The 115343-nt window shown below is 57.6% G+C and carries 115 protein-coding genes and 3 pseudogenes (2 of these 118 cut by a window edge); 51 read left to right on the top strand and 67 right to left on the bottom strand.

The window, feature by feature from the left end; genetic code table 11:
* The 3 genes in view from O9H85_RS19405 to O9H85_RS19395 are tightly spaced (at most 57 nt apart) and all read right to left on the bottom strand, a layout consistent with a single transcriptional unit that may run on beyond the window.
* On the bottom strand, positions 1-39 hold the start of the coding sequence (locus O9H85_RS19405) for a UDP-glucose--hexose-1-phosphate uridylyltransferase (RefSeq protein WP_269883069.1). It extends 1548 nt beyond the left edge of the window; the window shows 39 of its 1587 coding nt (coding positions 1-39); the start codon lies at positions 37-39; its stop codon lies beyond the left edge, outside the window.
* Between the two features lie 5 nt (positions 40-44).
* A complete protein-coding gene (gene galE, locus O9H85_RS19400) occupies positions 45-1049 on the bottom strand; it encodes a UDP-glucose 4-epimerase GalE (protein WP_269883068.1) in 1005 nt (334 codons plus the stop codon).
* Positions 1050-1106: 57 nt separating this feature from the next.
* Positions 1107-2276, bottom strand: a complete 1170-nt coding sequence (locus tag O9H85_RS19395) for a galactokinase (protein WP_269883067.1) — start codon at positions 2274-2276, stop codon at positions 1107-1109.
* Between the two features lie 210 nt (positions 2277-2486).
* On the opposite strand from O9H85_RS19395, the gene O9H85_RS19390 reads away from it, so the two are divergent.
* Entirely contained in the window at positions 2487-3359 is an 873-nt protein-coding gene (locus tag O9H85_RS19390; protein WP_269883066.1) for an AraC family transcriptional regulator, read from the top strand.
* 96 nt (positions 3360-3455) lie between these two features.
* On the opposite strand, the gene O9H85_RS19385 is transcribed toward O9H85_RS19390, so the two are convergent.
* Positions 3456-5441: a sensor histidine kinase gene (locus tag O9H85_RS19385; RefSeq protein WP_269883065.1), complete on the bottom strand. Its 1986-nt coding sequence runs from the start codon at positions 5439-5441 to the stop codon at positions 3456-3458.
* A gap of 241 nt (positions 5442-5682) precedes the next feature.
* Here O9H85_RS19385 and O9H85_RS19380 point away from each other — a divergent pair, with 241 nt between their 5' ends.
* Entirely contained in the window at positions 5683-6375 is a 693-nt protein-coding gene (locus O9H85_RS19380) for a response regulator transcription factor (RefSeq protein ID WP_269883064.1), read from the top strand.
* A gap of 113 nt (positions 6376-6488) precedes the next feature.
* On the opposite strand, the gene rluF is transcribed toward O9H85_RS19380, so the two are convergent.
* Positions 6489-7190, bottom strand: coding sequence for a 23S rRNA pseudouridine(2604) synthase RluF (rluF, locus tag O9H85_RS19375; RefSeq protein WP_269883063.1), 702 nt, complete (start codon positions 7188-7190; stop codon positions 6489-6491).
* Between the two features lie 169 nt (positions 7191-7359).
* On the opposite strand from rluF, the gene O9H85_RS19370 reads away from it, so the two are divergent.
* From O9H85_RS19370 to O9H85_RS19360, 3 genes are all read left to right on the top strand, one after another.
* Entirely contained in the window at positions 7360-7749 is a 390-nt protein-coding gene (locus O9H85_RS19370; protein WP_269883062.1) for a hypothetical protein, read from the top strand.
* A gap of 310 nt (positions 7750-8059) precedes the next feature.
* Positions 8060-8509 carry a hypothetical protein gene (locus O9H85_RS19365; protein WP_269883061.1) on the top strand — a complete coding sequence of 150 codons (450 nt, stop codon included), beginning with the start codon at positions 8060-8062 and terminating at the stop codon, positions 8507-8509.
* Positions 8510-8699: 190 nt separating this feature from the next.
* A complete protein-coding gene (locus O9H85_RS19360) occupies positions 8700-11111 on the top strand; it encodes a transglycosylase domain-containing protein (RefSeq protein ID WP_269883130.1) in 2412 nt (803 codons plus the stop codon).
* Between the two features lie 179 nt (positions 11112-11290).
* Here O9H85_RS19360 and O9H85_RS19355 read toward each other — a convergent pair whose 3' ends face one another.
* Entirely contained in the window at positions 11291-12622 is a 1332-nt protein-coding gene (locus tag O9H85_RS19355) for an MFS transporter (protein ID WP_269883060.1), read from the bottom strand.
* A 168-nt stretch (positions 12623-12790) separates the two neighbouring features.
* Here O9H85_RS19355 and O9H85_RS19350 point away from each other — a divergent pair, with 168 nt between their 5' ends.
* From O9H85_RS19350 to O9H85_RS19340, 3 genes are all read left to right on the top strand, one after another.
* Positions 12791-13228: a GNAT family N-acetyltransferase gene (locus O9H85_RS19350; RefSeq protein ID WP_269883059.1), complete on the top strand. Its 438-nt coding sequence runs from the start codon at positions 12791-12793 to the stop codon at positions 13226-13228.
* 63 nt (positions 13229-13291) lie between these two features.
* Positions 13292-13444, top strand: coding sequence for a hypothetical protein (locus tag O9H85_RS19345; RefSeq protein ID WP_269883058.1), 153 nt, complete (start codon positions 13292-13294; stop codon positions 13442-13444).
* Between the two features lies 1 nt (position 13445).
* On the top strand, positions 13446-13622 hold the full coding sequence (locus tag O9H85_RS19340; RefSeq protein WP_269883057.1) for a hypothetical protein: 177 nt from the start codon (positions 13446-13448) through the stop codon (positions 13620-13622).
* An 82-nt stretch (positions 13623-13704) separates the two neighbouring features.
* Here O9H85_RS19340 and O9H85_RS19335 read toward each other — a convergent pair whose 3' ends face one another.
* Positions 13705-14763: a hypothetical protein gene (locus tag O9H85_RS19335; RefSeq protein ID WP_269883056.1), complete on the bottom strand. Its 1059-nt coding sequence runs from the start codon at positions 14761-14763 to the stop codon at positions 13705-13707.
* 127 nt (positions 14764-14890) lie between these two features.
* A complete protein-coding gene (locus O9H85_RS19330) occupies positions 14891-15421 on the bottom strand; it encodes a hypothetical protein (RefSeq protein WP_269883055.1) in 531 nt (176 codons plus the stop codon).
* 153 nt (positions 15422-15574) lie between these two features.
* Here O9H85_RS19330 and O9H85_RS19325 point away from each other — a divergent pair, with 153 nt between their 5' ends.
* The 6 genes from O9H85_RS19325 (at position 15575) to O9H85_RS19300 (ending at position 19438) form a co-directional block, all read left to right on the top strand.
* The gene (locus O9H85_RS19325) at positions 15575-15739 is read left to right on the top strand and encodes a hypothetical protein (protein ID WP_269883054.1); all 165 of its coding nucleotides are present in this window, start codon (positions 15575-15577) and stop codon (positions 15737-15739) included.
* Positions 15740-16043: 304 nt separating this feature from the next.
* On the top strand, positions 16044-16502 hold the full coding sequence (locus O9H85_RS19320; RefSeq protein ID WP_333474225.1) for a DUF6886 family protein: 459 nt from the start codon (positions 16044-16046) through the stop codon (positions 16500-16502).
* A 54-nt stretch (positions 16503-16556) separates the two neighbouring features.
* Entirely contained in the window at positions 16557-17306 is a 750-nt protein-coding gene (locus O9H85_RS19315) for a Cof-type HAD-IIB family hydrolase (RefSeq protein WP_269883052.1), read from the top strand.
* A complete protein-coding gene (locus O9H85_RS19310; RefSeq protein ID WP_269883051.1) occupies positions 17303-18196 on the top strand; it encodes a sugar phosphate isomerase/epimerase family protein in 894 nt (297 codons plus the stop codon). The genes O9H85_RS19315 and O9H85_RS19310 overlap by 4 nt, the downstream gene beginning before the upstream one ends.
* A complete protein-coding gene (locus O9H85_RS19305) occupies positions 18144-18740 on the top strand; it encodes a P-loop NTPase family protein (RefSeq protein ID WP_269883050.1) in 597 nt (198 codons plus the stop codon). Before O9H85_RS19310 ends, O9H85_RS19305 begins: the two co-directional genes overlap by 53 nt.
* A 167-nt stretch (positions 18741-18907) precedes the next feature.
* Positions 18908-19438 carry an NUDIX hydrolase gene (locus tag O9H85_RS19300; protein ID WP_269883049.1) on the top strand — a complete coding sequence of 177 codons (531 nt, stop codon included), beginning with the start codon at positions 18908-18910 and terminating at the stop codon, positions 19436-19438.
* A 107-nt stretch (positions 19439-19545) separates the two neighbouring features.
* Here O9H85_RS19300 and O9H85_RS19295 read toward each other — a convergent pair whose 3' ends face one another.
* The 10 genes from O9H85_RS19295 to ade all read right to left on the bottom strand — a co-directional run bounded on the left by O9H85_RS19295 (position 19546) and on the right by ade (position 30820).
* Positions 19546-20073 (bottom strand): DNA-deoxyinosine glycosylase, encoded by a 528-nt coding sequence (locus O9H85_RS19295; protein WP_269883048.1) that lies wholly within the window; start codon positions 20071-20073, stop codon positions 19546-19548.
* A gap of 11 nt (positions 20074-20084) precedes the next feature.
* Positions 20085-20984: a DMT family transporter gene (locus O9H85_RS19290; protein WP_269883047.1), complete on the bottom strand. Its 900-nt coding sequence runs from the start codon at positions 20982-20984 to the stop codon at positions 20085-20087.
* 114 nt (positions 20985-21098) lie between these two features.
* Complete coding sequence (locus O9H85_RS19285; RefSeq protein ID WP_269883046.1) at positions 21099-22289, bottom strand: class I SAM-dependent methyltransferase; 1191 nt, start codon at positions 22287-22289, stop codon at positions 21099-21101.
* A 231-nt stretch (positions 22290-22520) separates the two neighbouring features.
* Positions 22521-22796 (bottom strand): hypothetical protein, encoded by a 276-nt coding sequence (locus O9H85_RS19280; RefSeq protein WP_269883045.1) that lies wholly within the window; start codon positions 22794-22796, stop codon positions 22521-22523.
* 445 nt (positions 22797-23241) lie between these two features.
* The gene (locus O9H85_RS19275) at positions 23242-23682 is read right to left on the bottom strand and encodes a Dps family protein (protein ID WP_269883044.1); all 441 of its coding nucleotides are present in this window, start codon (positions 23680-23682) and stop codon (positions 23242-23244) included.
* A gap of 247 nt (positions 23683-23929) precedes the next feature.
* Positions 23930-26278 carry a PAS domain S-box protein gene (locus O9H85_RS19270; protein WP_269883043.1) on the bottom strand — a complete coding sequence of 783 codons (2349 nt, stop codon included), beginning with the start codon at positions 26276-26278 and terminating at the stop codon, positions 23930-23932.
* Between the two features lie 473 nt (positions 26279-26751).
* Complete coding sequence (locus tag O9H85_RS19265) at positions 26752-27423, bottom strand: serine/threonine protein kinase (RefSeq protein ID WP_409348168.1); 672 nt, start codon at positions 27421-27423, stop codon at positions 26752-26754.
* Positions 27424-27427: 4 nt separating this feature from the next.
* Positions 27428-28318 (bottom strand): SMP-30/gluconolactonase/LRE family protein, encoded by an 891-nt coding sequence (locus O9H85_RS19260; protein ID WP_269883042.1) that lies wholly within the window; start codon positions 28316-28318, stop codon positions 27428-27430.
* A 338-nt stretch (positions 28319-28656) separates the two neighbouring features.
* On the bottom strand, positions 28657-28926 hold the full coding sequence (locus O9H85_RS19255; RefSeq protein WP_269883041.1) for a hypothetical protein: 270 nt from the start codon (positions 28924-28926) through the stop codon (positions 28657-28659).
* A 76-nt stretch (positions 28927-29002) separates the two neighbouring features.
* Positions 29003-30820 (bottom strand): adenine deaminase, encoded by a 1818-nt coding sequence (gene ade, locus O9H85_RS19250; RefSeq protein WP_269883040.1) that lies wholly within the window; start codon positions 30818-30820, stop codon positions 29003-29005.
* Between the two features lie 575 nt (positions 30821-31395).
* On the opposite strand from ade, the gene O9H85_RS19245 reads away from it, so the two are divergent.
* Together O9H85_RS19245 and O9H85_RS19240 are read left to right on the top strand one after the other, a co-directional pair.
* Positions 31396-32439, top strand: coding sequence for a nucleotide-binding protein (locus tag O9H85_RS19245; protein ID WP_269883039.1), 1044 nt, complete (start codon positions 31396-31398; stop codon positions 32437-32439).
* A complete protein-coding gene (locus tag O9H85_RS19240; protein WP_269883038.1) occupies positions 32439-32612 on the top strand; it encodes a hypothetical protein in 174 nt (57 codons plus the stop codon). Before O9H85_RS19245 ends, O9H85_RS19240 begins: the two co-directional genes overlap by 1 nt.
* Positions 32613-32759: 147 nt before the next feature.
* Here O9H85_RS19240 and O9H85_RS19235 read toward each other — a convergent pair whose 3' ends face one another.
* The gene (locus O9H85_RS19235; RefSeq protein ID WP_269883037.1) at positions 32760-33608 is read right to left on the bottom strand and encodes a DUF72 domain-containing protein; all 849 of its coding nucleotides are present in this window, start codon (positions 33606-33608) and stop codon (positions 32760-32762) included.
* 340 nt (positions 33609-33948) lie between these two features.
* On the opposite strand from O9H85_RS19235, the gene O9H85_RS19230 reads away from it, so the two are divergent.
* The 3 genes from O9H85_RS19230 (at position 33949) to O9H85_RS19220 (ending at position 36934) form a co-directional block, all read left to right on the top strand.
* Positions 33949-35415: an FTR1 family iron permease gene (locus O9H85_RS19230; RefSeq protein ID WP_269883036.1), complete on the top strand. Its 1467-nt coding sequence runs from the start codon at positions 33949-33951 to the stop codon at positions 35413-35415.
* Positions 35416-35443: 28 nt separating this feature from the next.
* Positions 35444-36181: a hypothetical protein gene (locus tag O9H85_RS19225; protein ID WP_269883035.1), complete on the top strand. Its 738-nt coding sequence runs from the start codon at positions 35444-35446 to the stop codon at positions 36179-36181.
* A gap of 225 nt (positions 36182-36406) precedes the next feature.
* Positions 36407-36934 (top strand): hypothetical protein, encoded by a 528-nt coding sequence (locus O9H85_RS19220; protein WP_269883034.1) that lies wholly within the window; start codon positions 36407-36409, stop codon positions 36932-36934.
* Between the two features lie 87 nt (positions 36935-37021).
* Here O9H85_RS19220 and O9H85_RS19215 read toward each other — a convergent pair whose 3' ends face one another.
* The 3 genes from O9H85_RS19215 to O9H85_RS19205 all read right to left on the bottom strand — a co-directional run bounded on the left by O9H85_RS19215 (position 37022) and on the right by O9H85_RS19205 (position 38280).
* Positions 37022-37351, bottom strand: coding sequence for an ArsR/SmtB family transcription factor (locus tag O9H85_RS19215; protein ID WP_269883033.1), 330 nt, complete (start codon positions 37349-37351; stop codon positions 37022-37024).
* Between the two features lie 243 nt (positions 37352-37594).
* Positions 37595-37810 carry a hypothetical protein gene (locus O9H85_RS19210; RefSeq protein ID WP_269883032.1) on the bottom strand — a complete coding sequence of 72 codons (216 nt, stop codon included), beginning with the start codon at positions 37808-37810 and terminating at the stop codon, positions 37595-37597.
* A gap of 104 nt (positions 37811-37914) precedes the next feature.
* Positions 37915-38280 (bottom strand): hypothetical protein, encoded by a 366-nt coding sequence (locus O9H85_RS19205; RefSeq protein WP_269883031.1) that lies wholly within the window; start codon positions 38278-38280, stop codon positions 37915-37917.
* Between the two features lie 206 nt (positions 38281-38486).
* Here O9H85_RS19205 and O9H85_RS19200 point away from each other — a divergent pair, with 206 nt between their 5' ends.
* Entirely contained in the window at positions 38487-38822 is a 336-nt protein-coding gene (locus O9H85_RS19200; protein WP_269883030.1) for a hypothetical protein, read from the top strand.
* Between the two features lie 99 nt (positions 38823-38921).
* Here the strand turns inward: O9H85_RS19200 and O9H85_RS19195 are convergent, their stop codons facing one another.
* Together O9H85_RS19195 and O9H85_RS19190 are read right to left on the bottom strand one after the other, a co-directional pair.
* On the bottom strand, positions 38922-39905 hold the full coding sequence (locus O9H85_RS19195) for an HD domain-containing protein (RefSeq protein ID WP_269883029.1): 984 nt from the start codon (positions 39903-39905) through the stop codon (positions 38922-38924).
* Positions 39906-40334: 429 nt separating this feature from the next.
* The gene (locus O9H85_RS19190; RefSeq protein ID WP_269883028.1) at positions 40335-40901 is read right to left on the bottom strand and encodes a hypothetical protein; all 567 of its coding nucleotides are present in this window, start codon (positions 40899-40901) and stop codon (positions 40335-40337) included.
* A 217-nt stretch (positions 40902-41118) separates the two neighbouring features.
* On the opposite strand from O9H85_RS19190, the gene O9H85_RS19185 reads away from it, so the two are divergent.
* Positions 41119-42792: a glutamine--tRNA ligase/YqeY domain fusion protein gene (locus tag O9H85_RS19185; protein ID WP_269883027.1), complete on the top strand. Its 1674-nt coding sequence runs from the start codon at positions 41119-41121 to the stop codon at positions 42790-42792.
* A 411-nt stretch (positions 42793-43203) separates the two neighbouring features.
* On the opposite strand, the gene hrpB is transcribed toward O9H85_RS19185, so the two are convergent.
* On the bottom strand, positions 43204-45699 hold the full coding sequence (gene hrpB / locus O9H85_RS19180; RefSeq protein WP_269883128.1) for an ATP-dependent helicase HrpB: 2496 nt from the start codon (positions 45697-45699) through the stop codon (positions 43204-43206).
* Between the two features lie 398 nt (positions 45700-46097).
* On the opposite strand from hrpB, the gene O9H85_RS19175 reads away from it, so the two are divergent.
* From O9H85_RS19175 to O9H85_RS19160, 4 genes are all read left to right on the top strand, one after another.
* Positions 46098-46466 carry a VOC family protein gene (locus O9H85_RS19175; protein WP_269883026.1) on the top strand — a complete coding sequence of 123 codons (369 nt, stop codon included), beginning with the start codon at positions 46098-46100 and terminating at the stop codon, positions 46464-46466.
* A gap of 326 nt (positions 46467-46792) precedes the next feature.
* Entirely contained in the window at positions 46793-47503 is a 711-nt protein-coding gene (locus O9H85_RS19170; RefSeq protein WP_269883025.1) for a GntR family transcriptional regulator, read from the top strand.
* A 167-nt stretch (positions 47504-47670) separates the two neighbouring features.
* Entirely contained in the window at positions 47671-48090 is a 420-nt protein-coding gene (locus tag O9H85_RS19165) for a hypothetical protein (protein WP_269883024.1), read from the top strand.
* Positions 48090-48956, top strand: coding sequence for a hypothetical protein (locus O9H85_RS19160; protein WP_269883023.1), 867 nt, complete (start codon positions 48090-48092; stop codon positions 48954-48956). The genes O9H85_RS19165 and O9H85_RS19160 overlap by 1 nt, the downstream gene beginning before the upstream one ends.
* 13 nt (positions 48957-48969) lie before the next feature.
* On the opposite strand, the gene O9H85_RS19155 is transcribed toward O9H85_RS19160, so the two are convergent.
* Positions 48970-50073, bottom strand: a complete 1104-nt coding sequence (locus O9H85_RS19155) for a Gfo/Idh/MocA family protein (RefSeq protein ID WP_269883127.1) — start codon at positions 50071-50073, stop codon at positions 48970-48972.
* A 172-nt stretch (positions 50074-50245) separates the two neighbouring features.
* Here O9H85_RS19155 and O9H85_RS19150 point away from each other — a divergent pair, with 172 nt between their 5' ends.
* From O9H85_RS19150 to O9H85_RS19130, 5 genes are all read left to right on the top strand, one after another.
* Positions 50246-50626 carry a class I SAM-dependent methyltransferase gene (locus O9H85_RS19150; RefSeq protein ID WP_333474224.1) on the top strand — a complete coding sequence of 127 codons (381 nt, stop codon included), beginning with the start codon at positions 50246-50248 and terminating at the stop codon, positions 50624-50626.
* Between the two features lie 191 nt (positions 50627-50817).
* Positions 50818-51531: a response regulator transcription factor gene (locus tag O9H85_RS19145; RefSeq protein WP_269883022.1), complete on the top strand. Its 714-nt coding sequence runs from the start codon at positions 50818-50820 to the stop codon at positions 51529-51531.
* Positions 51524-52600 (top strand): sensor histidine kinase, encoded by a 1077-nt coding sequence (locus O9H85_RS19140; RefSeq protein ID WP_269883021.1) that lies wholly within the window; start codon positions 51524-51526, stop codon positions 52598-52600. Before O9H85_RS19145 ends, O9H85_RS19140 begins: the two co-directional genes overlap by 8 nt.
* A gap of 124 nt (positions 52601-52724) precedes the next feature.
* Positions 52725-53348: a TetR/AcrR family transcriptional regulator gene (locus tag O9H85_RS19135; RefSeq protein WP_269883020.1), complete on the top strand. Its 624-nt coding sequence runs from the start codon at positions 52725-52727 to the stop codon at positions 53346-53348.
* A gap of 127 nt (positions 53349-53475) precedes the next feature.
* The gene (locus tag O9H85_RS19130; RefSeq protein WP_269883019.1) at positions 53476-54054 is read left to right on the top strand and encodes a permease; all 579 of its coding nucleotides are present in this window, start codon (positions 53476-53478) and stop codon (positions 54052-54054) included.
* Positions 54055-54113: 59 nt separating this feature from the next.
* Here O9H85_RS19130 and O9H85_RS19125 read toward each other — a convergent pair whose 3' ends face one another.
* The 6 genes from O9H85_RS19125 to O9H85_RS19100 form a co-directional block, all read right to left on the bottom strand.
* Entirely contained in the window at positions 54114-54686 is a 573-nt protein-coding gene (locus tag O9H85_RS19125) for a DUF3105 domain-containing protein (RefSeq protein ID WP_269883018.1), read from the bottom strand.
* Between the two features lie 32 nt (positions 54687-54718).
* Positions 54719-55135, bottom strand: coding sequence for a DoxX family protein (locus O9H85_RS19120; RefSeq protein WP_269883017.1), 417 nt, complete (start codon positions 55133-55135; stop codon positions 54719-54721).
* 149 nt (positions 55136-55284) lie between these two features.
* A complete protein-coding gene (locus O9H85_RS19115) occupies positions 55285-56139 on the bottom strand; it encodes a M56 family metallopeptidase (protein WP_269883016.1) in 855 nt (284 codons plus the stop codon).
* Between the two features lie 3 nt (positions 56140-56142).
* A complete protein-coding gene (locus O9H85_RS19110; protein WP_269883015.1) occupies positions 56143-56556 on the bottom strand; it encodes a BlaI/MecI/CopY family transcriptional regulator in 414 nt (137 codons plus the stop codon).
* A gap of 66 nt (positions 56557-56622) precedes the next feature.
* Entirely contained in the window at positions 56623-57978 is a 1356-nt protein-coding gene (locus O9H85_RS19105) for an FAD-dependent oxidoreductase (protein WP_269883014.1), read from the bottom strand.
* A gap of 51 nt (positions 57979-58029) precedes the next feature.
* Positions 58030-58647, bottom strand: coding sequence for a PadR family transcriptional regulator (locus tag O9H85_RS19100; RefSeq protein ID WP_269883013.1), 618 nt, complete (start codon positions 58645-58647; stop codon positions 58030-58032).
* 178 nt (positions 58648-58825) lie between these two features.
* Between O9H85_RS19100 and O9H85_RS19095 the strand changes: the two genes are divergently transcribed.
* Positions 58826-59299 (top strand): hypothetical protein, encoded by a 474-nt coding sequence (locus tag O9H85_RS19095; RefSeq protein WP_269883012.1) that lies wholly within the window; start codon positions 58826-58828, stop codon positions 59297-59299.
* Positions 59300-59375: 76 nt separating this feature from the next.
* Here the strand turns inward: O9H85_RS19095 and O9H85_RS19090 are convergent, their stop codons facing one another.
* The 24 genes from O9H85_RS19090 to O9H85_RS18975 form a co-directional block, all read right to left on the bottom strand.
* The gene (locus O9H85_RS19090) at positions 59376-60344 is read right to left on the bottom strand and encodes a quinone oxidoreductase family protein (protein WP_269883011.1); all 969 of its coding nucleotides are present in this window, start codon (positions 60342-60344) and stop codon (positions 59376-59378) included.
* 301 nt (positions 60345-60645) lie between these two features.
* Entirely contained in the window at positions 60646-61281 is a 636-nt protein-coding gene (locus O9H85_RS19085; RefSeq protein ID WP_269883010.1) for an NAD(P)-dependent oxidoreductase, read from the bottom strand.
* Positions 61282-61467: 186 nt separating this feature from the next.
* Entirely contained in the window at positions 61468-62283 is an 816-nt protein-coding gene (gene thiM / locus O9H85_RS19080) for a hydroxyethylthiazole kinase (RefSeq protein ID WP_269883009.1), read from the bottom strand.
* Between the two features lie 127 nt (positions 62284-62410).
* Positions 62411-63817 (bottom strand): glucuronate isomerase, encoded by a 1407-nt coding sequence (uxaC, locus tag O9H85_RS19075; protein ID WP_269883008.1) that lies wholly within the window; start codon positions 63815-63817, stop codon positions 62411-62413.
* Positions 63818-64040: 223 nt separating this feature from the next.
* Positions 64041-64589, bottom strand: a complete 549-nt coding sequence (gene hxlB, locus O9H85_RS19070; RefSeq protein ID WP_269883007.1) for a 6-phospho-3-hexuloisomerase — start codon at positions 64587-64589, stop codon at positions 64041-64043.
* Positions 64586-65227, bottom strand: a complete 642-nt coding sequence (gene hxlA, locus O9H85_RS19065; RefSeq protein ID WP_269883006.1) for a 3-hexulose-6-phosphate synthase — start codon at positions 65225-65227, stop codon at positions 64586-64588. Before hxlA ends, hxlB begins: the two co-directional genes overlap by 4 nt.
* Complete coding sequence (locus tag O9H85_RS19060) at positions 65224-66516, bottom strand: MFS transporter (protein WP_269883005.1); 1293 nt, start codon at positions 66514-66516, stop codon at positions 65224-65226. Before O9H85_RS19060 ends, hxlA begins: the two co-directional genes overlap by 4 nt.
* Positions 66503-67480 (bottom strand): sugar kinase, encoded by a 978-nt coding sequence (locus O9H85_RS19055; RefSeq protein ID WP_269883004.1) that lies wholly within the window; start codon positions 67478-67480, stop codon positions 66503-66505. Before O9H85_RS19055 ends, O9H85_RS19060 begins: the two co-directional genes overlap by 14 nt.
* Before the next feature lie 21 nt (positions 67481-67501).
* Positions 67502-68260 carry a sugar phosphate isomerase/epimerase family protein gene (locus tag O9H85_RS19050; RefSeq protein WP_269883003.1) on the bottom strand — a complete coding sequence of 253 codons (759 nt, stop codon included), beginning with the start codon at positions 68258-68260 and terminating at the stop codon, positions 67502-67504.
* Positions 68261-68372: 112 nt separating this feature from the next.
* Positions 68373-69383, bottom strand: a complete 1011-nt coding sequence (locus O9H85_RS19045) for a LacI family DNA-binding transcriptional regulator (protein ID WP_269883002.1) — start codon at positions 69381-69383, stop codon at positions 68373-68375.
* Positions 69384-69520: 137 nt separating this feature from the next.
* A complete protein-coding gene (locus tag O9H85_RS19040) occupies positions 69521-71092 on the bottom strand; it encodes a glycoside hydrolase family 28 protein (RefSeq protein WP_269883001.1) in 1572 nt (523 codons plus the stop codon).
* 16 nt (positions 71093-71108) lie between these two features.
* Positions 71109-71768 carry a hypothetical protein gene (locus tag O9H85_RS19035; protein WP_269883000.1) on the bottom strand — a complete coding sequence of 220 codons (660 nt, stop codon included), beginning with the start codon at positions 71766-71768 and terminating at the stop codon, positions 71109-71111.
* Positions 71765-71956 carry a hypothetical protein gene (locus O9H85_RS19030; protein WP_269882999.1) on the bottom strand — a complete coding sequence of 64 codons (192 nt, stop codon included), beginning with the start codon at positions 71954-71956 and terminating at the stop codon, positions 71765-71767. Before O9H85_RS19030 ends, O9H85_RS19035 begins: the two co-directional genes overlap by 4 nt.
* 86 nt (positions 71957-72042) lie before the next feature.
* On the bottom strand, positions 72043-73173 hold the full coding sequence (locus O9H85_RS19025) for a glycoside hydrolase family 28 protein (protein ID WP_269882998.1): 1131 nt from the start codon (positions 73171-73173) through the stop codon (positions 72043-72045).
* Between the two features lie 214 nt (positions 73174-73387).
* Complete coding sequence (locus O9H85_RS19020) at positions 73388-75103, bottom strand: adenine deaminase C-terminal domain-containing protein (RefSeq protein WP_269882997.1); 1716 nt, start codon at positions 75101-75103, stop codon at positions 73388-73390.
* Positions 75104-75128: 25 nt separating this feature from the next.
* Positions 75129-76190: an ABC transporter ATP-binding protein gene (locus O9H85_RS19015; protein ID WP_269882996.1), complete on the bottom strand. Its 1062-nt coding sequence runs from the start codon at positions 76188-76190 to the stop codon at positions 75129-75131.
* 16 nt (positions 76191-76206) lie between these two features.
* A complete protein-coding gene (locus tag O9H85_RS19010) occupies positions 76207-76995 on the bottom strand; it encodes an ABC transporter permease (protein ID WP_269882995.1) in 789 nt (262 codons plus the stop codon).
* A 6-nt stretch (positions 76996-77001) separates the two neighbouring features.
* Positions 77002-77823: an ABC transporter permease gene (locus O9H85_RS19005; RefSeq protein WP_269882994.1), complete on the bottom strand. Its 822-nt coding sequence runs from the start codon at positions 77821-77823 to the stop codon at positions 77002-77004.
* Between the two features lie 27 nt (positions 77824-77850).
* A complete protein-coding gene (locus O9H85_RS19000; RefSeq protein ID WP_269882993.1) occupies positions 77851-78783 on the bottom strand; it encodes a nucleoside hydrolase in 933 nt (310 codons plus the stop codon).
* Between the two features lie 433 nt (positions 78784-79216).
* Positions 79217-80308 carry an ABC transporter substrate-binding protein gene (locus tag O9H85_RS18995; RefSeq protein ID WP_269882992.1) on the bottom strand — a complete coding sequence of 364 codons (1092 nt, stop codon included), beginning with the start codon at positions 80306-80308 and terminating at the stop codon, positions 79217-79219.
* Between the two features lie 255 nt (positions 80309-80563).
* Positions 80564-80911, bottom strand: a complete 348-nt coding sequence (locus tag O9H85_RS18990) for a DUF2294 domain-containing protein (RefSeq protein WP_269882991.1) — start codon at positions 80909-80911, stop codon at positions 80564-80566.
* A gap of 537 nt (positions 80912-81448) precedes the next feature.
* On the bottom strand, positions 81449-82495 hold the full coding sequence (locus tag O9H85_RS18985) for a sensor histidine kinase (RefSeq protein WP_269882990.1): 1047 nt from the start codon (positions 82493-82495) through the stop codon (positions 81449-81451).
* Positions 82492-83172, bottom strand: a complete 681-nt coding sequence (locus O9H85_RS18980) for a response regulator transcription factor (RefSeq protein WP_269882989.1) — start codon at positions 83170-83172, stop codon at positions 82492-82494. Before O9H85_RS18980 ends, O9H85_RS18985 begins: the two co-directional genes overlap by 4 nt.
* 37 nt (positions 83173-83209) lie before the next feature.
* Positions 83210-84982: an ABC transporter ATP-binding protein gene (locus O9H85_RS18975; RefSeq protein WP_409348167.1), complete on the bottom strand. Its 1773-nt coding sequence runs from the start codon at positions 84980-84982 to the stop codon at positions 83210-83212.
* A 205-nt stretch (positions 84983-85187) separates the two neighbouring features.
* Here O9H85_RS18975 and O9H85_RS18970 point away from each other — a divergent pair, with 205 nt between their 5' ends.
* On the top strand, positions 85188-86015 hold the full coding sequence (locus O9H85_RS18970) for a class I SAM-dependent methyltransferase (RefSeq protein WP_269882988.1): 828 nt from the start codon (positions 85188-85190) through the stop codon (positions 86013-86015).
* A 650-nt stretch (positions 86016-86665) separates the two neighbouring features.
* Here O9H85_RS18970 and O9H85_RS18965 read toward each other — a convergent pair.
* The 5 genes from O9H85_RS18965 to O9H85_RS18945 all read right to left on the bottom strand — a co-directional run bounded on the left by O9H85_RS18965 (position 86666) and on the right by O9H85_RS18945 (position 93209).
* Positions 86666-87499, bottom strand: coding sequence for a carbohydrate ABC transporter permease (locus O9H85_RS18965; RefSeq protein WP_333474223.1), 834 nt, complete (start codon positions 87497-87499; stop codon positions 86666-86668).
* Complete coding sequence (locus O9H85_RS18960) at positions 87496-88374, bottom strand: carbohydrate ABC transporter permease (RefSeq protein ID WP_269882987.1); 879 nt, start codon at positions 88372-88374, stop codon at positions 87496-87498. Before O9H85_RS18960 ends, O9H85_RS18965 begins: the two co-directional genes overlap by 4 nt.
* 103 nt (positions 88375-88477) lie before the next feature.
* The gene (locus O9H85_RS18955; RefSeq protein WP_269882986.1) at positions 88478-89758 is read right to left on the bottom strand and encodes an ABC transporter substrate-binding protein; all 1281 of its coding nucleotides are present in this window, start codon (positions 89756-89758) and stop codon (positions 88478-88480) included.
* Between the two features lie 107 nt (positions 89759-89865).
* Complete coding sequence (locus O9H85_RS18950) at positions 89866-91437, bottom strand: response regulator transcription factor (RefSeq protein ID WP_269882985.1); 1572 nt, start codon at positions 91435-91437, stop codon at positions 89866-89868.
* Positions 91434-93209 (bottom strand): sensor histidine kinase, encoded by a 1776-nt coding sequence (locus O9H85_RS18945; protein ID WP_269882984.1) that lies wholly within the window; start codon positions 93207-93209, stop codon positions 91434-91436. Before O9H85_RS18945 ends, O9H85_RS18950 begins: the two co-directional genes overlap by 4 nt.
* Before the next feature lie 246 nt (positions 93210-93455).
* Here O9H85_RS18945 and O9H85_RS18940 point away from each other — a divergent pair, with 246 nt between their 5' ends.
* The 5 genes from O9H85_RS18940 (at position 93456) to O9H85_RS18920 (ending at position 97160) form a co-directional block, all read left to right on the top strand.
* Positions 93456-94136, top strand: coding sequence for a TetR/AcrR family transcriptional regulator (locus tag O9H85_RS18940; RefSeq protein WP_269882983.1), 681 nt, complete (start codon positions 93456-93458; stop codon positions 94134-94136).
* A 66-nt stretch (positions 94137-94202) separates the two neighbouring features.
* Positions 94203-94673 (top strand): DUF2306 domain-containing protein, encoded by a 471-nt coding sequence (locus tag O9H85_RS18935; protein WP_269883124.1) that lies wholly within the window; start codon positions 94203-94205, stop codon positions 94671-94673.
* Between the two features lie 23 nt (positions 94674-94696).
* Positions 94697-95161, top strand: coding sequence for a DoxX family protein (locus O9H85_RS18930; protein ID WP_269882982.1), 465 nt, complete (start codon positions 94697-94699; stop codon positions 95159-95161).
* 205 nt (positions 95162-95366) lie between these two features.
* Entirely contained in the window at positions 95367-96086 is a 720-nt protein-coding gene (locus O9H85_RS18925; RefSeq protein ID WP_269882981.1) for a 3-ketoacyl-ACP reductase, read from the top strand.
* Positions 96087-96128: 42 nt separating this feature from the next.
* Positions 96129-97160, top strand: coding sequence for an LLM class flavin-dependent oxidoreductase (locus O9H85_RS18920; protein ID WP_269882980.1), 1032 nt, complete (start codon positions 96129-96131; stop codon positions 97158-97160).
* A 124-nt stretch (positions 97161-97284) separates the two neighbouring features.
* Here the strand turns inward: O9H85_RS18920 and O9H85_RS18915 are convergent, their stop codons facing one another.
* Together O9H85_RS18915 and O9H85_RS18910 are read right to left on the bottom strand one after the other, a co-directional pair.
* Entirely contained in the window at positions 97285-98184 is a 900-nt protein-coding gene (locus O9H85_RS18915; RefSeq protein WP_269883123.1) for an NAD(P)/FAD-dependent oxidoreductase, read from the bottom strand.
* A 60-nt stretch (positions 98185-98244) separates the two neighbouring features.
* The gene (locus O9H85_RS18910) at positions 98245-98697 is read right to left on the bottom strand and encodes an RrF2 family transcriptional regulator (RefSeq protein ID WP_269882979.1); all 453 of its coding nucleotides are present in this window, start codon (positions 98695-98697) and stop codon (positions 98245-98247) included.
* A 162-nt stretch (positions 98698-98859) separates the two neighbouring features.
* On the opposite strand from O9H85_RS18910, the gene O9H85_RS18905 reads away from it, so the two are divergent.
* From O9H85_RS18905 to O9H85_RS18875, 7 genes are all read left to right on the top strand, one after another.
* Entirely contained in the window at positions 98860-99429 is a 570-nt protein-coding gene (locus O9H85_RS18905) for a DL-endopeptidase inhibitor IseA family protein (protein ID WP_269882978.1), read from the top strand.
* 13 nt (positions 99430-99442) lie between these two features.
* Entirely contained in the window at positions 99443-99592 is a 150-nt protein-coding gene (locus tag O9H85_RS18900) for a hypothetical protein (protein ID WP_269882977.1), read from the top strand.
* Positions 99593-99959: 367 nt separating this feature from the next.
* Positions 99960-100589, top strand: a complete 630-nt coding sequence (locus tag O9H85_RS18895; RefSeq protein WP_269882976.1) for a TetR/AcrR family transcriptional regulator — start codon at positions 99960-99962, stop codon at positions 100587-100589.
* A gap of 53 nt (positions 100590-100642) precedes the next feature.
* On the top strand, positions 100643-103015 hold the full coding sequence (locus tag O9H85_RS18890; RefSeq protein WP_269882975.1) for a PEP/pyruvate-binding domain-containing protein: 2373 nt from the start codon (positions 100643-100645) through the stop codon (positions 103013-103015).
* 231 nt (positions 103016-103246) lie between these two features.
* Complete coding sequence (locus tag O9H85_RS18885; RefSeq protein WP_269882974.1) at positions 103247-103483, top strand: hypothetical protein; 237 nt, start codon at positions 103247-103249, stop codon at positions 103481-103483.
* A 130-nt stretch (positions 103484-103613) separates the two neighbouring features.
* Positions 103614-104183 (top strand): tyrosine-type recombinase/integrase, encoded by a 570-nt coding sequence (locus O9H85_RS18880; protein WP_269882973.1) that lies wholly within the window; start codon positions 103614-103616, stop codon positions 104181-104183.
* A gap of 359 nt (positions 104184-104542) precedes the next feature.
* The gene (locus O9H85_RS18875; protein ID WP_269882972.1) at positions 104543-105145 is read left to right on the top strand and encodes an HD-GYP domain-containing protein; all 603 of its coding nucleotides are present in this window, start codon (positions 104543-104545) and stop codon (positions 105143-105145) included.
* Between the two features lie 130 nt (positions 105146-105275).
* On the opposite strand, the gene O9H85_RS18870 is transcribed toward O9H85_RS18875, so the two are convergent.
* Positions 105276-106025 (bottom strand): GTP pyrophosphokinase, encoded by a 750-nt coding sequence (locus O9H85_RS18870; protein ID WP_269882971.1) that lies wholly within the window; start codon positions 106023-106025, stop codon positions 105276-105278.
* A gap of 222 nt (positions 106026-106247) precedes the next feature.
* Here O9H85_RS18870 and O9H85_RS18865 point away from each other — a divergent pair.
* From O9H85_RS18865 to O9H85_RS18840, 6 genes and pseudogenes are all read left to right on the top strand, one after another.
* Positions 106248-107831: pseudogene (locus tag O9H85_RS18865) on the top strand (DHA2 family efflux MFS transporter permease subunit).
* Positions 107832-107868: 37 nt separating this feature from the next.
* Positions 107869-108414: an NAD(P)H-dependent oxidoreductase gene (locus tag O9H85_RS18860; RefSeq protein WP_269882970.1), complete on the top strand. Its 546-nt coding sequence runs from the start codon at positions 107869-107871 to the stop codon at positions 108412-108414.
* A gap of 16 nt (positions 108415-108430) precedes the next feature.
* Positions 108431-108904 carry a hypothetical protein gene (locus O9H85_RS18855; protein ID WP_269882969.1) on the top strand — a complete coding sequence of 158 codons (474 nt, stop codon included), beginning with the start codon at positions 108431-108433 and terminating at the stop codon, positions 108902-108904.
* Between the two features lie 22 nt (positions 108905-108926).
* Positions 108927-109091 carry a hypothetical protein gene (locus O9H85_RS18850; protein WP_269882968.1) on the top strand — a complete coding sequence of 55 codons (165 nt, stop codon included), beginning with the start codon at positions 108927-108929 and terminating at the stop codon, positions 109089-109091.
* A gap of 338 nt (positions 109092-109429) precedes the next feature.
* Positions 109430-110790, top strand: a pseudogene (gene gdhA / locus O9H85_RS18845) (NADP-specific glutamate dehydrogenase).
* Positions 110791-110923: 133 nt separating this feature from the next.
* Positions 110924-112156 carry an aminopeptidase gene (locus O9H85_RS18840; protein ID WP_269882967.1) on the top strand — a complete coding sequence of 411 codons (1233 nt, stop codon included), beginning with the start codon at positions 110924-110926 and terminating at the stop codon, positions 112154-112156.
* 181 nt (positions 112157-112337) lie between these two features.
* Here the strand turns inward: O9H85_RS18840 and O9H85_RS18835 are convergent.
* Positions 112338-113702, bottom strand: a pseudogene (locus O9H85_RS18835) (aminotransferase-like domain-containing protein).
* Positions 113703-113846: 144 nt separating this feature from the next.
* Here O9H85_RS18835 and O9H85_RS18830 point away from each other — a divergent pair.
* Positions 113847-114764 (top strand): DMT family transporter, encoded by a 918-nt coding sequence (locus O9H85_RS18830; protein WP_269882966.1) that lies wholly within the window; start codon positions 113847-113849, stop codon positions 114762-114764.
* An 82-nt stretch (positions 114765-114846) separates the two neighbouring features.
* Here the strand turns inward: O9H85_RS18830 and O9H85_RS18825 are convergent, their stop codons facing one another.
* Together O9H85_RS18825 and O9H85_RS18820 are read right to left on the bottom strand one after the other, a co-directional pair.
* Positions 114847-115020, bottom strand: coding sequence for a hypothetical protein (locus tag O9H85_RS18825; RefSeq protein WP_269882965.1), 174 nt, complete (start codon positions 115018-115020; stop codon positions 114847-114849).
* Positions 115021-115206: 186 nt separating this feature from the next.
* Positions 115207-115343, bottom strand: the final stretch of a protein-coding gene (locus O9H85_RS18820) for a copper amine oxidase N-terminal domain-containing protein (protein WP_269882964.1). 322 nt of this gene lie beyond the right edge of the window; only the last 137 of its 459 coding nucleotides appear in the window; its start codon lies beyond the right edge, outside the window; it ends in the stop codon at positions 115207-115209.

Below are 115343 nucleotides of genomic sequence, written 5' to 3'. Positions count from 1 at the left end.
GGAAACCGCTTCCGTTTCCGGTCTTACCTGTTCGCTCATGTTCCTCACTCCTGCGCTTCTTTGCTACTGCCGTAACCGTCCGGGCGGCTCCGGTGCCATGCCCAAGCGGAAGCGATGATTTGCTCCAGGCTGCCGAATCGCGGCTTCCAGCCGAGCTCCGCCTTCGTACGGTCCGAGGAGGCGATCAGCACGGCCGGGTCTCCGGCGCGGCGCGCTTCGATCTTCGCAGGAATCGCATGCCCCGTTACCTTGCGTGCGATCTCGATCACTTCCTTCACCGAGAACCCGGTGCCGTTACCGAGATTGTATACGTCGCTCTCCCCGCCGTCTCTGAGCTTCTTCAGCGCCAAAATATGTGCGTCCGCAAGATCCGTGACATGGATATAGTCGCGGATGCAGGTGCCGTCGGCCGTCGCGTAGTCGTCGCCGAAGATCGAGATATGCTCGCGCTTGCCGAGCGCCACCTGCAGCACGAGCGGCACAAGATGCGTCTCCGGCGAGTGGTCCTCGCCGATGCGGCCGCTCTCATGTGCGCCGGCCGCGTTGAAATAGCGCAGCGAGACGTATTTGATGCCGTGGGCGGTATCGAACCATCGCATCATTTTTTCCATCGCCAGCTTCGTCTCGCCGTAGGCGTTCGTCGGCAGCGTCCGGTCCGATTCCGTGATCGGAATGCTCTCCGGCTCGCCGTAGGTAGCCGCTGTCGAGGAGAAGACGATGCGCTTCACGCCGTATTCGTTCATTTTTTCCAGCAGGCACAAGGTGCCGTACACGTTGTTATGATAGTACTTGCCGGGATTCTGCATGCTCTCCCCGACCAGCGAATTCGCCGCAAAATGAATTACCGCGTCGATCTCGTTCTCCTTGAACACCGTATCAAGAAACTCCGCATCCCGCAGGTCCCCCACATACAGTTTGCCGTCCAGCACCGCCTCGCGGTGGCCCTGCTGCAAATTATCGACGACGACGACCTCTTCGCCGCGCGACAGCAGCTCCGCTACCGTATGCGAGCCGATATAGCCCGCCCCGCCTGTCACCATAATGGCCATGGTAATCTCTCCTTCTTGATCACGAATAGGAATGCCGCTCTACCTGTACCTGAAGCGTTACAGCTCCTTCACGCCGTCGCCGATATCGCATACGTAGAAGTCCGGCGTAAGTCCCGTCTTCTCCGTGTATACCTGTCCGACTTCTTCGATAAAACGTGCTACGCTGTCCTGATGCACGAGCGATACTGTACAGCCGCCGAAGCCGGCGCCGGTCATCCGTGAGCCCAGTACGCCCGGAACCTTCAAGGCTGCCTCCACCATCGTATCGAGCTCCAGCCCCGTCACTTCGTACAGGTCGCGGAGCGAGTTGTGCGAGCCGATCATCAGCTGCCCGAAGGCCGCCAGGTCTCCGCGCTCCAGCACCTCGATCGATTTCAGGACGCGATCGATCTCCTCCACGACATGACGTGCCCGTTTGCGTACGACGGCGTCCGGGATCAGGCGCTCCGAGGCGTTATACTGCTCCAGCGTCAGCTGACCGAGCAGCGTGAGACCCGGATGCTCCGCCTTCAGGTCCTCCACGGCTTGCTCGCACTGCGCCCGGCGCTCGTTGTAAGCGGAGTCCACGAGACCGCGTTTCTTGTTCGTATTGCCGATTACAATCTTGTATTCGCCCGTACGGAAAGGCACATGGCGGTACTCCAGCGTATCGCACATCAGCAGAATGGCATGATCCTTCTTGCCGTTCGCCACCGCGAACTGGTCCATGATGCCGCATTTCACGCCGATGAATTCATTCTCGGTCTTCTGCGCCAGAAGGGCGATCTCCACCGTATCGGCAGGTCGGCCTTCCATCGTAAGCAAGCCGTAGGCCGTCACCACTTCGATCGAAGCCGAAGAGGACAGGCCCGAGCCGTTCGGAATCGCGCCGCTGTACAGAATATCGTAGCCTCCGACTTGAAGGCCGCGGTTTTGCAGCTCGCGAACGATGCCCTTCGGATAGTTCATCCAGTCGTCTTCCGGACGGTGCTCGATGCCGTGAATGGAAATTTGCTTGCGCAGCGGGAAATTCGTCGAGGCGAGTCCCAGCTGGTCGTCGTCGCGTTTGCGAATCAGCATCGCGGTTCCGAACGTCAGCGCCGCCGGAAATACATAGCCCCCGTTATAATCCGTATGCTCCCCGATCAGATTGACGCGGCCCGGGGCGTGGAATGCCCGGATCGGGTGGGCAATCTCCGCCCCGTACAGTTCTTCAAACGTCTTGGTTAATGCAGCTACATCTGCCATCGGCTTCACCTCTAAGGTTATTTGTCGTTGCTGTGGGACCTGCGCCCCGCGGTGCCTAGCGGATATTGACTTGCTACCAGTATATCGAATACGAGACGGCTTCACTATGGAGGGATGTCAGCAGCGCATGGAAAAATGTTAGCTTCCCCCGGAACAGACGGGTATACTGAAAGTAATAACCTATCTTGCCCAAAGGAAGAGACCGACACCATGACGACTCCAAAACCGCGCCCGGAAAGCTATTATGTCGTATCCAATCCGCAGCCCCCGTCCGATTCCGAAGGGCTCGCCGTATTATTTGCCGGCCACAGCCAGACGAAGCCCGGGCACAAGCCCGGGCCGAAGGTCGTGGATTATTATTTGCTGCACCACGTTCTGGCGGGCAAAGGGACCTACGCTTGCGGAGGGCGGAGCTATTCGCTCGGTCCCGGCGACAGCTTCCTTATCGAGCCCGGCAAGCTGATCCATTACGCGGCGGATCTGAACGAGCCTTGGCACTACCGCTGGATCGCGTTCGAAGGCGCCCGCGCCGAGTCCATGATGGCGGAGATCGGCCTTGGCGCCGCGCAGCCGGTCGTGCATACCGGGCGCAGCCGCAGCGTCACCGTGCTGTTCCATCAGGTACAGCTCGCCTTCCAGAACCGCGCGGCGCAGGCCAACCTGAAGGCGGCAGGCTACCTGCATCTGCTGCTCGCCGAATACGCCGAAGCACTGCGACCGCAAAATAAAAGCCTGCCGCACCAGGCGACCGGCAGCGATCTTACGGTGCAGCAGGCTATCCAATACTTGTCCGCGCAGTACGCGGAGCCCATCACGATCGAGCTTATGGCCGAGACGTTCGGCTACAACCGCGCCTACTTGTCCAACCTGTTCAAACGGCATACCGGCGTCACCCCGGTAACGTTCCTGCTCCGCCTGCGGCTCGACAAAGCGCGCCACCTGCTGCGCGAGCGGCCGGAGCTTACGGTAGAACAGATCGCTTCGTCCGTCGGATTCCAGGACCCGCTCTATTTCTCCAAGCAGTTCAAGCGGTTCTACCAGGCCTCTCCGACGGAATACCGTCGGTCGCTGCAGCTGCCCTAGGCCCGGAAAGGAAGAACAACATCACTGCTCCTTTCCGCGCCGTAGCCGATATTTCGTTACGGCATACTCCGTTAGAAGACTCGCCGGATCCGGATTCTACTTGCTTAACGGCAGCATGAAAGCGATGCACGCCCCCTGCCCTACCCGGCTCTGCGCCCAAATGCGTCCTCCGTGATAGTCGATGATTTCCTTCGCGATGGCCAGCCCCAAACCGCTGCCGCCCTGGGCCGTATTGCGGGACTTGTCCTTCTTGTAGAAGCGGTCGAAGATAAAGGGCAGGTCCTCCGGATCAATACCCGATCCGTTGTCCTGCACCTGAACGATCAGCGCATGCTCGTCGACGATCATGTACAGCTGAATGAGCCCGCCCTGCGGCGTATGCTTGACGGCGTTGAATATGATGTTGGTCAGCACCTGGCCGATCCGGTCGACGTCGATGTTGACCGAACCCAGCGAAGCCCCCTGGGGCTGCAGCGAGGTGGCGATTTTTTCAAAACGAAGGCCCGCATCGCTCACCTCCAGCTCGTATAAGTCTCCGAAGTAACGAATAAACTCCTCCACGGTCATCGGCTGAATATCGAAATTCATCTGCCGTGCCTCGAGCTTGGAAAGCTGGAACAAGTCCGTGATCAGCCGGTTGAGGCCGGTGGTGCGGTTGTAGATCAGTTCCAGGTATTTCCGCTGCTGCTCCGGCTGGGTTACAACGCCGTCCAGCAGCGCCTCCACATAGCCTTGAATGAGCGTCATCGGCGTGCCGAGATCGTGGCTGATGTTGCTGAGCAGATGGCGCCGCGACGTTTCCAGCCGCGCCAAATCCTCGTTCATCCGCTCGAGACTGGCGTTGGTCCGCTCCAGCTCGGCCGTGCGTTCGCGAATTTTGCTCTCCAGGTTGACATTCATCTCCCGCATTTGCCGCGACAGCGTCTCCACCGCAGTGAACGCCTTGGCTGACTTGGAGCTCAGGATGAAGGAGATCATGAATACGCAAACCAGCAGGCCGTAGTTCGATACGTCGCCGTATCCGATCAGCTCGTTGTAATAAAGAATATCCGTGATGATGGCGCTGACGTACGCACCTCCGCCCACCACGGCGAACAGCGCGCCTTCCCTTCCCCGGACAAGCGCCTGCCCAAGGCCGATCAGCACGTACAAGCTTGCCCCTATCGTGATCAGCTGGTAAACCGGCACCTCATAAGTGAAGTAAGGGGCCGGCAATGCGAACAGCAGCACCATGGACAGGAAAGCCGCTCCTTGGACGAACCGAACCGCGTTCCTGTGCGTTTCCTTCGGATAGAGAGAGTAGGTGAACATGATGACGGCAGGCACCGCCAGGAAAAAGCATGTATATTCGATTCGGATTCCCGTCAGCCATGACATGTCCGGGAGGAAGGAATAAACGACGGACTCGTTAACGAACAATGCCCGGATCCCGACCAACAGGCAGAACACGCCGAAGTAAATCGAGCTCTTCTCCTTCCGCCGCAGGAGGAATAAGCCGATATGATGCAGCCCCATGGACAGCAAGCTTCCGATGACAAGCAAATCAACCGCCAGTCCGTTGCGTTCCTGCCGGGTTACGACCTCCTGCGTACCGAGCAGCAGCGGTTTCCAGACTCCGCCCAGACGATGATGGTAATTGGAGATCTGCAGCGTAATGTCGGCCGAGCCGCTCCCGAGCCGGATCGGGACGGTCTCGGTCTTGTACTCGGGCACCGCGTCTTCCGGCGAAGCTCCGACAACGCCCGATTCCGCAACCAATGCATCGTTCACCCACATCCGGTAGGAAGTCCGGATGAGCGGTACCCGGACCGCCAAGTCCGGCGCTCCCGGATCAAGCAGAATCTTCAGATGATAAGTCGCATAGCCGCTGGCGGGGATTCCCTTGATACCGGAACCCGCTTCATTCCAGGAGTACGGCATTCTCACATGCTCGGGCGAATCGGTACCGGAATTAATCTGCCCAGGCGTCAGGAGCTGCTGCCAGTAAAAGTCCCAAGTCCCGTCCAGCCGAACGACATGGTACTTGTCGAAACGGTAGCCTCTCAGGTCTATTGTCCCATGCAAGGCTTGCGGTTTTGCCAAGCCTGCTTCCGGTTTCCGGTGTTCGCATCCCGTAAGAAGCACGGCCAACAAAACTATGGCTAAAAGCACCCCGGACGTTTTATAATAGAAGTAGATTCTGGAAATCAGTACCACTTTCTTTCTTGAAGACGAGTGATGGATCTGGTTCCATCGTATTATAAATCACATGTTTTGGAAATAAGCAGATTTGCTTGCTCAAGATCACCATGAAACACTGGAAACTTTGGAGGAGAAGAAACCGATGTCTGGAGAAACGATCTTAGTCGTAGACGATGAGGCGGAAATTGTCGAGCTTATCAGTTTGTACCTGAGGAAGGAAGGATACCGGGTCATATCCTCGAATTCCGGGGCCGAAGCGCTTGCAATGGTAAAAGAAAACAAGCCGGATATCGTCATACTGGATATCCTGCTGCCTGAGATCGACGGAATCGAGGTATGCCGCCAAATCCGAAAAACCCACAATGTGCCGATCTTATTCCTGAGCTGCAAAAGCGAGGATATGGATATTATTCTGGGCTTCAGCATCGGAGGAGACGATTATATCACCAAGCCCTTCAGCCCGGGACAGCTGGTCGCGAGGGTGAAAGCGCATTTGCGGCGCAGCTATCTGCTTGAGCAGCATAGAGAGGATTCCCAGCATTTGAACTTCCCGGGCCTCGAGATCGACCTGCTCAGCCGCACCGTACGGGTCGACGGGGCGCAAGCGCCGCTCTCCTCCAAGGAGTTCGACCTGCTCATTCATTTGGCCAAATCGCCGAACAAAGTCATCTCCCTGGAGCAGCTGTACAAAATGACATGGGGCGTCGACAGCAACGGCGACACGCGCACCCTGCTCGTCCATATCAGCAACCTTCGTAAAAAAATCGAGAGCAACCCGACCGACCCCCGTTTCATCCATACCGTCCGCGGTGTCGGCTATAAATTCAACGCTTAGCCCTGGTACCCCCGCCCCTGTCGAACGGAGCCGACGAAGGCCCGCTTATGCGCGCGGATCCAAGGCTCGCGTTGAAGCGTTGCATGGCGGTCGGTCGAACCTAGACAAGCCGGTTAGGCCGGGTCGTGACCGATCCGGCGCAGCAGCTCGGCAAGCTCATCCCGCTCCAGATCGCGCCATTGTCCGACCGGCAGTCCCGCCAATCGGATATTCATGATCCGAATGCGCTTCAGACGCCGCACTTCGTAGCCGAAGGCCGCGCACATGCGACGGATTTGCCGGTTGAGCCCTTGGGTTAGAATGATGCGGAAGACGCGTTCTCCCATCGGCTTGATCCGGCAGGGCTTGGTCACGGTCTCCAAAATGTGCACGCCGCCGGCCATGCCTTTCAGGAAGGCCGGCGTAACGGGCTTGTCTACCGTAACGATGTATTCCTTCTCGTGCTCGTTCTCCGAGCGCAGCACTTTGTTGACGATATCCCCGTCATTGGTCAGCAGAATCAATCCCTCGGAATCCTTATCCAGTCTCCCGATTGGAAAGATCCGTTCCTTATGTCCCACGAAGTCGACGATATTGCCGCGGACATGACGCTCCGTCGTGCTCGTAATGCCCACAGGCTTATGGAGCGCAATATACACATACCCCTTCTTGCTGCCGACCACACGGCCGTCCACCCTGACCTCGTCGCCCGCTTCAACCTGGCTCCCCAGCTCCGCAGGTTTCCCGTTAATCGTAATGCGTTTCGCCTCGATCATCTTATCCACTTCACGGCGGGAGCACAGTCCCGTTTCACTAATAAACTTATTGATACGCATGTATTGTCACTCCGCTTAATTAGGTAGCTGTGTCCGCATTTTTTCAGCTTTCATTATACCACGGCGCATTTTTGATGCAAAAAAACGGCTCCTTTCGTAGACATTGATCCAAGTATATAGTACGATGTTCCTGTGAAAATAGTCCCATTTTTCCCTTTTGGAGGGTTCCATGTCGTATCCAGCCAAATCCGTCTATTATTTCAGCTTTTATATGATGGCTCTCAGCCTTACGCTGCTGCTTGTCCCGAACCTGCTTGCGCCGCTGCTGGGCTACACCGAGGTGAATTACATCTGGATCCGGGTCATCGGCATGTTCCTTCTGTATCTGGCTTTCGACTACTGGGTTTCCGCCAAGGAAGAGAACCTGAAATTTTTTTATTTGACTGTCTACACGCGGGTAACCATCATTCTGTTTATGAGCTTCTTCGTGATGATGGGCTGGATCAAATGGATCTTCATCCCGCTGAGCCTGATCGATTTCAGCGGTGCCTTGTGGACAGCCTACGCACTATACAGACACAGACGGCAGCGGAGAACGGACAGCCGGCTGCAGGCATAACCAAATAAGCGAATCACGGAAGACCGCCGGCCAAACCCGGCGGCTTTTTTATGCGTGGAGCAAAACCATAGGATACCGTCCGGGCCCTATCGTTCCATTCCGGTTCCTTGGCAAAGGTGCGGGCCGATCATTTCGGGACTGCCGGCTTATTTTCGCGAAAAGCCTGTTTCAGGCTTGTCCGATGCGGTTAATAACGGGTACGGTGATAAGGGGCGCCCTCCGGCGCAGTCCGGGCTCATCCATTGCTTCGCAGTCAGGGGCGGCTATCCCGGCTTACCGTGCAAATTGAATGTTCGAAGGAGTGTTGAAGATGTCTCGTAAAAAAACGCTGCCGTCGATCTCAAAACCATTTGCTCATGTCCACAGCACCTTATCCGCGCTCGGGTTCTGCGAGCAATCGTCCCGTGAAGGCACGCAGTACGAGCTGACGTTTCGCGACCCCGCCACGCTGCAGGAATATCCCTTTCGTGTTTATACACATACGCAGGAGAATGGCACGACGCTGGTTAACCTGGCTGAGGCGGGATTTCTCACGGAATCGGTGCCGGATGCCGCGAAGGACGCTGCCAAGCAGGTCATGTCCGAGCTCCTGCAGTACCTGGAGAACGACAGGCCGAAGCTGACGCCGATCCACGAAGCGATGAACGGCAGGATGGCCAGCAATGAGGCCGAAGTGATAAAGCTCGGGAAGTCGATGAACAATTATCCGACGAACTCGCAGCTTCTGGAGATCGGGATGGTTCCCGACCCGATGCAGTAATACGCCTGTGTCCCCTTCCGTTTGCCGGGCCCGTCCCGGGAAGCGGCTTCCTAAGCCCGGCCACGCTTATGCTTGGTTCGGGCTTTTTTCGTTTGTCCACCTGCCGAAACCGGCCAGTTTATACGAATGAATTAACATAAAGAAGAATCGGAGACGCATCAGGCTGTAGAGAGAAAGGGGTTTGGAGCCGGTGAAGAGCAATTCGGATGATCGGAAAAAAAAAGGCTCCGCCGAGGGCGAAGCGGCAGGGCATCGTATCGGGCGGCCCGCAAGGCCCGCCTGGGGTATGCCGGCCGCAGGCAGCACCGCGCCAGGACCCGGAGCCGCTCGGGCGCGCAGCGGCGCGGCTCAGGCTGCCGCAGCGGCAGGCGGTCCGGCGGCGGCGCCGGGGAGCGAAGCCCGGTCCGGGGCGGATGCCCGGCGGGCGCAGACGGCGGCAAGGCCCGCGCATGCGGGCGCGGGCGCGGCGCAAGCGAGTGCAACGCGGGCGGGTGCGGCACGGGCGAGTGTGCCGCGAGCAGAGGCCGGAGCGGCCGGGGCGGGGCCTCGGACGGACGCACGCGAGGAGGCCGCCGTCCGCACGCCTAAGCCGCGCAAGCGCTCGTGGCGGCGGCCCGCGCTGCTGGCGCTCGCGCTAGCAGGCACGGCCGGGGCGGCGCTGGCGTCGGCCGGCGCCGTGTATGTGCGCGGGCTCGACATCAGCAAGCTGGAGCATCCGCTGCCCGCCCCGAGCTACGTGCTCGACGCGAAAGGCCAGCCGGTCTCACAGCTCTCTTCGTCGAGGATCGAGCCCGTCACGCTGGCGCAAATCCCGATGGATCTGCGCAACGCCGTCATCGCGGTGGAGGACCGGCGCTTCTACGACCATTCGGGCTTCGATCCCTGGTCGATCGGGCGGGCGGTGCTGCGGGACGTCAGGTCGGGGTCGCTCGCCGAGGGCGGCAGTACGATCACCCAGCAGCTCGCCAAAAACTTGTTCCTTGATTCGGATAAAGCGTGGTCGCGCAAGCTGAAGGAGCTCGGCTACGCCATCAAGATCAATGCCACCTACAGCAAGGACGAAATCCTCGAGCTGTACTTGAACAGCATATATTTCGGGGAAGGCCGCTGGGGCGTTCAGGGCGCGGCACAGCAATATTTTGGCAAGCCGGTCGAGAAGCTGACGCTGGCCGAATCGGCGCTGCTCGCCGGATTGCCTAAGGCACCTTCAGCTTACTCTCCGGTCAAGCATATGCCGCAGGCGCTGGAACGGCGCAACCTGGTGCTGTCGCTGATGAAGGAGCAGCATTTCATCAGCGACCAGCAGTATCAGGCCGCCGTGGCGACTCCGATCGTACTGAACCCAAGCAGCGGAGCCGATTCGCTCAAAGGCAAATATCCGTCGTACGTCGACTATGTGATGGACGAGGCGCAGAGCCTGTACGGATTTACCGAGCAGCAAATTTTGACCCTGGGGCTCAAGATTCAAACCGCCATGGACGTAAACATCCAGCAGGCGGCGGAAGAGACGTTCAAGAACGACGCCCTCTTCCCGCAGAGCCCCGGAGACCAGCTGGTGCAGAGCGGCGCGGTCGTGCTGGACCAGCACACCGGCGAGATCCGTGCGATCGTAGGGGGCCGCGGCGATCAGGTGTACCGGGGCTTCAACCGCGCGACCGAGCTGAAGCGCCAGCCGGGCTCCTCGTTCAAGCCGCTGGCCGTCTACGGCCCGGCGATCGAGAAGGGCTATGCGCCGGACTCGATGCTATACGACGGCGATCTCAACATCGCCGGCTATAAGCCCCGCGACTGGGACGGACAGACGCGCGGGCAGGTGACGATGCGGGAAGCGATTCTCAGCTCCTGGAACATCCCCGCCGTCTGGCTGTTGAACGAGATCGGTATCGACACAGGCATGGCCTTCGTGAAAAAAGCGGGCATCCCCCTGCCTCCGGCCGACCGTACGCTCAGCATCGCGCTCGGCGGGCTGTCCGAGGGCGTATCGCCGCTCCAGATGGCGCAGGCTTACAGCGGCATCGCGAACGGCGGCGTGCTGCAGAAGGCGCACGCCATCACCCAAATCTCCACCCAGGACGGGCACGTCCTCGTGGAGGCGAAGCCGCAGTCGTCGCAGCTGACGACGCCGGTTGCCGCCTACACCCTGACATCACTCCTTCAGGAGGCCGCGACGTCGGGGACGGGCAGGGGGGCCTCGCTCGACGGGCGTCCCACTGCAGGCAAGACGGGCACGACGCAGCTGCCCGCCACAGCCGAATTCGCCCCGATTGGCGGCAATGGAGCGAAGGATGCGTGGTTCGTCGGCTTCACGCCCGAGCTCACCGCGGCGGTCTGGCTCGGCTATGACCAAACCGACGCGAAGCATTACTTGACCACCTCCGGCGGCGCCGTTCCGGCCCAGCTGTTCCGTCAGATCATGACGCGGGCGCTACAAGGGGTGCCGGTGACCGACTTCAACGTGCCGGAGGAGGTGCGGGCTGCACAAGAGAAAGCCCGGCAGGAGCAGGAGCGTCTCCGCCAGCAGCAGCAACAGCAGGCGGAGCTGGATCGCCAGCAGCAGGATTTCATCCAGCAGTGGTTCGGCCGCCATAAGGGCAGGAATTAGCGGGAAGCCGGGAGATGCCGGCCGCCGCAGGTTGAAGCAGGAAGCCGCGTTCTCTCCGAGAGCGCGGCTTCTTCGCTATTTTTCTCCCCCCCAAGGTACGCAAAAAAAGACGGCTTCCGCAGCATAAACTGCACAAACCGTCCGATCATCGGAATCCTGCCTTCGTACTCACACGCCGGTCAAGCTCCCGCTTTGGCTCCGGCCTGCTCCTTGCGTACGAACAAGAACGCTGTGGATGCCAACGCTACGAGACCCGCGATAAACCCGTACAGAAATAAATGGTGGATCCCCGTCATGAAATCCGGCGCCCGGGTCAGCAGCGCTCCCATTACCGTAACCCCCACCGCGGTGCCGATGTTGCGCGCGAACACCTGCAGCGAGGTCGAAATGCCCTTCTGATCCGGCGCGACCAGCTGCTGGGCTCCGATGACCGATACGGTGACTAGAAGTCCGTATGCCAGTCCCTGCAGCACCATAATCACGTTCACGTACCAGAAGCCCCCGGTATCCGGCAGAAACAGCAGGAGCAGCCCCGATAGCGCGAGAAGAGCGTTGCCGATCAGCAGCAGGCGGCGGTAGCCATAGCGGAGAATCCATTTGCCCGCAGGTACGCCCATCAGAATCCAGCCGACGGACATCCCGATAAGCGACACGCCGCTTACGAACAGCGAATACCCATGCTTTTGCAGGTAATAAGGCGTGTAGCTGGACGTTCCGAACAGCGCCGCATTGGCGAGAAACGCGTTCATTATCATCCATGCGATCGAGCCGTTCCCAAGCAGTCCGACCGGCACGATCGGCGAAGGATGCCGGCGTTCGTTGCGGAAGAAGAGCAGCAAAAATACCACGCCCAGCGCCGCATACAGGATCGCCCCGCTCGTTACGACGGTCGTAGCCAGCAGCAGGCCGATCCCAAGGCCGAAGAGCAGCGAGCCGAGGTAATTGATTTGGCTCTTGCGCGCTTGATACACTTCCTTGTACGGTATCAATAGCAGCAGCGATGCGGCACAGATCGGAATGTTGATATAGAAAATCCACCGCCAATTCAAATATTCGATGAACAGGCTCCCGAGCAGCGGCGCGAGGACGGCGGACAAGCCCCACATGCCGGTGAAGAACGCCTGAATTTTTCCCCGGCTCTCGATCGGGAACAAATCGCCGGCAATGATGGCAGGGAAGGCCACCATCGCTCCCGCCCCGAGCCCCTGAACCGCCCGGTACAGCACCAGCTGCAGCATCGTGCCCGCCGTACCGCACAAGACGGAGCCGAGCAGGAAGAGCAGAATGCCGACGGAGAGCACCTTCTTCCGCCCGAACATATCGGAGAGCCTTCCGCTCAGCGGAGTGACGATCGTACACAAAATCATATAAGAAGCAAAGCTCCACGCATAAAGCTTCACGTCGCCCAGCTCCTGCGCAATCAGCGGCATCGTCGTATTCATGATGGTCGTATCCATCGACGATATGAGCACGGCCAGGACGATGCTCGCCATGACGGCCAAACGGTTCATGTCCTATCCCTCCGATTTTCTCTTCTGTTATCTATAATGCAACAGTACAAATATAACACACCCTGTCAACCTGATGACGAAAATATCAGCCTGTTGTTATCCAATATTTGGAGCATTCTATGGTACGATGGATGTACTATTAACCTGGTAAACCGAGGGAGGCCCCCCATGATCCGAGAAGCCGCAGCTGCCGACTGCTTGGCCGTCGAACGGCTGTACCGCCTGCTGGTTCCTGCGAATCCGCGCATTCGCGTACTTCCTGAACGCATCGAGGAGCTCCGCAAATCGGGCGATCATTTCCTGCTTGTCTATGAGCAGCCGGAGGCGATCGTCGGCACCCTCCAGCTGCATCTGTGTCCCGATACGATGTTCGTCATAAAGCCCTATGCGCTGATCGAGAATGTGATCGTCGACCCGCACGTTCGGGGGCAAGGCGTAGGCACCGCCCTGATGGCCTACGCCGATTCCCTCTGCCTCAGCCGCAGCTGCACCAAGATCATGCTTCTGAGCAACGCCGAGCGCAAGGGGGCCCACGCCTTCTTCCAGCAATGCGGCTACAATGGCCATGTCAGCAAAGGCTTCAAGAAATATTTACGCACCCGCTGAATGAAAGCGGATCCGCCCTGGGCACAATAATACTAGGATAAAAAACCCAGGAGGCACTAGCGCATGAAAATCGAAACGAAGAAGTACGAGGTCGCACCGCTGCCGGAGGAATCCCAGGTGCTTGAGGTGATCAAGAACGCCGAGGCGAGGCTCGCCGAGCTGACCGGCAGCGAAATCACCCTCATCGCTTACTCCAAAACCGGGGAGGAATCGTAGCATGACGAATCCGGCGGATTCGAAACGCACGAAAGCCGAAGCGCACGAGGAACCCACCATTGCCCCCGGCATGAACACCCACGATCCCTTGGAGGAGCGGGCATCCGAGGAAGAGGTCCGGCGAGGCGAGGCCACCGAGGTGACCCGCCTATACGTGGACCGCACTCCGGAGGATTAGCGGCCAGGTAAACCAAAAGAACCGTTCCCGGGGGAGTTCCCCCCTCGGAACGGTTCTTCTTATTTGCAGCGGGCGCCAAGCTTCAGTCGTCTTCTCCCTCGTTGTCTCCGCCGTTTTCTTTGTCCTTCGACTTGCTTTTTTCCTTCTCTCTGTCCTTCTCTTTATCCTTGCCCTTCTCCTTGTCGTGCCCTTTGCCCTTATCCTGATTCGGATCCTTGGAGCCCATCTGCCCGGCTGGCCCGGACTGTCCACTCGAATGGATCTGACCTGGCTGTGTACCGATTCCGGATGCGGCGCCGCCTTCCTTCCATTTCACATCCAGCTTCCATTCGGGACCGATGTCCTTCACCTTCAGCTCGGCCGCCAGCCGCTGCTTCAGTCCCTGCTCGAATTCCTTCGGATTCCCGGGCAAATTCTGAAGCAGCAGCGCAATCACCTGCTCGGCCTCCGCTCCGGTTAGACGAATGACGGAAGCATCTTTATTCTGCAGATAAAATTCCGATGCCCCGGGCTTGCCTCCGGGCTCCTGCTTTATCCGCAGCTGCAGGTCGCGGCCCTTCAGCTCGACCGACAGCTTCTCCCATAGCCAGCCCCCTCCGGCTGCCGAAGCAGGCTGAGCAGGCGTATTGACCGCGTCCGGGGAACCCGGCGCGGTTCCCGGCTGCGGCGATGGCGCAGGCTGCGTTGCCTTGGGCTGTGTCTGCGCCGACTGGCCCGTGGCGGGCGGATTCGCCGGTGCCGGTACTGGTGCCGCAGCCGCCGGCGCGGCCGGGGCTGTCCCGGCTCCCCCCTGCCCGGCCGCGGAGGAATCCTCCGCTCCGCTCGCTTTGATGTAGGCGGCTTGATTTTTGCTGTTCAGAATGATGCTTAGCTTATCGCCCGGCTTCAAATCCTTTAGCGCCGCTTTTTGCGAATTGCGGTAGACCCAGACGTCCGCAGACAGCGGGTACGTTTTCTCGGCGCCGTCGCCGTTGATTTTGATCGTTTTGTTAGTGTCCAGCAGCCCGACGAACGAGCCGGTCACCTCCGTCGACGTCTCCGCCGACACCGTCTGATCCCCCAGAAAGCCCGTTCCGTACACGATGCCGAAGCCGAGCAGCCCGGCTATCAGCAAACAGACGACTTTCGTTCCCTTTTTCATCCCAATCTCCTCCATATGCGCACGGCTGAGCCGGCATTTCTCTAACCTGAACGGCTTGCCGTTCAGGGATGGCTGATGAGTTACTATAGGGTTCGATGCCGCCTGTTAATTTCAGGGGGATTCGGCGCTAGACGCTGTCCCAGCGGCTCGCGTAATCCTGCAGGCGGGGATGCGGACCGAGGCCGGTATCGGCTGCGACGAACAGCCTCACTTTTTTGATCCAAGGCTCGAACGACTCATATCCGGCAAACAAATTCGCCGTGAAATCCGTCATAAAAATAAAATGCGGCGATTCATATTTTTCCTCCAGGAACCGGAAGGCGGTGTCCATAGGCGTATATTTTTTGCGCTTGCCTTCGTACGCGTCAATTGTGTAGTCGACGTCCGGGTCGGCTTCATCAAGCAAATCCCGAAGATGGTTCAACCGGGCATAGTAAGGAGCGACCTTATGCCGTTCCATTCGCCGGATCGTTTCCTCATGCAGCGGGTAAAAGACCGTTCTGGCTATGTTTCTTTCATCCGCGAGGTTCAGCACCCGCTGCAGATCGCGCATCGTATATCCTTCGAAGCTATCGTACACCCACAGGCTGCCGCGGTCCCTGCCGTCCGATTTCGGCATTTCGTACCCGTAAGGAACCTTGATATTGTCGCGAGCCATGCTCCCTGCCTCCTTGAGCCGTATTGCCATTCTCTGGTTAGTATACCAATGGGGCGTACAAGCATTCCACCCGGCCGGAGAATATTTTGCCAGCAGAATGCGCACGTTAAGCAGGAACGGAACCTACTGTTAAGAAAAAGGAGGAATGCCGCCATGTCGGAAAATACGAAGCATAAGGGCAACTACGAAGGCACCGCCACGATGGAAGCGGAGAATCAGGATATGGAGTTCGTGAACGATACGCTCAACGCCGTGAAGACGACCACCAACCTCGCCGGCGCGCTCGCGAAGCATAATGAAGAGAACGACCGAAAGTAGGTCGAGAATGCCCTGAGGCTTCCTGAGCTTATTAAGAAAGTGGTGAATTGAGGTAATAGATGTTTCGAAGGGGTTGGATATCTCTATTCTTGTCAAAAACCACATTCTAGAGCACTCTGCGGACGCCTTGGGGCGTCCTTTTTTTGTAATGGATATATCGAACCGCACCTCCTATATGGTAATATTAGGTAAGTTCCAAGCTTCTGGATGACGTGCAGCAATATCGCATAAAGACGGGAGATTCTTGCCTATGCTCTATCATTTCAGCGAACAATCCGGCATCGTTTTGTTCTAGCCGCGGACTATGGATTCCCGTCCGGATGAGCCCGCGATGGTATGGACCATCGACAGCTTTCATGCTCCTCATTATTTTTTCCCGCGAGAGTGCCCGAGAGTGTGCATATGGCCTTACGACAAAAAGACGGATAAGGACAAAGCACGCTTCTTCGGCCATTCGGGAACGGACCGGATCGTTGCCATCGAGTCCGGGTGGTATGAGCGCATGTGCGGCACGCCGATCTACCGCTATGCATTCGATCCGGAGCCCTTCGAGCTGTATGACCGGAATGCCGGCTATTACACGACAACCCGGACCGTGAGGCCTGCCGAGGTAACCCGGTTGGACAACCTGCCGGGGCAGCTGGCGGACCTCGGCATCGAGCTTAGAATTACGCCTTCCCTGCTCCCTCTCCGGGACGCTGTTCTATCCTCTACCGTCAATTTCTCCATGATCCGCATGAGAAACGCCAAGCTCACAGGATGATCTTATTTTCGGAAAAAGGGGGAGGGGACCATCTACTCTTGCATCGTATTGGATTTGGACGGAACGCTGCTGAACAGCCGGAAGCAGCTGACCGATCGTAACTCAGACGCGCTTGACCGCTGCATCTGGCATGGGGTCAAGCTCATTCTTGCTACCGCCAGACCTCCCAGGTCGGTTCAAGCTTTGCTGCCCGGCGATTTACTTGCTTCCTGTGACCTTGTTTATTACAACGGAGGACTGTGCGAATACGGTCAGGGCGTAGTCCGTCATCATTCGCTCAGCGCGGATTTGAACAAAAGCATCCTCGATTATGCCTTGACGGACAAAGGAGCCAAGCTCAGCTTCGAGGTCCGGGACCGATGGTACACGGCATACGAAATCGACTACAGGTCCCTGGGCGCTACCGCAGAACCCGAACGGCTGGACGTGACCGCCCTTGAATGCCTGGAGCCGACCAAAATTCTGATTTCCGGCGCACCGGATCATCAAGGAATCATCGACCGGTTCGGCAGCCAGGCGAACGTATTGGTTAGCGACGCCGGACAGCTGGTTCAAATCATGGCGCCGCAGGCCTCAAAAGAAGCCGCCGTGGTTGAGATTTGCGGCCATTACGGCATTCCTCTCCGTGAAGTCATGGCGTTCGGTGACGACTACAATGACGTCGGTTTGTTCCGGCTTTGCGGCCATACCGTTGCGATGATGAACGGTATCGAAGAGCTTAAACGCTTAGCCACCGAGGTAACGTCTGCTAACGATGACGACGGCGTAGCACAAATCCTGGAAAAACGTTGGGGGAGCCTATGAACAAGTTCATGATCGGCCAATACGACCGCTTCGACGAAAAGACATACGCCCGCGATTTCAGAAAAGGCTTTCAGGGCGTTGAAGCCTGTCTGTTTGAACGCGATGCGGACATTCGCCGACTCGTAGAGGAGGCACGGAACCGGGACTTCCGCATCGGAATCCATTTTCCTTTGCGCGCCGGCCGCTCCTCCCTCCGGGATGCTTTGTTTCTGGCCCAGGACGAGGACACGCGGAGAGGAGCGCTCCGTCTGATCGAAGAGGAGCTGGAGTTCCTGCGGCCGGTTCGGCCGGCGTATGTACTGTTTCATTACCCGAAGCCCGTCCTGCTCGACGACCGGGTGGATTGGAGCCGATGGCGCTTCGCCGATGCAAGCGAGTACGTCAACGAAAGCCTTTACCCGCAAGAGGTATTCCTGGAACGGAGCGAGCAGCTGTTCAAGTGGCTGACGGAGCGGAGCGAGGCGTACCGTTTCACCCCCGTTCTGGAGTTCGATGCGCTGAACCGGTATGTGTATGATTCGAATGCGGTACCGGCCCTCCTGAAGAAGTATCACCGGATCAAGCTATGCCTGGATACCGGACGTCTTTATTTGCAGGAACGGCTGGACCCTTCGTTCGATGCGAGGCAAGTGATCCGGACTTATGCCCCATACGCCGCCGTCGTCCATCTGTGGAATGTAAAAATAACGGACCGGATCGAGCATAACCATCACCCGGCTATGCCGCATCTGGACCCGGCCGAGGGGTGGGCCCCCATCGAAGCGTATTTAACCATCCTGCGCGAAGAAAATCCGGACGTTTCGGTCGTGTTCGAGCATCAATCGGAGCGGATTGACGATGACGAGCTTGATGCCTGCTACCGCTGGGTCGATCAAATCCTGTACGGTTAAGGAGGACGAGCTTATCAAAATTCGGATTATCGGCTCCTGCGGCAGCGGCAAATCCTATATTGCTCGGGCGATCTCCGGCAGGTACGGCATCCCCTGCTATGAGCTGGACAACCTCGTGTGGGACCGGCAGTACGAAAGCAAGAAGTTCCCGGCCGAGGTACGGGACGCCATGCTGCTGAAGGCCATGGACCAGCCTTCGTGGGTGATCGAGGGAGTGCACTACAAATGGGGAACGGAAAGCTTCGCCCGGGCGGACTACATTTTCGTCCTGCAGCCGAACCGGCTTGTAAGGGATTTCCGGGTCATCAAGCGTTTTTTTCTTACCTGTGCCGGGTTTGAGGTCCGTAATTATACGCAGACGTTCGGCGGTCTATTGAAGATGATGTTCCGATGGAATTACAATTATGATCGTAAAGATATTCATCGTGTGCTTGAGCTGACCGGGCCTTATTCGGAGAAACGGCGCATCGTCCGGCAAAATACGGACATATTCCGCCATTTGCCGGCGCCGGACCGGAGAACTTCCGGGAAGTCGGGTGAATAAGCAGCGGAGCCGGCGGAATTGTATGCGTTCGCCTTTAGGGTGATCTAACCCAAGTATTCGGGGACGAAGCGTTCGGAAAAAGGATCCGCTTGCGCAGCGGCTTTGTATTCACCGAATTTTTAGAGAGAACGGTCATTCGGCCCCGGGCAGAGACTGCAGGAGGAACTATGCTGAAATATACGATTTGTTTCATTAAGCGAGGCGATGAGCTGCTGCTGTTGAACCGGGAACGCGCGCCTTGGATGGGCATATGGAATGGCGTGGGCGGGAAGCTGGAGCCGGGGGAAACGCCGGACCGGTCGATTCTGAGGGAAATTCGCGAGGAGACCGGCATTGAGCTCGCCTCGGTCCGCTTCAAAGGGCTGGTCACGTGGCTGACGGACGGGAGCCGTTACGGGGGAATGTACACTTACTTGGGCGAGGTCGCGCCTTCGTTCCCGTATCCTACGCCGAGACCTACCGAGGAAGGCTTGCTGGACTGGAAGGCGATCGACTGGATCCTGCATCCGAGCAATCAGGGGGTGGCGGCGAATATCCCCCTGTTCCTCCCCCTCCTGCTGAACGATTCGCGGTGCTACGACCATTTCTGCACCTTTACCGGGAATCGCATCACACAGTTCGTATCCAATGAAATCAATCCGGAGGCGGAGCATGACGAGAAGCTTCTCGCACCCCTGAGGGAAGCCGCTCTCCGGTAGTTCAATGCTGCAGGAAGACCGTGCCCCGGCAAGCACAATATCGTTTGCGACAGCTTCAGGCAGGACGTCCTGCAATGTCTGTTCCCGGTTAAGACGGCCCGCCGAAGTTACGCTCCGCCTTCCTTCCACGCCTCCCGAAGCGGCTGCCAAGCCGCCAGCTTCGCCTCAAAGGCCATCGCCCGGGCGGGGCTGGAGGACGGAAGCTGCGCATAGCTTGCCGCATGCATTGCTGCGGCCGCCGCCGCATGACGCCGGAACAAATCCGCCGCCGCGTTTCCGTTGAAGAAGACATGCCGGATACCCGGATACGCCCCGAACAAGGCCGCAAAATCGTTTGCCCTCGGCCGCCGGATCGCAGAATCCAGGCTTCCCTGCCGCTCGCACGTCTGCAGCACGTCCCACAAAGCAACCCCCCGCGACCGAAGAAACCAGAGACGCGCTTCGTAATCCGCATCCGGTACTCCTCCACCGTCCAGCAGAGCATACATAAGACGCCAGAAATGATTGCGCGGATTTCCGTAATACTGCCGCATCTGCAGCGAGGCTTCACCAGGCATCGAGCCTAGAATCAGCAAGCGGGCCCCGGAAAAGACGACGGGCGGCAAGCCAGTGACGATCGATGGCTCCTCTTCCATCCTCTCACCTCCTAAGATACGGATGCTCCCCTTTCCTGCCGAACCCTAGCGGCCGGCTTCCGTACAGGCAAATTGAGCAGTACAAGGCCGGATACGAACACGGCCGCCCCGCCGACAATATACGGCGTAACGGGGTCGTGATAAATCAGGTACGCCCACACGATCGTAAACAGTACACCGCTGTTGCTTACGATGATCGCTACCGGGAAGGAGACGCGGGTCAGCGCCTGGCTGAACCAATAGAAACTGAGACCGGTAATGAGCCCGAGCCCGGTCACCGCAAGCAGCGGCACAATCTGAACCGGACCCGTCATATGGGCTTGCGCCGGAAGAGGCAGCGCCATCAGCAGGCTGCACCAGAAGAAGACGGAAAAATTCATATTGCCCGCATCCATGGACCGGATCAGCATCTTCTGGCTGAGCACGTGGAACGCCGCCCCGATGGCGGAGACGACATATAAGAAGGTAATCGCCGCATGCCCCTGCAGGAAGACGGCAAGCGGCAGGCCGTTCCAGCTGATGAGCAGCACCCCGCCTACGCACAGCGCCGCAGCGAACCAGCCCTTCGGTCCGATCCGCTCCTTGAACCAGAACGCCGATAACATCAGCAGAATGACCGTTTGCACGGGACCGACCAGAATGTTGCCGTAGGAGTACCCTTTTGACAGCGCCATATTCTCAAAGAAATAATTGCAGCATTTCCCAACCGCCCCGATCCAGATCCACCTGTTATCCCAGCTCAGACGCAGGGCGCGGTCCTTGATCCAAAGGAAGCCTCCCAAGAATAATACCCCGATCGCGAACCGCAGGAACGTGATGGACGTGCTGTCCAGCATGAACGAGACGGATTTGACCAGAACGCCCACAAAGCTCCAAGATAGCGTTGCTAAAAACAATAATACGTATCCCACTTGCTGCAGCTCCATTCTCCAAGGTACCATTGAGACCATTGTAGCATAGCCGGTCAACCTTCCGTTCTGAAACCAAGGGGCCAAGCCCCGTGATTCCATTCAATGGGCCTTAAGTCAGGTCTCCGCAAACAGCGGCTTCAGCTCGGGGGCCAGCGCCCGCTCCAAATACGGCTTCGCTCCCAGAAAATCGCGGAACGCCTCGTAGCCGCGCACAAGCCTCTCCCGCTCCTTGGCCGGCAGCGGCTTGCCCTTGACCGCACGGATCAGGATGTTTTTCGGCGTATGCTCCATGTCGATGAACTCCAGCAGCTGCGTCTTATAGCCGACGATGTCCAGCAGCTTCGCGCGGATCGCATCGGTGGCTAGCGCGGAGAAACGCTCCTTCAGGATGCCGTGCTGCAGCAGCGGCCCGAGCACCTCACTGTCCACCTGCCGGAACAGCTCGTGCTGGCAGCACGGCACGGACAAGATCACGTCGGCCCCCCAGCGGACCGCCTTTTCCAGCGCCGCATCCGTCGCCGTATCGCAAGCATGCAGCGTGACGACCATGTCAACCCGGTCCAGCCCCTCGTATTGGGCGATATCGCCGACAAGGAACTGCAGGTCGCCGTAGCCGAATTTCTCGGCCAGGCCCGAACAGTGCGCGATGACGTCCTCTTTCAGATCGAGGCCGATCACGCGGATGTCGAAGCCCTGCACTTCCTTCAAATAGTGATACAACGCAAACGTCAGGTACGACTTGCCGCAGCCGAAATCGACGATGTTCAGCTTCCGTCCTCTCGCCAGGTAGGGCGCCGCATCGGCGATCAGCTCCACGAACCGGTTGATCTGACGGAACTTGTCGTATTTCTTCGCCAACACCTTCCCTTCCTCATTCATGATCCCGAGCTCCACCAGAAACGGCACCGGACGGCCTTCCTCGATGGTGTAGTTTTTGCGCCGGTTATGCTCCAGCGTGACCGGGACTTTCTTGGTCGGCGGCTTCTTCAGTACTCCCGCCTTGCCCTTCTTGCTGATCAGCACCTGATAGTCCGCTTCCGCGGTTTGGAGCAGCGCCTGACGGAACTGCTCCGACAGCAGCACCTCCAGCTTGTCCGCCGCCGCTTCCGCCGCAAAGTTCTCATGAAACACCTTCGGCCCGCAGAACGAGCTGAATTGATACAAGCGCTGCCCCTTCAATTCCACCGGCTTGATTGTAATCTTAGTGCAGCCGCCGGGCTCCGGCTTCCTCACCTGGCTCAGGGTCGCTTGAATCAGAGATTGCTCCCCGGTCAACCGCCGAATGATTTGCGCTACTTCCTGCATAGTCGATGAACTCCGTTCTGTCCGTAGGTCGTACGGTTTTTTTGTCCTTCATTATACCGAAAATCGTACGGTAAGTTAAACGCCCGGCCGCTCTACGCTCCAGGATAAACGGCTACGCCGTCCTTGTCTTACAAGGGTCAGCGCGTTTATCAAGGTTGATGCGAAGCTATAAGCTGCAAAAATTTATAATGTCTTATCAACCAAAATAAGCCGTACCCGGCCGGCACGGCTTTATTTATTATGAAACCATGTCACGATCAGCGCGGCAAAGGCGATCAAGATATTGATCCAGCTCGGATAAGCCTGCTTGCTGGCCATCCGTTCCTTCTCCAGCCAGGCAATCCTCTCGTCGCGGGCCCGAAGCATCTCCGCCACCTCGATGCGGGTGACATAGTTGCCGTGCCATTTGTCCAGCTTTTCTTCCAATCGGGTTAAGGCGACTTCAATGTTCTCCAGCCGCGTCTCCACCTTGATCAGCCGCTCTCCTTCCCTGTACTCCGCCTCCATTCCGGGTCTCCTCCTTGCCGAACGGCTGCGGCCGTGAAGAACTTTCTCTTCCCGAGCCCGCCGCCTCATTCTGGCTATGCTTGCTCTATTCTATGAATATAGCAATCGGGCCGTCCGGGCTGATGGCCGGGGGACTTGGCGGATTTTGGCAGAGACAAGGCATCGGACATGACCTATGGACGTAGGAATTTCGGCAATCCGCAGGGCCCTCATTCTCCTTGTCCGCTTGTATTTTTTGCGATAAAAGCCCCTATCGGAGCTCATCCAAAGAAGCCGGATTCCCGGTTCTCTGTGCCGCAAGGATAAACGGCTACGCCGTCCTTGTCTTACAAGGACCAGCGCGTTTGCCAAGGTTGATGCGAAGCTATAAGTTACGAAAACTTATAAATTTTATCAATTAAAAATAGACACCGCTCATGACGAAGCGGTGCCCCGATAACTGTCTTTACTTGCCGAGGAACGATTCCAGCATCCAGACGTGCTTCTCCAGCGAGCTGTGAATGGCCAGCAGCATATCGCCGGTCGTCTCGTCGTTCGCTTCTCCGGCGATGGCCATGCCTTCCTTCAGCTCCCCGATCACGGTGCCGAAGTCGGCAACCAGGGTGCGAACCATTTGTTCCGCATTCTCGGTTCCCGAGGCTTCCTGAACGGTTGCCTGCTCCAGAATGCCCCGCATCGTTGCGACCGGCTCGCCCTTCAGCGCGAGCAGCCGCTCCGCCAGATTATCGACATGCAGCGCCGCTTCGGTATACAGCTCCTCGAATTTGAGATGCAGCGTGAAGAACTGAGGGCCTTTGACGTACCAGTGATAATTGTGGAGCTTGATGAATAGCAGGCTCCAGTTCGCAATCTGCGTATTCAGAACTTGCGTTAAGCTCTTGGACATGACGTTGTGGCTCCTTTTAGAGAATGGTTGATCTTGATGGAAACCCATCGTTAGTGTTCCGAAAGGTGACAATTCGCAGAAGCTGCTTTTCGTTAACGAACCGCGGTTCGTTTGTAATGAACCTTGGATCGCTACATGACCGGTTGCAGGCAATCCGCAGGCTTTAGTGATCCTCCAGCTGAACCGTGTCCACAAAACACATCCTTTTTCCCATATTCGTAGTTACTATTGGAAAAAGGCGCGCATCCTATGCATGGATATCCGGCGAAGGGGCGCCATTCATCGGCAGGCGCAGAGTGAACACGGTCCCCTCCCTGCCGGTCCGGCAGGTCAGCTTCGCCTGATGCCGCGCTGCAATGCTGAAGCAGACTGCCAGCCCCAGGCCGGTGCCCTGTTCTTTCGTCGTAAAGAAAGGCGTCCCCAGCTTGCCGAGCACCTCCGGATTCATGCCGGAGCCTTGGTCGCCGACCTCCAGCATCACGCAATCGCCTTCGCAGCATGTCGAGATGCTCAGCTGCCCCCCGGCCTCCATCGCTTCCAGTCCGTTCAAGGCGAGATTGAGGATCAGCTGGCGAATTTCCTTCTCGTCCAGCTCGAGCTCCGGACAAGGCCTCAGCTCCAGCAGCACCGACTTCCCCGCCAGCGTCGCCTCCGCCTGAATCAGCGGCGCGATCGCCGCAATGACGCGGTTAAGCGGCTGTCTCTTCCGATCGGTGGATTTGCTTCTCGCAAGCGCCAGAAACTCGCTGATGATGCTATTGGCACGGTTCAGCTCCTCCACCATGACATCCAGCATATCCTTCGGCGGCACGGCCTGCCTGGAGCCCATAAGCTGCAGAAATCCCCGGACCGTCGTCATCGGATTGCGGATTTCATGGGCGATTCCGGCCGCCATTTCGCCGATCACATGAAGCCGGTCCAGACGCGCCAGCTCCCGCTCCGTTTCGACCCGTTCCGTGATGTCGGTGATGACCGTCAGAACGCAAGCGTCCTCCGGCGTATCGATGATTTCCGCAGACAACAGCCCCGTGCGGTTCTCACCGGACTTCGTAACGTAACGGACCTTCACGTTCTGCAGCGCTTCCCCTGTTCCAAGTTGTACCGGGCGCGAGTACTCCCCAGCGGCATCATGGACCATCAGCAGGTCGACGCCGCCCATCACCATCTCTTCATAGGTGTAGCCGGTATGCTGCTGCCAGCTCTCGTTGATGTCCAGGCAAGCCCGGTGCACCAGCGAATGAATGGCCATAAGACTGGGACTGGCCTTGAAGATTTTGTAAAACCGTTCCTGCGAATTAATGGCGCTTTGCTTCATCCAATGGCGTTCCGTCGTATCCTGCACGTAGAGACAGAGTCCCGATTCCGAAGGGAACGCGCTCACGTTCACCCAGCCGTCACCACGCTCCGAGTAAAACTCATCCTGCATCGGCGCCTTCAGCTCCATTGTCCGAATCAGGAACTCATACTCCCTCGTTCCGAAGATGGTGAGATCCCACAGCAGCCTTCCGAGCGCCTGCTCCTGGGTAACGCCGAGCCGAAACTCAGCCGTACGGTTGAGGAATCGAATACGCCAATCGTTATCCAGCACGAAAAAAGCGTCCGTGACGCACTCCAGAATATCGCCGATCTGGCCGTAGGACAGCCGCAGCTCCTCTGCGATGCGCGTACGTTCCCGCATTTCCCGCTCCAGCAGCTCGCCTGCACGGCGCAGATCCTTCATCTGCCGGTCCAGCGACCGCTCCAGCCGCATATACTGCAGCTTGTGCTCGGTGATGTCGCGGATGGAAATCAGGTATAACCCCTGCTCCTCCGCTTGTACCCTGCCGACCTGCAGCTCCGCCGGAAAGATCGTGTGATCCTGCCGAACGGCGGTTTCCTCCACAACAACTCCGCCTTTATGCCTTCGGCCGAACCGGGAAGGAGACAGTGGAAACCAGTCTTCCGTACTGGGAAGCAGGCGCGAAGCCAAGGTTCCGGTCAATGCATCCGGTTCATATCCGAACATTGCCCGTACCGCGGGATTCACCGATACGATATGCCCGCTGGAGCGAATAAGCAGGAAGACGTCCGCAGACGTCTCGCCGATGACCCGCCCCACCGATTCCGAATGCGACTGCTTGCGGACCGTTTCCTCCAGACGCAGGTTAGCCTCTTCCAGCTCGGCAGCCCGCTTGAGAAGCAGGTCTTCCCGCTCCTTCATTCGCCTCCGGTCCAGATCCATCCGGACGAATTGCCGGACCTTCCGCCGCAGCGCTTCCGGCTGAAAGGGCCATATGATGTAATCTACCTCCCTTTCTTCACAACCGCTCATGAGTTGCTCCGCAGCTTCACCATTAGCGGTTATAAAAATAATCGGGATGCGTCTTGAGCACTCCCGGAGTTGGAACAGCTCTGCCGTCCCGAAGCCTCCCCTTCCCGGCAGCTGGGCATCGAGCAAGATCAAGGCATAATCTTCAGTAACCATTCGGCGCAGCGCTTCTTCTCCCGAAGCCGCGGTAACGATCCGATAGTCGGTGGACTCGAGCGTCATAGTCAGCGTCAGCAAATTATCCGGTCGGTCATCCACGATCAATAGGTTAATCTGCTTGTCCGGCATTAGCGTGCTCTCCTGTATATGAAAAAGTTTCATGATCTTTGGCTTGCTTAAGTTTAAGTTCGCCGGGCTCCCTGTTGTTTCCTTCATCGGGGCGGTGCGGATGCCTATATTTTTACCGGACGGCGGGGCATACGCTGGTGCGAGGAGCTGCGAAACGGAGGAAGTTGCCGTCTACGGATCGATCGTCCCCGAAGCCGCTGGAGGAACGGGATACCTATGGCAAAGTGTTCATTCAAATCTGCAACTTGTGGCAGAGAAGTGAAGCTGTACGGGGTTCATGCTGGCCAGGCGGTTCGCCAAGTTGGCGGCGGCGCTGATGGGCGTGGAGGGGGGTGTGGATCGATCACGATCAGGCGCTGTTCAAGGAACCCGGCGGCGGACAAACCCCTGGCATCAGAATCAGATCTACTGGCCGCAGACAGAAGTCCGTCATACCAGCCGCCCGGCCCGAGCTTTCCTGCGCGAGCCGGGTACTAACGGCGCTTCAACAGACGGTAGCCCCGGCGAATGACGTCCAGCAGCAGATCCGGGACAGGTATGCGCCGAAGCCATGGCGGGTACAGCAGCTTGTATGCGCGCTTCAGGTCGCTCCACATCGTACAGGGCTCCGGGTTCATGAAATCGGAGACGTCCACCACGATTCCCCGGCCTTCCCGCATCATTACGTTCTTGCCGTGCACGTCGTGCGGGGTCAGCCCAAGCCTCCGTGCATAGGCCAGCGCTTCATCGATGTCCTGCATCACCTTCTGTGGAACCGGAATGCCTTGGCGGAGGCAATCGTAAAGTGTCGTTCCGTGAAGCTTCCTCAGAATCAAGAAGCCGGACTTGACCCTGCTGTAACAGCATTCCGAATAAGCCGGATGCTTGCCGAGTCTGCGGTAAACCTCCGCCTCCGCTTCGATGCCGGGTCTTCCGGGCGCATACACCTTGACGACAAGGCCGGAATACTCCGGATGCTCCACCACTGCGGCGTAATTGCCCGCTCCGACCAGCTGCCAAGGAGCAGAAACGCTGTGCACGGTTACGGGATGATGAGGGTGCTCGCTCGCAAGGCGCAGCTCCGGAAGCAGTCCTTGATTCACTTCGGCGATCATGGCCTCTAAGCGTTCCTTCGGCTCTCCGGCCGTTCGGGGAGCTTGTTTCAACCCGTTATCCTCCATAGAAGCCGACGGGAAGCCCCTTCACGCCCGGCTTGCAGCGAAATACGCCTCCGGCCTGCGGCTGCTTGGACAGATCTTCCTCGCCGAGCCCGATCCGGGCTGTCGTAATATACAGCTCATCCAGATCCGGGCCTCCGAACGCGACCGAAGTGACCCTGGCCGCGGGCACCGGTATGGAGCCGACCTGTTCCCCGGTCAACGGATCCCAGCGGGATACTTGCCACCCGTCCCATTGCGCCACCCAGAGCAAGCCTTCTTCGTCAACCGCCATGCCGTCGGGGAATCCCCCGCCCTCGGGAATGATAACGACCGTACGCCGGTTCGAGAGCTCCCCGGAAGACGGGTCGTAGTCAAAGGCAAATACCCGCTTGGTAGGCGAATCGATGTAGTACATCGTGAGGCCGTCGGGACTCCAACCGAGGCCGTTGGAAACCGTGACGCCCTCCAGCGCTTTCCTTACCGTACCGTCCTTCTCCAGACAGTACAACGCTCCCTTCGGCGTCTCTTCCTTCCGGTCCATCGTACCCGCGAAGAAGCGGCCCGCCGGATCGCACTTGCCGTCATTGAAACGGTTGCCCGGCTGCTTCGGCTCAGGATCATGCCATGGTTCGAGCGCGCCGGTCTCCGGATCCAGCGCATGGAAGCCATGCTCCAGGGCAAGCATCAGCCCCCCGGATTGCCGGAGCACGGCCGCTCCGATCATTTGGTCCAGCTGCAGGCTGCGGTGAGCCCCGGAGACGATCTCCAGCCAGTGCACCCGTTTCCCGTAAATATCCACCCACAGCAGCATACCGCTGCGCGCATCCCATACCGGGCCCTCTCCTAGGGTTGCCTTCCCATCCCAAACGAGCTCAACCGACGGTTCGTAACGCTGTGCCATTGCGTGACGCCTCCTTCACGTTGTCAGGTATGCCGCTCCTGTGTTGAACGGCATGTATTGCTTCCATTGTACCATACGGACCGGAGCGATGGCATTTAAGGCATACGGGAGTGATGGGGTAAAAGCCGACGTATTTCTGCGTGCCGCCAGGATAAACGGCTACGCCGTCCTTGTCTTACTAGGACCAGTGCGTTTACCAAGGTTGATGCGAAGCTATAAGCTACGAAAACTTATAAAGTCTTCTCAACTGAAAAAATCCGGGGTTCCCGGCGCTTCCCGCTCACGCCAAAAACCGCAGTGCCGCTCTAAGCACTGCGGTGGAAGCGGAGCTTGCCAGCCTAAGCCTCGTCCGAAGGCGTCAGGCTTTGCAGCGCCTCCCGGTCCTCGGCGAGCAGCTCGGCGGTCTGCTGGACCGCCAGCTCATTCTCGCTGCTCTGCGCCTGCTCGAGCGCGCGCTCCGCCCGTTCGACGGCCGTGTTCGCCTGCTCAATCAACTGCTGCGAAGGATGGGACTGGGCTTGGGTGACCGCGTGATGCGCCGTTTTCTCAGAGTTCTGGGCTTGAGAAATCGGATTCTGGGATTGAAGGCTGGAATCGTATCGAGCCATGTCTCGGCTCCTCCTTTCCACATCGGACTCCGTGTTAGCGTGGGAAAAAGAGGCGTATTTTATGCGGATCCGCCCGTTATTCGACAAACAACCCCACCTTGCGGATGCCTTCCGGCGTAATCTCGACAAGCCCTTTATCCGAAAGCCTCAGCTCAGGGATCACGACGAGCGCCAGCAGCGACAGCGTCATAAGAGCGTAGTTCAGCCGGCACCCGGCCTCCTGCAATGCGCGGCTCAGCTGCCGCGAATGCTCCGCGACCTCCTCGTATGGCCGGTCGGACAAGAGACCTGCGATCGGCAGCGGCAGTACGGCCTCGCCGTCTTCCGTCACGAGCGCCGCTCCGCCCTGAATCGAGGCCACCTTCGCCGCCGCCTGGGCCATCCGCTCGTCGTCGTTCCCGATGACGAGCAGGTTGTGGCTGTCGTGCGCTACCGTCATGGCCAGCGCCGCAGTCCGGTAGAAGCCGATGCCTTCGACCAGCGCCACCGAATGCTGACCCGTACGGTGATGACGCTCGAAGACGGCGATTTTGCACAGCCCTTGCGGCGGAAGCTCCACCCGTCCGCTTCGAATCTCGACCTGAGCCGTAGACGCTTTCGTCTCTACGTGATTTTCCTGCACGCGGATCACGCGCACCGTCACCCGGCCCTCCTGCACAGGCGCGGCAATGGCGAAATCCTTCGGCTCCGGCATCCGGGCAAGGTTCACGGAATGTATAGCGTCCTCCGGATACGCCGCCTTCTCCAGCTCGACCGCCATGCGCCCATCCTCCGCAACCACTTGGCCGCCGCAGATCGTCATGGCTACGTTCACGTCGGCCAAATGCCCCTCGAGCAGCACCAAATCGGCGTAGGAGCCCGGGGTGACGGTCCCAACGTCGCGCACGACGCCGAACCGCTCGGCCGTATTGATCGTCGCCATTTGAATCGCCGTGACCGGCTTCACGCCTTGACGGATGGCATTGCGGATGACGAAGTTCATATGCCCTTCATCCACAAGCGATTCCACGCTCCGGTCGTCGGTCACCAGCATCATGCGCCTCGGGTCCAGCCCCAGCTCCGTATGCGCCTTGATCGTCTCCTCCACGTCATGCCAGGCGGAGCCGCGGCGCATCATCGCATACATGCCGAGCCTCACCCGCTCGGCCACATCCTCTTTCGTCACGCACTCGTGGTCGCCGGTGATGCCGCTGGCGGCGTAAGCGATCAGCCGTTCGTCGTCCGAGGCCCAGGTGAAATGCCCGTCGGCCGCCCGCCCCGCCCGCAGCGCCGCCTGCACCTCGCCCAGCATGCGCTCGTCGCCGTAGACGACGCCGGGGAAGTTCATCACTTCCCCGAGGGCGATCACATCCGGTCCCCAGCCGAAGGCTTCCTCTACCTCGGAGGGCCCAAGCACCGCTCCCGAGGTTTCAAGGGAAGCGTCCGTCGACGGCACGCAGGAAGCTACCTGCATATAAGCGGCAAGCGGCGTCCGCTGCGCTTCCTCGAGCATCAGCCGCAGCCCCCGGAGGCCCATGACGTTTGCAATCTCGTGGGCATCGAAGAACCCTCCCGTCGTCCCGAGCGGCAGCACCGCCCGGGCAAACTCCGTAACCGTGAGCTGCGTGCTCTCGATATGACAGTGACCGTCGAGAAACCCCGGCGCCAAATATTTTCCCCCGGCATCCACGACACGGGTATCCGGTCCGATCAGCTTATGCGCTTGGCGCCCGACGTATGCGATTCTCGCCCCCTGCACCCCGACGGACATCCCTTCCATAATTTCGCCGGAGCATACATTCACCAGTCTCGCATTCAGCACGACAAGACTTGCTTTAAGGTCTCCCCTCGCCGTCGCCACCAGCTTCGGCATCACTTCGTGCAGCGGGACGCGCTCATTCCTATACCGTACCATAAACCCCACTCCTTCCTAAGATTAGGATCGCTTAAATTTATGGATCGCCATGCATTCTCCGGATAATTGTTAGATAAGTTAACATATTCATTGCATTGTGTAAAAGGAACATAGTATTTTTTGTACAAATCAGCTCCTCTTCCAAGATAAAGAAGCATTCTTTTGTGTTCCTCACCCATTTTTATGTTAATTATAGTGACATTTATGTGCCGATAACCTTAGTTTAAGAAATAAATACGGAGGGAGGAAGCTATCCGATGTGATCGGCCATCGGGGGCACCCGAAGAAAATCGTGACGGATGTCTGCACTAGCATGAGCTTCGCACCTTCGGGGTACTGCTGAAGCCCATCACGACGATATCCCGCATGCAAGATACGCCTAATGCTTCCCAGGTCCCGTGCCGCCTGCATCTCCGCCAAGGGGTGTTACTCCTCCGCCCATTGTGTTAATATATAACAAAATCTGTATATACTGGGCTGTTCTCCTTATATAAGACCGGACTGCACAGCTATGGTATGGGATGCCTCCGGTTTGAACGGGGCCACACAGGAGTACAAGGAGCGTCTAATCTTTCATGATGGATCTGCAATCGAAGCCAAAGCTGTTTATCGGCTCCGCCAAAGAATCGATCCCGCTGGCAGCGGCCGTTCATGAAGCCTTACGCCATTATGCGGAGGTATCGCCCTGGTACGCCGGCACGTTCAACGCAATGAACTACACGATGGAGGATTTGGAGGCGGAGCTTGGCGTCAGCGATTATGCCGTATTCATCTGTTCCCCGGACGATGTCGTGCTATACCGGGAGAAACTGGTGCTTGCGCCCCGGGACAACACCGTCTTCGAGATGGGGCTGTTCTGGGGGAAGCTGCGGAGAGGCCGCGTCTTCTTCCTGGTCCCGCAAACCGCGGAACGTACTTTCGGCGGCGAGCGTATTCAGAATTTTCACCTGCTCTCCGACATGCAAGGGCTTACGCTGTTGACCTACGAAACCGGCCGCGCCGACGGCAGCCTTGCGCGGGCGGTGAGCGTCGCATGCATGAGAATCGGCGATACGATTCAGAGGTGCGGCAAGTTCCATGATCCTTACGCCGCCTTGGAAGAGGCGCGGTTGGAGCTCGCGGCGGCCGCGGACGAGATGGAGACGGATTTCTATTTGCACCAGTTTTTTATCCGCTATGCAAAGCGGGTGATGAACGACTCGAACGGCCTCTATGAGCATCTGTACGATGCATTCCGAAGCGCTTACCGGGCTGTCCCGGGCTACAATGTGGTCGGGGCCGCCGTCTGGAAAGCGAATCGCGACGGCCTGGAGCAGGTTGCCGGGAACGTCGGGAAGAAGAAGAGCTACCCTTTCAAGATCAACGAGCAGCCATCGGGCACGCAGCCCGTGATCCAGGTGGTGGAGGCTTACCTGCAGAGTCTGGAGAAATTCGTGCTGCTCCACGATCACCGCGTTGTCAAGACCTACCTGATATGTTATCCTGTAGGAAAGGATCTGCTCCTCGCCGTGCACATTTCCGGAAGACAGGCCATGTCCGGAGAGGATGTAGAGAAGCAGCTCGAGCTGAACGAGAAGCTGCTCAGCACGATCAACGACCTGTTTGGAGGCGATACCTAATGAACAGACCGTCCCGTAGCAAAGGATTACACCGTCTTCGGCCTTTGATGTCGGCAGCCGGCGCTTCGAAAGAAGGCAATAAGGTTATCGCCATTACCGAAGACGGCAAAGAAGTGGAAGGCACCGTCATTTTCGAACGGAAAGCGAATTACAAGAAGCCGGCGTTTGCCTAAAGATGAACCTCATCATCAAAGATCTCCGGAAGAGAGCACACCTTGAGTGTGCTTTTTTTGTTGGATCCGGTTAGCCTCTTTACTTGGATACTTTGAGGGTTAACCATTACCCAAATGGGGATACTCTCGGGCCTGCAGCCGCATCAATCACTCGAACATATCCATTTGTCGCGGAGGAAACGGCTTGGACTCCAAGTTCAATAGTTCCATAAGTTGCAAAGCGTTAGAAGCGGCATCGCCACCCGAGTTATTATTGAAAATGACACAAACCTCTTTGGTTTCTTTTTCAAGCTTCAAGAGCTTCTCCCTCCACTCTTGTAATTCTCCATAACTGTAACGATAAAGATATCGTACTTCTCTCCAATCTTTTGTTCGGCTTGAAGTCCAGCCTTCCGTATTTCTGCCATGGAACCGAACCACGGTTAACTCCTCATGCGTCGGTTTTAATATGGTTGGAACCGAGCCCGGAAAAACCTGGGGCTCATCGCAAATGCTATGCATCCAACCTTCTTCACGCATAAATAATAATGTCTTTTCCCGCATTTCCGGGCTGAACCAGCTTTGATGGCGAAATTCGAGGGCTACCGGAATCGTCTCCATTCGTTTCTTCGTTGCCCGCAATAATGTTACATTATTACGATTGCATTCAAACCATGGCGGGTATTGGAAAAGAACCGCCTTTAATTTTCCCGCATCCAGAACAGGCTTGACCGACTCCTTAAAACTTCGAAACATCAATTCCGTCTCAGCTTCAGAAAATGTCTGACGCGTATGCCCTGTCATGCCTTGGTAAGCTTTTATCAAGAATGAGAAATGACTTGAAGTTTCGGTTACCCAGCGTTGATACAAATCAGCCTTATGAATCGCATAATAAGAGCTGTCCACTTCAACAACTTGGAAATATTCGTTATATTCATTAAGCTTATCTTGCGGTTTAACTCCGGTCTTATATAACTCATCATGGTCTCCCCAACCGGCAAGTCCAATTGAAATCATCTTCTCACCACTTTGCTAAGTTGCAAGCCATATACTTTATTTTATCGGCAAATTGTTAATAATCCAGACCTGATTGACGCCTTGTACGGATAGGCATCACTATGCGGGAATAAAGGAACCGGCTCCAAGCGGAGTTCAGCGCGTTCATTTAGTCGATTCAGCAGCGTCCCCTTTTATCGACTAATTCTTATTTAATAGCAATTACAATTATTCATGAAACATTAACAATTAAAAAGCCAAAAAAACGATTGACCTGAGAACCGTTCTCAAGTAAACTAAACAAGGATTTATAATGATAATCATTCTCAAATTGTAATAACAAAGAAAGAGGGACGCGTTCATGCGAAAATTAGCTTCAGCCTCTCTGTTGCTTCCGCTGCTTTTCATCATGCTGCTTATGCCTTTGACCGCTGGGGCGGCGAGCCAAGGCATAGAGAACATGAATCAAGCCAAGGGCAAAATTAGCCAAACGATCGACTTGGCAAAGCAGGATTTGAACAAAGCAAAACAAAGCTACGATCAATTCCACGATACATGGATGGATGTGGAAGATAGCGTAAAGACGGACTCCAAAGCGGCCTACAAGGATATTGAGACTCAGATGGGGCAAGTCGAGTATGCATTTATGATCAATAAACAAGAGGACATACTCTCTGCGCTAGATAGCTTGCAGCAGGTGCTGATCCGGTATACAAACGGGCAGTACGCCAATGTTTCAAGTGGTAAAGAAGAGAATATCACGCTCTCCGACTTTATCACCCTTCTGGAGCAAACCAAAAACGCAGCCCAAAAGCACGACCAAGCGGAGTCGGTTAAGGCGATCGGCAAAGTAAGGGAGAGCTGGCTCAGCGTTGAAGGCAACGTCGTCGCTCAATCCGCTACGGTTTACAGCGATTCCGAACGTGATATGGTCGTTGTTAATGCGATGATCACAGGTCAAAAATATGACGACGCCGCAAAATTAGTAGACAAAATGATTGCCTACCTGACCCCTTTAGCTCAAAAATCAAGCTATACCTTGTGGGATGCGGCCATGATTCCGATTCGCGAAGGATTGGAAGCACTTCTTGTCGTAGGCGCCCTGCTTGCCTTTGTTAAGAAATCGAAGGATCAAAAAGGGAAGACGTGGATTTGGAGCGGCGTTATCGCAGGACTTCTGGTTAGTGCGGCTCTCGCTGTGATCGTTAAATTTATTTTCTCCTCAGGAGCTTTTGGGAACAACAATTTCTTGATCGGCGGCTGGACCGGCGTATTTGCCGCGGCCATGCTCCTCTATATGAGTTACTGGCTCCATAGCAAATCTAACGTTAAACAATGGAACCAATATATTAAAGAAAAAACGCAAACGGCAGTAAGCACAGGCAATATCGTGTCCCTTGGAGTGCTAACCTTCTTAGCCGTATTCCGGGAAGGAACGGAAACGGTATTATTTATCATCGGTATGGTGAATCAAATCAGCGTTCAGCAGTTGCTGCTTGGCATTTTGGTGGGCTTCGGGGTTTTAGTCGTCGTTGGCTTTATCATGCTGTATATCGGGGCTAAGCTGCCGATCCGCCCGTTCTTCCTTGTATCGAGTTTAATTGTACTGTACTTATGCATTAAGTTTACCGGACTGGGCATTAATAGCCTGCAGCTGGCCGGCGCGATCCCAACGACGAATAGCCCGCATCTGCCGAGCATCGGTTTCCTTGCCTTTTTCCCTTCTTGGCAAAGCGCAATACCCCAAATCTTGATCGTCGTCGCCGCTATCCTTGTTGTGGTGTGGGAAAAACGAAAAATCCGGCAAAGCGCTTCTGTTGCTCAATAATATAATAAACCCTTTTGGAGGAATGAACATGAAAAAGCAGCTTATGATATCTTTCATCGTCTTAACACTTTCGGCATCCTTACTTTCGGCCTGCGGCACTGCAAAAAAGCCTGAAGGAAACGCAGCCCCTGCGGCAGCGGAGGGAAAAACGGCAGCGAAGGCTCCTGAAGTTTCAGTCAAGGACGGAACGGCAAAACTGCTTTCAACCGCAAAGCAGCTGAGAAAAGCTGCGACCGCCGGGGATGAGGCTAAAGTAAAAGAAGTCGGACCTAAGCTTGAAGAGACATGGTCTACTTTTGAGGATGGGGTCAAAGCGAAATACCCTGATCTTTATGAGCAGGTTGAGAAAAGCTTGAACCCGGCCGTATCGGCATCGAAAGCGGCCAAAATAGATAAAGACGCGATCTTAAAAATTGATAACCAACTGATCCAAACCTTATTTGATCTTTCTGCAAAGCTCATTCCCGTAGATCAAGTGAAAGCGGGAGCTAACCAAATGCTTGCAACGACCGGTGAAATTAAAAAGGAAATTGCAGCGGGCAATGACGCTAAAATAAAGGAACTGGCTCCGAAGCTGGAGGAAGTTTGGAAAACATTCGAAGATGGCGTACCGCCGCGCAGTGCCGAATTGTATGAAAAAATTGAGAAGAGCTTGAACCCGGAAGTAGCCGGATCGCAAAAGAGTCCGATCGATAAGCAGGTTTTGGCTCAATTGAATGATGGCTTAACACAAGCGCTAAATGAACTTATTCAAGGACTTAAATAAGTATTATTCGATTTAAACGAAGAAGCCGTTATGCTAACATGCATGACGGCTTTTTAGTTTTGGCAAGGCGCCGAAATTCAGAAGTGTCCCGGCATACCGTTTGCCTATAACAAACCACGGATTTTATTAAAGAAAAAAATGGTTGATTCTACTCTATAAAATGACTCAGACAATATTATCCTTTTTTCATAGATTAAACTATCTCAAAAAAAGGATGTGATAAGTATGCCTCTTGGCAGAAGTTCGGGTAATCGAAGTAACCGAAACAATGTAAGCGGTGGGAACCGCAGCGGCCAACGGAGCAACGTCAGCGGTGGGAACCGCAGTAGCCAACGGAGTAACGTCAGCAAAGGGAATCGCAGCGGCCAACGGAGCAACGTCAGCAAAGGGAACCGCAGTGGCCAACGGAGTAACGTCAGCAAAGGGAACCGCAGCGGCCAACGGAGCAACGTCAGCAAAGGGAACCGCAGCGGCCAACGGAGCAACGTCAGCAAAGGGAACCGCAGCGCCCAACGGAGTAACGTAAGCAAAGGGAACCGCAGCGCCCAACGGAGCAACGTAAGCAAAGGGAACCGCAGCGCCCAACGGAGTAACGTAAGCAAAGGGAACCGCAGCGCCCAACGGAGCAACGTAAGCAAAGGGAACCGCAGCGCCCAACGGAGTAACGTAAGCAAAGGGAACCGCAGCGCCCAACGGAGCAACGTAAGCGGTGGGAACCGCAGCCACAACCGGAGCGATGAAAGCGAAGAATGAAACCGCAGCAACTGCCGGAATAACGCAAGGCAGGCAGCCGCGGTATTATCCTCCTCCGTTAACGAATCAAACCCGTGGGCCGGGACGTCAACTCTTCCCGTTCCCCGGCTCCCCGAGGTCGCAAGTGGCCTCCACCACCGCAATGAGCTCCTTCATCCGGTGAACAGCATCGTGCAGCGCAAGCGAATAAACCCGCTGCGTCCCTTTATGCTCGGTATGCACCAGCCGGTTGTCCCGAAGAATCTTCAAGTGATGCGAGACCGCGGGACGGGACAACGGGGAATGCTCGGCGATTTCATTCACCGTTAACGGTTCCTTCTCGGCGAGCAGCAATATAATATCCTGCCGGGCCGGGTCCATCATCGCCTGAAACAGCGGAATACAGGAGCGGAAGGTTTCCATAGCTTGTTTTCCCATCTTGACTAGCCTCCCCATGGTTCGTTGCCTGCCGGCTATGCCGGCTGGAAATGTCGGTAGGTTCAAACTTTTCGACTTTTTGAATGATTCCCATGGTAGCTTATCAAATCGCAGCTGTCAATCAAGGCGTATCCGACCTTTATACCAGACCAGGGGGAGCTTGCGCCTTCGGCTCTTCCCGCAGCAGCGGCCGGCATGATTGCCGGCCGCCTCTTTGCCGTAAAAGGAACGATGGCTTAGCTGCTACATCTGCGCCATCAGATCGGCGACTGCGCTGCGGACCGCATCCGCAATCCGGTTCACACCGAAGATCAGCTGAACGAGATGATCCCGGATGGAAGCAAGAATGCCGTTCTGCTCTCGAAGCACCCCGGTCTGCTGCTGCAGGGAGTGGTCGACGCCACCGATTTGCCCGGCAAGCATCGCAATCCCGATGAATAAAAAAACGACGGCAAGCACGGTCGCCGGCAGCCATACCCGGCCCCGGTTTTGCCACGATCCATGCTCTTGCCGCCGCCCGCGCCGTTCAGCCCGGTCCGCCGCCTCTTCCGCCTCCTGCTGCGTCAGGTGCTGGGGATATTCGGCGGCCTGTGGCGGGTAAACCGCATAATAAACCGGCTGCCCCGGTGAAGGCGCCCGGCCTGCACATGAGGTTTTCCCGAGGCGTCATAGTAGACCGCCACCGCGCTCTGAACGAACATCGGCTTCGATGCTGCCTGCGGTGGCGTTCCGGGAGCCGGGCAAGGATTCAAGGCTTGGCCAGCTTCCTGCATTCCCTCCATCGCATAAGGTTCTTCCTTCGCAGTCTCATACGGATAAGCCCTTTCCGCCCTTTCCTGCGGCTGCCCAGCCCCTTGTTCTTCGCTGCCGTGATGCTCCGGTCCCCGTTCTTGTCCATAAGCCGCCTGTTCCTTCGTGATGCGTTTCATGATCATCACTCCCTTGATATGGAATCAGGATTCACTAGACGGTTCGGAGCAGGACAGCCGCTTTCCGGGGATTGCACCATATTTTTCCTCCAAGTTCCGCCAAAAATGGTTCACTGCCCGCTTCACGGGGTAATCATTAGGAAACAGAAGCTTTCCTGCAGAAAGCATAGTGGAGTGGAAACCGATCATCTCTGGAGGTGTTGTCCATGGGAGGTTTGGCTTTGCTGCTCGTTGTTGCCGGAATCATCTACCTGATGTATCGCCGAAGCGCCGGGTGGCGTACGCTGAAGTCGGGAGCGGGCCCCCAAGCCGAAGAGCTGGAGGCGAGGTATGCCTATCTGAAGTCGAATCAAGTGAAGTGCAGGCTCCAATCGGATTCGCCCTCCCCCGGTATGGCAGCGGTGCACACCGCCGCCTCGGCCGTCGATGCCGCTAACCGGGAACGCGTTAAGCTGGAGGTGCATAAGAAGGATCTGGCGAAGGCTGAGCAGCTGCTTCAGCAGTTTGAGGAGGAACAGCCAGATCCGGTGAGCTTTGTGTAGCTTAGGTCCATATGGTATTGATGATCGGCCTGTTCGCGGTTTGGCGAGGAGGCCGATTTTTCTTGTTACTGCACGTTGATCCACACCGGGAAAGCCCGTTTAAATGACTTGAAAATAATGTGAGCCTTTCAATGCCTCCAGCTCCTCCAGCCGGGCCCGCGCCTCCGGATTCAACTCCCGGATCGGCACGCCTCCGACCAGCGGCTGCTTCATATAGACCTTGCGAATGTCGGCACGCAGCGCATCCGGGACCTCATCCCCGCAAGGAACGATCCGGTGCGGCTCATACAGCAGCACCCGCATCATGTCGCGGACGGCGGCCGATGGGCTGTTTTCCAGCTGAACCGTCAGCTGATAATCCGTCATAGACGGGATATGGACACGCAGCTCGGGATGGGCGTCCAGATGGACAGCGGAAGCTTGCCCGAGCAGTGCATCGGCTGCAAGAAAATAGGGGCTGAGGAAGATCAGGTTGTCGCCTGCTACCGCATTCAGCAAGTGCATGGCCGTCTCCTCATCGGTCTCCGCGTAATGATCCCGGAAACGGAGCCGCCGCACCAGCTCGGCCGGATCGAGCGAGTTCTTGCCCGCTGCCTGCGTATCCCGAAGAAAGCTGTCGAGATGATCGATCCCGATAAGGTCCGAACGATGCGTCAGAGGGGAATCCTGATTAAGCAGGTCGACCGTCCGCTGCTCCGATAAGCCGTGCCGGCGCAGGATCGAAGCGATCGGTTCGCCAAGAATCGCTTGCTCCGTTACTGCGTGATGATCCAGCCCAAGCGAGCGTTCGATGGAATGCGAGAAGGGCAAATGGCCTATATCATGCAGTATCGCAGCGGCATGCAGCTCCAGCCATTGCGGAAAAAAGTGCTTCGCCAGCGCCCAGACGCCGACGGTATGCTCGAAGCGCGAGTGACGGACCGGGCTGATAAATGCGCCGGCGCCGAAATGATGCAAATGCTTCAGCCTGCGGAGCGGAGCGCTTTGGAACAATTCGGACTCGAAGGGCTCCGGGCGGATCTCAAGCCGATAAAGCGACTCCCAAATCGGCTGTCCTTTTGCAAAAATTTGCTGAATGCTCATAAAAGGTTGCCTCCCGTTCTATGGAAGTGGAGAAAAAGTATAGCTCAAAAGGAAGCTCTTGTACAAGTCCGGGATTCGAAAATTTTAAAAGGGGATAATCTATTGAAAAGAAGCTTAGCCACCAGCGATATTCACGGATGGAAAGATCAATTTGCAGGAGCTTCTGGAGCTCGTTCAATTCGATTCCGCGCATGACACGCTGATTCTGCCTGGCGACTAGGTCGATCGGGGACCGGCAAGCCGGGAAACGGTTGAATTGGTCATGTTTTTAGTGCGGGAATGCGGGGCTGTCGCGCTTAAGGGAAGCCATGATCAGCGATTCGTCGAGGTCAAGTTGGCGGAATGCCGTCCGCTTCCCGAGCTCGTCCCGGAGCCAGGGCTAATGATACTAAGATGCAAAAGGAGCCGCCGCGCGGCCCCTCACCCCGCTTAACCTGTCAGCTCGCGGAACGTCTGATTATAGAACGTGAACTGGCTCTGCGGGTATTTGAACCCGAGCTGGAACCCCGACTCGAAGATGCCCACGGTGCGCAGCGCCTTGGTCCCGACCAGGCTCCGCACGAGCCGGTTCAGCAGCGTCCGGTTGCTCCCGCGGATCGCTCCCGCCACAAGCAGCGCGAAGCTGCGGCTGTGCGAAAGCTCCCGGTAGAGCGGCAGCACGGCCCGGGCGATGCTCCGGTGGACCGCCGTATTGAAATAAAACTGCGTCGTTCCCGGACGAAGCGACGTGCCGTTCGTATACACCTCGATCGGCTTCGGCGCGGGGAAATCGACGAAATATCCGATGCCGTTCGTCGCCAGCGACGAAAACACCCGGCTCGTGAGCCCGACCTGACGGAGCAGCGTCCACTGCAGCGCAAAGCTGCGGTCGGTGGCGATCCGCTTATAGAACGGGAGCATGGCCCTGGCGGTCTGCTGCAATACCCTTGCCGTGACGAAACGGTTCGAGTTCGCCGCGGCCGCCTCTCTCTTGCCCTTGCCCGTTGCACCTGCCACTTTCAGCAACCTCCTTCTTTTGCCCTTGTATCCAGAGTATGCTGCGGCCCCGATCCGGGTGCAGGCCGTGTCCGCACTTGTCAAATTCCCCCTGAATTCTGGCGGAATTCATAGAATCTACGCGCAAAAACCATTATATTTAGCCGATTTTTTGTGTATTATAGTAGTTATAGATTTTTTGGCAGTCATTCATTCCCGCGAGAAAGGTTGATTATCTTTGGAAACGACTAAACCGGCGCCCGCCTCCTCTACAAACTATATTAAAAGCATCATAGCGGAAGATTTGAAATCCGGCAGGGAACAAGAGGTCGTCACCCGCTTCCCCCCGGAGCCGAACGGCTATTTGCATATCGGACACGCCAAGTCGATCTGCCTGAACTTTGAGACCGCCGACGAATTCGGAGGCCGGACCCATCTGCGCTTCGACGACACGAACCCGCTGAAGGAAGACACGGAGTACGTCGAGTCGATCAAGGAAGACGTCAAGTGGCTCGGCTTCGATTGGGAGAAGCTGTTCTTCGCCTCTGATTTCTTTGATGAAATGTATGAAAGGGCCGTCCTGCTGATCAAGAAAGGCAAGGCGTACGTCGACGACCTGTCCGCCGAGCAAATCCGCGAAACCCGCGGCACCCTTACCCAGCCCGGCCAGAACAGCCCGCATCGCGACCGCAGCGCCAGTGAGAACCTCGACCTGTTCACGCGGATGAAAGCCGGCGAGTTCAAGGATGGCGAGAAGGTACTGCGCGCCAAGATCGACATGGCTTCGCCGAATATGAACATGAGGGACCCGGTGCTGTACCGGATCGCCCATGCGCATCACCACAACACAGGCGACAAATGGTGCATCTACCCGATGTATGACTTTGCCCATCCGCTGGAGGATGCGATTGAAGGGGTCACCCACTCCATCTGTACGCTGGAATTCGCCGACCACCGTCCGCTGTACGACTGGACCATCCAGGAATGCGAAATGGAGAACGTGCCGCACCAATATGAATTCGGCCGTTTGAATATTACCAACACCGTCATGTCCAAGCGCAAGCTCAAGCTCCTAGTCGACGAGAAGGTCGTAGACGGCTGGGACGATCCGCGGATGCCGACGATCTCCGGCCTGCGCCGCAAAGGCTACACGCCGGAAGCGATCCGCGAGTTCTGCCGCGAGATCGGCGTCGTGAAGAGCAACAACAGCGTCGTGGACGAGAAGCTGCTGGAGCATTTTGTCCGCGAGGATCTGAAACTGAAGGCTCCCCGTACGATGGCCGTGCTGAACCCGCTCAAGGTCGTCATCACGAACTATCCGGAAGGTCAAGTGGAGACGCTGGAAGCGGAGAACAACTCCGAGAACGAAGCGATGGGCGTGCGCCACATTCCGTTCTCGCGTGAAATTTACATCGAGCAGGACGACTTCATGGAAGAGCCTCCGAAGGGCTACCACCGTTTGTTCCCGGGCAACGAAGTCCGTCTTAAGCACGCTTATTTCATCAAATGCGAGGACGTCGTGAAGGACGAGGCGGGGAACGTCGTCGAGCTGCGCTGCACCTACGATCCCGAAACCAAGAGCGGCACCGGCTTCACCGGACGCAAGGTCAAGGGCACGATCCATTGGGTGGAGGCGACCCGCGCCGTACCGGCCGAGTTCCGCCTGTATGAGCCGCTCATCCTCGATGAAGAGGCGGAGGAAGGAGACACCTTCCCGGGCAACATCAACCCGAACTCGCTCGAGGTGCTGCAAGGCTTTGTCGAAGACAACATGAAGGACGCGAAGCCGCAGGACAAGTTTCAGTTTTTCCGCCACGGCTATTTCAATGTGGACTCGAAGGACTCGCAGCCCGGCAAGCCGGTATTCAACCGCAGCGTATCGCTGAAGAGCTCGTTCGATGTGAAGAAGTAAGGTTGAAAGAAACCGCACCCGGAGCGGCTGGATCGTCAGCTGCCCGGGTGCGGTTTTTTGCTATTCGAGGAATAATAATAAATATTTACTAAAATTTGCAGAAAAGCAAAGCTATTCCTATGCTCCTCCCTTACTTGCCCTCCGATACCGCAGAGGCGTATGAAGATGGCTGCTTTCTATAGGGACTATAGACGAATACCGTAATCTTATCCGGTCTGCCAAAAAGAGGCGGTTCTCAGGTCATCTCGAATGACCTAAGAACCGCCTCTTCTTTCTATGGACAACGGCTGATCTTTAAGAGCCTTCCGGCTTATATAAAAGGCAACGCCGCCGGCCTCATTCACCGCGCTAACAAGGAATTGCGGACATAATATCGCAGCATTATGGGAAATCGTGGGATCGCCGGCCCGATCAAGTCCGCGGCTTCGTCCGGCTCGTCGGAACCGCCGCCGTCGGATCGTCCGGCCAGTAGTGCTTCGGGTAACGGCCCTTCAGGTCTTTCTTGACCTCGAAGTAAGTCGTCCGCCAGAAGCTCGCAAGGTCCCTCGTCACTTGCACCGGCCGGGAAGCCGGCGACAACAGGTGAACGGTCAGCGGCACGCGCCCGCCGGCGATGCGCGGCGTGTCGGCGAGACCGAACATCTCCTGCAGCCGCACGGCCAGAACCGGCGCTTCGGGGTCACTGTAATCGACCGGAATGCGCGAGCCGCTCGGGACCGTGATATGCGTCGGCGCCAGCTCGCCGAGCTGCCGGCGCTTGTCCCACGGCAGCGCCTCTTCGAGCAGCGATGCCAGTGATAGCGACTGCAGCGATTCGCGGCTCTTGCGGCCGTCCAGATGCGGCGCAAGCCAATCCTCCAGCGTCGCCAGCAGCGCCTCATCCGACGCATCCGGCCAGGAGGCGTCGATCCGGTGCAGGAAGACGAGCCGCTGCTGCAGCTGACGGGCGGACTTGCTCCATGGGAGCAGCCCAAGCCCTTCCTCGCGGATGCCGGTAAGCAGCGCGGCAAGCGTCTCTTCGGGAGCCGGGCTCGCGAGCGGACCTTCCCGCAGCACGAGCGCGCCCAGCCGCTCGCGCCGGCGGGCGCGGACCGCTTGTGCTGCCCGGTCCCAGGCGATCTCGCGCTCTTCCCGGATGCGGTCCGCGAAATGTTCCGCGAGCTCCGCCTCCTCCAGCGGGGCCGCAAGGAAAATGCGGCTCTCGGGCCCTTGGTCATCCAGCTCGGCGGCGACCAGGTAAGGCTCGGCCGAGAGCGGCTGCAGCTCGGGCAGGACGGCGCCGCGGCCGCCTGCGAGCAGGAAGCGGCCGGTCCCGCGCCGCTGGGCGATGCGGTCCGGGTACGCGAAGCCGAGCAGCAGCCCGCAGCGGTCCGCCGGCGCGCCGCCGTCCGCGGCCAGGCCCAGCGCTTGCTGCAGCTGCCTCGCCTCGGCGCGCAGGCTGCGCAGCACGGCCGGGTCCGCGCGGTAGCCCGGCGGAGCCGCCCCGCGGCGCAGCGCCTCGACGCGCAGCCGCAGGTCGGCGCTCGGCGGGCCGCCCTCGGCGCGCAGCGCGTCGCGCTCGCCGAGCAGCGCCGCAAGCTCGCACGCGAGCAGCGCAAGGCCGAGCGGCACGGCCCGCAGCAGCATGTGCGCGAGCCGCGGGTGCAGCCCGAGCTCGGCCATGCGGCGCCCGTGCGCCGTGATCGCGCCGCCGGCGTCGACCGCGCCGAGCTGCTGCAGCAGCTCGCGGGCCTGCGCCATGGCCGGCGCGGGCGGCGCGTCGAGCCACTGCAGCTCGGCCGGTTCCGCTACGCCCCAGGCAAGCAGCTCGAGCGCCAGCGGGGCGAGGTCGGCCTCCAGTACCTCCGGGGTACTGCGCGGGGCAAGGCGCCGGTCCTCCTGCTCCGTCCACAGCCGGTAGCAGACGCCGGGCGCCACGCGCCCCGCACGCCCCCGCCGCTGGTCGGCCGACGCCCGCGAGACGGGCATCGTCTCGAGCCGGGACAAGCCGGTGCGCGGAGAGAACCGCGGCACGCGCATCAGTCCGCTGTCGATGACGATGCGGACGCCTTCCACCGTGAGACTCGTCTCGGCGATCGACGTCGCCAGCACCACCTTGCGCTCCCCGTTCGGACTCGGGGCAAGCGCGAGATCCTGCTCCTCCTGCGTCAAGCTTCCGTACAGGGGAGCCACCCGAATCGGGCCCCTCCCCTGCCGGATGCCCGCCGCCGCCAATCCTTCCGCGGTGCGCCGGATTTCCCGTGCGCCCGGCAGGAAGACCAGCACATCCCCCTCGTACCGGTCGAGCGCTTCCAGCACCGTTTTGACAACAGCCGCTTCGATTCGACCCGTTACCGATTGTTCCACGTGGCACGTTTCGACAGGATAGCTGCGTCCCTCGCTCCGGACGACCGGCGCATCGCCGAGCAGTATGGCAACCGGCTCCGCTTCCAGCGTGGCGGACATGACCAACACCCGCAGGTCTTCACGAAGCAGCGCCTGCGCTTGCAGCGCAAGCGCCAGTCCCAGATCCGCCTGCAGGCTCCGTTCATGGAACTCGTCAAAAATAACGAGTCCCACACCCTCCAGCCCGGGATCGGTCTGCAGCATCCGGGTCAGTACCCCCTCGGTGATGACCTCGATCCGCGTGTTCGGCCCAACGCGGGTATCGAGCCGCACCCGGTAGCCCACGGTTGCCCCCACGGCTTCTCCCAGCGCCGAGGCCATATAGCGCGCGGAAGCCCGGGCGGCGAGCCGCCTCGGCTCCAGCATCAGAATGCGCTGCCCCTGCAGCCAAGGCTCCCCCAGCATCGCCAGCGGAACGCGAGTCGTCTTGCCGGCTCCCGGCGGCGCGACCAATACGGCTCCGTTGTGGTGCCGCAGCGCCTCCTTCAGTGCAGGGAGCGCCTGCTCGATTGGTAGTTGCATGCTCATTCTCCACTCCTGTTCCCTTTCCAACGGTTATCGTACCCGCATTATACCATAAGCCCGGTAAGTGGAGAGTCCCTTACGGTCTGCACCGCAACTTCGGCTATCATAGGCCGGTTGGTTTGTTTTGCTAAGAGTGCCACCGTTATCCCGCATGCCCAACAGGTTCGGCCGTCCATGCCCGAGATGGATGCTGGACCATAATGCAACGAAAACTTAAAACCCGCCGATCGAATCGGCGGGGAGCTAGTTGGATAATTTTGAAGAATCCGGGCAGCATCCTTTCCTTGACAACTTTCGGCCCGATGCATACATTTGTATTCATGACGCTCCGTATCTGGTACGGGCGCCTTTTTCTCGCGTGTGGTGCTTAGTAAATATACCGGAGGGCGGCGAAAATGAGCGTGATCATCGATCGTTTGGATCACTTGGTGTTGACGGTAGCGGACCTGGAACGGACGCTGGATTTTTACACGAGGGTGCTCGGGATGGAGGCCGTTACGTTCGGCGCGGGCCGCAAGGCGCTTCAGTTCGGCTGTCAGAAGATCAATCTTCACGAACGCGGGCGCGAGTTCGAGCCGAAGGCTCGGCAGCCGGTGCCGGGCTCGGCCGATCTTTGCTTTATTACCGAGATGCCGATCACTCAGGTTATGGAACATCTCGGGAGCTGCGGCATACAGCTCGAGGAAGGCCCGATCGAGCGGACGGGCGCGGTCGGCCCGATCGAATCGGTGTACGTCCCAGGACCCGGACGGCAATTTGATTGAAATCTCGAATTACAAGACGGCGTAGCGGACTTCGCCCACGCTAAAGGCCCTGTTGTCCGTGAAGAGAACAGGGCCTTTTCATGTGATTTCACTCATGACCGAAGATCAGTAAACGCCCCGACCGCATCATGTAAGAAATCGACGATTCCGGCGACCTGGGCCGTTCGGAAGCGGCTTACTCCTGCAGGTTCCTCCGATATTGACTGGCCGCAGACCCCGGCCACAGCCAAAGCCTCCGTTCCGAACATGACGCCTTCTCACACTTGACAAACCCGCTCTCCCCTCTTCAAAATTAGAAATCATAATGCTAGAGGAGCAGAATTTACGTGCAAGCAAAGCAGGCATTCGTCAGAAACCGACTCGAACAAATGATCGGCACCCGCTTCCAGGTCGGCGACAAGCTTCCGTCCGAGCCCGATATGGCCCGCGAGCTGGAGGTCAGCCGCGAAACGTTCCGCGCCGCCGTCAAGCTCCTGGAGCAGGAAGGCAAGCTCCGCGTCAAGCATGGCGTCGGCACCTTCGTGGTGCGGCCCCTGCCCACCATCCCAAGTCCCTTGGAGAAGCTGTTCAGCATCGGCAGCATGATCCGTTCCGCCCGGCTCGAGGAAGGCGAGAGCCGCATGGCGCTTCGCGAGGAAGGCTGTCCCCCCGAGACGGCGAAGGCATTGGGCCTTGCCCCCGGGGACCCGGTTATCGTGCTGGAACGCATCCGTACCGCCAACGGCGAGCCGGTAGCCTTTTCGGTCAATACGCTGCCGAAGTCGCTGGTCGGAAACCTCTTCAGCGAAGCGGATTTTTCCGGCTCCCTGCTATCTTATTTCAAGAACAAGCTTGGCCATAAGCTTGTAACGGTCGATTCGGAGATTGCCGTACCGCTTCCGACCGACCGGTACGTCCAGCAGCTCGTGATGAATCCGAACTCCACCGTGCTTCTGATGAAGCAGCTCCACTATGACGAAGGGAACCGGCCGCTTCTCTACTCGCTCGATTATTTGCGGAACGACGTATTTACCTTCCACATCCGCCGTACGCTGTAGCGCTTCCTGTTGGGCCGGTCCGATCCCGGTCCGGCTCCTCCTTCCGCCTCTTTTGGCCTCTTTCGTTTACAAACATTTAATATACGGTTGACAGCCGTCTAATCAATAAGCGTTAGGCTTAAGGAACAAGCTCTTGGTTTCTACCCTGAACCCGAGGAGGCCCGCTTATGGAAATTTCCATTCAACAGGATTACAGGCTGAGCTTTACGCTGGAAGCCCCTTGCTTCGCCGAGCTCCATCTCACCGCCCGTTCGGAGAGCGACTGGTGCCGGACGAACGGCGAATCTGCCTTGCTCCAGCTGACCTTGAACGGCATTTACAATCAAGATATCGTGTTATTTTACGGGAACCGGCCGCTGGTATATCCCCGCGGTCTCGGATGGCTGGAGCCGGGCTCTTACGAGCTGAAGCTGTCGTGGCACCCGGCCTCGTCGCCTGAAGTGCGGCGGGCGTTCATTGAGGAGGCCGAATCGAACGGATCGCGCCGGACCATCCGCTGGCCCCGGTTTACCGTCATTTGCCCATCCTCTATGGCAGAAACCTGTCGCACCCCTATGAAAGCCGCTTTACCGACACGCCCCTCCTGATGTTCTATACGCTTACGGAGGAACCGGTAAGCACAACGATCGAATACCATATTATCTACAGCCATGAGGATGCCGGCACGCCCGCTCCGCTACTCCTGTCCAAGTGGGGCCGCCTGACCGACATCGAATGGACTTACCGGGTCGTGCTCGATGCCGAAGGCGTCGTACAAGAGGCCGTATATCAAGGCCCGCACCATGTGACCTCCCGCTTCCGCGGGCTGTACGGCTTGGGCGGACTGCCTATGCTGCAGGCGGCCACCGACAACGGCATGGTCACGGATATTCCGGACTCTTCATATCGATTCCTGCTGGCGCCCGTCATGCGCTGGGAGCCGCACCGAGAACCGCGGGAACGCATCATGGACGCATTCCCTTTCACGTATCCGATGATGGCCTGGGAGGCGCTCCGCCATGAGCGGCCCGAGGTCCCCGCGAATCCGGCAACCACTGCGCTTGCCGATCCCAGGTGCTACCTGTACGTTCAGACCTCCAAGATGACCGGGCGGCCGGAGCAGAACCAGGGTACCTCGATCGACATCCGCGTGAAGCTGAAGGACGACGATCGCTGGTACTCCAGCTCGTTCGGCGATCTGCGGTTAGACGGCTTCCGGGCCGCTTACGACGGCCCTTATCCGCAGTTCTCGACGACGGTAAAGCTGTACGACGGTATAGCGCTGAACCGGATCGAGCGAATCGAGGCGGTGCTGCTTCCTGTCGGAGCGGGAGCCATAACGGTAAAGGGGCTGAAGGCCTTCTTCCTCGGGCCGGACTACCTTCCCGAACGGCCGCTGATCGTCGAAGGCGAATGGAAGCTCAGCCGGCGGCGTCCGTCCGCCCCGCTGTGGCAGGCGCTGCAGCCGGTCTAGACCTCCCGCCCGTTTACTCCGCCCACGGCTGGCGGACGGACTTGACCGTCTCCCCGGTCCGGATGGCCTGCTCGATGAGCAGGCCCAAATAATGATCCTGCGACGCCTCCGCCAAGCTGTAGAAGCTCGGTCCCCCGGCGGCATACGCCGCCATCTTCTCGAGACTCGTCGCGATGGCGATCTCGTCATCATACAGCCTTGCCGGCAGGAACGGATTCCGGTAAATCCATTGTTCGCCGGCCATAATCCCCTGCATGTAATGGCCTTCCAAATTTTCCTCTTCCCCGCTGTTGATCCGCTTCAGCTCCAGATGCAGCGGGGTGGCGTAATTCGCCAGCACCGTAAGGCGGCGGTCGAACAGCTCGCCCCGGTCCCCCCGCACCGACAGGTGGTTCGACCGGACCCAGGCGCGGTGCTGGTTCCTCTCCCAGTCATACACGCCCAGCTTCCCGCCGAAATCCAGCCAAGCCAGGTCGCGGGGCACCGTGATCGTCCGTTCCTCGAGGGGTGGGCCACTGCGGTCCGGGCCCGCCACTACCGGCGATTCGAAGCGCATCGCGCGGATGATCGCATCCTCATAACCGATTCCCAGCATATGCCGCATCAGGCTGACAGCATGATACAAGTGAGAGATGGATACGGTCGCCTGTGTGATCTTCCCCAGCCGCCCTCCGCGGATGAGCGCCAGTCTTGCCGCGTGCATCGGCTGGAACAGATACTGCTCCGCCACCTGGATCTTGGCCTTCTTACTTGCCAGCTGCTTATAGAGATGGACCAGCTCTTCCAAGGTCGGCGCGGGAGGCGTCTCTCCGAGTGCCGGAACGCCGTGATCGGCCAGCTCCATCAAGTACCCTGGATTCGCGCCCCCGCTGACCGAGACGACAGCGAAATCCGGGGTTTCCTTCGCCAGAAGGGCCTCCAGCGTCCGGTACGTCGGTACACCCCACTGCCGCTCCATTGCCAGTCCCTTGGCTTCGTCCCTCACTACCATGCCGCTCACGCGGAACTGTTCCGGGAGCGCCTCCGCGATACGCAGGTAAAACTGCGCCCGGAAGCCCGCGCCTCCGATAATGCTGAATTTGGATAAGCCCCGTTTCGCCTTCTCCCCATGCTCCATAACTGCCCGCTCCTTCCGATGGACCCCGTTCCCGGGTCCCGATGGGATGTGTACTATCCATTTCATCATACCTCAGATTCTTCAGAAACCCTTCACAATTTTTTTCGCTCCATCTGCAGAATTGTTCGATAAGGTAAGATTAGAATGTTTCATGAGGGGAGAAAGCCGCCATATGATGAAAGATCTGCAAGAAAAACTGTTGTTTCCGTATAAATTCACGTGCGCTCCGAGACAAATCGGCAGCGTGACGCCGAGCTCCGCCTGGCTTGCCGAGAAGATGCTGGAGCCGGTCGACTGGAACCGTGTCGAGGCCGTAGCGGAGCTTGGCGCAGGCACCGGCGCGATCACCCGCTGCCTGGACCGGGTCAAGCCGAAGCGGGCAAAAGGGCTGTTGTTCGAGAAGGACCCGCAGCTTCGCAGCCGGCTGACGGACGCGTTCCCCGGCTATTCCTGCTACGAGGATGCCGAGCGGCTTCAGACGGCCTTGCAGTGGGAAGAAATCGAAGGGTTCGACTTCATTCTCGGCGGCCTCCCGTTCTTTAACTTCCCGTAATCCGAGCGGGACCGGCTGCTGCAGCAAATTACAGCTTCCCTGAAGCCGGAAACCGCAGCTGAGCCGGGTCTTCCACATCGAGCAGGTACGCTTCGTGCCGCTGAGCTTACCTCCCGCTTTTGTCTATGTATGCCGGTTAATCACCCCGTGAGAAGTGGGAGACACTTTTTCCAAAGTATGGTACATTTGCAATGAGACGGGAGGCGATCCTATTGACGATAAACGTATTGGTGGCCGACGACGATGCGGAAATCCGCGACGTGGTCAGCATTTATTTACGCAACGACGGGTACCGGGTGATTGAGGCGGAGGACGGCGTGCAGGCGCTCGAGAAGCTTCGCCGAGAAACGGTCGATCTGGTCATTCTTGATGTGATGATGCCCGGTATGGACGGCATGAAGGCTTGTCTCAAAATCCGCGAGCAATCGGACATTCCGATCATCATGCTGTCGGCCAAAGGAGAGGATCTGGACAAAATCACCGGTCTTACTACCGGAGCCGACGATTACGTAAGCAAGCCCTTTAACCCGCTGGAGCTGATGGCCCGGGTCAAGGCGCAGCTTCGGCGGCGGAAATTGGCCGGTACGGGCGGCCAGGCGGCTCTCGGCAAGCTGCTGGAGATCGGCGATCTCACTATCGATAGGGATCGGCATCTCGTGACGGTACGGGGCAAGGAAATCTCGCTCACGCCGCTCGAATTCTCCATCCTCGAGCTGATGGCCGGCCACCGCGGGCATGTGTTCAGCGTAGAACGCATTTACCAGAGCGTGTGGAAGGAAGATAAATTTTTGTCGGATAACACCGTGATGGTGCATATCCGGAACATCCGGGAGAAAATCGAGGTGTATCCGCGCGAGCCGCAGTACATCAAAACCGTGTGGGGAGTGGGATACAAAGTTGAATAAAGATTTCTTCACGGCCCTGAGCTGGAGAAAAAGCTTACGGATCAAGATGTTCGGCTCCTTCCTGTTAAGCTTCACTCTGGCGGCGCTGCTAACCAATCCGATCGATGTCCTCATCCCCGGGACGCTCGGCAAGACGATTTCGTTCTCCCTGCTGTGGGTGCTCTTCCTGCTGTTCTTCTTCCTGTTCAACCGCCAGACCGTCCGTTATCTGCGGACGCTCGCCGACGGGCTGATGGCCATCGCCCATGGAAGGCTGGACTACCGTGTGCCGCTAACCCGGCGGGATGAGCTGGGTAACGTGGCGCAGAACATCAATTACATGGCGGAGCAACTGCAGAGCATGATGCTCAAGGAGCGCCAGTTGGAGAAATCGAAGATGGAGCTGATCACGAGCGTATCGCATGACCTGCGAACGCCTCTGACGAGCATCATTGGTTACTTGAACCTGCTGCAGCATGACGATTACGCCGATCTCGACGAACACAAGCGGTATATCCGGAACGCTTATAACAAGACGCAGCAGCTGAAGAAGCTGATCGACGACTTGTTTGAATATACGCGGCTGTCCGGAGGAACGGAGCGGCTGTCGCTGCAAACCATCGACCTGAACGGGCTGCTGGAGCAAATCATGGGCGAATTCGAGCCCATCGCGCTCGAGCAGGGGCTGACGGTCCGGCACATCCGCATGGCGAACGGGCCCGTTTACGGAAAGGTCGATGTGGAAAAATGGGTCCGGGCCGTCGACAACCTGCTGATGAACGCGCTCAAATTTTCACTCCGGCCCGGGGACATTACGGTCCGCCTCTCCCAGCGGGACGGGAAGATCGTCCTCTTGGTCGAGAATGAAGGCGAGCCCGTGACGAGGGAGCAGGAGCCGCTCTTGTTCGAGCGCTTCTACAAGGCGGACCCTTCGCGGAGCGGTCATTCGGCGGCCCCCGGCGCCGGTCTGGGGCTCTCCATTGCTCGAAATATCATAGAGCTCCACGGCGGTCGCATCGGGCTGCACCACGAGCACGGACACTTTACCTTCTATATCGAGCTGCCGCGGGAAGAACAGCCGGCCGGTTGACAAGTGCAGGCGCCCGCACGGAAAATATTCCTTGACGACCCGAGATTCGCCGGTTATATTATAACCAACGGTTAGTAACCAATGGTTATAATTAATCCAAGCGGTCCTTAAGGAGCGATCCATCATGCCCGGCAAACAGGAACTTCGTTCCGAGGAAACAAGAAAAGCGATCCTGCAAGCGGCCGGCGATTTATTCGCGACGCGAGGCTTTGATGCCGTGACGATGCGCGAGATCGCCAAGGCGGCCGGCTGCTCACATACGACCATTTATATTTATTACAAGGACAAAGAAGCGCTGCTGCACCAGCTGTCCATGCCCCCGCTCCGCGAGCTGCAGGAACGGTTCGAGCGGACGCTCGGCGCCGCAGGACATCCGGACGGCCAGCTTCAAGAGGTTAGCCTCAGCTTCATCCGATTCTGTCTCGCGAACCGCAATATGCACCACTTGTTCTTCATGACCGGGAGCGAACGGGTCGACGCGGCCTCCCCGCGGTCGGAGCTGAACGCTCTGCGCAATGCGCTGTTCGGTCTCCTGCAGCATGCCGTCGGCCGCAGTCTCGGCCTTGCAGCGGAGGACCCCCGGCTTCTTGCCTTCAGCCGGATTTACTTTTATATGCTGCACGGCATCGTCGGCACCTACGCTTCATCGGAGGAACCACCTCAGACCCTGCTGGAGCGGCTTACTCCCACCTTCGAGGAAGCGGTTGACGTCATGCTGTGCGGCTTCAAGGAACGATTGAACCGATAATAACCGGGACCGCCCGGAGGAAGAGGCGTGAGGTTATGAATTTTATCTTATTCATCCTGCTGTTTACTGTGCTGTGCGGCTGGCTAGATTCGCGGCTTGCAAGCTCGCCCCGGAAGGAGGCGCGCTAATGTTCGCAGGACACTTCGGGCTCGCCGCCGCCGTCAAAGCCAAGGAACCGGGAACCCCGCTGTGGGCTCTTATGCTCGGTACGCAGCTATTGGATGTCCTCTTCGTTCCGCTCCTGCTGAGCGGCGTCGAATCGTTCGACCCGGCCGGGGGCACCGGCTATAGGGAAGCGGTCATTCATGCCGACTATACCCATTCTCTTACAGGCGCACTTCTGATAGCCGTACTGGCCAGTCTGGCCGGGGGCAAAGCGTGGGGAAGGCGCAGCGGGCTTGTGCTCGGCTCCGTCGTCTTCAGCCACTGGCTGCTCGACCTGCTCGTGCACCGGGCCGACCTGCCCATCCTCCCGGGAAACCTCGGGCAGCTTCCGCTGCTCGGACTCGGGCTGTGGCAGTTCCCTTGGCTCAGCATGGCGCTGGAGGCTGCGCTGATCGTTCTCGGCGCAATCCTGTACTTCCGCTCCGCCCTCTCGCGCAGCGCCGCCGCTCCGCACGGGGCTTCCCGTGCCCGGCTCGCCGGAGGCGTCATGACCTTGCTGCTGGCGCTGGCCCTGGTCACCGATGTGCTGGGCATCGGGTAGATGCCCTGCCTGTCTAAGCACAAGAAGACCGACGGACTCACTCCGTTCGGTCTTCTATCCTACTGTCTGGGGTGATGATCGATCCCCTTATATGCATTGATAAAATCTTTCACCTGCTTCTCATCGAGCCGGTCCAGTCGCAGCATGCGCCCCCAAGCCGTTAACGTAATCGCGTTTCCCATGGCAGGATACGGATTGACAAGTACGAACTCCGGATACCCCTCGACGATCGTCTCCAGCTTCTTCACGGAATCCGCATCCAGCTTATCGTTGTAATAGATGACAACGCCGGCGTCCTCCAGATTATGAACCAAATATTCCTTCGGCACCGGCTGTTTATGAACGCCCCATCCGGCGATATTGGCCATGTGCGGCCCGGAGGTCGGAGGATCGGAATTATAAGGCGTGTGCGGCGAATCCACAGTCGGGATGTGCGACTGATCCTTCAGCACTTCAATCTTCTCCCCCGGCGACGGAGCGCGGTCCATGGCCAGCACCGCAATGCAGCCGATGACGACGAGGCCTGCCGCCGACCAGCCGATCCGGCCCCACTGCTTGCGCCGCTTGGCCTCGAGCTGCCTCTGAGCGTACCGGTCCTGCTTATAGGTTGTTTTCTTCGATGTCTGACTCATTCGTACCTGGCCCCCTTTCCGAACGCTATCCGTTATGCCTGGCTCGACTCGGTCGTCCTGCTGCGGCTGCGGAACCAGCCGTCAATCGAGAACAGACCGTTCCCACTGATCAACAGCTGCAGCGACATCGCGAACAGCGCCAGCTCCAGCTCAAAACCGCCGATCAGCCCTTTCGAAGACTTGACGGTCAGTATAACGCCCAGCATAATGACGGAGAACAGCGCTCCGAACACCCGGACGCCGAGCCCCAGGATCATGCAAATGCCCCCGATCAGCTCGATGCCTCCTACGACGGTAGCCAGCATACCGGGCAGCCCGACTTTCTCAAAAAAAGCCGCCGTATTCTGAATGCCACCTTGAAATTTCACCAGTCCGTGCAGGAAAAAGGTGATCCCCAGTACGATGCGCACGATCAATGCGCCCAAATCCATCGCCTTCCATTGCACCATCGTACATTCCTCCCTGTTTCCGTTAGTTGTTATATGACATGATGAATGCTCCTGCAGCCGTTATTTCGATCGTACTTCACCTTCCCCGCCCCGATCACCTCCTTGCCAGATTTCACACTACATGATGTAGTGTTTGTAGGTAAAAAAAATTAGGGCAGCACAAAGAAAAACAGCGACCCTAACAGAAGCGTGGTCTGGATCGAGATCATCGTCGGCGTGAGCGGCAGCCCCAGCGGGAGCTCCTCTTCCGGGTTCAGGATCAGCCGGATGCGGTAATTAATCGACGTATCGGCGAACGATACGCTGGCATACGGCCTCCGCGCGGACGAAGCCTCGCCTTGCTTCAGAAGCTTCAGCAGTGCGCTCCCGAGCTCGGCGGAGGACCCTAGCCTGTTCATCGCCTCGTGATCCGCGAGCACTTCCCGGACGATGGTATATTTATGATACAACCATGGCAGTAAAGGAATGTACCAGAGGACCGAGGCGCCGAGCGACATGAGGAACGTCTTCAGCGGGTCGCCGTGCTTCCGGTGATACTGCTCGTGGTAAACGACCACTTCGAGCTCTTCCGGCTCGAGCAAGTCGATCAGTCCCGTGGACAGAATGATCTTCGGCTTCAGCAGATTCATCGTGAACGCCAGCGGACGCTGCTGCTCCACCACCATGATGTGATCCCGGCCGCCGCTGAAACGCCGGTTAAGCATGCGGGAGAGCCGCACTTCCTCCGCCGCCTTCAGACGCCGGTAAGCCCGTCCGGATAGCAGCAGCTGCCGCCCGGTGCGAAGAATAAGGGAAAGAATGGTATAGAGCACCAGCAGGTTCAGCGCATACACTAGCGAGGACCAGCCGATAGCGACTGCCGTTCTCGTGCAGAATTGGATCAGGTTATGCCTGATTTCCCAGCCGAGCAGCATATGCATCGCGTACAGGGTCATCTGGACCAACAGGACGCCCGACAGGGCGAGTCCTGTGATGAACATAGTTTTGGACCTGTTCTCCCACATGGGCTACCGTTCCTTTTTGAGGGCTTTGATTTTTTGCTCCAGCTGTTCAATCAGCGCGGGGTCGGCATCCTCCAGCTCATCCAGCATATGGCTGACGACCAACGGACCGAATTCCTCCATCAGATCGTGCGTCAGCTCCTTAGATTGGGCCTCAAGAAATTGCTCTCTCGTCAGCGTCGGACGATATAGCGAGCTCCGCCCGTTCGCCCGTTTCTGCAGCACGCCTTTATCCACGAGCCGGTTCATGACGGTCATCACGGTGTTGAAGTTGGCCGGCTGCTCCTGCGCCAGCTTCGACTGCACATCCTTGATCGTCATCTCCGGCCCATCCCAGAGAATACCCATGATCTTGGCCTCAAGCGGCCCGAAGAACCGGTTCAACCCGCTCTCATTTGTTTTAAAATGCTGTATTTTCACGGGGAACACCTCACACTACTCATTGTAATGTTGCGGATGAACCGAGTCAAGCCCGCACGTTTGCGTTCAAAGCTCGTCGTAGCGGTCCATTCCCCGGGAATGTTCCAGATTGGCGGCCATTTTCCGCTTTATGGCGGGAACGGCGTTGACGATCCGCATTCCCGTTCTCATGACGGCAAGCGCGGCGCGCCCGATGACCGGCTTGTGCATGACAGTGTTGTCATCCATCTGCTTCCTGAACTCCAGCACCGCCTCGAAGCCGTACTTGATCATCTTGGCCTCGTATTCGTGTACGGCCTGCTTTAAAGGCTTTCCTCCGTCATGGACCTCGAGCAGCTTGGCGCACAGGAGAGCCGCGTCCCGAAGCGCCGTATTGGCGCCCACGCCCTTACCCGGCGTCATCGTATGGATCGTATCGCCGAGCAGCGTAACGTTCGTGGTTTCCCACGTCTCGACCGGCACCGACGTGCGGATGTTGATGGTAAAAAGCGATGAAGGATCGGATTCGGCGAATAGCTGCCGAAGATCGGGATGCCAGCCGGGTGTCATGTCCAGCACCATCCGTTTTAACCGCTCTCCGTCCTTGATGTCCATGGGATTGGCGGGAAAGCTGCGGCGGGATGCCCAGAAGCCCCACATGATATAGTCCCTGGTGTTGTCGTACAAGAGGCCCGGCCAGCGGGACAGCAGCTCGGCGTCATTGCCGCCGATGCCGTGCTTAATCCCGTTCCGGTCCCATTTGAACTCCATCGCGTGGAGGATGAGGCCGTAAGCCTTCGGCGCCATGACCATCGTCACGCCGTGAAAAACTTTGTGCGGCAGCAGGGCCTTCGTCCGCTCATTGACCGGGAGCTTGCCTCCGATGCTGACGATGCCCGTATCTTCCAGCTTGGCGTGCGGCAGCAGCTGCCTGCGTACCGGCGAATTCGTGCCGTCGGCGCCGATGAGCAGATCCCCGTCTGCGGAGGTGCCGTCCTCGAAGAAGGCGGTTACCTTCCCGTCCGGCCGCTGCTCGTAACGGACGAACTTTTTGTCGAAACGGACGATGTCCTCGAGCCCCGTCAACAGCACCTGCCGCAAGGTCATCCGGCTTACGGATTTCTCGCTGTTCACCGAGTCTTTATCCGGACTCAGCTCCAGGCTGAGCACCTCCGTCTGACGTTCGGTGAGCATATTGAAATACCTGGGGGCTCTGGCACAGGTCGCAACGAAGATATCGAACAGCTCCGGAGGCAGGCATTTCTTCAGAGCCCGGCTCCCGTCCGGACTGATGCCGACGCGGTAGCCCTGCAGCCCTCCCGTACGCGTCCGGTCTCTCTCGTATACCCCGACTGCGAGGCCCGCCCTCTTCAAGCCGTGAGCCAGACACAAGCCTCCGGTGCCGGCACCGATAATGATCACTTTCAACGGAACTTTGGACATGACGCTTCTCCTCCTCACAGATGGATTTATATGCGTCCGGATGACGACGGATTACTCTTGGCGATCCAGCCGCTTCGCGATCTCCCGCAGCCATTCTTCATCCCAGGCAAGCGCGCCGCGACCGATATCGCGGACGACGGACCTCACCCAGCTCAGCTCGGCGGAGAGCACCTCCGCCTTGTATTCGGATTCCAGCATGAACAACCGGGGAACAATATCCTTATAAGTCTCCATTGCTTCTGCGATGTGCCTGATTTGATCTTCCAGGACAGCGGCTCTTCTCTCGAGCTGCTCCCGGACCTCCTCGGCGCTCAGCAGCGCCAGGAAGGAGACCGCCGCCGGGAAGTCGGGGAACTCCTCCGACGGTACGGCCAGCATATCGCGCAGCCACTGCCGCAGCAAGGCGCTTCCCGCTTCCGTGGCTTCATAGACGGTCCGGTCCGGCCGTCCCGCCTCCTGCAGCGTTTCTCTTACGGCGATCAGTCCGTCGCGCTGCAGCCGTTCGATGGTCTGATAAATGTTCGCCCGCTGGCGAACGTTAATAACCTCGTCCTTTCCTCGTTCTTTGATCAGCTGCTGCATGCGGTAAGGGTGCATCGGTGCTTCGGCTAATAGAGCCAATACGGCAAGGGCCAGTGGAGATCGTTGGATTGGTTTTGTATTCTTCATAGTCATAATATTACTAGTTGTAATATTACTATGTCAAGTGTGCATTCGCCCGGTTCTCTCCCCGATCGTCTTTCAGGAAGGCTTCAGGCTTTGCTTAGCTTGGCTTGGCTTTGGCCTCCGAGGCCTGTATGCTATAATGAAGCCAAATCCAACCATACCCGAATAGCGGAGGCTGTGCATGCTGAGTTTTGAAGAGAAGAAGCGCATTATCGAATCGTTCCCGGAGCTGACGCGCAAGGAAGTGTCCCTCGGCCGGGTGAATTATCATTATGAAGAGAGCACCCAGGAGAAAAAGACCGTCGTCTACCATCTCCATCCGAACGGCAACGGCTTCGTCTACGGCGGTCTGCTATCGGGCCGGGAAACCGACGACCGCGGCATGATCAATATCCGCGACAGCTCCGAGGAGGAGCTGCGGGCCTTGGTGCAGGCCTCGATCCGTTCGCTCGCGCCGAAGACGCAGAGCGAGCAGGCGGTCGCAGGGGACGTCTCCCATGAGGAACGCTGGATCGGGCCGGACAATCAGACGCTCCTTCTCATAGAGGAGGATGATCTGTGGTACGTCTACTCGGGGCTGAACCTCGAGATGGCCTTCGATACTTACGACGAAGCTGAGGCGTATTTGAAGGAAGAGGGCTTCGCCCGGCCGTAGCTCCCGCCGCTCCCGGAAAGAAACAAGCACGCTTCCGCTTCAGGCGGGAGCGTGCTTGTTGTCATTTTAGCGGAATTTATGGGATCAGCAGAATCTTCCCCGTGCTTGCCCGGCTCTCCAGCCACCGGTGCGCCTCCGCCCCTTCCTGCAGCGGGAAGCGGTGAGGCGGCGTCAGCCGCAGCCGGCCCTCGGCCACCCATCGGAACAAATCTCCGGCCCTGGCGATCCGGTCCTCCCGCGTCGTCACATGGTTCCACAGGTCGCCGCCCGTCAGCGTCTTGGACGTATCCATCAGCATGCGCGGATCGATAAAGGGCGGGTCGCCCCCGGCCATCCCGAAGAAGACGACCGTCCCTAGCTTCTTCACCGCCGCAAAGCTGTCGAGCAGGGTCGCCCCGACGGAATCGTAGGCGGCATCCAGCCCGGCGCCCCCGCGCGACCACTTCAGCGCCCGGTCCGGCCAATTCTCCTCCCCGTACAGCAGCACCTCGTCGGCTCCCGCGCTCAGCGCCGCCTGCCGTTTCTTCTCCGACGAGGTAAGCCCGAGCACGCGGGCACCGCGCAGCTTGCACAGCTGAACGAGCAGCTGGCCGACGCCCCCGGCTGCGGCATGGACGAGCACCTCGTCGCCTTCTTTTACCCGGAAGCTGTCGTGTACCAAATAATGCGCCGTCATCCCCTGAAGCAGCAAAGCCGCCGCCGTATCGAAATCGGTCCCCTCCGGCAATGGAATCGCCCGTTCCGCCGGCACCGACACCAGCTCCGCGTTGGCAAAGGGCACATCGGCGAACGCCACCCGGTCCCCCGGCTGAAAGCCCGAGCCTTCCGGCGCGTCTTCCACGATGCCCGCCCCTTCGTAGCCCAGTATGTAAGGCGGCTCGCCTTCCAAATGATAGCTGCCGCGTCTGCGGTAAATATCCGCATAGTTGAGCCCGATCGCCCTGGTACGAACGATCAGCGCATCCGGCTGCGGAGCCGGGTCGGGAACGTCCGCGATGTGCAGTACCTCCGGTTCGCCGAACCTTTTGAATATTAATGCTTTCATGGCAACATTCTCCTCATGATGGTGTCCTGGTTGTTAGGGTTCCATAGTATCCGCCATTTCATGAATACACAAGGCATCCGTTCTATATCCGCTATTCTACCATCAATGCACGCTTTTTCCGCTTCTTCAATTCCTAACGATCGCTCCGGCATCGCTAACTGCTGATCATTTCGCCACCGTTGATGTGCAGGAACCAGCGAGACATGTAAGGGCGAATCCTCAATGGCCAAAGTAAATAAAAACAGCTCTGACAATACAGTGTCAGAGCTACGCTCGCCTTGCTATTTCATTCTTGTCCCCGTTAATTCGCCGCGGTAAAACGTTCCCGGTGATAAGCCGGGCGCTCCGCTTCATCCAGCATGGCCACGGCGTAATCTTCCGCCGAAATGCGGCTCTCCCCTTGCTCGTTCACGACCACACGGTCCTTATCCTTGCGGTATCGGCCCGTGCGCTCGCCCGGCTCAATCAGCCCGGCCGGACTGAACGAAACCCAGTCCAGCTCCGTCTCTTGGCGCAGCACGTCCAGCGCATCGGAGTGTGCAGCGGCAATCGGTTTCACGAAATCGGGGAACCCCGGCATATCGATCAGCTTCACGCCCGGCGCGACCTCCAGACTGCCGGCGCCGCCGACGGCGAGCAGACGGCCTACGCCAGAGCGCTTCACGCCCTCGATCAGCGAACGGGTCGCACGGACGAGCTCCTGTTCTTCTCCGGTCTTCGGTCCGTAGGCGCTGATGACCGCGTCATGGCCTTCGGCCGCCTTGGCAATGCCGGCTGCGTCGAAGATGTCCCCCGCGGCTACGCTCAACCGTTCGTTCTGCACGGAAACGCCGGCCGGATTGCGGGCGATGACGGTCACTTGATGTCCCCGGTCGAGAGCTTCCTTCAAGATCCGTTGGCCGATTGTACCGCCGGCTCCAATTAATGCAATTTTCATGATGAAATCCTCCTTGTAGGTTTATTCAAAATGGAGTTAGGCTGCAGCAAGCCATGTGGTGTATCCAATATGGTTACAACATATGCTAAAAAAATCGCCGCCGTCACACTTGCCCGGCAGCGGATTCGGCTTCATGCAGCCATCCGATGTAACTATTATAGTTACGACTACATGCCATTGTCAACCTTAGCTTCTTTTTTCCAAAGAGCCGTGCCGGACAATCTCTTCCTCAGATAGCCGGTACAACCGGTTGAGCAGCTCAATCTGGAAGCTTCCGGGGCCCTGTGCCTCCGTCTTCTCCGCAGCGAGCTCCGCGGCCACCCCATAGCTGAGCACCGCCGATACCGCCGGACGCAGCAAGCCCTGCTCTCCGGCCGCCGCGCAGAACGCTCCGACCACCGAGGTCAGCAGGCAGCCCGTTCCGGTAACCCGCGTGAGGAGCGGATGGCCGTTATGGAGCACGTATGTTTCTTGACCGTCGGTTACGTAATCGTCCTTGCCTGTGACGGCGACCACCGCGTTCCACTCCCGGGCCGCCGAGCGGGCCAGCTCCGCCACATCGCCGCTGCCTTCGCCGGCGTCTACTCCTTTAATATGCCAATCGACGCCGATGACATTCGCAATCTCCGCCGCATTCCCCCGTACGACGGAGACGTTCACTTCCTTCAGGATGCGCCGGGATGTCTCCGTCCGGTAGGAAGTCGCTCCCGCCCCGACCGGATCCAATATGACAGGCACCCCATGGCGGTTGGCCGATTGGCCGGCCAGCAGCATCGCTTCCACTTCCGGCGCGCTCAGCGTCCCGATGTTCAGCACGAGCGCTCCGGCGATCGCCGCCATATCCGCGACCTCCTCCTTGGCATACGCCATCACGGGCGAGGCGCCGAGCGCCAGCAAACCATTGGCGGTGAACTGGGTCACCACCACGTTTGTTATGTTATGCACCAGCGGGCTAATCTCCCGTACCTTGCGGAGATCTGCGGCTATGTCTTGAAGGTTCATGTTCGATTCCTCTTTTCCTTAGTTTTGTTCCTTCGTTATTCTTGCTTCCGATTCTAAAACAAAATCCCCCGGCTGCACAAGCAGCCGGAGGATATCTTATGAGATAGAAGATAAGCGCCGTACCAAATTAGAAGCCGAAATATTCCTGCGCGTTGTTGTACGAAATATTTTGCACCATGCCGCCGAGCAGCTCCAGGTCGTCCGGCGCTTCGCCGTTCTCGACCCATTCGCCGATCAAGTTGCACAGAATTCTGCGGAAATATTCATGACGCGTATAGGACAGGAAGCTGCGGGAGTCCGTCAGCATGCCCACGAAACGGCTCAGCAGCCCGAGGTTGGCGAGCGCCTTCATTTGCTCGATCATGCCGTCCTTCGTATCGAGGAACCACCAAGCGGAGCCGAGCTGCATTTTACCTGGGATGCCGCCGCCCTGGAAGCTGCCGATGAGCGAGCCAAGCACATAGTGATCCTTGGGATTCAAGGAATAAACGATCGTTTTCGCCAATTTCTCTTCGCCGGCCAGCGTATCAAGCAGACGAGCGAGCGGCTGCGCGAGCGTGTTGTCGTTGATGGAATCGTAGCCGGTATCCGGACCGAGCTTGCCGAGCGCATAGTTGTTGTTGTTCCGGTGCGCGTTGATGTGGAACTGCATCGCCCAGCCGAGATCCGCGTACAGCTTGCACATGAACAGAAGCGTGTAGGTTTTGTACTGCTTCTCTTCCTCGAGGGAAACGGCTTCGCCCTTCAGCGCCTTGGCAAAAATCGCCGCCGCCTGCTCCTTCGTCGTTTCGGCGTAAGCCACATAGTCGAGCGCGTGGTCGGACACGCGGCCGCCGACGGAGTCGAAGAAACGGATCCGGGATTCCAGCGCAGCCAGCAGCTGATCGTAGTTATCGATCGCTCCGCTGGAGACGTCGGCAAGCTTCGCTACCCATTCCGTAAAGCCCTTGCGGTTGATTTCCAGGCCCTTGTCCGGACGGAAGGAAGGCAGCACGGCCACGTCGAAGGACGGATCTTCTTTGATCTTGATATGCCACTCCAGGGAGTCCGTAGGGTCGTCCGTGGTGCAGATCACGCGAACGTTCGATTTCTTGATCAGATCGCGTGCGCCGAAGCCGTCGCCGCTGAGCTGGGCGTTGACTTTCTCCCAGATCGCCGGAGCGTTCTTCTCATTGATCAGATCGTATACGCCGAAGAAGCGCTGCAGCTCCAGGTGGGACCAGTGGTAAAGCGGGTTGCCGATCGTGTTCGGTACCGCCTTCGCGTAGGCCAGGAAGCGATCGTAGTCGCTTGCGCCTTCGCCTCCGGTCACGTACTGCTCTTCCGCGCCGTTCGCGCGCAGCGCTCTCCACTTGTAGTGGTCGCCGTATAACCAGGCTTCCGTCAAATTCTTGAAGGTTTTGTTCTCATATATTTCCTGCGGGCTCAAGTGGCAGTGGTAGTCGATGATCGGCATTTCTTTGGCATAATTGTGATAGAGCTTCACTGCGGTTTCATTCAAAAGCAAGAAGTTTTCATCCAAAAACTTTTTCATAAATGATACACTCCACCTTTATCATAAGATAATGTTCACGTGAACATAAAACGTATACATTTATGGTACTCTTTTTCCCCGGAAAAGACAATGGCATATTGTGAACGTGTTCAAGAAATGATTTGCAGATCATTCATTCCCGGGGAACGGACCCTCTCGGACCCTCGCTCGCAACGCAAAAAGACCTCCCTTGGCTGCGGATAGCCCGGGAGGCCCTTCAGTTTTATTCCACGTTGCTGTGCTTTTGAAACGCGCGATGGTGATCGACATCCCGCAGCGCGGCATATTCCAAACATACCGCATCGAGCGCCAAATGGACGCACTGGTCGAACAGCGAGCCGAGGGGTTGAATGCTGGCCGCCTCGCCTTCCCTGCGGTATTTCGTCGCAGCCGGCAGGTGCAGGACGTCCGTAGCGCATTCGCCCAGCGGGGATTGCCCGTTCGCCGTGACCGCGATGATCCGGCATCCGAGCTCCTTCGCCCTTTCCGCCACCCACAAGACGTTCTTCGTCGTTCCCGAGCCGGACACCGCTACCAAGGTATCCTCCGCCGCCATCGATGGGGTGATCGTCTCGCCCACGGCGAAGATCTCCGCGCCCAAATGCATCATCCGCATCGCGAACGATTTGGCCATAAGACCGGAACGGCCTTCTCCGACCACAAAGATGCGGCCTTCTCCCGCGAGCTTCTCCGCCGTATCGGCGATTGCCCCTGTATCCATCCGGTCAAGCACTGCGTCGATTTCGGACAAAACCGCTTTTAGTTTACTCAACTCCGTTTCACCTCCTTCACTTGATCGACAGCCCGGCGCAGCTCGCGAGCCGCCCTTTCTGGGTCGGCTGCCCCGGTAATGGCGGAGCCGACGATCAGTACGGAAGGACCGATGCCGAGAAGCCCAGGAAGCGTTTCAAGCGTGATGCCTCCCGCCGCAGCTATCCGCCGTTCGCCTTCAAAGCCTGCGAACCCGGGCGTTTGAAGCCTACCTCCCGAATACTCCTGCTCATCCTTGCCCACATGCAGGCAAAAGATCGCCTTGCGATGCTGCAGCAGCGCCGTCCGTTGCGCTTCGGTCGTATGAAGCAGATCGATCATGACCTCTTTGCCGAACCGTTCCGCCGTTTCCATGCAAGTCCCGACGGTAACCGGAGGCGCCGCCCCCATCACGGTGGCCACATCCGCCCCGGCCTGGTAGCACAGCTCAAATTCATATTTCGCGTTATCGAACGTCTTCATGTCCGCGACGATCACTTTTTCCGGAAAAGCCGTCTTCAGCGCATGAATGCCGGCCATGCCGAATTCCTTGATCAGCGAAGTGCCTGCTTCGATCCAATCGATATAGGGGCTGACTCGCTCCGCCATCGCAACGGCTTCCGGGATCGACATGCGGTCCAAAGCCAATTGAAGGTTCACAGCGTCTTTACCCCCATATTCGATTCCGCCGCCTTTTCCTTAGCCTTGACGCTTACCATCAGGGTCAGGATCGAAGAAAGCAGCAACGCGCCCGCCATACAGAGATATGAAGCGCCGAAGCCTCCGGTAACTCCGTTCAGATACCCGACGAAGTAAGAGCCCAGGAAAGAACCTAGCGCCCCCATGCTGTTGATTAATGCCATCGCGCCTCCGGCGACGTTCCGCGGCAATATCTCGGGAATAATCGCGAAGAACGGCCCGTACGGAGCGTACATCGCCCCTCCGGCGATAATCAGCAGGATATACGAAATCCAGAAATGCTCCGTGCCGATAGCGAAAGAGGCATAGAAAGCGATTGCACCGAGCAGCAGAAAAGGCCAAACGAAAATTTTCCGGTTTAACGTCTTATCCGACAGGAACGAGGCAAGGAGCATCGCAATCACCGCCAATACATAAGGAACGGACGATAGCCACCCGGTCGAAACCATGCTCATATTCGGAGCCGCTTTAATGATGGAAGGCAGCCACATGACGAAGCCGTACAACCCGAGACTCCAGAAAAAATACTGCAAGGAAAGCTTGATCACCGTTGCCGAACGGAACGCTTCGCGGTAGTTTTTGACGGGCGTAAGGCCGGTTTGCTCCAGCTGCAGCTCATCTTCAAGCGCTTTCTTTTCTTCGTTAGTCAGCCAGCCAACTTCCGAAGGTCTGTCTTTCACAAGCTTCCACCAAAACAAAGCCCACACCACCGCAGGCAGGCCCTCGATGATGAACATCCATCTCCAGCCCAGCGAGGAAACGAGGTAGCCGGAGAGAATCGACATCCACAGCACCGTAACCGGATTCCCCAGAATCAGAAAAGTGTTGGCCCTGGAACGTTCCTTTTTGGTGAACCAGTGGCTTAAAAATACGAGCATTGCCGGAAAGACAACGCTTTCTACAACTCCAAGCATGAACCGGATGACGGCAAGAGCCCCGACGTCATTAATAAATCCCGTTGCGGCAGCCAGGCCTCCCCACAGGATCAGCGCCCAGAACACCAGCTTTTTGGCGCTTTTTTTCTCGGCATAATGAGCCCCCGGAATCTGAAAGAAGAAGTATCCGAGGAAGAACAACGCTCCCAGAAGAGAGGAGATCGAGCTCGTGATGCCCAAATCCTTCGCCATCCCCGCCGCTGCGCCGAAGCCGTAATTGGCCCGGTCCAGATAAGCGAGACTGTAGGTGATAAATGCAATGGGAATCAGATGAAGCCAGCGGACTTTGCTCAACGTTCCTTTAACGGTTTGCATAGGTTGCTTCACTCCTGTTCAAGTAGGATTGAATATAAGCTTCCAGTCTATCCGCAGTCGGGTAGCCTTCATAGTCGCCGGAAGACTGCACGGCGAGCGATCCGATCGCATTCCCGCGAAGAACGGCTTGGCGAACCGGCAAGCCCGTCAGCAGCCCGCTTACGGTACCGACGGCAAATCCGTCGCCCGCTCCCACGGTATCGACCACTTCAGCCGCCGGAAAGCCGGGGACGAAGCCCTCTTCCGTTTCACTGCGATAGTAAGCGCCTTCAGCTCCCATTTTAATCACGACGAGCCGGACTCCCTGCGATAAATAAAACTCCGAGATCCTATGCGGATCCGTCGATCCGGTCAACAGCCCCGCTTCTTCGAGACCCGGCAGAACCCAATCTGCCTGCACGGCCAGGCTGTTAACGGTGCGGACCATCTCGCCCCGGGAGGACCACAGGGAAGGCCGCAGGTTCGGATCGAAGGAAACGGTTCTTCCCGCCTGCTTCATCCGCTTCAGTACAAGCTGAGAATATTCCCGTGTCTCCGGGGATAAAGCAGGGGGAATTCCGGTCATGTGCAAATGCCTTGCTCCCAGATAATCGTCCTCCCGGAAGTCCCCGGGGCTCAGACGGCTTGCCGCCGAGCCTTTACGGAAATATTGGACCTCCGGGTCCCCCTCCGATACCTTCGATTTCAGCTGAAAGCCGGTAGGATGGCGCCGGTCCGTTTGAACCGCGCCGATATGGACCCGTTCCGCCTCCAGCAGCTCCTTCACGCATAAGCCGAATATATCCGCCCCCACTTTGCTTACCCACCCGGCCTTGAGCCCGAGTCGGGCAAAGCCGATAGCGGTATTCATCTCGGCGCCGGCCAGACGTCGGGTAAACCGGCTCACCTGCTGAAGCTCTCCGGGATGATCGGCTACAAACATGACCATCGCTTCTCCGAAGGTCACCACATCTAACGGAACCATTCTCGCTTCTCTCCTTTCCTGTCAGTGCCCGCAAAGCATCTTCATATAATGGGGCAGCAGCCGCTCATCGGGCAAAGAAAATTCTATGGCTCTGAGCGCCCGATCCGGAAGCTTTCTGAGCAGCTCCCGCCAAGGAGCCTCCTCATGCTCGGGAAGCGCCACGGTTTCCAGCCGGTCCCCGGCCGTAACGACATGCTTGCAGTGAATGTAGACAACATGGTCAGCCAGCAGCCGTGCCGCTTGAATCGCATCCTCCCCGCAGTAGGTCCAATTGCCAATATCGAAGGTCATCCGGATCCCCGCACCGTGCGTTGTAACCGCTTTAAAAAAGGCAGTCAGCGACTCCGTTTTTCCTCCATATGCGGTTTGGTCGTTCTCTACCGTTAAGGTAAAATCGGCACCGCCACCCGTCTTGGACCGGATCAAGGACACCAGCCTCGTCATATCCGAGGTATTCGGATCGTAGTGGCCCAGGGAGGTTTTGACCAGGCCGGCCTGCAAAACCTTAGCCTCCGATATCACCTCGAGTACAGCGCTTTCATTTAACTGCCCTTGAGGGTCCCACAGCTCTATCGGGGCGGAGTATACGCAGAACAACCCGTGTTGGTCAAGCTCCTCCCGGCATTGCCGGAGAGGTTTTTCCCCTTCCGGGAACAGCTCCCGCCGAAGCTCTACGCCAAAGGCTCCGCTCGCGGCGATTTGGCCGATGCAGCCTTCCTGACCCTTCCTGAGCAGCGTTTCGCGTTGTAAAACCGAAGTCGGTACCACGATGTCTTTCACGGTGCTCTCCTTTCCGATTGATCGAATACGATTTCATAAATCGATTTACTAAATCGGTTTAGTAACTATGTCTGAATTATAGCCGATGATTTCTCTCATTTCAAGTGGTTTTTTATGGACTTGTCCTGCCTGAGGACTCCCGGATAATCAGCCGGCATTCGAAGCGGTGCTCCTTCGGTTCACTTTCGCCCGGCGTCCGGATTTGCTGCAGCAGCAGCTCGGCGGCTTTCCTTCCCATGTCCTTGGACGGCTGGCTGATGGTCGTAAGGGAAGGCGTCGACAGATGGGCAAACGGAATATTATCGAATACGATTAGCGCCAGCTCTTCCGGTACGCGGATCGCCCTTTGCTTAACGAAGTCCAGAACCTCCAGCAGGACCAGATCGTTCGCTCCAATGATTGCCGTAGGAACGCGATCCTTGGCGAAAAGCAGTTCCAGCCGGCTGCGGATGTTCGGGATTTCCGCGCTGATCCCGAGCTCCGGGTCCCCTTCCAGCCCCAAATCCTTCAGAGCCTGCTTATATCCTTCCATGCGCTCCATGCGGGAGCTGATGGTTAAAGGCGGGGCGATCATGGCTATGCGGCGGTGTCCCTGCGAATGCAGATGCGAAACGGCCTCGTAGACGGATTCCCTGTTGTTGACGACTACCGTATCGACCTTTAAGCCCTCCACCTTGCGGTCTACGAAAACCAACGGGAATTGCTGCTTGATCAATTTTTTGTACAGCGCCCCGTTGTTCCCGGTAGGGAACAGAATGATGCCGTCCACCTGCTTGGCCAGCAGCATTTCGATATATTTTTTTTCTTTGTCGGCGTCCTCGTCGGTGTTGCAAAGAATGACGTTCATATCCTGCTCTTGAAAAAAATCTTCAATCGCACGGCAAATTTCCGTCGAGAGATGGACCATGATGTTGGCGACGATCACGCCGATGGTCGATGTCCGCTTCTGCTTCAAGCCGCGCGCCAGCGCGTTCGGGCGGTAACCCAGCGCGGCGATGGCTTCTTCGATTTTTTTGCGGGTATCCGTTCCCATGTACTCGTAGCGTTGGTTCAAAAATTGGGATACCGTGCTCTTTGACACACCCGCTTTGGAGGCTACGTCCGCAATCGTTATCTTTTCCATTCGTTTAACCTCCACTGGCGTCTGCTCCGGGGCAGCGGGATTTCAAGTTATTATACAATAGCCCGGTATGGAATGAAAGACAACCCGCACAGCGCAAATGCCCCTCTCCGGAGACCGGAAAGGAGCATTGGGACAGCTTATTCGGATTTGGGCATCTGGTTGCCGGCCGCAAAGTAATCCTCCTGCTCCCTGCCGGCGAATTGTACTGCCGTCCGGGCCCGGGAGAAGTCATTGCCGCTTACGAACAGCTCGTCCGGGTCCACCTGCTGCAGCGCCAAGAACACGCCGGTTCCCGCTTCCGCTTTGCAGCCTTCCACGCTCAGCTCCCGTACCGTATGAAGCTCGATGGCCGCTTCATCCTCTCGAGCCGGCGCTCCCCGGAAGCCGCGAACTGTCAGCCGCTCGACCTGCTCGGCATACAGGGCGTTCGACCAGTGCTCATTCGGGGTTCCGTCCCATGTAACCTCCACATCGTCCAGCTTCACGTTCGCCGCGTACCGGCAGAAGACCGCCGGGATGTGGTGGGGAAAGACGCCCCTTGCGGACGGCTGGGTATCGAATACCCCCCCGGGATAACCGCTCTTCTTCCGCATCGACAGCTTCAGTCCGCGGATGGAAATATTCTCGATGACGCTCTCCTCGGACCCTTCCAGATAAACGCCGCCTTCGGCTTCGGCCGTAATATGGTCGAAGCGGATATTCCGGATCTTGCCGGGAGCCCTGTCGCTGCCGCTTCTTCTCTCCGCCGTGATGAAGATCGGCTCACTCTTCCCCCACCAGCGCAGCGATCTTGACGTCTCCGTTTCGTCGCTGAACAACCGCGTTTCGATGAAAATATTGGAGAACAAGATATTTTCCACCGTCGCTCCGTCCCGGACCCAAATGCCAAGCCCACGGTTGGAGTTTCGAATGATACAGTTCGATACTACGATATTGCGGATATCTCCATGGGTTTCCGTCCCGATCTTCACCGCGCTGTCATGGGTAACCAGCGTGCAGTTCGTCACGGTGATGTTCTCGCAAGGGCCGTAACGCTCTGCGGCGTACTTGGTGTTTTTCACTACGATGCAGTCGTCTCCGGTCTCGATATGACAATCGGAGATGTGTACGTCCCGGCAGCCGTCCGGATCGATCCCGTCGTTGTTCGGGCCCCGCTGCTGGCCGAGAATCTTGACGGCCTGCACGTTCACTCGGCGGCAGCCGGTCAAATGAAGACCCCAGGAGGAGGCGCGGTACAGCGTCACGTCCCGGAAGAGCACATCCGTGCAGCCCTCGAAATCCACCAGCTTCGGCCGGAACGGCTTGATCGGGAGCAGCACGTAGTCGCTGCCCCCGTCTTCCACCTCCAAAAAATGCTCCCCCCGGCCGTCGATGGTGCCGGGGCCCGTAATAGCCACCTTGTCCGCATGGTGCGCGCATAGCAAGGCGTTCTTCCCCTGGCCCTCGCTGAGCGCAGAGCTGTCCGATTCCTCCCCGTACGGGGAGACGAAATCCTTCTCCTCCATGCTGCTGACGATCCTGGCCGCCGCATCCAGATGAAGGGTGATGTTCGATTTCAGCATCACCGTTCCGGACAAATAGTCTCCCTTCGGGACGAGGACCGTTCCCCCGCCCTGCTCCGCGCAATAGTCGATCGCCGCTTGAATGCTCTTCGTATCCAAGGTCACCGCGTCGCCGGCGTCGCCGAAATCCCGTATATTGACCAGCATACTGTTCCCCGCTCCTCTACTCGTTAGCCATGTCTTCATAGTACAGCGCAAAGACTGGATCAATCGGTTTGAAATATAAATGCCCGTCAGGCCAAGGCTGAAAATGCAAATCCATCCGGGCGTCGGCCCAGTTCTCGGGCGTCCCTTTGGTTTGCAATTTCTTCGAGGACAGGGGCTCCTCCATCACCTTGGGAAACTCTTGATAACCGAATAGCAGATTCTCGTGCATGGCGATGATTTCATACTTTTCTCCCGGAAAGGCCCGCTCCTCCTGCAGCTGATAATGGTAATAAATATAACTGCCGATCATCTCCGGCTTCAGATGGGCGACCCGGCCGCCCCGCCGCTCCACCGGCGACTTCCTGCGCCAATGCTCCGCCGACACGGGCTCGTTGAAATGAAACACGTCCGCCATCGGGACCCACTTCCGCTTCTCCGCTTGGCCCGGCCAATCCTCCAGGTCTTTGTGCACCCGCCCGACCAGCTCCTCCGGCACAGGCTCGCCTTCCATGCATTCCATGTATAGAAAAAGGTTCCGCTCCCAGCGGTAGACCGCCGCGGTCATCAGCCGGTCGCCGTCCACGTAAGGCCGCGCATAGCGCCCCTGCCGGATACCTTCCAGCACAGCGGCTTCCCGGCCTTCTTTCATTTGCGCCCGATAGATCACTCGTTTCATGATGCGCTCTCCTTTCCGGAATCCTGCCGCACCGTTTCCTCGGCCAGCCGCTCAAACCTCGGCAGCTCCACGCGGCTGCAGTTCTTCAGCTGCACCGGCTTCCCGTCCTGCGTCCGGACAATCACATTGTCCATCGTCCAATCCTCGGCATAAGCGATTGAGCCCGCCGTTTGCGTCTCGATAGTCACATTCCTCCAGTGAAGCCGGCGGAATCGGCTTCTCGGGGTACGCTTCCACGTCGAAAGCCTCGGACAAGCCGGCTTTGCCGTGGGCTCTATCGGTTCCGTCCGGTGAAGCGCTCTTCACGATCACATCGGAGATTTCGATGTCTCTGAAATTCGGGGATGCTCCGCTCCGGCGGCAGTACCGGTTCGGCCAGCGCCTTCCAGTGGGCTGGAATCTCTCCCTCCCAGTCGTCCGGAAGCTTCGCATAGCTGTAGCTCGGATTCCAATTCAGCTGGAAGCTGAACGGATGCGGCACGTCGATCATCTCGATATGGTGAAACCGGATGTTCTCCATGAGTCCGCCCCGGACACGCGCCGACTTCAGACGAAGCCCGTTATCCGTGCCTCTCGCCTTGATGTTATAAATCTCCACGTCCCGGACGCCGCCCGAGGTTTCGCTGCCGATCGTAATACCTCCGCCGCATCCGGTTTCGCAGTTGCGGATCACAATATGCTCCGCCGGCCGGTTCACGCGGAGGCCGTCCGAATCCCGGCCCGATTTGACGCACAGGTTATCGTCATTGCAATCGATATAGCAATTCTCGACCAGCACGTGGGAGGAGGAGTCGATATCGATCCCGTCCGAGCTCGGCCCCGGATTGTCCTTGATCGTCAGGCCGTCCGCCTTCACGCGCTCGGAATAGCAAATATGCACGTTCCAGAAGCCCGACCGGATCAGCGTCAGCCCCTCCAGCCGAATATCCGAGGAGTTAAGCACCAGCACGTTTCTCGGACGCTTGCAGTCGTAATCCACCGCCCAGTGGAGCCCCTTTGCTGTATACTCCTTCCGCATACCGCCGAGCCGGTCGGCCCCCCAATATTTATGCCACCAATACTCGCCTTGACCGTTGATCAGGCCTTCTCCGGTAATAGCCGCGTGCTGCTGGCCGCAAATATTCAGCAGTGGGCTGTGCCAGTCCATTTCAATGCCGGCGACACGCGACCATAGGGAGGGATAGGCCTCCTCGTCCACGCTCCGCGCAGCTCGACCCCTTCGGCCACATGCAGCTCCACATGGGATTTCAAGAAGACCGCCCCCGTCAGTAAAACCCCGGAGCAAAAATAACGCGACCGCCTCCGCTGCATCGATGGCCTGCTGGGTGGCTCCCGTCGAGAGGGTAACCCCATCCGGTACAGCCCCGTAGTCCGTCGTTTGGAAGTCTCGTTTGGTTGTCGTCATGGATCTTTCTCCTTAGGAATAAATAAGCCGTCATCTTATTCATACTCCCTTCCTGCCCGCAGATCAATTGCACTTTTGTGCATCGGCCCCATATTGGTCCAAGAGGGGCTTATACACTTTTGCAAAGATTAGGATCTTTTGAAGCCTCCCTGCCGGAAAGACACAAAAACCGCCGGGGGATTCGCAAATCTCCCCCGGCGGTTCTCCGTTAAACCTATTTATCGACCAATAACGGAACGACCTTGCCCGCATTCACATCGATCAGCCCGTAGTCGGTGATCTTCAGCGCCGGGCTGACCGGCAGCGAGTGCGTGCTGATGGACATGATCGGGTTGTAGTGGTTGTACCCGAGCGACTCCATCGCCTTGCGCAGCCGCTCCACCTCCGCCGCCGTCTGCTCCAGGGAAGCCTCGGTCAGAATGCCGCCGACTGGCAAATGCAGCCGAGCCAGCACCTTACCATCCTCGACGACGCAGAAGCCGCCCTGCATGCCGATCACCATATTGGCGGCGATCGTCATATCGACCGAATTCCGCCCGACCACCAGCAGGTTGTGGTTGTCGTGCGAATACGTCGTCGCCACCGCTCCGCGCTGTATCGTATCGCCGCCGATCAGGCCGAGGGCCCGGCTGCCGCCTTTACCGTACCGTTCGAAGGTAGCGATCAGGCCGTAGCCGCTGTCCTCCCAACGGAGCACCCCGCCGCGTACCTCCATCTCGGCATGATGCTCCTCCGTAAAGGTCGAGCCGTTCTTCACCAGCATGACGCGGCAAATATGACGGCCGTCCTCCAAATTGCCGAGGCGGACGGAAAAATCTTCTTCCGCAAGCGACGACAGCTGCACGCTTCTGTAATAATGTGGTGGAAAGGCCGGGTCCGATACCGGCTGAACATAAGGCCGGCGCGAATCGTAGACGCTTCGCCCTTTTTTGAACACCTGATCAATGGTCAATTCTTGTACGTCGGAAACCAGCAGGAAGTCGGCGATCTTGCCCGGAGCGATCGCTCCGCGGTCGGTCATCCGCATCCGCTTTGCCGGGGTGAAGGTGCCGGCGTAGATCGCCAGCTCCGGCTTCATGCCCATCCCGATCGCCTTGCGCACGATATGATTCAAGTGCCCCCGGCGCTGGAGCGAATCGGTCATCACGTCGTCCGTGACGAAGCAGAAATGCTCGGATATGTCGTTCCGGATCAAATAATCCATCACCTCGTCCGTCATCGATTTCTCCTGAATCTCGATGAACATCCCGGCCGCGATGCGGGCCTCCATGCCTTCGATCGATTGGTGCGTATGGTCGGAATCGACCCCGCTGTACAGAATCCGGTGCAGGTCCAGATCCAGCAGCTTCGGCACGTGGCCCTCGATAATGAGATGAGGATAATGACGCCGGATATGGTCCAAAATTCGGTTCGTCTTGCACTCGGGGTCCGTGATGACCTCCACGTAGTTCATAATCTCGCCGAGGCAGATGATCGGCTCCGTCCGCAGCAGCTCGTCGATATCCGCGATCTCGATCGCGCCTCCGGTCGTTTCGAGCGAAGTCGCCGGCACCGAGCTCGGGATGGCATAGAACATGTCGGCCACACAGCCGCGGCTTGCCTTGATCATTTCCTTCACGCCGTCCAGTCCGAACACATTGGCCATCTCGTGGGGCTCCGGAACGATCGTCGTGACGCCGTTCTTGATGAGCCCGTACGAGAACGTCTCCGGCGTTACCATCGTGCTCTCGATGTGCAGATGAATATCGATAAGTCCCGGAATCATAAACCGGCCTTGCCCCTGCAGCACTTCTTCCGCTTCGAAGCTGTCCGCTCCCCGCGGACCGATATAGAAGAACCTGCCGTCCAGCACGGCCGCATTGCCCCGCATGAACCTCTTGAAATAGCTGTTGTAAATCTGAACATCCTCAATAAGCAAATCGACGCGCATAGGTCTGACCTCCAAGTCCGCTAAACTACTCTACGAGAATCAACTTATCGGCAGGCAGCAGAAGACGAACCTCCTGCCCCGCGGTATAAGGGATTTCCATTTCCTTGTTCACGGTCAAATCGCCCAGCCCGGTTTCCACCACATACTGATAGCTCCGGCCAAGGAAGGTGCTGACCTTTACCCGTCCCGTCAGCCGGTTCTCTCCCGCCTCAAGCTCCTCGGTCGTCCCGAGAATCAGATCATCCGGGCGGATGGCGCCCTTCAGGCCCTTCTGTTCACCCCGCCCCGGTACTTTCGACGCGGCAAATGCATGGCCTTTGGCCTTGAGCGCGATCCGGTCGGCGTTCTCGGTCCGTTCGTCGAATGCGATAAAATTCGTGAAGCCGATGAACCGGGCGACGAACTCCGTCTTCGGGTATTTGAAGATGGTGGAAGGCCGGTCAAGCTGCTCGATCACGCCTTTGTTCATGATCGCCACCTGATCGGAGATCGAGAAGCATTCCTCCTGGTCATGCGATACGTAGACGGTCGTAATGCCGAGCTCCTGCTGAATGCGGCGGATCTCGACGCGCATGTTCACGCGCAGATTCGCGTCCAGGTTGCTGAGCGGCTCGTCGAACAGCAGCAGATCCGGCTCGATGACGAGCGCCCGCGCGATCGCGACCCGCTGACGCTGGCCCCCGGACAGCTCCTTCGGGAACCGCTTCTCGAAGCCCGCGAGGCTGACGGTGTCCAGAATCGCGCGCACGCGGCGGTCGAGCTCCGCCCCGCCGACCTTGCGAAGGCGCAGGCCGAAGGCGACGTTGTCGTACACGGAGAGGTGCGGGAACAGCGCATAGCTCTGGAACACGAAGCCGAAGTTCCGCTTGTTCACGGGAACCCGCGTGTAATCCTTGCCGCCGAGGGTGAAGCGGCCGTCCTTCGCCTCCAGGAAGCCGGCGATCAGCCGCAGCGTCGTCGTCTTGCCGCAGCCGCTCGGACCGAGCAGGGAGATGAGGCTTCCTTGCTCCACGTTCAGGTTGAAATCCTTCAGAATATAGTTCTGGTCATAGGCAACCGATATATTTTCCAGGGATAGTAATGCCATGGACTTCAGGCCTCCGTTATCGTTTGGTAAAGTAGGACAGCCCCATCAGACGCTCGATCAGGAACATCAGGACAGCCGTAAACAGCATGAGCAGCACCGATATGGCGGCAATCGTCGGGTCAAAATGGTTCTCCACATACGTCAGCATCTGGATCGGCAGCGTGCTGACCCCGGGTCCCGTCATGAAGACGGAAATATCGACGTTGTTGAACGATTCCAGGAACGCGATGAGCACCGCGGCGATAATGCCGGACTTGATGTTCGGGAGCACGACCTTGAAGAACGTCTTCAGGTGCCCCGCCCCGAGGCTGAGCGCCGCTTCCTCCACTGCGAAATCGAAGTTCGACAGGCTCGACGCGATGACGCGGATAATGAACGGCAGCATGATGACCGTATGCCCGAACAAGAGCGCCGCATAGATCGGCAGATGGTACGTGGCGATCAAATATTTCAGCATCGTGAAGCCGAGCACGATCCCGGGAATGAGCACCGGGGAGATGAAGAGCGCATTCAGCGCCTCCTTCCCCTTGAACTGGAACCGGCTCAGCGCATAGGCCGCCGGAACCCCGAGCAGCAGCGCCAGCACGTTGCCCGCCAAGGAGACGAGAATGGACGTATAGAACGTCTTCATGAACAGGCTGACTTCCAGAATATTGCGGTACCACTTGAACGAGAGTCCGGTGGGCGGAAATTTCAGGACGCTCCCCGGCTCGAACGAAGCGGCGGCGATAATGACAAGCGGGCCGAGCAGGAACATATACACCAGCAGCGTAAACAGGCCCAGTCCGCGATTGTTCTCCTTCATCCCTTCCTACCCCTTCGGATTCAATTTGTTGGCGATCTTATTCATGATGCCGATGACGAGGAACGTAATGACGATCATGATCGTGGCGATGACCGAAGCCGAATACCAGTCGTTGAGCGTAATCGCGTTCTGGTACAGGAACGTCGAGATCACCCGCTGCTTGCCCCCGAGCAGGGCCGGTGTCGTATAAGCCGTCAGGCTGCCGACGAACACCAGGATGCTGCCGATGATGAGGCCCGGCACGCTGAGCGGCACGATCACCTGGCAGAACGCCTTGAAACGGCCCGCCCCGAGGCTTTCCGCGGCCTTCACCAGATCCGGATCGATGTTCTCCATGACGCCGACCAGCGTAATAATAATGAGCGGCAGGAACAAATGGACGAGGCCGATCATCATCGCCGCCGGCGTATACAGAATGTCCAGGGGCTCCTTGATGAGACCGATCGCGATCAGGGCGTTATTAAGCAGTCCCTTCTTGCCGAGAATGATCATCCAGCTGAACGAACGGACGACGGAGCTTGTAAGCAGTGGGAAGATCGCCAGCGCCAGCAGCAACCCCTTGCGTCTTGCGCCCTGGCGCGAGATGTAGTAGGCGACTGGGAAGCCGAGCAGAATGCACAGCGCCGTCGTCACCAGGCTGACCCGGAGGGTCGTCCATAAGATTTTGATAAAATACGGGTCCCGGAAAAAGTGCAAATAGCCGCCGAGCGAGATCCGCCCCTGATCCGCAAAGGTCGAGCCTATCGTGAGAACGATCGGAACCAGCATGAATACGGCCAGGAACAAGAAGCCCGGCAGCAGCAATAGGGATAAGTACGTCTTCTTCATGTCAGAATTCTCCTGTTCCTTAGATCCTTAGGCCCGCAGCGTACGGGTAAACAGCTGAAGAAAGGCGTCCGCGTCGACGTCCGTGCATACCTGCACGTTAGGCTCCCGGCCCAGCCGGTTCTGGAAATCGCAGACCGTCTGCCCGTCGCACAGCTCGCTTCTCGTCTCGACATCGACATAGTACGGACGGGTCGTCACGAGCTCCCGGTTCAGGGCTACGCCGACCGCCAGCGGATCGTGCAGCGCGCACGCCCGCACGCCGTTGCGCTCGTGGTAACGCTTCATGTAATCGGCAGTGCTCACCCACACGTAATCGGCAAGCGGGCTGTCGCCCAGCTCGCGAAGATGCTCTTCGGTCAGCAGCGCGCGCCGCGTCACGTCCAGCCCGACCAGGGTAAGCGACGGGAATCCGGCTTGCATCACCAGCTTCGCGGCTTCCGGATCGACGTAAATGTTGTATTCCGCCGTCGGGGTCACGTTGCCGAAGCCGGATACGACGCCGCCCATCACGATCACCTCGCGCACCTCACGGACCAGCTCCGGATATTTCATCAAAGCGATTGCAAGGTTCGTCAGCGGCGCCGTCATCACCAGCGTCACTTCGCCGGGATGTTTCCGCACCTGCTCGATGATATAATCGGGCCCGAACCCCTCGAACGGCTGCGTATGCACCGGCATGTCGCGCAGCGCCCCGCCGATCCCGTCGGCCCCGTGCACCCGATGCTCGAAGTGCGCCGGCCGCATCAAGGGCTTGTTCGCTCCCTTAATGACGGGGATATGCCGGTCCATGCCCGCCAGCTGCAGAATCTTGCAAGTATTCACGGTCGCCTGATCCAGCGAGACGTTCCCGTTCACCGTCGTGATGCCGAGAATGTCCAGCTGTCCGCTGAAGATCGCCAGCAGCATACCAAGCGCATCATCCACCCCCGTATCGACGTCGAGGATGACCTTCTTTTGCATCCCAAATTCCCCTTTCCGGTTGAAGTGCCTGCCGCTTGCTCCGTTCGATCAGGATAAACGGCTACGCCGTCCAGGCTGTAGAGAAACCCATGAAATAGAGAAATCTGCCTTGGTACCCGGTGGGGTATCCCCTTCCGGCCGCTGTTGTTATCGGAAAACTTTCAATTAATACTTTATACAGCGGTAATTTTCCGATAACAAAGGCGGACGCTATCGCTCCTACAGGGGATACCCCACCTACACCTTTGGCATTTTTCAGCATATTAGGGTTTCTCGTCAATCTGAACGGCTACGCCGTCCTTGACTTACAAGGACTAGCGCGTTTATCAAGGTTGATGCGAAGCTATAAGTTCCGAAAACTTATAAATTGGTATCGACGGACAAAATTCAAGGGTACATGCTTCATCGACACATACCCTTGAAATGTCCGATATTATTGGGTGACTTCGCGGTTCCAGCGGTCAATCCAGCTCTTGAGGTTCTGGTTGACGAATTTCATGTCCAGCTTGCGGAGCTTGTTCACGACGTCGGCGCCGTACGTAATGCCTTTCGTGTCGTCACCCGTAAGCTGCATCGTCGTGTTGACCGGGGAGTCAACCTTCGCTTTGGCCGACTTCTCCTGCACTTCCTTGCTCAGATGCCAGTTGATGAAGTCCTCGGCCAGCTGCTTGTTCTTGCTGCCCTTGACCACGTTGACCGTGTTCATGATCGCATATCCGCCTTCCTGCGGCGTAACGAATTTGGCATCAGGCACAGCGGCTTTGATATCCTTCATGTACATTTCCATGATCGGTCCCGCGGCGATCTCGCCTTGCGCGAACATATTCACGAATTCGGAGGTTTGTCCGTAATATTTCACGACGCCTTTGTTCAGCTCTTTCATCTTGGCAAAAGCCTTATCCGCGTCGAACTTCGTGCTTCCCGCAGCAACCGAAGCCATATCGAGCATCATCGGACCGCTGGTAGAGGTAATGTTCGGAATCGTCAGCTTTTTGGCCAGCCCCGGGCTCCACAGGTCGCTCCACGATTTGATCTCCATGCCCGCCGTCTTCGGATTGTACGCGATGCCGAGCTGTCCAATCGTGTAAGCCGGACCGTAGTCCTCGCCGAGCGGCGCCTTCGCCAGGTCGTAAATGTCCTTCAGGTTCGGGATGCGGCTGCGGTCGATCTTCTCAAACAAGCCTGCCTCGATCCCCTGCTGCGCGTAATAGTCGGACAGGTAGATCAGGTCCACATTCGAGGTGCCCTGACGCACTTTGTTGAGCCGGTCGCTGTTGTTGCCCGTATCGAGCACGATCTTCACGTTATGCGCCTTCTCAAACGGAGCGTACACTTCCTTCTTGAAGAAATCGTCGGAGAAGCCCCACGTGGAGATCACGAGCTGCGTCGGTTCGCCCTTCGGAGCCGTCGTACCCGCAGCCGCGCCGGAGCCCGCCTGGTCCTTGGCCGGTGCGCCGCAGCCGGTCAAAGCGAGACCTATTAAAGATAGAGAAAGTAAGCCGCGAACCATTTGTTTTTTCATCATCAATCGTCCTCCCGGAATGGAACATTAAGATAAGATGCTCTTTGTAAACCCTGAACCCCTTGCAAAATTTGTACTAGTATTTGTGACGAGATTCAAACTAAACCACAATGTTCTATATAATAAAGAAAAAGCACCCTTGTAGAAAAAAAGCTTCTAACAAGAGCACTTTTCATTGTAAACAATGAGCAAGCGACATCCGTTCGTATTCGTTGCGGTTTCCTCTTAAGATAGATCAAAAGAGAAACGCCGGCTGCGCTATTCGGTTTCTTTCAAAATCACGTTCGTGATGGCCCACTGCGTGGGAGGATCGTAATCGCGGAGCACCGCTTCGATCGAGAGCCCCAGCTCCTGCTCCAGCTTCTCCCTCACCCGCTTCTTGTAGATCGACGACATGTAGAAGTCGACCTCGTGCTTCAGCGTGGGAGCTTCCCCCTCCAGCGCCGTAGAGCGCGGAGAACGCCGGTGCTTGGCATGGAACGTAACGATGTTCTGATCGATTGATGCTTTCAGCAGGGTCGTGCCGAACCCGAACAACTCTTTGGCAACCTCATTGTACAAGTGACATAGCTTCTTCTTGTATTCGTTAGAGTCTATTACGGGCATGGGATCACCTTCTAGAGCCAAAATCGATCCGGATGGTTTGATCTTCAATCTATATTAATAATACATAGGATTACCGAATTTATCAACCCAATCGTTCGTCTTTTTTGTCTTAAATCTTGCGCGTATGCGGTGCCATAAAGAGATAAGTCTATTTTTTCCGAATACTTCCTTCCATACTTGTACCTTTCGTGTAAGATGCATTTTCGGCTCTTCTTGCCAGGATAAACGTCTACGCCGTCCTTGTCTTACAACTTATCAACTAAAAAAAGCCCTCTTGGCCCCGTTTCGGGAAAAATCCCCGATACGGCACCAAGAGGGCTGTATGATTAGGTTACATCTGTACCTTGACCGTCGCTTGGCCAACGATAAGAACTCCGTTTTCATATCCCCTGAACACTAACGTCGCCTCGGAGCCGGTCCAATTGAAATCCGAACGTTCGAATTTGAACTGCCCGTTCCCGGTTGTGCCAGTTCTACAGAGTGAGCTTATGCGGTTCAGGCCCTTTGGCTTTGCGTCTCCCTCTGCGCTGCGGGGAATTAAGGAAGTCGAACGATAAAGACGGAGCCTTCTCCGAGCCGGCTCCGCACCTCCACCGAGCCTTGGTGCAGCTCCACGATTTTCTTCACGATGGACAGGCCAAGACCGCTGCCGCCCAAGGCCCGGTTCCGGGAAGGGTCGGCCTTGAAGAACCGCTCGAAGACGTGTGCCTGATCCTCCTCCGACATGCCGATACCCGTATCGGAAATCTCCACCTTCGCCGCTTCGGCCTGAAACGTCAGTGTCACGCCGATCGTACCGCCGGGCGGTGTAAACTTGATCGCGTTATAGAGAAGATTCGTCCATACCTGGCTCAGCAAATCCTCGTCTCCGGTGCAGAAGCCGGGTGCAAGATCGATGTTTAAGTCAATCCCCTTCTCCATCCACTGCGGCTCGCAGGCCAGAATAAGATTGCGCAGCTGTTTATCCAGACGGAAGCGCTTCGGTTCGAAAGGATGGTGCTGTGATTCCAGCGAGGTCAGCTTCATCAGATTGTCGCTCAGCTTGGACAAGCGCCGGCTCTCCGCTTCGATAATCCCGAGGTAATGCCTGCGTTCCTCGGAGGTGAGCTCCTCGCTTTGCAGCAGGCGGGAGAAGCCGCTGATGGAGGTCAGCGGAGACTGAATTTCATGAGATACATTCGAGATGAACTCCTGCCGCATCTTCTCGATCTGCCCCAGCTCGACGGCCATGTGGTTGAAGCTGTCGACCAGCTCGTGAAACGGCGCCTCCTGGCCGCCTGCATCGAGGGCGACGTCGAATTCACCCTTAGCGATCCGTCGAACGGCATCGATCAGATTTTTGAAGAAATCGATCTGCCTGGAGTGGATCATTCGTCCCACAATGTACATCGTTGCGCCCCAGAGCACAAACCCGACAACTGAGGTCAACAGCTGGCTGGCCCAAGCCCCGGGATACCAGCCGATCCGGCCATACACCGCGTTACCCGCAAAAAAAGCGGCTGACCAATAAACGAACAAAAGCAGAAATACGCCGGCCACCTTCAAGAAGCCGATCCATCCCTGCCTTCGGGTACGCTTCGTCACGAGGGCTGCACCTCCTCCAGACGGTATCCGAGCCCGCGGATCGTGCTGATCCGGAACCGGTGACGTTCTTCGGGGAAACGCTCGCGCAGCCGGTTGATATGCACGTCCACCGTCCGTTCGTTGCCCTCGTAATCGAATCCCCAGATTTGCTCGATGAGCTGGTCCCGCGAGAACGTCTTGCCGGGGTAGCTCGCCAGCTTGTAGAGCAGCTCGAACTCCTTCAGCGGCAGCGTCACGCTCCTGGCTCCGGCCGATACCTCGAAGGTGTTTCGGTTCATGATTAAATCGCCGATATGCACCGTCTGAGAGGCTGCGATCTGGTAGCGCTTCAGCAGCGCCTTCACCCGCATCACGAGCTCCACCGGCTCGAACGGCTTGACGAGATAGTCGTCGGTGCCCAGCTCGAAGCCCTTCACCTTCTGCGAGGTTTCCCCCTTTGCGGTCAGCATGATCAGGGGAAGATCATAATGCTCCCGGAGCTCCCGGCACAGCTCCCAACCGTCCATGTTCGGCATCATGACGTCCAGGATGACGAGGTCCGCCTGCATCTTCTCCAGTACGGCCAGCGCCTCCTTTCCGTCCGAGGCCTCCGACACCGCGAAGCCTTCCTTCTGCATAAACACCCGGACCAGCTCCCGGATATGGGGATCATCGTCCACGACCAGGATTCGAGCCATTCCTCTATCCCTCCGCTCTGTTAAAAATTCCGCGCGCCTACAGGGCGCCCTGGGGTTCCGCCGCCAGCTTCAGCTGCTGCGCGGCGAACTGGCGGTACATCTCATGCATCGCCAGCAGCTGCTCGTGGGTGCCGGTGCCCGTTACGACGCCTTTCTCCAGAAAGACAATGCGGTCCGCATCCACGACCGTGGACAGCCGGTGAGCGATCACCAGCGTCGTCCGGCCCTGCATCAGATTGCCGAGCGCCTGCTGCACGACCGCCTCGGACCGGCTGTCGAGACTGGAGGTCGCCTCGTCTAGCATCAGGATCTTCGGATTGCGCAGCAGCGCCCGGGCGATGGCGATGCGCTGGCGCTGCCCGCCCGACAGCTTGATGCCGCGCTCACCCACCTCGGTCTCATACTTCTCTGGGAGCTCTTCGATAAATGTATCGGCATACGCCATGCGGGCCGCCTGCGCCAGCTCCTCCGCGCTCACTTCCCGCTGCATGCCGTAGCAAATGTTATCACGGATCGTGCCTGCGATCAGCGGGCTCTCCTGGGACACATATCCGATCTGGTTTCTCCAGGAGGCCAGCGAGTAGCGGCCGATCGACGTATCGCCAAGCCGGATCTCTCCGGCCAGCGGCGTGTAGAACCGCTCGAGGAGCGAGAACAAGGTCGTCTTCCCGCTGCCGCTCGGACCGACGATCGCCGTCACCTTGCCCGTCTCCATCGTGAAGCTCACATCCTTCAATATCGGCTCATCCGGCTTATAGCCGAAAGTCACCCGCTCCACTCGCAGCGACTGTCCCGCATCGGTTACCCGATCCCCTGCTTCCGGGTTTTCTTCTTCGTCCTCCAGCACCTTCACGATCATATCCGTGGCGCCCATCGTCTTCTGCAGCTGCGTGAAGAAGGTGGAGATTTGCGTCAGCGGCAGCACGATCTGGAACAAATACAGCATGAAGGCCACCAATTGTCCGGCCGAGATCGCGCCGGAAGCGACCCGCATGCCGCCGTAGCCGAACAACACTACGAGCAGCATCAGCAGGACGAAGGAAATGAGCGGCGCCATCATCGCCTGCACGGTGCCTTCCCTGAGCCCGAACCGGAACAAGCTGCGGATGGCCGTATCGCCCCGCTCCAGTTCAACCGACTCGGCGCCCGCCGCTTTGACCAGCCGGATCTCGGACAGCACCCGGTTCAGAACGGAGGTAAACTTCGCCGTTTCCTGCTGTGTGTCTTTGGAAAAGGTGTACATCCGGCGGGCCAACGGAAACAGGATGAGGAAGGCCAGCGGGAATACGCTGAACATAATGAGCGTCATGCGCCAATCCATATACAGCAGCACGGCGATCGATCCGACAATGGAGATGATCCCGGTAATGAATCCGGTCGTATGCTCCGTAATGAGGCCTTTGATCACCGACGTATCGTTCGTCATCCGGCTGATCGTATCCCCGGTCCTGTGACGGTCGTAATAGGGCACCGGCAGCACCAGAAGCTTGTGCCACAGCCGCTCCCGAATCCCGGCCACCACATGATGGCCTATATAATTGAGCAAATAAACCGATACCCCGCCCGCGGCCGCCTGCGCGAGAAACGCTCCCGCCATGGCGGCGATTTGCCCAGGGCTTAAAGAGCTGACCGAGAAGCTGTCGACCGCATTCTTCGTGAAGAGCGGGATCAGCAGCCCTACCAGCGTAGAGATCAAGCTAAGACCCAGGGCGATCGACAGCGCAGCCTTGGGCGGACGGGTTTGTCTGACAAGCTGTATAAGAGAGCGCCAGTTGCCGTTGCTTGCCGCGCTATTCTTCATATCGTTCATCGTTTTCATTCTCCTTTTGCAGGATCGGTAAACCGAACCTTGTGTGATGACAAGAGGTAGTATATCTTGCTTTTATGAACGGAATTTAAACAAATCCGGCTGCAAAAAGCGTTGTATCCCTCAGCCGCCGCTTGATACAATGAAAGCGGCAGCAGCAGCGGGGTGAGCCCTGCTGAACCTCTATTACAGAATGGAGAATGCGTTCATGATACCCGAAGGCAATGTGCAAAGCAATGTAGACCGTTTCTCGGGCTTTGAAGACGATTACGACCGGTACCGCCCCGCCGCGCCGCAGCAGGTCGCGGAGATCCTTACGGCTTATCTCGGAACGCGGCCGCGTCTTGTCGCGGACCTCGGCTGCGGCACCGGATTGTCCACGTTCCTATGGGCGAATCAGGCGGAGCGCGTCATCGGCATCGAACCGAATGACGACATGCACGGCAAAGCTGTCAAGAAGCTGTCCCATGATCACGCGGATGCGAGCGGAACCGTTTCTTTTCGCGCGGGCTATTCCAATCAGCTCGATCTGGAATCCGGAAGCGCGGATCTCGTGACCTGCTCGCAGTCGTTCCACTGGATGGAGCCGGTCAGCACGCTGCTGGAAGCATCCCGGGTACTGACGGAAGGAGGCATCTTCGCATGCTACGATTGCGACTGGCCGCCGACCTTCAACTGGACGCTGGAGGAGGCCTATAACCGGCTGATCGACAAGGCCGACGCCATTCTGGCGAAGCTCGTGGACGAAGGCAGGCGGGCGAAGAAGTGGAGCAAGGAAGGGCATTTGCGGCAAATACGGGAGAGCGGGAGGTTCCGGTTCACGAAGGAGATCGTCTTCCACAACAAGGAGGCGTGCGACGCGGAGCGTTTCGTCGGACTGGCGCTCAGCCAGGGCGGGCTGCAGTCGGTCTTGAAGACGGGCTCCACTGCACTGGACGCCGATATTCAGGCGTTTACTTCCCAGGCGGAGCAATATTTTGCAGGGAGAACGCTCGATATCTTATTCAGCTACCGGATGCGGCTCGGCGTGAAGTAACGGGTACTGAAGGTATGAGGAAGTGCTGGCGGATGAACGCTGAAGGTTCGAGGGTTCGGGACGGCGCTGGGTCATCGGCACAAGTACCGACTGGAAGTGCGTTTATTCTCTAATTCCTCCCTTCGGGGTCCGGTTTTCGGGGCACATTTGGGGGGGAATCCGGATCGTAAAGGAGGCTTACAGCCGGCAATACCGAGAACCCCCGTCTGTAATGAGTCTAGGTTCATTAATAAGGAGCCCAAGTTCACTAAGCTGGGAGTCAGCCCGAATATCTGCGGAGCCCTCTCTGTAGTGAGTCTAGGTTCATTAATAAGGAAACCTACGTTCATTAAAAGGGGATTAGCCGCCGTTTGGAACACGATAATGAACTTCAGGGTACATTTAGAGAATCTAGATTCAGTTGTAAGGTACGCGAGTTCACTACAGCCCGAATATCTGCGGAGACCCCTACTGTAGCGAGTCTAAGTTCATTAATACGGAACCTAGGTTCACTAAGCAGGTAGCCAGCCGTCGTTTGGATCACGATAGTGAACTTCAAGGTACATATAGCACTTTCTGGTGCAGCCGTTAGCGCGTTTAGCACTACAGCCACAAACAAACAAAACATACACACAACCAAACCGCCCGGTCTCCCAGGCGGTTTGGCTGCTTTAACCCTTCACGGCGCCGGCCGTGATGCCTTGAATAATGTAGCGCTGCATCGACAGGAAGAAGATGAGGATCGGCACGACGGCCATCGTCAGCGCCGCCATCGCGAGGTGCCATTCGTTCGTGTACTGCCCGAAATAAACGGACGAGGCGAGCGGAATCGTCTGGTTCTTCTTGGAGCTGAGCGTAATGAGCGGTAGCAGAAAATCGTTCCAGATCCACAGCGAATGCAGAATCGCGATCGTCGTAGTGATCGGCTTCAGCAGCGGCAGCAGAATCCGGAAGTAGACGCCGAACGCCCCGCTCCCGTCGATATGGGCCGCTTCCTCCAGCTCGCGCGGAATCGCCTTGATAAAGCCGTGGTACAGGAACAGCGCCAGCGGAATGCCGAAGCCCCAATACATGATGATGATGCCGTGCATCGTATTGATCAGGCCCATATCCTTGGCGACCTTGACCAGCGGAATCATCATCGTCTGGAACGGGATGACGAGCGACGACAGGATCGCGAGGAAGATGATCTGGCTGACGACGCCCGGACGGCGCACCAATTGATATGCTGCGGCCGAGCTGATCAGCAGGATCCCGGATACGGAGACTACGGTAATGATCAAGGAGTTCATGAACACGCCGAAGAAGTTGATCTGCTTCCAGACGGCGGCGAAATTCTTGAATTGGAACACGTGCGGCAGCGCCACGGTCGAGGTCACGACCTCGTTGTACGTTTTGAACCCGTTGACGAACGTCATGTACAGCGGGAAGAAGAACAGAACGGCGAGCGCGATCATGAGCAGCTCGAGCACGAATTTCCCCGAGGTATATCCATCCCTTCTCACATCTCCACCTCCCTGCGTTTCATCACGGCAACCTGCACCAGCGTCACCGAAGCCAGCACGAGGAAGAAAATAACCGCCTTAGCCGAAGCATACGTGAACAGATTTTTCGTAAAGGCGTCCAAATAAATATGGTAGGCGATCGATTCGGTCGACCCGAACGGGCCGCCCTTCGTGAGCGCGAAGTTCAGATCGAAGCCCTTGAACCCGTTCGAGATGGCGAGGAACAAATTGATCGTCATCGCCGGGCGGATCAGCGGCAGCACCACGTGCCAGAACCGGCTCAGGCGCCCCGCTCCGTCCATCTCGGCCGCTTCCAGCATATCCTTAGGCACGCCCTGAAGTGCCGCCAAGTAGATTACCATGAAATAGCCGGCGGAATGCCACACCGTCACGATCACAAGCGACCAGAAGGCATAGTCGGGAAGACTAAGCCAATTTTTTTGGAACAGCAGTAAACCCGTTGCTTTGCCGATCTCCCCGAACAAGCGGGTAATAATGAACTGCCAAATGAACCCGATGATGACCGGCCCGATGACATAAGGCAAGAAAAATGCGGTGCGCAGCACATTTCGCGTCTTGAGCGCCATGTTCAGCACGAGGGCAAGCAGCAGCCCGAACACGTTCAGCAATATCGCGGTTACCGCCACATACCGGAGCGTAAACGAGAACGATTTCAAGAAACCGGTGTCGCTGACAAGCTTCTGGTAATTGCTCCAGCCGGCCCAGCGGATATTGCTGCTGATACCGTTCCAGTCCTGGAACGAGAACAGGATGGCCCGGACGAACGGCACGAGGATCACCATCGTGAAAAAAATAACCGCCGGCGCGACAAAAGCCGCGTAGATGAGAAGCTGCCGGGTTTTGGTCTTGGTCATTCGCCTTCCTCATCCTTTCCTTAAGAGTAAACAAGAGGAACAGCGGGCGACAGACTCCGCTTCGGAAGTCCTGCACCCTGCCGTTCCCCCTCATGCCCTGCGATTATTTCTTCACGCGGTCCTTCCAGATCTTCTGAATTTCCGTTAGCGCCTGGTCCTTCGTCATTTGTCCGCCAACATACGCTTGGAGCGGCTTGGCGAACTCTTGGTTGGAGCCGGAAGGCCACAGCGTATGCGCCCACGGGATCGTCTGGTTCTTCTCGACGTAAGCGCTGAGATCGGCTGCCAGCGGTCCGAGCTCCGGCGTCGTCTTGAGGTCGGTAAAGGCCGGGATCAGCTTGAAGGAGTCGACCAGATACTTTTGCCCGTTCGTATGAAGCCAGTTCAGGAACTTTTTGCACTCCTCCAGGTTCTTCGCATCCTTATTGATGACGTAGTAGCCCGGAACGCCGACCGGCATTTTGGTTTCGGCCGCGTTGTCATTGAGCGGAATGGCGAACATGCCCATTTTCAAATTCGGATTGATCTTGGTGATGGAGTCGATGGTCCATACGCCCTGCTGCATCATCGCCGTCTTCCCGGTAGAGAAGTCCGACACCTGATTGTCGTAGCTTACGCCGACCGATTCCGCGCCCTTGCCGTACTTGACCGTCTGGTCGAGCACGTCGAAGAAGCCGTTCATGTTGACGACGTCGTTCACCTTGGCTTCGCCTTTGTTGATTTTGTTGATGGTGGCTACCGGATCCTTCTCATAGGCGAAAGGCAGATTGTACAAGTGCTGGCCGAGCACCCACCACTCCTTGTAGGCTTCGGAGTAGGACGGAATGTTAGCCGCTTTCAATTTTTCGTTAACCTGCTTCAGCTCCGTCAAGGTCGTCGGCACTTTATCGATGCCCGCCTTGGCGAACAGGTCCTTGTTGTAAATGAAGCCGTAGCCCTCGAACGCGACCGGGAAGCCGAGCTTTTTGCCGTTCACGGTCATGCCCTGCACGGCAGATGGAGAGACCTTCGACATCCAAGGCTCGTTCGACAGATCCGCCAGCTTGTCGGACCAGTCCGCGATATCTGTGAATGCCTTGGTCATGAACACGTCCGGCGCATCCCCGGAAGCGAAGCGCGTTCTAAGCAGCGTATCGTAGTCGGAGGTGACCTGCGCCTCGATGACGACGTTCGGATTCTGCGCCATATAATCGGCGGCCATCGCCTTCACTTTATCCGTAATCTCTACTTTAAACTGCATCAGCTTGATGGTCGTTTTTTCTCCCCCCGCCGATTTGCCGGCCGGCGCCGGCGTGTTGCTCGGCTCATTCCCGCCGGCACAGCCGACAGCCCCCGTAACCAGCAGCGTGGAAACGGTAAACATCGACAGCCATTTTTTTATCATTTCCGAATCCCCCTTGAATGAAATATATAGCATTGATCGGTTCGTGCTCTTAGTGTACTAAGCGGCCGGGGAGAAGGGCAGAGAATATTTTCGCCTGAAAAAGGAACTTATGAATCTCGGTGCTGCTTGCGGTATTGCAGCGGGGAGAGGCCGGTGTGCTTCTTGAACACTTTGCCGAAGTAGTTCTCGTCGGCGTAGCCCAGCGTCTGCGCCAGCTCCGTCACCGCAAGCTCTGTCCGTTCGAGAAGTGATTTGGCCTTCTCCATCCGCAGCTCCGTGAGGTAGGTCATGACTGTCGTGTTGTACAGCTCCTTGAATTTTTTGGCGATATACTGCGGACTGAAGTGAAACCGCTCGGACAGCGTCGAGAGCGACAGATCCTCCTGGAAATGCCGGTGCATGTAGTCGCGGATCGCCTGAATGCCTCCGTTGCCGCCGCCTTCGCCCCCCGCTTCCTCCATAAGGCGCCACCACTGCTGAATGAGGAGCTTCTCCCACTCGTCCAGATCGCTGATCCAGAGCGGCAGGAACAGATCGACCGGCTCCTTCCCGTTCAGCCGCAGCCGGCTTGCCCGCTCCAGCAGAAGATTGGCTTCGACGGTGCACGACTGCAGGTCCTTCAGGCTCAGCGTCCCCCGGTCCCGCAGCGAGGAAGCGAAAGAGCGGATGATATCGGCCGCATACGGCTTGTTGCCTTTGGTCAGCGCGGCCTTCAACAGAATATCCTGGTCGGTCAGCCGCGGGACGTCCTTGCTCTGCCCCGGCGCGGCCGCCGCACCCTGCATCAGGTCGCACTTCAGCAGCGCCGCCCTCGCCGAGCCGATGGCCGCCTGCAGCGTTTCGACCCGCGCCTCCGCGTCGCAGACGCCGACCAGCGCCTGCAGGCCGAGCGTCCTGCGCCAGGCCTCCGCCACGCTGTCCATATGACGGCGGTGATCCCCGGCCGCCCGGAGGCGGTTTCCTTCCATTGAGGTCAGCAGCAGCCACTGGTAATCGTCCAGACGGCATAAGTAATGCGAGCCATAAGGCTGCAGCGTCTCGTGGGCGATATTATTGACAGCGAAGACGAACAGCTCGCTGTCGCCGTAAAAGCGGCGCTCGACCAGCTCCGAGCGGTTGCGCGGGAGCACCAGAGCGACGCCGAGCCGCTCCGGCGGCAGCCCGATTTTATAGAAGATGCCCCGGATGCCCTCATGAAAGGCGGTCTCGCCCTTGAAATAGACCGCCAGCTTCTGCTCGTCCAGCAGCGCGTCAGCCTGACGCAGCCGGTAGCCGGTTTCCCGCTCCTCGCGAAGCAGGCTTTCCCGCTGCCGCCAAGCCGCGGCCGCTTTCTCCAGCGCTTGCTCCAGATCGCTTTTGCGGAACGGCTTGAGCAAATAATCGATGCCGCTGGCCCGAATGGCCGCCCGCGTATACGGAAAATCGTCGTAGCCGCTGACCACGATGACCTGGGTGTCCCAGCCCTCCTCGCGCAGCAGCCGCAGGAGCTCCGTTCCGTCCATCCCCGGCATGCTCATGTCGCAAAATAATACCCCCGGGTGATGGCGCCGAATCAATTCGATCGCCTCCCTCCCGTCCTCGGCCATGAGCCGCTCGGTCACGCCGAATTTGGCCCAATCCACGGACAGCTCGATCCCTTCGCGCACATGCTCCTCGTCATCGGCAATGAGCACTTTCATCCTGCGTTCCCCTCCTTTGCTTCCATATCATATGGAATAATCAGCGTGATTACTGTCGCCTCGTAAGGGGCGCTCTGGATGTCCCATTGAAAACCCCCTTCGTAACAGAGCCTTAGCCGCTGGAGCACGTTAATGAGCCCGATGCCGCGTTCCTGTCCCGTATGCAGCTGCCGCTCGTCGAATTCCCGCTGAATCCGCTCAATGACGGCCTGCTCCATCCCTTTGCCGTTGTCCATCACGCGGATGCGGAGCTCCCGCCCGAGCTCGATGCCGATATGGACCGTGCCGGAGCCGCTTCCCTTTTCCATTCCGTGCACGATGCTGTTCTCGACAAGGGGCTGTAAAATCATCTTGGGCACCCGAACGCCCAGGCCCTCCTGCGGACAAGAGAGCGTATAGGACAGTTTGTTCTTGAACCGCCCCGTTTGCAGCGACATGTAGTGCTCGATGTGCCGAATTTCCTTCTGCAGCGGCACGGTCTCCGTCTCGAGGTCCATGCTGTAACGCAGAATGGAACCGAGCTCGGCGATCTTGTCGCTGATCTCGTCCGAGCCGTGGCGAAGCGCCAGCGTCCCGATGGACTGCAGCGTATTGTATAAGAAATGCGGATTGATCTGTGCCTGAAGCATCTTCAGCCGCGCGGTAGTCAGCTCCAGCCGGTTGCGGTATTCCCGGTTCATGAGGTCGTCCAGGCTCACAACCATCGTCTGGAACCGGTGCTCCAGCACCCCGAGCTCATCACGCCGGCCGGTAGCCGGCTCTACATCGAAGTTGCCGGTCTCAACCCGGGCAATGCTCCGAAGCAGCCGTTTGACCGGGGAAATCGTCCAATACGATAAGATCGCCGCCAGCACGAGAATGAACAGAACGGCGACGACCTGAATCGCCAGAACCCGGCTCAGCGTCCGGTTGGCCGATTCGTTGACGACCGCCGAGGGAACGAACTTGACCATTGTCAGCGGCAGATCCATAAACTGACCCCTCACATAGATGAAGAGGCCGCTTCGCCCGTTCCACTTGCCGTTCACTGAGCCGCGAACCCCCTCCATGTCCACCCCGAGCCCGCCGTCCGCGCCTTCGGGATGGGGCGTTTCCCCGGAGGCGAGCAGCAGCTTCATATCTTTGCGGATAAAGAGCAGGATCGTCTCCCCTCCGTTCGGGACGGTGCCGGACAGCGGCTTCAGCAGCCGTCCCACCTCATCAAGGCCTACATAGAGCGACAGCATGCCGAGCACCGTCGGGCTCGGATAATCCACGATCGGCTTATGGAAGGCCAGTACGCTCTCTCCATTGATGGCCGTGACGTCATACCTGCTCTCCGGGCCCCAGCTCTCTTCCTCGCTCCTCGGAATCCTAACCGGCGGGAGAGGGACCGTCAGGCCGACCTGGGTCAGATCGGTCTTGGCGAACGTCTGCCCCGTCATGGCGCTCGTATATTGTACCGCCTGGAACTCGGGACGGTTGTTGTAAATCGAGTTCACCTGATCCGTAATGTACAGCGTCTGCACCGGCACGGCCTCCTGCGACCGCAGATAGCGCATAAGCGTCTGATCGTGGTAGAAGGAAACGGACAAGTGGTTCAGCTCGTTCAGGTAACGCTTGATATTGTCCATGCCGCTGTCCATCGTATTCTGGTTCAGCTCGATGACCTGGCGCTCCACCGAACGGGTGGTTGTCTTATAGGAAATGATGCTGGAGAGCGATAACGGAATGATGGCGGAGATCAGCATCCCGACCAGAAGCTTGGCGAACAAGCTTTTTTTGAGCCACATGAGCGAGCACCCCCTTCCGGCTAATGATAAAGCATGCAAGATATGCCTACATTGTACCGAAAATCGGGCAAGATGTAAGCGGGTCCTTTCCTCCCGCGCTGCACCTCTCTTCTGCCGGAAGGCAAGGAAGCCAAGGAACCAAGGGACCAAAAGCCTATTGAGATAAATGAGATGCAAAAAAGGCTTGCATAAAGTGCAAACTCCGTGTATAAATTTAAATAAACACCGTTCATTTAAGGAGAGGCTATGCCACCAACAGACAATGAGAACGGCAGCAAGCCCGCCGGAGCCGAAACCGCGGGACGGGTCACCCCCCGTAATAAGGGACGGCGGCGGCGAGAAGAGCAGAAGGAGGAGCTGCGCAGCCTGATCCTCCATACCGCCAGCGAGCTCTTCCTCGAGCGGGGATACCATGATTTCTCCATGCGGAAGCTGGCGGAACGGATCGGCTATTCCCCGGCCACGCTGTATCTCTACTTCAAGGATAAGGACGCTTTGCTGTTTACCGTGGTGGACGACGCCTTCAGCCGGTTCCAACGGCGGCTGGCGGAGGCGGCGGACAGTACGGCCGATCCGTGGGAGCGGCTCGGCAGCCTCAGCGAGGCGTACGTCCTCTTCGGCCTGAGCCACCCGGTATATTACCAGCTCATGTTCATGTGGCGGATCGATTACTTGACGGGCACGCCTCAAGGGGAGAAAGCGCCGCGTGTGGAAGCCTTCCTCGTGCTGGTCGATGCCGTAAGGTATGCGATGGAGCAAGGGGTTATGATCCCGGGCGACCCGGAGGCGACCAGCGACGTGTTCTGGGCGATGATGCACGGGATCGTAGCCTTTGCGATCCAGATGCCGATGTATTTTGACGAAGGGCGTACGCTCAAATTGGCCGTCGAAGCCAAGGCGGCGCTTTACAAGGCCTTTCATTTGTAGGCCTTCTTTTTCGGGCATTAAATGAACAGTGTTCATTAAAATGTTGGGGAGATGATTCAAATGATAATGTCGTTGTATCCGTATTTCTTGGCGGTCCATATTGCGGCGGGCTCCGTTTGCCTGCTGGCGGGGGCGCTGGCCGCTTGGGCGCGGAAGCGCAAGGGTTTTCATACCGTGGTCGGGGAAGTATACCACGGCAGCTACGTCCTCGTTTTCTTGACCGCCGTCATCATGGCCGTTCTGAAATGGCAGGAGCTCGCTTACTTGTTCTATATCGCCTTGTTCTCTTACGGACTTGCGCTGTACGGATATTTGGCGGGCAAATGGCGGCGGTCGGGCTGGCTCAACCATCACATTCGCGGGATGCTCGGCTCGTACATCGGCGTCATTACAGCGGTGCTGGTCGTGAATGGCGGCCCTCTCTCCTCAGCCCTCGGCATTCCGTCCTTGTCCCTGTGGTTCCTGCCGACGATTATCGGTTCCCCGATCATCGCGCTGACGGCCCGACGGTTTGCCCGTCCGCGCAAACAGGTATAAAACTTAATGGAGGTAACGTAACCATGGCCCCTTTCATCGCCTTGATGTCTTCCTTACTTGTCTTCCGGCTGACCGGCTTCCTCGGTTGGGATTTCTTCGATAGCTGGGCGTCCGCCCTGCGGGGCGCCGTCTGCGTCATGTTCTTGCTGACGGCATCCGCCCACTGGGGAACGAGGCGCTCCGACTTGATCCGCATGGTCCCTCCCGTCCTGCCGCGGCCGGACCTCATCGTTACGTTAACCGGGTACCTGGAGATCGCCGGCGCAATCGGCATTCTTCTGCCGCAGCTGGCCATGGTCGCCTCCCTCGGCTTAACCGTGCTGCTCCTTGCCATGTTCCCGGCCAACGTGAGAGCGGCCCGTGAAGGGCTCTCCATCGGAGGCCGCCGCACCCCGGCGCTGGGCGTGCGGACCTTGCTGCAGCTTGTTTTTCTGGCTGCCGTACTGCTCGCGGGTTTCGACGGCGGCGGCAGCGGCATTACGTCCTAATGCGGCCTGCCTCAAAGGACCTGCTTTACTAAAGGAAACTATCTTACAAAAAAGTGGCTGCTTGTTTTTTACAACAATAAGTTCAATAATAGAAGATGGACAGCTTATGTTCATCTTTTTTTGTCGTTGGAGCACATGAGGAATACCCGGTTGGGAAACCTGATTTATAGCAAGAAAAGCCAGAGAAAGTGAAAGGAGCAATACCATGGAACTCAAGAATCAAACCGCCATCATCACCGGTGCAGGAAAAGGCATCGGGAAAGCCGCCGCCATCACCCTCGCGAAGGAAGGCGTTCATCTCGGACTCGTCGCCAGAAGTCTCTCCGACCTGCAATCCCTTCAAACCGAGCTGACCGGCAACTACGGGATTCGGGTCGAGCTTGCCGCCGTAGATATTTCGAGCCGGTCGGATGTCGATCGGGAGCTTCCTGCGCTGGCCGACCGGCTTGGCTCCGCCGATATCCTTATTAACAACGCGGGCATTGCGATGTTCGGCAAGCTGGCGGAGATGGACCCGGAAGAGTGGGAACAAATTATCCGGACGAATCTGATGGGCACTTACTATGTCACCAGAGCCGTACTGCCGGTCATGCTGAACCAAAGCCGCGGCAGCATCATCAACATCGCCTCCACCGCAGGCGAGCGCGGCTTCGCTACGGGATCCGCCTACTGTGCCTCCAAACATGCCGTACTCGGCTTAACCGAAGCGCTTCTTCAGGAGGTACGCAAGTCCAATATCCGAGTCACCGCGCTGACGCCGAGCACTGTGAATACGGAGCTCGCCGTGAACGCCGGCTTGCCGGTAGGGGACGAGGACCGGATGATGCAGCCGGAGGATGTGGCCGAGCTTATCCTGGCTGCCCTGAAGCTGCCGCAGCGCGTGTTCATCAAGACGGCCGGCATCTGGACGACCAATCCGCAGTAAGCTTCAACCTAATTCAGGGTTCTAAGAGGAGGCTGACGAACCATGACCCAAGAACGGCAGCGTAACAAAACCATTCGCGATATCCCCGTATCCGTACTCGATCTGGCGCCCATCGTGGAGGGCGGCACTGCGCGGGATTCGTTTCATAACACGCTGGATCTGGCGCGCCATGCCGAGCAGTGGGGCTACCACCGGTATTGGCTCGCCGAGCATCATAATATGCCCGGCATCGCCAGCTCCGCGACATCGGTCGTCATCGGCCATGTCGCGGGCGGTACCAAGACGATCCGCGTCGGCTCCGGCGGCATCATGCTGCCGAACCATGCGCCCCTCGTCATCGCCGAGCAGTTCGGCACGCTTGAATCGTTATACCCGGGCCGCATCGATCTGGGCCTCGGCCGTGCGCCCGGCTCGGACCAGCCTGCGTCGCGCGCGATCCGTCGCGGCCTCGGCAGCGATGGACACGACTTCCCGGAGCTGCTGAGCGAGCTCCGCTCCTACTTTAACCCGTCGCTCGGCAACCGGCCGATGGGCGTTCGGGCCGTTCCGGGCGAGGGCCTGAACGTTCCGATCTGGCTGCTCGGCTCCAGCGATTTCAGCGCACGGCTTGCAGGCGAGCTGGGGCTGCCGTTCGCTTTTGCCAGCCACTTCGCGCCCGACTATCTCCTGCATGCGCTCCGGCTGTACCGCTCCAGCTTCCGCCCGTCGGAAGCGCTGGCGGAGCCGTACGCTATGGTCGGCATCAACGTCATTGCGGCCGATACGGACGAAGAAGCCCGCTGGCTGGCCACCTCGCAGCAGCAGCAGTTCCTGAACCTGATCCGCGGACGCACCGGCATGCTGAAGCCTCCCGTGGACCGCATGGACGAGCTGTGGACGCCGCACGAAGAGGCGATCGTTATGAAGCAGCTGAGCTACACGATCGCAGGCAATAAGGACACGGTCCGCGATCGCCTGCAGGCCGTGCTCGACGAGACGCAAGCGGACGAGTGGATCGTTGCCGCCCAGGTATACGACCATGCCGCGCGGCTGCGCTCCTTTGAGCTTGTTGCCGAGATCGTGAAGGGGCATTAGGCTGTCGGGTTTGAAGCAAAAATCGAATCCCTTTCGAAGAAGATCCATTCGTGTTTTAGATGCAGCTTTCTGACCGTATAAAAAAGGTGCCGTGACCCAAGGGTCCGGCACTTTTTTGCCTTGATCAAAAATCCTCTTCCGTCAAATCCGTATTGACTCCTATAGCCGCCCTGCTGCCCTCGGCTGCCGCGATAATAAGCTGGGACGGCGCGACGACGGACGTATCGCCGGCGGCGTAGACGTCCTTCACGCTCGTTCTTCCGAACCCGTCCGTCACGTATCCGCCCTTCCCGTTCCTCGCGCATCCCAGCCGATCGCCGAACGGAGCCGCCTGCGTCCATTGCGGTGCGACGAATCCTCCGGCCCTTCGTATTTCCCGTCCGTCCTCCAGGACGACCGATTCCAGCCGCCCATGCTGCCCGCGCAGCGATGCGATCCGCTGTTCCAGTACGGGAATGCCCTTCCGGCTCAGCCTGCTCTTCTCTTCCGCCGAGAGGTTGAAGCGACCGTTCGTGAACACGACCAGATCCCGGCTCCAGTTGTATACGACCCGGACCATATGAAACGCATGCTCTTGCTCGGCGATGACGGCCAAGGGACGATCCCTCAGCTCCCAGCCATCGCAGTAAGGACAATTGAACAAGCTTTTCCCGTAAAAGTCATGAATGCCCGGAACGGACGGCAGCGTCTCCTTCAAGCCGGCTGCCAGCAGGAGCTTCCGCGCTTGAACGATCTCCCCTTCCTCCGTCGCCAGACGGAAGAAAAGCCCCTCCCTGCGGACGTCGACGATCTTGGTTTGTACCCTTCGAACCGTTCCATACTTGTCGATGTCCTCATGAGCGATTCTCCGGAACTCGGCCGGCTTTACCCCGTCCCGGGTAATAAAGCCGTGCGACTCCCCCGTCACGACGTTCCGCGGACGGTTATTGTCGAACAGCACCGTGTTTCTTCTCGCCCTGCCCAGCACCAGCGCCGCATTCAAGCCCGCAGGACCTCCACCGATGATTGCGCAATCGAACATGATCATGCCCTCCCTAATTATAGATATTAAAGATTTATAGTGTCTTTAATTTGCCTAAAAAAATTACCTCTCTCTTGCCTCTCCTAGTACAAAAGCAACGATTCCCTTATCCATCTTCTCCGCTAAGGCCGTGATCGTCTGTTTGGTCAAGTAGCGTTCCATCTCCTGCTCCGCCTCATTCATGACCGCTTGAATCAGGCAGTTGTCCCGTCCAACGCCGGAGGATCCGTGCTCCAGCCCGCAATGAAACAAGGAGGCCGGTCCTTCAATCGCATGAATCACGTTGAGGAATGAAATGTCCGTCCCGCTGCGAATCAGCTTGTAGCCGCCGTTGACGCCCGGAGTCGAATCTATAAACCCCGCCTTCGCGAGCTTGGTCAAAATCTTGGACAGATAGGTGGGCGAAATCTTCTGAACCTCTGCGAGCGGCTTCACTCCGATCACTTTGCCCGGAGAGAGTGCGGCCAAATAAACCATGGTGTGCAGGGCATAATCAGTTGCCTTGGAGTATTTCAAAATATCACCCTCGCGAATTGTAGACTCAATATATCTGTAATATAATGCTCCATCCATCCCGTTGTCAATCTTATGAAAATATTTACAAAAAATTTGCAACCATTTCCATCCAACTTCCGTTAAAGGTGTAGGTTCATTTAGGATGAAAGAGGTGCGTCCGCTTTGGTCAAAATCAATATGAAATCCTTCGTCAGCGGCATCATCGTGGGCTCCGTGCTGTTTTCCGGCGTATCGCTCGCCGCTCCGTCGGTCGTCAAACTGATCGTGAACGGCAAGGAACTGCACCCGGAGGTGCCCGCTCAAATTATCGACGGCAGCACTCTCGTGCCGGCCCGCGCACTCGCCGAAGCGCTCGGGGCCAGCGTGACCTGGGATGCGAAGAACCAAGCCGTCATCGTAGAGAAAGCCCCCTCCCTTACGGCGTTCGGCGAAGCCGAGGTCAGGCAGCTGACATCCGCGGCGAAGGAGCATTATTGGACTATATCCATCGGGGGCAAGGGCGAGCATTCGAACGAGGAAGTTACCGTTCCGGGCAAAGATTACAGCTACCGCTGGATGGGCAGCGATCTCGATACGAAAGCGAAGCTGATCGCTTATTTGGAAGAAGTGTACACACCGGAGCAGGCGGCCGCTTTCTGGACGAAGGAGTCCCAGGACGGCAGCCTTGTGGACATCGGGGGCAAACTCGCCCAGTCGAATGCGGACGGCGGAAATCTTCTGGACTGGAGATAAGCGAAGGTTCGGGTTGTCGACGACGGGTGATAAGCAAAAGACGTTCCAGCTCACCGTCCCGCTCGGCGAATTCGAGGTCGGCTCCGAGGAGAAGCAGGTGAAGGTCCGCTGGTTGGACGGCAAAGGCTGGCGCATTGACGTGCCGGTCTCTACGATTCGTTAATCGCTTCTTTAAATCCGCATAACTTATCACATCCGGCTCCTCTCGCCTTGAGCGAAGGAGCTTTTTGTTAGTTGATAAGAATTTATAAGTTTTCGTAACTTATAGCTTCGCATCAACCTTGGTAAACGCGCTGGTCCTTGTAAGACAAGAACGGCGTAGCCGTTTATCCTAGAATTAGCAAAAAATGGGTGGAAGGTGGCTTGATTTTCCCGCCGGCGGGAAGTTTAAGACAAAGGAGCCGCCTTCCCATTTGCGCTGCTCCTTCGGCTCATTCGCCTATTGACCACTTTGGTCAATAACGTTATAATCGCATTGACCAGTGCGGTCAATATAGACTTATCCTTTTAAGAAAGCCGAGGCGGCCAAGTTGCACACCAAATTTACAAGCATCGAACCGGACAAACAGGCGCGCATCCTGAATGCCGCCATGAAGGTATTCTCGCAGCAGGGCTACGAGCAGGCATCTACTAACGCCATCGTCCAGGAAGCGCAAATTTCCAAGGGACTGCTGTTTCATTATTTCAACAATAAGAAGGCGCTATACTTGTATCTTTATCATTATGTAGTCGATAACGTCGTCCGCGATTATTACGATAAACTCGATTTGGCGGAGCGCGATCTTCTTCTCCGGCTGCGGCAGCACGCGCGGCTGAAGATCGCAATGATCCGAAAGCATCCCGAGCTGTTCGCATTCATTGTGTCCGCCGTGAACGAGCGATCCGCCGAAGTCCGGGAAGAGCTGAACCGCAGGAATCGGGAGACGATTGCCGGCGGCCTGGCCAAGCTGCTGGACGGCATAGATATTTCGAGATTCAAGGAAGGCCTTGACGTCAGCAAAGCTTTGAACATCGTCATATGGACTTTGGAAGGCTTCTCTGCCAGGGAACAGGGGCAGCTCGACTCGCATTCTCCGGACGATGCTTATTTCGAAGCGATCCTTGCCGAAATGGATACGTACTTGGACCTGTTCCGAGGGGCCTTTTATCGCGAAGGGTAGCTGGGCAGGCGGGGTGCAACCGCGTTAGATGGAATGAAAGGAGCCGGGCGAATATGGAAACGATGGTTGTCAGCCTTAAGGAAATGACCCTTGAACAGCAAGCGATGGCGGGCGGCAAAGGCGGCAAGCTGGCCTTCATGCTTCAGAAAGGCTATCCTGTACCGGACGGCTTGGTGGTCCTCCCCGCGGCGTTCGAGCAGGAGGAGCTGAACGAAGAAGCATGGGCCGAGGTTCAGGCCGGAGTCGAGGCGATCCGCGCCAAGCACCCGGGGACGTCGTTTGCCATCCGGTCCTCCGCGCGAAGCGAGGACTCGGCTCAAGCTTCTTTTGCCGGCGAATTCGAGACGCTGCTCAATGTGAAGACCGATAACGAGCTCCGCGAGGCCATTCGCACGGTTCGCCGCTCCCGGCATTCGGAACGCGTCCAGGCTTACAGTACGGCGCAAAAGCTCGGGGCCGCAGACCAGCTCGCCGTCGTTATTCAACGAATGGTACCATCCGAGCTGGCAGGCGTATTGTTCACGGCGGACCCCATTACCGGCAGCTCGGTGGCGATGACCGGCAACTATGTATACGGGCTCGGGGAACGGCTCGTCTCCGGCGAAGCCAATGCCCACCCATTTACGTTAACAAGACCTAAAGGCAGTTATGAAGGCCCTGCGGATTTCACGCGATTTGCAGCCAAGCTGTACCGGTATGCGCTCAGGCTGGAGGAGGAGCTCGGGGGTCCTCAGGATATGGAATGGGCCGTCGCCGGCGGCCGGCTCTATCTCCTTCAAACCCGTCCGATCACCACCCTGCGTGCAGGCAGCTCTGATACGTACGAATGGAACGATTCGGCCGCAGGCGATTTCCTATGGTCGAATACGAATGTCGGCGAAGCGATGTCGGGGGTGTTCACGCCGCTTAGCTGGTCTTTTCTCCGCATGCTGGACGAGGAGCAGACGGTTATCCCTGGTTATTATTTATTTTCCGGGAATCTATACGGAAGAATGTACACCAACATCAGTCTGGGTTTGTCGGTATACCCTGCTGTAGGCAAAGACATTAAGCCCCTTGTCACCCGAATGAGCGAAGTGTTCGGCCTGATGCCGGAAGACGCCGTGATTCCGGTTTTTCCTTTTACGAAATGGGGCTTGGCCAAGGCGATGGTGCCCCGGCTTATCACCCGTTTGAAGAAGATGAAGCAAGCTTCCGGCCTCATGTCCCGGCATCTCGACAGCTCGCCGTCTTGGTGCCGGACGCTGACGGCCCGGATCTCCCGCGCGAAGACGAAAGAAGCGCTGATCAAGCTGTGGAATGAGGAGCTCCTCCCCGGCAATCTCACGGCGCTGTGGGTCGCGCTGACCGGCGGCCGCCGCATGGTTATTGCCCATAAGCTGAGTCAAGCGCTGATTCGGCTAGCAGGAACAGAGGATGCCAATACGCTCATGTCAAACCTAAGAGGAGGAGCGGCGCTGGAGAGCCTGGGGCCCGTCATCGGCATTGCGAAGGTAATGCGCGGCGACATGAGCCGCGATGAATATCGTCTGAAGTACGGCCACCGCGGTCCGCACGAGTTCGAGCTGTCGATCGCGCATCCGGGCGAGGACCCCGAATGGCTCGAGCGGCAGATCGAGGATTTCCGGCAAGCCGGTACGGATGTTGAGGGGTTGCTTGCGAAGCAGAAGGCCCAATATGAAGCCGCCCTCCGGCGGCTGGAGACAAAGGTCCCTTCCGGCAAGGCTGGGCGGCTGTCGGAACGGCTGAACCGGGTAGGCGAAGCGGCCCGTCTCCGGGAATCCGTCCGCTCCGAATGGACGCGGGTGTTCCGGGTGAACCGGGCGTTCGCGCTTCAAGCGGGCCGTCTGACGGGTATCGGGGAGGATGTATTCTTCCTTTACCTGGAGGAAGTGCTGCGTTTGCTCCAAGGCGATGCCTCGATGCTTCCCTTGGTCCCGGTAAGAAAAGCAACGTTCCGCCGATACGAGGCGCTGCCACCCCTCCCCTCGCTGATCCGTGGCAAGTTCGACGCCTTCCGGTGGGCGGAGGCTCCGAATCGCCGACTCGATTATTACGATGCGACCGCCCCTGTGGCCGGCATCGATGGAGAGGGCGATGCCGAAGCTCTCCTGCAGGGCTTTGCCGGAGCGGCGGGCCGCGTGGAAGGCTTCGTGCGCGTCCTAGGGACGCCGGAGGAAGGAACCGAGCTTCGGCCGGGGGAGATCCTGGTCGCTTCCACGACCAATGTCGGGTGGACCCCGCTGTTCCCGCGAGCCGGGGCCGTCGTTACGGACATTGGGGCCCCTCTCTCTCACGCGGCCATCGTGGCCCGCGAGCTTGGCATTCCGGCTGTCGTCGGCTGCGGGAATGCGACCGCGAGGCTGAAGACCGGCGACCGCGTGCTTGTGGACGGCGGACAGGGCGTGGTCAAGATCTTGAAGTAAGATCAACCGCTTCTTCGCCCGGATCTTCAAGGAGCTTAAAGACGTCACTCTGCCAGAGTATCGGAAGGGCTGACGGGACGCCAAAATCCGAAAGCAAAGCCCCGGGAATCGGATATGTCGGATCCCGGGGCTTGTCTTTTCAACTATTAGCTACTTATCTGTGGACGTAGTACAATAGGGTTCGCACAATTATAGTTGTTCGAAACCGCATAAGGAGGAAAGAAAGGTCTTATGGCTACTATTATTTATCCAGACCAGCTTCCCGGGAGAATAGAAGCCCACCCGGTTTACTCCGACGATCAAATTGTCCAAATGTTTTTCGCCACATGTCAAAGGTCCAAATATACGGTAAGAAATTATACTAGAGCCATTAACCAGTTCCGCAGTTTTATAGGGAATAAATCGTTGAAGGACGTCACCTGGAAAGAAGTCGAAGTGTATGGAGGGTCTTCTCTGCAGAGACAATAAACCTAAAGCGCCGGCCACCGTAGCGATACATATCGCACCTTTACGTTCTTTGTATAAATGGGGAAGCGATTCGAACATCGGTGTTTTCAGTCACAATCCATTGAGCTGAATCCGTACGCCCAAAATCGCGGTGAGCAGCAAAAACAGTTACTTAACCAAAAGAGAGGTGCTGCGGCTGCTTCAACAGCTGAAGAAGCAAGGGCAAAGGGAATATTTGATCGGGCTCACGCTGGTCCTGCTGGGGCTGCGTGTCTCGGAGCTGACCGCCATTGAATGGGGCCATTTTCATACGGATCCGGAAGGGAGCTCCATCTGGCTGACCGTCCATGGGAAAGGGGGGAAAGAACGTGAGGTGAAGGTTCCGCAAATGCTTTGGACGCTTTATGGGAGCCATTTTGCAGAGCTTTTCACCAAACCGGCGCCGGCATCGCAAAAGCTGTTCCCTATATCCGTAATGCTGGTGGAGAAAATGATTCAACGGGCTCGTGAACAAGGCCAGTTGGGAAAGAAGGTTACACCCCACTGGCTGAGGCACACGAATGCAACGCTGGCCTTGCTTCGCGGGGCTACGCTCCAGCAGGTGCAGGAATCGCTTGGTCATACGCATATTAATACGACCCAGCGTTATCTTCATACGGTTCAGCAGATCCAAAAAGCGGCGCCCGATTTCGTGGAAGACTACTTAAAAGACAGCATATAGGAACAATTGCCTAGTACTCTTGTATTACTTAAGGTCATTTAATATAATAAGAGAGCGCGTATTTTGTAGAATTAAGAAGAATATGAATATTTTTCTTGTAAAATTTCGAACAACTATAATTGTACGAACCCTATTGTATTGCAGCACCGTGGGCGGAACAAACCTAATCTATCATCACAGTGACTCCATAATCGTGCGCCGCTAAGCTGCCGGGGAATTCCGACAATATACGCGCCGACAGACCGGCCAGTTTCCTAGAAGGACGGACGAGCCTTCTTTGTTATATACGGGAAATGACCTTCAATGCGATACGTCATTTGTGGTCAGTCGGCCTGCATCTTGCATTTAGGAGGATTCTTGTGGCGAATCGATTGCTCACGGAAAGATCGGCTCAATTGGTTAGGGAAAGGCTGCTTCAATTGAAAGCGAAGGATGAGAATACTTATGAGCACAGCTTGAGAGTCGGCAAATTGTGCGAGGTACTTGCGGGACGTTTACAGCTGGACGAGAAACGAACAACACTGCTAACCCTTGGAGGATATCTTCATGATATCGGGAAGATGTTGATCCCTGACCCCATTCTGCTCAAGGACTCTGCGCTTACGGAAGAGGAATGGGGGATTATGAAGCTGCATCCGAATCTCGGGTCCATTATCATGCTGGGGAACGATTACGTCAATCAGGAGCTGAACGACATCATCGAGCTCCACCATGAACGCTTGAACGGCTCAGGCTATCCCTATGGGCTGCAAGGCGATAAGATTCCTACGCTTGCGCGGATCTGCGCCATTGCCGATGCGTTCGATTCGATGGTTTCGGACCGCCCCTACCGCAAAGGCTTGCCGCTGCAAGAAGCTGCAGAGGAGCTGAGGCTCCATAGCGGTACACAGTTCGATAAACATCTTGTCAAGGTGTTCCTGGAATCAATTCCCTCCTTCCGTGAGATTTATTCCGAACAATAATAAGCGACGCGACAAGGCTCAGGCTCCCTTCCTTACGGCATGGTTCGTAAACTTGTCGGTGAAACTGTTTTTACTGCCCCTACTGTCCCCCTACCGCCCCCCACGCGCAAGGGGGCTTGTCCTTGCCCCCTCATTCCTTCGGCTTATCCATGCTTCCGTCGAGAAGTCCCAGAAGCGCCGGAGGCAGGTCGAACTCCTGATTGTTGATGATGATCCGATGCCGCTCGGCGAAGTCGGCCTGCTCTTCCTTAAGCACCTCGATCTCCTTATGAAGCCGTTCCATCTGCCGGTCCAGGGCCGAAGCGGAGCTGGCGGCCTCCTTCAATTCCTCCAACAGGCGCGAAGGCACGGCTTGATTGTATTTATAGTAAATTTTGTGCTCCAGGCTAGCCCAGAAATCCATAGCGATCGTCCGAATCTGAATTTCAATGCATACCCGCTCTTCCCCATCGGACATGAACACCGGCACGAGGACCAGCAGATGGAGGCTTTGATAGCCGTTCGGCTTGGGACGTTTGATATAATCCTTTTCTTCGATAATTGTCAGGTCGGTTTGTTTCTTGAGCATGTCCCGGATCAAATAAATATCCGATATAAAAGAGCAGGTGATCCGGAGCCCGGCAATATCCTTGATGTTCTCCCGAATGCTGCTGAACGACAGCTCGCAGCCCTTGCGGTAAAGCTTCTTAAGAATGCTCTCCGGCGATTTCAAACGCGATTTCGTATGCTCAATCGGGTTATATTCATGGAGGAATTGAAACTCTTCCTTCAAAATTTCAATCTTGGTCTCGATGGCGTCCAGCGCAAACTTGTAAATCATCATGAATCGGGTAATTTCGTTCTTGAACTGCTTCATTTGATGCATCGTGATTTGGTTCATCGCTCTTTTCCTTTCTGCTGCTATGCTGCGGCCCTTGAGGATAAGCCTAGTCCTAGTATATCATTCCTCCCGCTATTCCACGACATGAGCAAGATCACGCCCCTCTTCCAGTGAATAAAATACGGCTTCCACGACAACCTAAATAAAGAAATCAGCGGAAACGGTGCTCGGCCTCGGCTTCAAGAGCGCAATCATCGGCGTCCATGTTTAGGGGATGAAGCATTGGAAAATATACATGTCGGACGCACCCTTGCCGTACTGCTGCTCGGAGCGTTCATCTCGATCCTCAACCAAACGCTCATCAATATCGCGCTACCGCATCTAATGACCGCCTTCAACGTATCGGCCACGACGGTCCAATGGCTCTCCACGGCTTACATGCTCGTCAACGGAGTGCTGATTCCGATCACCGCGTTCCTGATCGCTACGTTCGGCACGCGGTCCCTATTTCTCGCGGTGATGGCCTTCTTTACCGTCGGCTCGGTCGTATGCGCCATAACGCCGGGCTTCGGCATCATGCTGATAGGCCGCATAATACAAGCCATCGGCGCGGGCATTCTGATGCCGCTCGTCATGAGCGTGTTCCTGACCGTCTTCCCTCCGGAAAAAAGGGGGGCCGCCATGGGCACGATGGGCATCGCCATGATCTTCGCCCCGGCGGTCGGTCCTACGCTGGCGGGATGGATCGTAGAGAATTATACATGACGCATTCTGTTCATCATGATGATTCCTCTCGGAGTGATCGACATCCTGCTGGCCATGAAGTGGCTGAAGAACATCATCAAGCCCACGTTTCCCAAATTCGACGGTTGGGGCGCCATACTCTCAACGATCGGCTTCGGGGGACTACTCTACGGCTTCAGTGAAGCCGGCAGCAAGGGCTGGACCAGCCTGACGGTCATCGGATTCATCGCGATCGGCGCGTTCTTCATCTTCCTATTCATTTGGCGCGAGTTGAACGAAGACGAGCCGCTGCTGGAGATGCGGGTGTTCAAGTATAACATCTTCACGCTGACTACCATCATCGGCTCCGCCATCAACCTGACGATGTTCGGCGGCATGATCCTGCTTCCCATCTATTTTCAAAATATCCGGGGGTTCACACCGCTGGACGCCGGACTGCTTATGCTGCCGGGAGCGCTGCTCATGGGCATCATGTCGCCGATCTCCGGTGCATTGTTCGACCGGATCGGCGCGCGGCCGCTGGCCATCATCGGGCTGCTCATCACGGCGGCGACCACGTGGGAGTTCAGCAAGCTAACCTCGGATACGACCTACAGTCACATTCTAATACTGTATACGGTCCGCAACTTCGGGATGTCCTTCATCATGATGACCGTGCAGACCGCAGGTCTGAACCAGGTGCCTTTGCGGCTCGGCTCCCACGCAACTGCAATGTCCAATACGATGCGGCAAATTGCGGGTTCTATCGGGACGGCGCTGCTCGTGACGGTGATGACGACCCGGTCTACCGTGCACATGGGCGACTATGCGAACACCGTTTCCGCAAGCAATCCCGGAGTCGTCGGCCTGTTCCAGGAGCTCACGACAGGGCTGTCTGCGGCCGCGGGCCTTCCCGAGTCGGTCGGCCAGTCGCTTGCGGTTCAAACGTTGTACGGCAAAGCGACGGTCGAATCCACCATCAAGGGGATCGACGACGCCTTCCTCGTAGCTACCTGCTTCGCGGTGCTCGCGCTGGTGCTGTCATTCTTCATCTCCTCGCCGAAGAGAGACAAGGTCGAGATCGTGGAGCAACCCCAGGGGGAGCTGCCCGAACGCATTATCATTGAGCCGGCCAAATCCTGAAGCAAGACCAACCTGCAAGCGACGAAGGAGACTTGGGATGAAAATCTACGTAATTTACGACAGCGAGAGCGGCCATACGGAAGTTCTGGCGCGCTCCATCGCCGAAGGGGCCGGGCAAGTGGAGCAGGCCGAGGTATTCCTTCATCACGTGAAGGATGCGGATATTTATGAATTGGCCCAAATGGATGCCGTCATCTGGGGCTGCCCGGGGCATTTCGGTACGATCAGCGCCGGCCTGAAAACCTGGATCGACCGCTTAGGCTACCTATGGGCCAAAGGCAAGCTGATCGGCAAGGTCGGCGCCGTCTTCTGCACGACCGCCACCGTCCATGGCGGCATTGAAGCTACGCTGCTGAACCTGATTACGCCGATGCTGCATCACGGCATGATCATCGTCGGCCTGCCCGGCAACGTGCCGGAGAATGCGCTATACGGCTCCTACTACGGCGTCGGTGTGACTTGTCCCGTCGAGCTGTCTCCGGACGATCCGCCCAGCTTGCCGAAGGAGAACGACCTTGCCCTCGGCAGAGCGCTGGGCCGGCGCGTAGCGGAGACGGCCAAGAAGCTGGCGGCTCAATCTTAAAACGGGAGGTCTGGCCATGCTTTATGGGATCGCTGCGGTCGTCATCGCCGCCATCATTTTCTTGATCGTATACAACGTCAGGGCGCTTCGAACGGATAAGCCCGGGAGGGAAGCGCCCCCCAAAGCGCGGAAAACGGAGGCTAAGCCCAGCGCGGATAATCCGCCTCCGCCGCCCAGACCTGCGGCAGCCACGCCGAGGGCGGAGCCGGATCGGGCGGGAGACCGCGCTCCTGCGGCGGAGGCGCAGCCGCCGAAGGAGACCGTCCGCCCGGCGCCGCAGCCCGCCGCCGGCGCGGTCCGGAGCACGCCCGCCTCGGTCCACCGGCAGCAGCAAAGCGACAACGACTACCGGGAAGCGCTGCGCAGCTTCCGCGGCGGCGAGTCCGCGGGCGAAGAGGTCAAGGAGAAGTCCGAAGAGAGCGGCAAGACCGGCAAGGATATCGCTTACCGCGAAGGACTCCGTTCCTTGACGAAACGCGATGAAACCTGATGCGAGGAAAGGAGCATTCCCTATGAGCTCACAGGAACAGGATCGCTTGAACGAGACCCAGATGACTGACGAGCAGTACCGGGGCGCCTTGAGGGCTTTTGCCAATGCCGCCCCGGACATGGCTTCCCAAGCTCATCTTGATCTGGAGCGGCAACCCGGCGGAGAGCCCGACGCCGCAATGAAATAACGCATTGTCATCATCCAGGATAAACGGCTACGCCGTCCTTGTGTTACAAGGACCAGCGCGTTTATCAAGGTTGATGCAAAGCTATAAGCCCACGAAAACTTATAAATTCTTATCAACGAACAAGAGGCAGCCTGAGGCTGTCTCTTTTTTCGTTAGGGAATCCCGTAATTCATGCAATTGCCTTTGTAATCAGCGCACAAACTTTACATGCACTGTAAATAATGGTTGATGCATCGTTCCGACTATGCAACAATAAAAAGGGTGATTTTCTCAGCTTAGATCGTGCAGCAAAGATACTAGCAAAGGTGGGCGAACCTAATTTGAGCACTCTTCAAACCATGAACAATCAAGAAGCTGCCGCTCGAGACTACGTACAAGACGTATTCGAGACGGTAGTGATACGCAATCCCCATGAAGTCGAATTCCATCAAGCGGTCAAGGAAATTTTGGAATCGCTGGTGCCGGTCATCGCCAAGCACCCGAAGTACCGGCAGAACGGGATTCTTGAGCGAATTGTGGAGCCGGAGCGCCTGATCACATTCCGGGTGCCTTGGGTGGACGATCAGGGCATCGTTCAGGTGAACCGCGGCTTCCGCGTGCAGTACAACAGTGCGATCGGACCGTTCAAAGGCGGACTGCGTTTTCATCCGTCCGTCAATGCAAGCATTATTAAGTTCCTCGGCTTCGAGCAGACGTTCAAGAATTCATTGACCGGCCAGCCGATCGGCGGAGGCAAGGGCGGCTCCGACTTTGATCCGAAGGGCAAATCCGAGGGAGAGCTCATGCGCTTTACCCAGAGCTTCATGACCGAGCTCTATAAATACATCGGTCCCGACACGGACGTGCCTGCCGGCGATATCGGCGTTGGCGCCCGGGAGGTCGGTTATATGTTCGGCCAATACAAACGCATCCGCGGCGGCTATGAGGCCGGAGTATTGACGGGCAAAGGCATCGGCTACGGCGGAAGCCTGGCGCGGACGGAAGCGACCGGCTACGGCGCCGTCTATTTCGTTAACGAAATGCTCGAAGCCCGCGGCATCGGCTTCGAGGGCAGCACCGTCGTCGTTTCCGGTTCTGGCAACGTGGCGATCTATGCGATGCAGAAGGCCGCCCAATTCGGTGCGAAGGTCGTCGCCTGCAGCGATTCCAATGGGTATATCTACGACAAGGACGGCATTGACCTCGATACCGTGCGGCGGCTGAAGGAAGTCGAGCGCTCCCGCATCAGCGAATACGTGAAGGAGCATCCGAACGCGGTATACGTGGAAGGCTGCCGGAACATCTGGTCCATCCCTTGCGATATCGCGCTGCCCTGCGCTACGCAGAATGAAATCGACGAAACCTCGGCGAAGCTGCTCGTTTCGAACGGCGTGCAAGCCGTCGGCGAAGGCGCCAACATGCCTTCCACGCTCGAAGCGATCGACGTATTCCTGCAGGCGGGCGTCCTGTTCGGACCGGCCAAGGCGGCCAATGCCGGTGGCGTTGCCGTATCCGCTCTGGAGATGTCGCAGAATTCCATGCGCTACTCCTGGAGATTCCACGAAGTGGACGACAAGCTTCATGAAATCATGAAAAACATTTATCGCCAATCCGTGAACGCGGCCGAGGAGTACGGCCATCCCGGCAATTCGTCGTCGGCGCCAACATCGCCGGCTTCCTCCGCGTCGCCGATGCGATGATCGCCCAAGGTGTCATTTAAGATTTTTCCCGGCCCCGAGCTCTGCCTTGACGCAGCCGCCCGGGGCTGTTTTACGCAACGGCGGCTCCTTTGGTTAAATCAAGCCGGTTTATGTTAAAATACGGATATCCTAAGTTCGCAGGAGGACTCCGCTATGGACACCTTTCAAGAGAAATTAGAGCGTTACGCGGCGCTGGCCGTTCAGGTTGGCGTGAACATTCAACCCGGACAGACGCTGGTCGTCACCGCCCCCCTCTCTTCGGCGCCCTTCGTGCGCCTCGTCACGAAGAAAGCCTACGAAGCCGGCGCGAAAAACGTCCATGTTGAATGGAGCGACGATGAGATCACCCGCATCAAATACGAGCTCGCCCCGGACGAAGCCTTTAAGGAATATCCGTTGTGGCGGGCCCGCGCCTGGGAAGAGATGGCCGAAGGCAATGCGGCCTTTTTATCCGTCATGGCGTCCAATCCCGATTTGCTGCAGGGCATCGACCCCGAACGGATCGCCAATGCCAGCAAGGCCTCGGGCCAAGCGCTCCAGAAATGGCGCAGCTATATGATGACCGATAAGACCAGCTGGTCCATTGTCGCTGTCCCTTCGCCCGCTTGGGCGGCCAAGGTATTCCCGGACCTTGATGAGAGCCGCCAAGAGGAAGCCTTGTGGGACGCAATTTTCGCTGCGACGAGAGTGAGCGCAGGGGACCCGGTGGAAGCTTGGAAGGAGCACACCCGGACGCTGGATGCGAAGGCGGACCATCTGAACGCCAAGAAATACCGGAAGCTGCGTTATCAAGGCGCCGGAACCGACCTGACCATCGAGCTGCCCGAGAATCACCTGTGGGTCAGCGGAGGCAGCGTCAATGCGCAGGGCGTCCCGTTCGTCGCCAATATGCCGACGGAGGAAGTATTCACCGCTCCCCTGAAGGAAGGCGTGAACGGCACTGTGCGCAGCACGAAGCCGCTCAGCTACGGCGGAACGCTGATCAAGGACATTTCGCTCACGTTCGAGAACGGCAAAATCGTAGACGCCCGCGCCTCTGCGGGTTTCGAGGTGCTGAAGCGGCTGATCGAAACCGACGAAGGCTCCGCTTACCTGGGTGAAGTCGCCTTGGTTCCCCATCGTTCCCCGATCTCCGATACGAACATCGTCTTCTTCAACACACTGTTCGACGAGAATGCCTCCAGCCACCTGGCCATCGGGAAGGCTTACGCCTTCTGTCTGGAGGGCGGCAAAAGCATGTCGCCGGAGGAGCAGGCGAAGAACGGACTTAATTCCAGTCTCGTCCATGTCGATTTCATGATCGGCTCGGCCGACATGAATATTGACGGAGAGCGGGCGGACGGCACGACCGAGCCCGTATTCCGGGACGGCAACTGGGCGTTCTAACCCGTTCGATGAACGACGTTGGGCCCGTCACGCAGGCTTTTTTGCGGAACGGGCCCTTTTGTCATTGCCTTTTAGCCCAGCCGGTCTGCAGGATCTCTTTCATGCTGCGCTCCTGCTCCCTCAACTGCCTGTGGCGATGCCCGTTCGCGCCTGACGGATACGGGAGCCCCCGCGGGTACATTTACTTCCTCCTTCCTTGACTGCGGATCGCTTCTCCAAGCAGACGTACGCCCTGCTCGATCTCGCTTTCCGGCACATTTGTCACGTTTAATTTCAGCAAAGGCTCCTTCGGAAACGAAGCCAGGTAATGCCGGTCCACCGAATCCAAAAAAACCGATTTCTTCTTCAGCGCCGCGATAATCCGCCCGGGAGACAGCTTGCCGCTCAGCGCCAGATGCGTATGAACCGACGGCGGACCGGAGCCCGCGCCGGCCGGGTACGTGAACAGCCCCCCGCTTCGCCGGAGCTCCTCCTCCAATGCCGTATGAAGCCGCCTCGCTCTCCGGCTGTAGGACGTCTTGATCTTATGCCTATGCTTGTCGAACATGCCGCTCTTGCAATAAATTTCGAGCGCACCCTGCGACAGCATGGAACTGTCGATATCCAGGATCCGCTTGTATCTGCTGAACGTCGGAACGAGTGCGTCCGGAATGACGGCAGCGCCGATCCGCAGGCCGGGAAAAATGATTTTGGAATAGCTCTTCAAATAAATGACGCGCTCCCCGCCATCATAAGCATATAGAGGGTCCGATTTCGCATCCTGCTCCAGGTCCGCCAAATAATCGTCCTCGACCAAATACACGTCATATTTCTTCGCCAAAGCGACGAGCCTCCGCTTCTCCTCCGTACGGTACGAGGTGCCCAGCGGATTGTGCAGTCTTGGCATCGTATAGAAAAATTTGATCCGTCTCGTACGGAACAGCTCCTCCAGCTCGTTCATATCGACGCCCTCCGCCGTTCGCCGGAAGCCGACAACCGGAACGCCGTACGCCTCCAAATGCTCGATGTACAGATGGTACCCGGGCTGCTCGATCACAATTTCGTTCTTCCCGCTCGGAAAAGGCATCGCCGTCAAGATCGACAGCGCCTGCTGCACCCCCGATACGACAAACAGCTGGTTCAACCGGGCGAACACCTGATAGCCGGCCAGCTGCTTTTGCAGCAAGGCGAGGAGCGAAGGCAGTCCTTGAGGCGTGCCGTAGATAAAGAGATCCTTTTTATACATATCGATCGCTTTATTGATGCAGTGCTAAAAGTCCAGATACGGGAACAAATCCGGATCGGGGGCCGCCGTGGCAAAATCCATCCCGGCTTTCTCTTGCCGGCCGGGATCCGCCTTCGTATGGACGACGTAATAGCCGCTTCGGGCGACGGAATAAAGTAGGTGGCGCCGCTCCAGATCGGACAACGCGCGAAGGATGGTGCTGCTGTTGACTTGATAGCGCTCGGCCAACTGACGAACGGAAGGCAGCTTGCCGCCCGCCTTGAAGATGCCGTTACCGATTTGCTGCTCGAGCTCGGTTACTATGTGCAAATATTTATGCATGTACGCACCGCTCCAAATCATCTGTACCGGTACAGATGGTCGTTTTTCATATTGTAGCACGCGGCGGGGGCGTTTAACATAAACACCAAGAAACTGAATTTGCCCCGCTCTGCTTGCAGCCGGGGAAGAAGGAGCGTTAGCCCCATGTTCGCAAACAACCGCCGTAAAGCTTATATGGCCGCCGTACTAAACGCACTCATTATCGGTTTTTCCTTTCTTTTCGTCAAAATGGCCTTGGCGGAGGCAAGCCCCTTCGATCTGCTCGCCTACCGGTTTACGGCTTCGTTCGCCGCTGTCCTGCCGGTCATGCTGGTCTTGAAGCCGAAGGATCTGGCCGCCTTGCTGCCGCTGGCGCTGCTTTATCCGGGCCTATTCTTTGCCTACCAAACCGTCGGCCTGGTCTACGCCTCCTCGTCGGAGGCCGGCATCATCCAGGCCGCGGTGCCGATCTTCACCTTGCTGCTGGCGGCCTGCTTCCTGAAGGAGCGCGCCAGCCGGCACCATTACTTGTTCATGCTGCTGTCCGTCGCAGGGGTCGTTACGATTGTAGTTATGAAAGGCACCAAGCTGGGGAACGGAAGCAGCGCCGCAGGACTCCTCTTCGTCCTAGTGTCGGCCGTCTCCTTAGCCGGGTACAGCATCCTGGCGCGGAAGCTGACCAAATCTTACGGCGTCATAGAGATCACGTTCGTTATGGCTTTCCTCGGCTTCCTCGTGTTTGGCGGCATCGCGGTAGTTCAGCATGCGGTTCAGGGGAATTGGGGCAGCTTTTTCCGTCCGCTCGCCAGCCGTCCGTTTCTCGTCTCGATCCTGTATCTCGGCGTCCTGTCCTCCCTTGTAACGTCCTACTTATCGAATTACGCCCTATCGCAAATCGAGGCCTACAAGATCAGCATCTTTAATCAACTGGCCACGATGGTTTCGATTGCAGCGGGTGTCATCGTCCTCCATGAGCCGCTGCTGATCTATCATGTCATCGGCGCCGTATTGATTATCGCCGGGGTGGTCGGCGTCTGCATCCCCGCTTCCACCATGAAGAAACCATCTCCTCTGAGCCGGTGACTGTGATCTGGATTCGGGTTTCGTCTATGGGAACAAACAAGGACCGTCCTCCGCTCGTGTGGAGAAAGGACGGTCCTTATCGTTATTTCAACTGCTTGATGATATTCGCGTGCTGGTCGTTCTCTTGCTTCAGCTCGGCATTGTAGTTGTTTCTCAGCTGAGTCAGCTGATCCTTCAGGATCTCAATCCGCTGCTGGGCGATCCCCTTCGCCGTAATTTGAGCGATCAGCGCCTGAACGTCGGACAGCTGCTTCACGAGCGCCGCCTTCGCCGCCTCGGCCGCTTTGGAAAAATCATCGGCTAACGAGCCTGATTTGTTGATGATTTCCGTCTGCTTGGCATTCGCGTCCCGCAGCGCTTTATCGTATTCCGCTTGACTTGCGTGGATTCCCGGATTGTCTTTGCGGAGCTGCGCGATCTGGTTCCGAACCCCACCTCGATCTTACGGATCAGCACACCCCCACATATTCGCTGACGGACAAGAGCGTGCCCGTCTTATCGTAATACGAAATGAGTCCGTCCATGGCGTCGTTCTTAAAATCGCCGACGATCTGCTCGCCCTTGGCTGTATGAAAATAG

The sequence above is a fragment of the Paenibacillus gyeongsangnamensis genome (assembly GCF_027533625.1).
GTDB classification, from domain to species: domain Bacteria; phylum Bacillota; class Bacilli; order Paenibacillales; family NBRC-103111; genus Paenibacillus_G; species Paenibacillus_G gyeongsangnamensis.
Note: the sequence above shows the minus strand (reverse complement) of the source record. Positions and strands in the feature narration are given on the sequence as shown.

Bases quoted from the DNA above. Each gene is read 5' to 3' on its own strand.
- O9H85_RS19260 (WP_269883042.1), bottom strand. From the start codon at position 28,318: ATGGCACAGCGTTACGAACCGTCGGTTGAGCTCGTTTGGGATGGGAAG.
- O9H85_RS19200 (WP_269883030.1), top strand. From the start codon at position 38,487: ATGGGAGGTTTGGCTTTGCTGCTCGTTGTTGCCGGAATCATCTACCTG.
- O9H85_RS19145 (WP_269883022.1), top strand. From the start codon at position 50,818: ATGAGACGGGAGGCGATCCTATTGACGATAAACGTATTGGTGGCCGAC.
- O9H85_RS18850 (WP_269882968.1), top strand. From the start codon at position 108,927: ATGAGCTCACAGGAACAGGATCGCTTGAACGAGACCCAGATGACTGAC.
- O9H85_RS19010 (WP_269882995.1), bottom strand. From the start codon at position 76,995: ATGAAGGAGAACAATCGCGGACTGGGCCTGTTTACGCTGCTGGTGTAT.
- O9H85_RS19300 (WP_269883049.1), top strand. From the start codon at position 18,908: ATGCTGAAATATACGATTTGTTTCATTAAGCGAGGCGATGAGCTGCTG.
- O9H85_RS19085 (WP_269883010.1), bottom strand. From the start codon at position 61,281: ATGAAAATTGCATTAATTGGAGCCGGCGGTACAATCGGCCAACGGATC.
- uxaC (WP_269883008.1), bottom strand. From the start codon at position 63,817: ATGAAAAAGTTTTTGGATGAAAACTTCTTGCTTTTGAATGAAACCGCA.
- O9H85_RS19040 (WP_269883001.1), bottom strand. From the start codon at position 71,092: ATGCTGGTCAATATACGGGATTTCGGCGACGCCGGCGACGCGGTGACC.
- O9H85_RS19220 (WP_269883034.1), top strand. From the start codon at position 36,407: ATGCCTCTTGGCAGAAGTTCGGGTAATCGAAGTAACCGAAACAATGTA.
- O9H85_RS18970 (WP_269882988.1), top strand. From the start codon at position 85,188: ATGATACCCGAAGGCAATGTGCAAAGCAATGTAGACCGTTTCTCGGGC.
- O9H85_RS19320 (WP_333474225.1), top strand. From the start codon at position 16,044: ATGGATTCCCGTCCGGATGAGCCCGCGATGGTATGGACCATCGACAGC.
- O9H85_RS19195 (WP_269883029.1), bottom strand. From the start codon at position 39,905: ATGAGCATTCAGCAAATTTTTGCAAAAGGACAGCCGATTTGGGAGTCG.
- O9H85_RS19090 (WP_269883011.1), bottom strand. From the start codon at position 60,344: ATGAAAGCATTAATATTCAAAAGGTTCGGCGAACCGGAGGTACTGCAC.
- O9H85_RS19000 (WP_269882993.1), bottom strand. From the start codon at position 78,783: ATGCAAAAGAAGGTCATCCTCGACGTCGATACGGGGGTGGATGATGCG.
- O9H85_RS19350 (WP_269883059.1), top strand. From the start codon at position 12,791: ATGATCCGAGAAGCCGCAGCTGCCGACTGCTTGGCCGTCGAACGGCTG.
- O9H85_RS18870 (WP_269882971.1), bottom strand. From the start codon at position 106,025: ATGAACCAAATCACGATGCATCAAATGAAGCAGTTCAAGAACGAAATT.
- O9H85_RS19205 (WP_269883031.1), bottom strand. From the start codon at position 38,280: ATGAAACGCATCACGAAGGAACAGGCGGCTTATGGACAAGAACGGGGA.
- O9H85_RS19245 (WP_269883039.1), top strand. From the start codon at position 31,396: ATGATGGATCTGCAATCGAAGCCAAAGCTGTTTATCGGCTCCGCCAAA.
- O9H85_RS19100 (WP_269883013.1), bottom strand. From the start codon at position 58,647: ATGAAGAATACAAAACCAATCCAACGATCTCCACTGGCCCTTGCCGTA.
- O9H85_RS19310 (WP_269883051.1), top strand. From the start codon at position 17,303: ATGAACAAGTTCATGATCGGCCAATACGACCGCTTCGACGAAAAGACA.
- O9H85_RS18945 (WP_269882984.1), bottom strand. From the start codon at position 93,209: ATGTGGCTCAAAAAAAGCTTGTTCGCCAAGCTTCTGGTCGGGATGCTG.
- O9H85_RS19020 (WP_269882997.1), bottom strand. From the start codon at position 75,103: ATGCGCGTCGATTTGCTTATTGAGGATGTTCAGATTTACAACAGCTAT.
- O9H85_RS19340 (WP_269883057.1), top strand. From the start codon at position 13,446: ATGACGAATCCGGCGGATTCGAAACGCACGAAAGCCGAAGCGCACGAG.
- O9H85_RS18995 (WP_269882992.1), bottom strand. From the start codon at position 80,308: ATGATGAAAAAACAAATGGTTCGCGGCTTACTTTCTCTATCTTTAATA.
- O9H85_RS18935 (WP_269883124.1), top strand. From the start codon at position 94,203: ATGTCGTTGTATCCGTATTTCTTGGCGGTCCATATTGCGGCGGGCTCC.
- O9H85_RS19365 (WP_269883061.1), top strand. From the start codon at position 8,060: ATGTCTCGTAAAAAAACGCTGCCGTCGATCTCAAAACCATTTGCTCAT.
- thiM (WP_269883009.1), bottom strand. From the start codon at position 62,283: ATGAACCTTCAAGACATAGCCGCAGATCTCCGCAAGGTACGGGAGATT.
- O9H85_RS18925 (WP_269882981.1), top strand. From the start codon at position 95,367: ATGGAACTCAAGAATCAAACCGCCATCATCACCGGTGCAGGAAAAGGC.
- O9H85_RS19255 (WP_269883041.1), bottom strand. From the start codon at position 28,926: ATGGCTCGATACGATTCCAGCCTTCAATCCCAGAATCCGATTTCTCAA.
- O9H85_RS19035 (WP_269883000.1), bottom strand. From the start codon at position 71,768: ATGAAACGAGTGATCTATCGGGCGCAAATGAAAGAAGGCCGGGAAGCC.
- ade (WP_269883040.1), bottom strand. From the start codon at position 30,820: ATGGTACGGTATAGGAATGAGCGCGTCCCGCTGCACGAAGTGATGCCG.
- O9H85_RS19305 (WP_269883050.1), top strand. From the start codon at position 18,144: ATGACGAGCTTGATGCCTGCTACCGCTGGGTCGATCAAATCCTGTACG.
- rluF (WP_269883063.1), bottom strand. From the start codon at position 7,190: ATGCGTATCAATAAGTTTATTAGTGAAACGGGACTGTGCTCCCGCCGT.
- O9H85_RS19150 (WP_333474224.1), top strand. From the start codon at position 50,246: ATGATGAAAGATCTGCAAGAAAAACTGTTGTTTCCGTATAAATTCACG.
- O9H85_RS19130 (WP_269883019.1), top strand. From the start codon at position 53,476: ATGTTCGCAGGACACTTCGGGCTCGCCGCCGCCGTCAAAGCCAAGGAA.
- O9H85_RS19235 (WP_269883037.1), bottom strand. From the start codon at position 33,608: ATGATTTCAATTGGACTTGCCGGTTGGGGAGACCATGATGAGTTATAT.
- O9H85_RS18980 (WP_269882989.1), bottom strand. From the start codon at position 83,172: ATGGCTCGAATCCTGGTCGTGGACGATGATCCCCATATCCGGGAGCTG.
- O9H85_RS19295 (WP_269883048.1), bottom strand. From the start codon at position 20,073: ATGGAAGAGGAGCCATCGATCGTCACTGGCTTGCCGCCCGTCGTCTTT.
- O9H85_RS19395 (WP_269883067.1), bottom strand. From the start codon at position 2,276: ATGGCAGATGTAGCTGCATTAACCAAGACGTTTGAAGAACTGTACGGG.
- O9H85_RS18960 (WP_269882987.1), bottom strand. From the start codon at position 88,374: ATGACCAAGACCAAAACCCGGCAGCTTCTCATCTACGCGGCTTTTGTC.
- O9H85_RS19155 (WP_269883127.1), bottom strand. From the start codon at position 50,073: ATGGAGCATGGGGAGAAGGCGAAACGGGGCTTATCCAAATTCAGCATT.
- O9H85_RS18930 (WP_269882982.1), top strand. From the start codon at position 94,697: ATGGCCCCTTTCATCGCCTTGATGTCTTCCTTACTTGTCTTCCGGCTG.
- O9H85_RS19060 (WP_269883005.1), bottom strand. From the start codon at position 66,516: ATGCAAACCGTTAAAGGAACGTTGAGCAAAGTCCGCTGGCTTCATCTG.
- O9H85_RS19325 (WP_269883054.1), top strand. From the start codon at position 15,575: ATGTCGGAAAATACGAAGCATAAGGGCAACTACGAAGGCACCGCCACG.
- O9H85_RS18855 (WP_269882969.1), top strand. From the start codon at position 108,431: ATGCTTTATGGGATCGCTGCGGTCGTCATCGCCGCCATCATTTTCTTG.
- O9H85_RS19115 (WP_269883016.1), bottom strand. From the start codon at position 56,139: ATGTGGGAGAACAGGTCCAAAACTATGTTCATCACAGGACTCGCCCTG.
- hrpB (WP_269883128.1), bottom strand. From the start codon at position 45,699: ATGCAACTACCAATCGAGCAGGCGCTCCCTGCACTGAAGGAGGCGCTG.
- O9H85_RS18955 (WP_269882986.1), bottom strand. From the start codon at position 89,758: ATGATAAAAAAATGGCTGTCGATGTTTACCGTTTCCACGCTGCTGGTT.
- O9H85_RS19225 (WP_269883035.1), top strand. From the start codon at position 35,444: ATGAAAAAGCAGCTTATGATATCTTTCATCGTCTTAACACTTTCGGCA.
- O9H85_RS18940 (WP_269882983.1), top strand. From the start codon at position 93,456: ATGCCACCAACAGACAATGAGAACGGCAGCAAGCCCGCCGGAGCCGAA.
- O9H85_RS18840 (WP_269882967.1), top strand. From the start codon at position 110,924: ATGGACACCTTTCAAGAGAAATTAGAGCGTTACGCGGCGCTGGCCGTT.
- O9H85_RS19105 (WP_269883014.1), bottom strand. From the start codon at position 57,978: ATGTCCAAAGTTCCGTTGAAAGTGATCATTATCGGTGCCGGCACCGGA.
- O9H85_RS19355 (WP_269883060.1), bottom strand. From the start codon at position 12,622: ATGAACCGTTTGGCCGTCATGGCGAGCATCGTCCTGGCCGTGCTCATA.
- O9H85_RS19055 (WP_269883004.1), bottom strand. From the start codon at position 67,480: ATGGTTCCGTTAGATGTGGTGACCTTCGGAGAAGCGATGGTCATGTTT.
- O9H85_RS19390 (WP_269883066.1), top strand. From the start codon at position 2,487: ATGACGACTCCAAAACCGCGCCCGGAAAGCTATTATGTCGTATCCAAT.
- O9H85_RS18885 (WP_269882974.1), top strand. From the start codon at position 103,247: ATGGCTACTATTATTTATCCAGACCAGCTTCCCGGGAGAATAGAAGCC.
- O9H85_RS18950 (WP_269882985.1), bottom strand. From the start codon at position 91,437: ATGAAAGTGCTCATTGCCGATGACGAGGAGCATGTGCGCGAAGGGATC.
- O9H85_RS19370 (WP_269883062.1), top strand. From the start codon at position 7,360: ATGTCGTATCCAGCCAAATCCGTCTATTATTTCAGCTTTTATATGATG.
- O9H85_RS19165 (WP_269883024.1), top strand. From the start codon at position 47,671: ATGGAAATTTCCATTCAACAGGATTACAGGCTGAGCTTTACGCTGGAA.
- O9H85_RS19025 (WP_269882998.1), bottom strand. From the start codon at position 73,173: ATGACGACAACCAAACGAGACTTCCAAACGACGGACTACGGGGCTGTA.
- O9H85_RS19120 (WP_269883017.1), bottom strand. From the start codon at position 55,135: ATGGTGCAATGGAAGGCGATGGATTTGGGCGCATTGATCGTGCGCATC.
- O9H85_RS18860 (WP_269882970.1), top strand. From the start codon at position 107,869: ATGAAAATCTACGTAATTTACGACAGCGAGAGCGGCCATACGGAAGTT.
- galE (WP_269883068.1), bottom strand. From the start codon at position 1,049: ATGGCCATTATGGTGACAGGCGGGGCGGGCTATATCGGCTCGCATACG.
- O9H85_RS18830 (WP_269882966.1), top strand. From the start codon at position 113,847: ATGTTCGCAAACAACCGCCGTAAAGCTTATATGGCCGCCGTACTAAAC.
- O9H85_RS19215 (WP_269883033.1), bottom strand. From the start codon at position 37,351: ATGGGAAAACAAGCTATGGAAACCTTCCGCTCCTGTATTCCGCTGTTT.
- O9H85_RS19270 (WP_269883043.1), bottom strand. From the start codon at position 26,278: ATGCCGGACAAGCAGATTAACCTATTGATCGTGGATGACCGACCGGAT.
- O9H85_RS19335 (WP_269883056.1), bottom strand. From the start codon at position 14,763: ATGAAAAAGGGAACGAAAGTCGTCTGTTTGCTGATAGCCGGGCTGCTC.
- O9H85_RS18990 (WP_269882991.1), bottom strand. From the start codon at position 80,911: ATGCCCGTAATAGACTCTAACGAATACAAGAAGAAGCTATGTCACTTG.
- O9H85_RS19135 (WP_269883020.1), top strand. From the start codon at position 52,725: ATGCCCGGCAAACAGGAACTTCGTTCCGAGGAAACAAGAAAAGCGATC.
- O9H85_RS19275 (WP_269883044.1), bottom strand. From the start codon at position 23,682: ATGTCCAAGAGCTTAACGCAAGTTCTGAATACGCAGATTGCGAACTGG.
- O9H85_RS19240 (WP_269883038.1), top strand. From the start codon at position 32,439: ATGAACAGACCGTCCCGTAGCAAAGGATTACACCGTCTTCGGCCTTTG.
- O9H85_RS19285 (WP_269883046.1), bottom strand. From the start codon at position 22,289: ATGCAGGAAGTAGCGCAAATCATTCGGCGGTTGACCGGGGAGCAATCT.
- O9H85_RS19160 (WP_269883023.1), top strand. From the start codon at position 48,090: ATGTTCTATACGCTTACGGAGGAACCGGTAAGCACAACGATCGAATAC.
- O9H85_RS19380 (WP_269883064.1), top strand. From the start codon at position 5,683: ATGTCTGGAGAAACGATCTTAGTCGTAGACGATGAGGCGGAAATTGTC.
- O9H85_RS19005 (WP_269882994.1), bottom strand. From the start codon at position 77,823: ATGAAGAAGACGTACTTATCCCTATTGCTGCTGCCGGGCTTCTTGTTC.
- O9H85_RS19175 (WP_269883026.1), top strand. From the start codon at position 46,098: ATGAGCGTGATCATCGATCGTTTGGATCACTTGGTGTTGACGGTAGCG.
- O9H85_RS19345 (WP_269883058.1), top strand. From the start codon at position 13,292: ATGAAAATCGAAACGAAGAAGTACGAGGTCGCACCGCTGCCGGAGGAA.
- O9H85_RS19015 (WP_269882996.1), bottom strand. From the start codon at position 76,190: ATGGCATTACTATCCCTGGAAAATATATCGGTTGCCTATGACCAGAAC.
- O9H85_RS18975 (WP_409348167.1), bottom strand. From the start codon at position 84,982: ATGAACGATATGAAGAATAGCGCGGCAAGCAACGGCAACTGGCGCTCT.
- O9H85_RS18920 (WP_269882980.1), top strand. From the start codon at position 96,129: ATGACCCAAGAACGGCAGCGTAACAAAACCATTCGCGATATCCCCGTA.
- O9H85_RS19045 (WP_269883002.1), bottom strand. From the start codon at position 69,383: ATGGAAAAGATAACGATTGCGGACGTAGCCTCCAAAGCGGGTGTGTCA.
- O9H85_RS19280 (WP_269883045.1), bottom strand. From the start codon at position 22,796: ATGGAGGCGGAGTACAGGGAAGGAGAGCGGCTGATCAAGGTGGAGACG.
- O9H85_RS19125 (WP_269883018.1), bottom strand. From the start codon at position 54,686: ATGAGTCAGACATCGAAGAAAACAACCTATAAGCAGGACCGGTACGCT.
- O9H85_RS18890 (WP_269882975.1), top strand. From the start codon at position 100,643: ATGGAAACGATGGTTGTCAGCCTTAAGGAAATGACCCTTGAACAGCAA.
- O9H85_RS19330 (WP_269883055.1), bottom strand. From the start codon at position 15,421: ATGGCTCGCGACAATATCAAGGTTCCTTACGGGTACGAAATGCCGAAA.
- O9H85_RS19230 (WP_269883036.1), top strand. From the start codon at position 33,949: ATGCGAAAATTAGCTTCAGCCTCTCTGTTGCTTCCGCTGCTTTTCATC.
- O9H85_RS19095 (WP_269883012.1), top strand. From the start codon at position 58,826: ATGCTGAGTTTTGAAGAGAAGAAGCGCATTATCGAATCGTTCCCGGAG.